Raw genomic sequence first — 115343 nt, 5'->3', positions numbered from 1 at the left:
CAGCAATAACCAGCGCAGCCCGCTGGCAAAACTGGCAAATACTCTGCTGGTGGCCGCCAAACCCGAAGGACCGCTGAACGCTGGCGCGCTGCCGGCCAAGGTCGGGGCGATGTTGCTGGTAGAATTAATGGCGACCGAACTGGCGCAACGTGATGCCGCCTATCTGCAGTCGGTACAAACCACCGCCAGCGCCACGCTGCCGCTATTGCTGTAGTCAGCGATGCGGGTGGCTACAGGAAACGACCATAAACCGCGTACCCTAGGGCCGCTATCGCGGCCACGTTCAGTACCACGCTGAATATAAACCAGGTTTTGAACGGCTGTTTGCTGGTTTTATGCCGGAACAGCTGCTGGCCGCATAACGCGCCAGGCCAACCGCCGACGACACCATACAGCAACAGCGTCAACTCCGGCACCCGTCGCCAGGCGTTGATCGCCGCCAGCTTGTCCACGCCGTAGATCACCAGCGTCAGCAGGTTCACCAGCAGCAACCACATCCACAGCGGATGCAGGAAAAACCAACTGGCTACAAACGCCAGCGCCAACAACAGATAACACACCAGGTTCAATCGCATAGCAAAGCCCGCATAAAGTGACGGCGCGTAGTGTGACGCCGTGCGGCAATCGTTGCAACCACCCATTATCCTTACAAAAAGTGCATTTATACCGCAAAGTTGGCATGCTAGGTTAGGCTGTATTTACCGTTATCTGTTGCATAAGGTCGTGCTGATGATCCCCCAACGCATCCTGGTACTTGGCGCCAGTGGTTATATCGGGCAAAACTTGATCCCCCATCTGGCGGCACAGGGGCATGCCATCACCGCCGCTGCCCGCCGCCTCGAATGGTTGCAGCAGCAACGCTGGACGCAGGTCGATTGCCGTTATGTCGATGTGTACCAAGTGGAAACGCTGGCGGCCGCGCTATTGGACACCGACGTGGTGTATTACCTGATCCATGGCATGGGTGATGGCGACGACTTTATCGAAAAAGAGCGTCAGGCCGCCGAAAACGTGCGTGATGCCCTGCGCTGTTCCAACGTCAAGCAGGTGATTTTTCTCGGTGCGTTACAGCCGGCAGGGCAAAGTTCGCCGCATTTGCTGGCGCGCAAGTTGACCGGCGAGATCCTGCGTCAGAGCGGTATTCCGGTCACCGAGCTGCGCGCCAGTATCATCGTCGGGCCGGGCTCGGCGGCGTTCGAAATCATGCGCGACATGGTTTACAACCTGCCGATCCTCACGCCGCCACGCTGGGTGCGTTCCAAATCGTCGCCGGTCGCCCTGGAAAACCTGCTGGTCTATCTGGCCGAACTGTTGCACCACCCGGCTGACGAAAGCCGTATTTTTGACGTTGCCGGGCCGGAATATATCAGCTATCAAACCCTGTTCGAGCGTTTCATCGCCATCAGCGGAAAAAAGCGCTGGCTGATCCCCATCCCGCTGCCAACGCGTTTTATTTCGGTGTGGTTTATCAGCATGGTCACCTCGGTGCCGACCTCGATTGCCCGCGCGCTGATCCAGGGGTTGAATCACGATCTGCCCGCCAACGGCACGCCGCTGCAAGCGTTGATTCCACAGCATTTAACCACCTTTGACGACGCAGTCAGAGAAACGCTGCGTCGTGAAGATGAAGTGGTCGACTCCGCCGACTGGGGCTACGACGCGCAGGCTCGTGCCCGCTGGCGCCCCGGTTACGGCTTTTATCCCAAACAGGCCGGTTACGCGCTGGACACGCAGGCTTCCGCCGCGGCACTGTGGCACGTGGTTCAGCAGTTGGGCGGCAAAGAGGGCTATTTTTACGCCAATATCCTGTGGCAGATCCGCGCTCGGATGGACGACATGATCGGTAACGGCGTGGTGTACGGCCGACCGCCACGGGAAACGCTGGCGGTGGGTGACGTGGTTGACGGCTGGAAAGTGATCACCATCAAACCGGAGCGCCAGATGGCGCTGCTGTTTGGCATGAAGGCGCCGGGGTTGGGCCGTCTGGTGTTCAGCATCAGGGATCATGGCAACCGGCGTACGCTGGACGTGCGTGCCTGGTGGCACCCGGCCGGTTTCAGCGGTCTGCTGTACTGGTTCGCCATGATGCCGGCGCATCTGTTTATTTTCCGCGGCATGGCGAAACGCATTGCGCAGCTTGCGGAGCAATACGACCACCGTTTGCCGTAGGCAATGCTCAATTGTCGATCAACCGCACAGTTTGCCGCTGTGGATAGGCCCTTTCCGATTGCATAGCGCACGAAATCACGAAAGAATGGCACCTTATTTGCTGGGACGCGAAAACTGCGCCCAGCCCTCTGATTTTTGGTGAGAATAGAGTTCGTTATGAAGGTATTGGTCACCGGCGCAACCAGTGGGTTAGGCCGAAACGCCGTTGAATATCTCCGCCGTCAGGGCATTAAAGTGCGCGCTACCGGTCGTAATCAGGCCATGGGCAGCCTGCTGGAGAAAATGGGCGCCGAATTCATTCAAGCCGATCTCACCAATCTGGTGTCTTCACAGGCCAAAGCGATGCTGGCCGAAGTGGACGTGCTGTGGCACTGTTCCAGTTTTACCTCGCCATGGGGTACCGAAGAAGCCTTCGAACTGGCCAACGTGCGCGCTACCCGCCGCCTGGGAGAATGGGCGGCAGCGTATGGCGTCGCCCAGTTTATCCATATATCTTCGCCGGCGATCTACTTTGATTATCATCACCATCGCAATGTCACCGAAGAGTTCCGCCCGGTGCGCTACGCCAATGAATTTGCCCGTAGCAAAGCCGCCGGCGAGCAGGTGATTGAGCAACTGGCGATGTCCAATCCGCAGACCCACTTCACCATTCTGCGCCCGCAGGGGCTGTTCGGCCCGCACGATAAGGTGATGCTGCCGCGCCTGCTGCATATGATCAAACACTACGGCAACCTGCTGCTGCCACGCGGCGGCGCGGCACTGGTGGATATGACCTATCTGGAAAATGCGGTGCATGCCATGTGGCTGGCGACACAAAAAGAGAACACGCCGTCCGGCCGCGCCTACAACATTACCAATCAGCAGGCGCGTCCGTTACGAACGGTCGTGCAGCAGCTGATTGATGAGTTGGGCATGAAGTGTCGCATTCGCTCGGTGCCCTACCCGATGCTCGACATGATGGCTCGTGGTATGGAAAAACTGGGCAGCAAAAGCGAAAAAGAACCGGTGCTGACCCACTACGGCGTGGCAAAGCTCAATTTCGACCTGACGCTGGACACCACGCGCGCCCAGCAGGAACTTGACTACCGACCGATCGTATCGCTGGACGAAGGGATAGCCCGCACCGCCCGCTGGTTAAAAAATCACGGCAAGCTGCACGGTCTGTGATCAGCGCGCTGGCGGGTACTTCTGCAATAAGGCATCGATAATCGCCTCACTTTCCGCATCCGGCTCACCGCGATAATCGCTGGGCCGGAAATGCATCTGAAATGCCGCCAACAGGTTGTGCTGCTGCCGCGCGTCCCATTTGGCATCAACCGTATAACCGTAGCGCGCCAGCTTCGCCAGCAGCGGCAGCATCGGCACCGGCGCCTGCGGCTTGCGCCCCGCCAGATAATGCTGCACCACGCCCGGATCCGGCCAGGCCCCCACCCCAGCCTGCGCCAGTTGCCGCCAGGGAAAGAGCGGCCCCGGATCCTGTTTGCGCTGCGGCGCGATATCGCTGTGCCCCACCACATCCACGGGTTGTATGCCGTAGCGGGCAATAATGTCGCGGGCGAGTTCGGTCAACAGTGCAATTTGTTGCGGCGTGTAAGGCTGCCAGGATTGTGACAGCAACCGACGCTGATAACCGCGGTTGACAATTTCGATGCCGATTGAGGTGTCATTCAGGCCGCTACGACCGCGCCATTGGCTGGCACCGGCATGCCAGGCACGCATCTGTTCGGGCACCAGTTGATACGCCAACGGCTTGCCGTTCTGCACCGGTGGCCGCGCCGGCAACAGATAATGGGCGCTGACGTGTTCGTCAGTCAGGGTCTTGAGCGAGGAATGAAAATCTTCGGCGGTGTAATGCATCACCAGAAAACGAATACGTTGATCGGCGCCCTGCGCCTGATGAAGGGTTTCCAGCCGATAACCGCCATGGTCGACGACGGTATTCTGCGGTTGGCCCTGGCAGCCCGCCAGCACCCCGATAGCGGCAATCCATAACCACTTGCTCACGCGCCCTCCTGGTTTGTCATGCGGCCCGGCGTAATGCCGGGCCTCGCGGGATTAACGCGCGACCTTTACCGCCGTGCCGCTGACCGTCACCATCAGCATACTGCTGTCTTTGCCGACGGTTTCATAATCAATATCAATCCCTACCACCGCATTGGCGCCCAGTTCCTTCGCCTGTTCCTGCAGTTCCTGGAATGCCAGTTGACGCGCCTTGCGCAGCTCTTTTTCATAGGCGCCGGAACGGCCGCCGACGATGTCACGTACGCCGGCAAAAAAATCACGGAAGATGTTGGCGCCGAGGATCGCTTCGCCGGTGACAACGCCGCAATATTCGCTAATGGTGAATCCTTCCAGAGTTGGGGTGGTGGAAAGCTGCATGGTGATCTCCTTGATATATGCCTTAATCGCTTTACTCTGACCACCAGTTTAGCATTATGTTCTGCCGCAGGTCACCGGAAGTGCCGCGCCACGGTTGGCTGACGTTAACGGTACAGCGGCAGATTGCCGGTCAGCGCGTTGATTTTCTTTTTCGGCCCGATCAGGCCGAGCGCCACCAGCTCGATTTGCTCGCTGGCTACCGCCGCAATCCGTGCACGGTAGTCGTCATAGGTTTTGCATGATTGCGCCAACGCGCTGAACGGCATGCAATAAATCTCGTCATCGTGCTCGGTACGGGCCAGCAACGCCAGCAGCGCGGCTCCCGATGCACGCAAGATCGGCAACGGTACCGAAATTACCCCGGGGTAATTGACCCCGTCCTGACTGGCAACATCCGACCCCACCAGGTTTTCCAGCGTTTTGCCAAAGCCAATGCCGATCACGCTCACCGCATTCATTGACAGCCCCACACCCAGATCCCGATCGACAATAATGGCGCACTTGTGCACCGCAGCATCAAACTTCATTTTTATTCCTTAAAGAAATTAATCAAATTGCATAGCTATTCGCTTCGACAACCTGGAAACGACCGAGGATTATTATGCCAGTCACCTTGAGGTAAAAGTGACCTATATGGCTTGAAACACCCGCCAAATTGGGTAGGATTAACCAATTTACAGCCGCATAGAGAAATAAAATGAATAAAAGCAGCTTGGAACCGGCAGAGATAAAAATTCTTGACGCTCTGCAACAGGATGCGCGCGTCACTAACCAGACATTAGCCGATCAAATCGGTATGTCGGCCTCCCCGTGCTGGCGCAAAGTGCGCAAACTGGAAGATGACGCGGTGATCCAGGGGTATCGCGCGGTGCTCGACCGCCGCAAGATTGGGCTAGGCGTGATGGTATTCATACGCGTCAGCATCGACAGTCACAGCGCAGCCGAAGCGCTGAAGTTTGAACAGCAAGTCAGCGATTTGGACGACGTGGTAGCCTGCTACAGCATCGGCGGCGATGCAGACTTTCTGTTGCAGGTGGTGGCAAGGGATCTGGACACCTACGCCGAGTTCGCCATGTCGGTGATCCGCCGCCTGCCCGGCATCAAGGAAATGCAAAGCATGTTCGTGCTAAAGGAAATCAAACCGTTCGTGGCATTCCCGATCAAGAAGCCGGCGCAGCGATAAGGCAAAAAGTGCAGCATCTGATAAAACCTGTCGGGTATTTTGGTGGTAAAGTTTTCTGCGTATAAACTGTAAGTTGTCGATCTTCAAGAAACATCACATAAGGTAATGAGATGAAAACAAAAACGATTGCGGCGGTTTTACCTTTAGCCCTGGCGTTAAGTGCGTGTACCACCGTCGAGCCGGCCTATAAGGATATTGGCACCCGCACCGGCGCGTGCATCGAAGGCGGCCCAAGCCAGGTGGCACAGAGGTTCTACGATCTGCGCATCGAACAGGGTAGCCTCACTTTGCCGGACGCCAATCGTCTGGCCCAGTTCCAGCCGTACCTGAGCAAAGTGCTGTATCAGGATCTGCTCAGTGCCAACCAGAACGCAGGGCGCCAACCGGCGGCAGGCGATTTGCTGACCGGTAATGCCGAAGGCGCCACCAGCGCCAAGGTGGCCAGTTCCTCCACCATTCCCAATACCGACGCCAAGAATATTCCGCTACGCGTGCAACTGAGCTATCAAAAAGACGGCGGCAGTGCCAAAAGCTGGCAAAACGAAGTGCTGATGGTACGTGAAGGCAGCTGCTGGGTGGTTGATGACGTTCGTTATATGAACGTTCCCGCGCATGCCGCCAGCGGCACCCTGCGCCAGATTCTGGAAAATCGTTAATTTTACCGCCGCGGCTGCCGATCCCCCCGTTCGGCAGCCCGTTCACCACATTGATTCCGCTGTTTTTTTAATCGAACAAACAAATTTCGCTAGCCATCTCACACCGTGCGCGACAAAACCAGCCATCTGGCGTGCAGTACGATATGTTGTGCTATTCTTTTATTATCCCGCTGCGCAGTAATAAATTTTAACTCACAAAGATTGCATAAGTATTCTGTGGAAGTTAACATTCGCGGCATCAATGTCTATTCAATTCCGGCGCATGAGCATTCAACTAAAAGAGATAAACTGCTTTTACGGCGCGCATCAGGCGCTGTTTAACATCACGCTGGATTGTCCAGCAGGAGAAACGCTGGTGCTGCTTGGTCCAAGCGGCGCCGGCAAAAGTTCATTGCTGCGGGTGCTTAACCTGCTGGAAATGCCGCGTTCCGGCCATTTGCAGATTGCCGGCAACCAGTTCGACTTCAAGCAGGCTCCGGGCGAAAAAGCCATTCGCGAACTGCGGCAGAACGTCGGCATGGTGTTTCAGCAGTACAACCTGTGGCCGCATCTCACCGTGGTACAAAACCTGATCGAAGCGCCCTGCCGCGTGCTGGGTCTGAGCAAGGCGCAGGCGATGGCGCGTGCCGACAAGTTGCTGACGCGTCTGCGCCTCACCGATTTTGCCGATCGCTTCCCGCTGCATCTGTCCGGTGGCCAGCAACAGCGCGTGGCGATCGCACGGGCGCTGATGATGGAACCGCAGGTGCTGCTGTTCGACGAGCCCACCGCCGCGCTGGATCCCGAAATTACCGCCCAGATCGTCAGCATCATTCGCGAACTGGCCGGCACCGGCATTACCCAGGTGATCGTAACTCACGAAGTGGAAGTGGCGCGCAAGACCGCCAGCCGCGTGGTGTACATGGAAAACGGCCGGGTGGTAGAACAGGGCGACGCCAGCCATTTTGCCCAGCCACAGACCACCGAGTTTGCCAACTATTTATCACACTAATTATTACACCAGCTGTTTTTAGGGGAGTTTGCGATGAAAAAACTAATAATTGCCGCCGTTTTAGCCGGCATCAGCGTTTCCGCTACCGCAGCCGAAACGATTCGTTTCGCTACCGAAGCCTCTTATCCGCCGTTTGAATTCGTTGGCGCCGACAACAAGATCCAGGGGTTTGACGTCGATCTGGCCAATGCGATGTGTAAAGAGATGCAGGCCACCTGTACCTTCACCAATCAGGCGTTTGACAGCCTGATCCCCAGCCTGAAGTTCAAGCGTTTCGACGCCGTGATGGCCGGCATGGACATCACCCCCGAGCGTGAAAAACAGGTGCTGTTCACCAAACCTTACTACGACAACTCCGCACTGTTCATCGCGCAGAAAGGCAAAGTGGCCGACGTCGCCAGCTTGAAGGGCAAAAAGGTCGGCGTGCAGAACGGCACCACGCACCAGAAATTCCTGACTGACAAGCACCCGGAAATCACTACCGTACCTTACGATAGCTACCAGAACGCGATCCTCGATCTGAAAAACGGTCGCGTCGATGCGGTCTTCGGCGATACCGCCGTGGTCAATGAATGGCTGAAACAGAATGACGCACTGACCGCCGTCGGCGACAAGGTAACCGATAAGGGCTACTTCGGTACCGGCCTTGGCATCGCCGTTCGCCAGAAAAACACCGATCTGCAGGGCAAGTTCAACGCTGCACTGGACAAGATCAAGCAGGATGGGACCTACGAAACCATCTATAAAAAATGGTTTCAGCAGTAATCAACCCCAATGAATGAATTTCAACCTTTAGCAAGCGCCGCCGGGATGACCGTCGGCCTTGCGGTGTGCGCGCTGGCGCTTGGCCTTATCCTGGCGATGCTGTTTGCCGTCTGGGAGTCTGCACGCTGGAATGTCGTCAGTTGGCTGGGCACCGCCTGGGTCACCCTGTTGCGCGGCCTGCCGGAAATTCTGGTGGTGCTGTTTATTTACTTCGGTTCGTCGCAACTGCTGCTGATCTTGTCCGACGGCTTTACGCTCAATCTGGGCCTGTTTGAGCTGCCGATCCAGATTGATATCGAAAACTTCGAAGTCAGCCCGTTTTTGTGTGGGGTGATCGCGCTGGCGCTGCTGTATTCGGCCTACGCGTCGCAAACGCTGCGCGGCGCGCTGAAAGCGGTGCCGCAGGGGCAATGGGAATCGGGCCAGGCGCTCGGGCTGAGCAAGGCGGCGATTTTCTTCCGTTTGATCATGCCGCAGATGTGGCGTCATGCGCTGCCGGGGCTGGGCAATCAGTGGCTGGTGCTGCTGAAGGACACCGCCCTGGTGTCGCTGATCAGCGTGAACGATTTGATGCTGCAAACCAAAAGCATTGCCACCCGCACCCAGGAACCCTTTACCTGGTATGTGATTGCCGCAGCGATTTACCTGCTGGTCACATTGTTGAGTCAATACGTAATCAAGCGCATCGAGCTGCGTACCACACGTTTTGAGCGAGGGCCGGTCTGATGCTGGAATATTTGCCGGAAATCGCCAAAGGGCTGCACACCAGCCTGACCCTGACGATGGCCGCACTGGTGGTCGCGCTGATCCTGTCGCTGCTGCTGACGGTGATCCTGACGCTGAAAATCCCGGTGCTGACGCCATTGGTGAAAATCTATATCACCCTGTTTACCGGTACGCCGCTATTGGTGCAGATTTTCCTGATTTACTACGGCCCCGGTCAGTTCCCGGCCATCCGCGATTACCCGTGGTTATGGAGCCTGCTGTCGCAACCGTGGCTGTGCGCCATGATTGCGCTGGCGCTCAACAGCGCGGCCTACACCACCCAGCTGTTCTACGGTGCGGTACGGGCGATCCCGGCCGGCCAATGGCAATCGTGCGAAGCACTCGGCATGTCACGCCGCCAGACTCTGCGCATCTTGCTGCCCTTTGCCTTTAAACGTGCCCTGTCCTCTTATTCCAACGAGGTGGTGCTGGTGTTTAAAAGTACCTCGCTGGCCTACACCATTACGCTGATGGAAGTGATGGGCTACAGCCAGTTGATGTACGGACGCACCTACGACGTGATGGTTTTCGCCGCCGCTGGTCTGGTCTACCTGATCGTCAATGGCCTGCTGACGCTGCTGATGCGTCTGGTGGAACGCCGCGCGCTGGCGTTTGAACGCCGAAACTGATCCCGTCGTGTTCTGGCCCTGTGTCCCGCAGGGCCGCCCTCCAACACGTTAATTTTTTAATCATTTTTATTGCATATTAATTCACTCAATGGCATGGTTATCTACGGCACCATCAGCGGCACCCCGTCGCATTTCGTCAGAAAAATCAAACGATGGCCGCATAATGACAATCAAATTTGCAGACAGGAGTTTTCGCATGAAAAAATTATTAGTCGCGGCGGCGGTGCTGGCCGCAATGAGCTTCAGCGTGCAGGCTGCCGAGACGCTTCGCTTCGCCTCCTCGGCAACTTATCCACCGTTTGAATCATTGGATGCCAATAATCAAATCGTCGGTTTTGATATCGATCTGGCCAAGGCGTTGTGCAAACAGATGCAGACCGAATGCACCTTTACCAACCAGGCGTTCGACAGCCTGATTGCGGCGCTGAAGTTCAAAAAATACGATGCGGTCATTTCCGGCATGGACATCACGCCAGAGCGCAGCAAGCAGGTCAGCTTTACCCAGCCGTACTATGCCAACTCGGCGATTGTCATCGCGCAAAAGGGCAAATACGCCACTCTGGCTGATTTGAAAGGCAAAAAAGTGGGGATGGAAAACGGCACCACCCATCAGAAATACATGCAGGACAAACATCCCGAAATTAATACCGTCGCCTACGACAGCTATCAGAATGCCATTCTGGAGCTGAAGAACGGCCGGGTTGATGGCGTGTTCGGCGACACCGCGGTGGTCAATGAATGGTTGAAGAGCAACCCGAACCTGGCGCCGGTCGGCGAGCACATTACCGACGCGCAATATTTCGGCACCGGGCTGGGCATAGCGGTTCGCCCGGACAATCAGGCATTGCTGGCCAAACTGAACGCCGCGCTGGCCGCCATCAAGGCTGACGGCACCTATAAGGCCATCAACGATAAGTGGTTCCCACAGTAATCCGCTCCGGGGCGCAGCGCATTGTTGCGCCCCGCCTGCCTGGCACCGGCTTAACCGCGCACCAGCAGGGTCAACACTTCATAATGCGCGGTATGCGGGAACATGTCGAACAGCTGCACGCGTTCGATCCGGTAGTCCGGCAGCATCGCCAGATCTTTTGCCATACTCTGCGCGTTACAGCTTGAATACAGAATATAGTCCGGTGCCATACGGTGCAGATAGTCGCACAGCGCCTGGCCGATACCGCGTCTGGGCGGGTTCACCAGTACCAGCTGCGGTACCTCGCCTTCGGCGGTGGCAAAATGGGTGGAATCCAATGCCTGGAAATTAACCTGACGTAAGCCCAGCGCCGCCGCCGATTGCCGCGCGCAGGCAATGGCTTCGGCATTGATTTCAATACCGGTAAGACGCGTTTGCGCGCGGGCGCAGTGCAGTCCAAAGCCGCCGACGCCGCAGAACAGATCCCACATGCTGTCAATAGCCAGCGCCTGCACCCAGTCACGCGCGGTAGCATACAGATCGGCCGCTACCTGCGGATTGGTTTGGAAGAAACTTTGCGGGCGAATATACAGCGGCACCTGGTTAAACCGCTCTTTCAGCGCCTGTCGCTCGGTCAGCGGGATTTCCCGCTCGCCTTCCAGGATCGCCATATGCACCGGCTGAATATTGGCGGAAATCACCGTCGCCTGTGGCAAACGTTGCTGCAACCATGGCAAAGCGGCACGCAGCTGCGTCAATTTGCTTTCCGAGCGCAAGACAAATCGCAGCATCACCTCGCCGTTCAGCGTGCTTTCGGTCAATAACAAATACTTTAGTTCGCCACGTTTACGAGCAACGTTGTACGGGGTCAAACCGGCGCGAGCGATAAACGTTTTCAGTAGCGTCAACATCGGCGCGAAGCTGGCGGGATACAGTGGGCAGGCGCATAAATCCACCGGCGTGCCGTCACGGTGCAGCATGCCTAACAGCGGGCGCTCTACGCTGCCGCTGACCACCATTTTGGCTTTATTACGAAAAGCGCCCTGTTGACCCGCGGCGGGCGCCAGCCATTGCGCCACCTGGCGCCCGGCCAGCAGCGTTTGCAGGTGATGCTGTTTGTCAGCCAGTTGCTGCGAATAAGGCTTTTCCAGCCACTGGCAGGAACGACAGCTGCCCGCCGTGTACAACGCGCAATGCATAAGATACCTTCATCTTTCTAACTACAGGCACAGATTGAGGGCGCAGAGTTTAGCACTCAGCGACGGGCGGCGAAATAGCGTCGGCTGGCGGCGGGCAGGAACAACAAAGCCAAAATCACCACGTCGGGGATTTTTTCGAGCATCAGGGTATGCAGGATTTGAGCGTTGGTTTCACCGTCAACGGTAAATACTTCCGGTAAAAAACTGCCGATGGTCGCCAACAGCAAATAACCGACCACCACCGCCTGGCACAGCACATAACCCCAACGGCCCCGGTTGCGGCCACGCATCACGGCAAAGCCACAATAGATTTGCAGGCATAGCATCAAAATCCCCGCCAAAAAGATCAGTGTGGAATCCCAGGCCTGTGCGCTGGTACTGACAAACTCCCGTGTGCCGGACACGCCAAGCTCTCCCAGCAGCAATAGCACGCTGACGCATTTAATCGCCACCATAGCGCTGCCGGCGACCATCACCGCCACCGGTGCATCAGATTGCGCTTTTATTGTTCCCTGCCTGCTTCTCAACATGTCTGACATATCCGCGTTCCGAAACGAAATGCCGCCAGGCGGCGGCGTATAAAGTCAGTGAATCATTTATTGTGAGAATATAATTGCAAAAAATAGCAGGTTTACAGGCAATCAGCTACGGGCGGCCTTTTGCAAATCGCGCGATCGCTGTTTTTCCGAGCGCGCCATCCACCACCAGGCGATCAGGCCAATCACGCCCACCACCAGCAGAATCAGACTCGCCAAGGCGTTGATTTCCGGGTTTACCCCCATGCGCACGCTAGAGAACACCAGCATCGGCAAGGTGGTCGAACCGGGGCCGGCGACGAAGCTGGCAATCACCAGATCGTCCAGCGACAGGGTAAACGCCAGCATCCAGCCAGAAATCAGCGCCGGTGCAATCATCGGCAAAGTGATCACAAAGAACACTTTCAACGGTGTGGCGCCAAGATCCATTGCCGCTTCTTCGATTGAACGATCCAGTTCGCGCAAACGGGAGCTAATCACCACCGAGACATAGGCGGTACAAAAGGTCACGTGCGCCAGCCAGATGGTGAACATGCCACGTTCCGACGGCCAGCCAAAGGCATGCCCCATCGCCACAAACAGCAATAGCAGTGACAACCCAGTGATCACATCGGGCATCACCAGCGGTGCGGTCAGCATAAAGGCGAAGCCGGTCGAACCGCGAAAACGGCCGAAACGCACCATCACCACGGCGGCTATAGTGCCAAGGATCACCGCCGCCGTTGCCGAGGCGGCGGCAATGGTCAGGCTCAGTCCCACCGCACCGATCATCGCCGAATCATGGAATAGCTCGCTATACCAGCGGGTGGACCAGCCGGCCCACACCGTTACCAGCTTCGAACTGTTGAACGAATAGATCACCAGCATCAGCATCGGCGCATACAGGAAGGTAAAGCCCAGCGCCAGAATTACCCGGCGCCATGGCGAACGCACTACCGGCAAGTTGTTCATCCCTGCCCTCCCATTTCTTTGTTCTGGTGTTTGTGGAACCAGAGTATTGGCAGGATCAGCAGCAACAGCATCACAATCGCTACCGCCGAGGCCACTGGCCAATCGCGGTTATTGAAGAACTCCTGCCACAGCACGCGACCGATCATGATGCTGTCCGGCCCGCCGAGCAATTCCGGGATAACGAACTCCCCCACCGCAGGAATAAACACCAGCATCGATCCGGCGATAATGCCGCCGCGCGTCAGCGGAACAATCACGCTGAAGAAGGTTTTCAGCGGCCGCGCGCCCAGATCCAGCGAAGCTTCGACCAGCGAGTAATCCAGCCGTATCAATGCGGTATAGATCGGCAACACCATAAATGGCAGGTAGGAATAGACGATGCCGATATACACCGCCAGATTGGTATGCAGAATCACCAACGGTTGATCGATAACCCCGAGCCACAGCAGGAAATTGTTCAAAATGCCGTTGTTCTTCAGGATCCCCATCCAGGCATACACCCGGATCAGAAACGAGGTCCATGAGGGCAGGATCACCAGCAGCAACAATATGTTGCGCGTGGACGGTTTGCTGTGCGCCACCGCCCAGGCCAGCGGATAACCGATCGCCAGACAGCATAGCGTGGAGACCGCGGCGATCTGCAAGGATTGCAGATAGGCCTCGATATACAGTGGATCGTCGGTAAGTTGCAGATAATTGGCGAAGTTCAGCGCAATCTGCAATTGCCCGTCCGCCCAGCTCACCAGATCGGTATAAGGTGGAATGGCGCGCGCCATTTCCGCCAGGCTGATTTTAAATACGATCAGGAACGGCAGTAAAAACAGCAATATCAGCCACAGGTAAGGCAGCGCGATCACCAATTTGCGGCCATGGGCCATGCGCAGGCGGCGGAACAACGCTTCCAGCGGCCCAGGCGAGCGGATCGCGGGCTGCGGCGGCGTACCTTCAGAAAACAGTGTCATAACGGAATCCTCACCGACGGCCTACACCGTCAACACGACGCAACTGTCAGTTTCCCAACACAGGCGCACTTCGTCGCCCCAGGTCGGCATCCCCTTGCGGAAACGGTGACCGTTCTGCAATTGAGCACTGATAATCTGACCGCTGAGCAGCTTTACATGGTAGATAGACAGATCGCCCAGATAGGCGATATGCACCACCTCTCCCAGCGCAAAGTTGCAGCCGTCTTGCGGCACTTCGTCGCATAACATGATTTTTTCCGGCCGCAGCGCCACCTGGATCGGTACGCCGTCCACCACCGAGGCGTCAGGATCGACCTTGATCGCATGACGCAACCCCGGACTTTGCAGGATCAGCGCTTCGTCCTGGCGTTCCTGTAATACGCAGTCAAACACGTTGACCGAACCGATGAATTCCGCACTGAAGCGGCTGTTCGGGTGTTCGTATATTTCTTCCGGTTCGCCGATCTGCACAAACTTGCCGCGGTTCATGATGGCGATACGTCCTGCCATGGTCATTGCTTCTTCCTGATCGTGGGTAACCATCACACAGGTAACGCCCACTCGCTCCAAAATATCCACCACTTCCAGCTGCATCCGATCGCGCAGCTTTTTATCCAGCGCGCCCATGGGTTCATCCAGCAGCAGCAGTTTCGGCCGCTTCGCCAGGCTACGCGCCAACGCCACACGCTGGCGCTGGCCGCCGGACAGCTGATGCGGCTTACGCTTGGCGTATTCCTGCATATGCACCAGCGACAGCATTTCCGCGACCCGTTCATTGATTGCGCCACGTGGCATTTTGTCCTGTTTCAGACCGAAGGCGATGTTTTGCTCCACCGTCATGTGCGGGAACAGCGCGTAAGACTGAAACATCATGTTGACCGGGCGTTGATAGGGCGGCACCAGCGCCAGATCCTGCCCATCCAGCATGATCTGCCCTCGGGTCGGCTGTTCAAAGCCGGCCAGCATGCGCAACAGCGTCGACTTGCCGCAGCCGGATGGGCCAAGCAGGGCAAAAATCTCGCCTTTGTAGATGGTCAGGCTGACGTCTTCCACGGCGTTTTGGCCATCGAAGGTTTTGGTCAGGTTGCGAATTTCCAGCAGAGGGGTAAACACCTTCTGCGTTTTGGCTTGAGGACGGGGGATCGCGTCGTTCAATCGGGGTGTTCTCCGGTGCTAAGGCAGCTCAAAAACCACGGCGATCGCCGTGGCACTAACAAGGGCAAGGCAGGCGGTCAATGCCGCCTGCCGATCGTCGAGGATTAACGATCCGGGGCCGCGATGATTACTTGCCGCTTTTAACTTTAGTCCAGGCACGGGTGATCACGCGATCAAGCTTCGGCTCCTGCACCTTCAGCGTGAACATTTTGGCGCGCACCTCTGCCGGCGGGTAAATGCCCGGGTTATCACGCACCTCGGCATTCACCAACGGCGTGGCGGCCGCGTTGCCGCTGGCGTAATAGACGTGGTTGCTGATATCGGCAATGATTTCCGGCTTCATCAGGAAGTTAAGGAACTGGTAGGCTTCATCCTTGTTTTTGGCGTCGGCCGGCATGGCGAAGACGTCAAAGAACGCCAGCGCGCCCTCCTTTGGAATGCTGTACGCCACGTTAACGCCGTTTTTGGCATCCTTGGCGCGGTTGGACGCCTGCATGACGTCACCCGCCCAGCCGATCGCCACGCAGATATCGCCGTTGGCCAGATCGTTTATATACTGAGAAGAATGGAAATAACGCACGCTCGGTCGCAGTTTCAGCAGCAGATCGGTGGCCGGGCCAGTGTAATCCTTGGCATCGCTGCTGTTGGGATCCTTGCCAAGATAGTTCAACACGGTGGCAAATATTTCACTGGGCGCATCAAGGAAGGAAACGCCGCAGCTTTTCAGCTTCTCGAGATTTTCCGGCTTCAGCACCAGATCCCAGCTGTCGACCGGCGCATCTTTACCCAGCGCGGCCTTGACCTTGTCGACGTTATAGCCGATGCCGGTGGTGGCCCACAGGTAAGGGATGGCATACTTGTTCTCTGGATCGTGCTTGGCCACCAGCTTTAGCAATTCAGGATCGAGATTTTTATAGTTGGGCAGTTTGCTTTTATCCAGCGGCTGGAACACACCGGCGGACAGTTGGCGCTCCAGGAAGCTGGCCGACGGTACCACCAGGTCAAAACCGGTGCTGCCCGCCATCAGTTTGCCTTCCAGCACTTCGTTGGAGTCAAAGACATCGTACACCACCTTGATGCCGGTTTCCTTGTGGAATTTCGCCAGGGTGTCCGGTGCTATATAGTCGGACCAGTTATAGACATGCAGGATTTTTTCTTCTGCCGACGCGGTCACGCTTGCCGCCATCAATAAACCGGCAACAACGCCCGACAACCACTTTTTACGTTGGGTGACCATCCGTAACTACCTCCAAAACAAAGGGTGAATTTGTATCCCAGAATGATACAAAACCTGTCTTGCCCGAGTGCAATCGTTGCAATGGAAAGTGCATGCCTATGCAATTGATTACCTAATGCTTTATTGCTTGACAGCCTGCATGGCCACCAGGTGATTTACCGACCTTTTGGCAGCATCAGCAGCATAACCGCTGCGCAGGCATCGCACCATACGCTAGGGTAAAAAACGCCTTTTATCGATTTTTTATGCATTTTTCTCTATGTTGATACGCCATTAACGGCATAAACGACGAGAAATATCTGGCAACAGTGGGTAAAACGCAGAATAAATTATGGCGGAAGGAACTACGGACGACATGCCGTTTGGGCAACGGCATGTCAGTATTCAGCGGGGATCAGTGCAGCATTGCCTGGCGGGCGGTGCCAGCGTTGTTGTCTTCTTCGTCGCCCATAAACAGCAGATCGTTCGCCCTGGCTTCCAGGATCACCATCGAGATCTGCTCTTCGCCCTGCTGCATAAAGTGGGCAAACTGTTCCAGCGTCACGCCGACCGCAATGCTCAGCGCCTGGCAGACGATCAGTTTCGGCAGGTTGTCATCCTGAACGTCGACAAAGGCCTTGATGGTCAGCGAACTGGCGTTGATTTGGCTGAGATCGGCCACCAACGGGATCAGCGCCGTCGGTTTGACCTCCGCCAGCGCGGAAAACAGGATAACGTCATCGACCAGGTCAACCTTGGCGTCGAACACGCCGTCGAAGTTTTGCATATGCGGCAGGTGCAGCGCCTGGCAGGAATCACATTCAAAAAATGAGATGCCCAGTTGATCCAGCCAACGTCGTAATAACGCCAAATCAGGGACGATGAGTGAATCCATACGGTACCAGCCTCACAAGGTTCATAAATACGAAAAGGCGCATAGCTTACGGAATATTCATCCGTGATGCCACGATCAATGCGGCTTAATTCGCTAATGCAATCATTATCGGCGAGAAATTGTTGCCGTACCGAGCGCTGAACGGCAAAAATGCTCGTCAGGTGGTGGACTACCCCCCCGATTTAAGCCGGAAGCCCGGACGTCCACGCCGCTCAATATAGTCGATCATCATACCGGCAATATCCAAACCGGTGGTGGTTTCCACCCCTTCCAGCCCCGGCGAGGCATTGACTTCCATCACCAACGGGCCGCGTTCGGCGCGCAGAATGTCCACCCCGGCAATATCCAGTCCCAGCGTTGCCGCCGCTTTCACCGCTACCGCCCGTTCCTTGGCGGTGATGGTCACCTTGCTCGCCGTGCCGCCGCGATGCAGATTGGAACGAAACTCCCCCGCCTTGGCCCGCCGTTCAATCGCCGCCACCACGCGCCCACCGATCACCAGGCAGCGAATATCCCGCCCCTGCGCTTCTTGAACGTACTCTTGCACCAGAATGTGCGCGTTCAGGCCGCGAAACGCATCAATCACGCTTTCCGCCGCCTGACGCGTTTCCGCCAGTACCACACCGATGCCCTGCGTGCCTTCCACCAGTTTGACCACCAGCGGAGCGCCGCCAACCAGTGCGATCAAATCGCCGGTATCGTCGGGGGAATGGGCAAAACCGGTGATCGGCAGATCGATACCCTGACGCGCCAGCAACTGTAGCGAACGCAGTTTGTCACGCGCGCGAGTGATGGCAACCGACTCGTTCAGCGGGTAGCTGCCGAGCAGCTCAAACTGACGCAGCACCGCGGTGCCATAGAAGGTGATCGCCGAGCCGATGCGTGGAATAACCGCGTCATAACGATCTAACTGGCGGCCACGATAGTGGATGGTCGGCGCCGCCGGATTGATATTCATATAGCAGGAGAGCGGATCGATCACCTCAATGGTATGCCCGCGCTGCTCCGCCGCTGTGCGCAGCCGTTTGCACGAATACAGCGATCCATCGCGCGAAAGAATGGCAATTTTCAACGTATTACCCCCAAACGGGCAACTCCCGACGGCACAACGCTCAGTCGTGCGGCGGGCGGTCTTTTTGATCTTCCGGCGATGCTTTGCGCCGATCGTTTTCTGGCGGTAAACCGCCGTGCATCAACGGGCCGAACCCCTGAACCACACGCCAGACCAAAAACGCGGCAGCCGGTATCATCAGCGCCACGCCAAGGAAAATCATGCCAACCGCGGCGGTTTGCGACCCCAGCCAGCCCGGCAACTGAACATAGTCATGAATGCTCAGATACGCCAGCACCAGCATCACCATACCCACGCCTTCCAACGCCAATACCGGGCGTGGTAAATCGCCGAATGAACGCATATTGCTCCCTCCTGTCATGCTGCGCACAGTGTAGTGAATTCCCGGCGCTGACAACAGCGCCAGATAACTAATAGGCGGCGTAAATCAGATTAACAGGTAAATCCTGCTTTTTTTTATCGGCCCCAACGGGCATAGTAAGCGCCATTGCACCTGAAGTGATGCGTTGGCTGAGGTCTTTTTTGACTGACGGGATGTCGTTACAACAGCGATAATAGATTGAATAAACGAGGAGTATTTCATGTTTGCAGTAATCTTCGGGCGTCCGGGCTGTCCATATTGTGTCCGTGCTAAAGAACTGGCAGAAAAACTGACTGAAGAGCGCGATGATTTCAACTTCCGTTATGTTGATATCCACGCTGAAGGCATCACCAAGGCCGATCTGGAAAAAACCGTCGGTAAACCGGTTGAAACGGTACCGCAGATTTTCCTTGATCAGCAACATATTGGCGGCTGCACCGACTTTGAAGCCTATGCCAAAGAAAACCTGAATCTGTTCCAATAAGTTGTTATGGAACAATAAAAAGGCGCCTGAGGCGCCTTTTTTAATGCCGTCGCGAAGGCAGGCATGGCGACAGTAGCTTGCGTACCATCAGCAACAGCATGGCGCCAAATGCGCACCAAAACACCGCGCTGATACCATAAGCCAGCTCTTGCCAGAACGAAGGCGGCGGCGCCAGCCAAAAATAGCGTAGCAACAGACACAACGGCAACGCATACAACGCACCGCGCAATGGCGCCAGCAGACGTTTGGAGCCGGACAGGTAACTGCCGATAACGCCGGGGATCAGAAACAATAACAAACCGGTCTTCCCCTGATGGTGATCGGCAATGCCGCTCTGCTGGCAAAAGAACATCACGCCAAACAATAAAAAACTGCCGATTACCCCAAGCCAATCGCGATAACCCGCCATAGGTTTACCTCCCTTTGCAAACAACCACTGCGGCCAGACCACAGAAATCGGAACCCACAGCCGCAAAAAACGGTGCGCAGCTGGACTTTTTCCTTGGCTAAAAGAGAGTTAAAGGTAGAAAGGCGTGCAGGATAGCTGCTTTATGCTGGCTGTCCTGCCTCAGAGCGTCTAGAATAAGCGCCGCCGATCGAGGGATCGCGTTATCTTCGCTGATTGGTTTTTTATCGTAATCTATCCCTATATCCCATGGCTGAATTTATCTTTTATAGTCAGCCATATCAAGCACTTACTGGTAAACAATAAGTTATCCTCCGTGAACATAAACGTCGCTAGTTTGTTAAACGGTAACTACATTCTGTTACTGTTCGTGGTACTCGCCCTGGGGCTCTGCCTCGGTAAACTTCGCTTGGGTTCCGTCCAACTCGGTAACTCCATTGGAGTTTTAGTGGTTTCGTTGTTGCTCGGCCAACAACATTTCGCGATTAACACTGAAGCGCTAAGCCTGGGCTTTATGCTGTTTATTTTCTGCGTCGGAGTAGAAGCCGGGCCCAACTTTTTCTCTATTTTCTTTCGCGACGGCAAAAACTATCTGATGTTGGCGCTGGTGATGGTCGGCACTGCCATGGTACTGGCGATCGGTCTCGGTAAGCTGTTCCATTGGGATATCGGCCTGACCGCCGGCATGCTCGCCGGGTCAATGACCTCAACGCCGGTTTTGGTCGGTGCCGGCGATACATTACGTAATACCATCACCAACGGCCCGGCGCTGCTTTCCGCGCAGGATCACCTCAGCCTGGGCTACGCCCTGACCTACCTGATCGGTCTGGTCAGCCTGATTTTTGGCGCGCGTTATCTGCCGAAGTTGCAACATCAGGACTTGCCGACCTCCGCACAGCAAATCGCCCGTGAACGCGGCCTGGATACCGACAGCCAGCGCAAGGTCTATCTGCCAGTGATCCGCGCCTACCGCGTCGGGCCGGAGTTGGTGGCCTGGGCTGACGGCAAGAATCTGCGTGAACTGGGCATCTATCGCCAGACCGGGTGTTATATCGAGCGCATTCGCCGCAACGGCATCCTGGCGAACCCTGATGGCGATGCGGTACTGCAAGTGGGCGATGAGATTTCACTGGTCGGCTATCCGGACGCCCATGCGCGGCTGGATCCCAGCTTCCGTAACGGCAAGGAGGTGTTCGACCGCGACCTGCTGGATATGCGCATCGTTACCGAAGAAATCGTGGTCAAAAACAGCAATGCGGTTGGCAAGCGCCTCAGCCAGTTGAAACTGACCGATCACGGCTGCTTCCTCAACCGCGTGATCCGCAGCCAGATTGAAATGCCGATTGACGACAGCATCGTGCTGAACAAGGGCGACGTACTGCAGGTGAGCGGCGATGCCCGCCGAGTGAAGAGCGTGGCAGAAAAAATCGGCTTTATTTCGATTCACAGCCAGGTCACCGATTTGCTGGCGTTCTGCGCCTTCTTCATTATCGGCCTGCTGATTGGTCAGATCACCATTCAGTTCAGCAATTTCTCGTTCGGCATCGGCAATGCCGCCGGGCTGCTGATGTCCGGCATCATGCTGGGATTTTTGCGTGCCAACCACCCTACCTTCGGCTATATCCCGCAGGGCGCGTTGAATATGGTCAAAGAGTTCGGGCTGATGGTGTTTATGGCCGGGGTTGGCCTAAGCGCCGGCGCCGGTATTGGCCACGGCCTGGGCGCCGTCGGTGGGCAGATGCTGATTTCCGGCCTGATTGTCAGCCTGGTGCCGGTGGTGATTTGTTTCCTGTTCGGTGCCTACGTGCTGCGTATGAACCGCGCGCTGCTGTTCGGTGCCATCATGGGCGCCCGCACCTGCGCGCCAGCAATGGAAATTATCAGCGACACCGCACGCAGTAACATTCCTGCGCTGGGCTATGCCGGTACCTACGCTATCGCTAACGTATTGTTAACCTTGGCGGGTTCATTGATCGTGGTGCTGTGGCCAGGAATTCTCGGCTGACAGTTAAGAAAAAGAAATGGGTTAGCGCAAAATATTTTTGAAATTTTTGTCATCAGGCAGAACTTTTTGCCTGGGGGGCAGTCTGAATTAGTGCCACTGCTTTTCTTTGATGTCCCCATTTTGTGGAGCCCGATAGTCCCGCCTTTTTAGGTTCAAGATTATCGGGTTTTTTGTTGCCTGAAAAAAATAACCTTATAGCACAGAGCTATAATATCCTCACAACCGCCCAATGGCGACAGCCATTAACGCCATGGTATGGCCGCTGGGGATAACGCCCCAACGGCTAGAGCAGCTTAAGAACGAATAAAGGCAAGCAGATCGGCGTTAATCACATCCGCGTGCGAAGTGTGCATACCATGAGGTAATCCCGGATAAATTTTCAGTTCGCTATTGGCCAACAACTTATCCTGCAAAATGGCGGCATTTTGGTAGGGAACAACCTGATCGTCATCGCCCTGCATCACCAGCACCGGTACGGTAATCGCTTTGAGATCTTCGGTCTGATCGGTTTCTGAAAACGCCTTGATCCCTTCATAGTGCGCTTTAGCGCTGCCGGTCATCCCCTGGCGCCACCAGTTTTGAATGGTTCCTTGGGAAACTTCAGCCCCCTGTCGGTTAAAGCCATAGAATGGACCACTGGCGACATCGAGATAGAATTGAGAGCGATTGGCGGCAAGTGCCTTGCGGAAGCCGTCAAACACCTCGATGGGCGTGCCACCAGGGTTATTCTCGGTTTTCACCATCAACGGCGGTACGGAGCTTATCAGCACCGCTTTGGCTACTCTGCCCTGCGGTTGACCATATTTAGCCACATAGCGAGCAACCTGACCGCCGCCGGTTGAATGGCCAACATGGATGGCGTTATGCAGATCAAGGCTTTCAACCACCGCGCAAGCATCAGCCGCGTAGTGATCCATATCGTGCCCTTCGCTAACCTGATCTGAACGGCCATGGCCACGGCGATCGATAGCAATTACGCGAAAACCCTCTGCCAGGAAAAACAGCATCTGATTATCCCAATCATCAGCGCTTAATGGCCAACCATGATGGAAAACAATAGGCTGCGCCTGTTTCGCCCCCCAGTCTTTAAAGTAAATATTAACGCCATCTTTAGTTTTTACGAATGACATATCACTCACTCCTTTGTAGAAATATGACAACTACTGATTAAAATTAAATGTATTACCTTTAGCGATGACATGAGATTATTGCGTATGAAGCCGAAAAAAACCCCATAGCATCAATGCCACAAACTGTATAAGATGATAAATAATTAAGTTCATCTCTTATCAATTTAATATCATCGCCTCCAATAAAATACATCATGTATTGTTAAGAGTTATCTCATATTTCCTATTGATGAAATACCCTTTCCCTATACATATAACTTTATGATAATTATCAAAAAGTTAGTGTAATCAAAATCATCAAGACATCGAATTCCCATCTTAACAAGGTCAGCCACGATCGTCCGTTGAGCAACCGGCGCGTGCCGCTCTAAATCATATGGAATATCGGCGGTTTCGGCGGCGTCAAACAAACCGCCCAGACGTTTTTTCGTAACGTGCGACTGGCAAGTAAGAAAGAGATTAGCCCGTGGTTCAGGGAAGCTGCGATCCGCTTCGCACTGTCTGAGCGGCCAAGCGAATAAGCAAAAATCAAAAAGCCGCCATTATTGGCGGCGTTATATTTCCTTTCGCCCCGAGTAGGACCACACAAGGCAATGCTAGCCTAAAACAATGATGCCCAGGCGTTCCATCAGTTGCGACGCCTGGTAGCTGTCCAGCTTAACGCCTTGTAGATCGATATTGCGTACGTCAAGCTCTCCTAACTCCGAATTGCTCAGGTCGCAATGGGTAAAATTGGCGGAACGCCAGTCAAATGAAGCAAATTCTCCGCCGGAGAGATCCGAACCACTGAAACTCGCCCCCTGAATTTGAGCGCCATTCCAGCGGTTTTCCCACAATTCGCACTTCTCTAGCACCACTTTCGAAAAGTTAGCATAGCTCAGATTGCTTTTTATGATGTAGGCGATGCAAAACCAGCTGCGCGAAGTGATCATGTTCATAAAACTGACGCCGCGAAAATCTGCGCCCTGTGCCCGGCATTCACGGATTTCGATGCCCAATGCGTTGGCGTTTCTGAAGTCTGCCATGGATAAATCGCAATGTTTAAAACTGGCATCCTTAAGCTGTGCCCGACTGAAACTACAGCCTTGTTGACTCTCGCGATCGTAAAACTGACAGCCGATAAACTCACTGCCAGTCAGATCAACGCCGGAAAAATTACAGTTGTGGAAAATGGCATGTTCAATTTTGGCGCCAGTAAATCGATCACGTTCAATCTTTTCACCCTTGAGGATCAACGTCATAGCAAGATACCTGTTTATTTATACATATGCCATGCCATTGTAGCCTTCCCTTGGCCTCAGAGTAAACCGTCATCAAGGATGGGCTGTATAAGTCACGGCTCGCTGATAACATTGCCGATCGGCGCCTACACCAATGGTGGCCAGAACACAAGAGGCCGCAGATTTGCGGGCTATTGCCAAGATAGTTATCTGGCCGTGTGTTGTGTTGGAAAACAATTAAACCTGACAGTCGACAACACCCGAGAGACGAACATGGTGTTGAGGTACTTAATTTAGCGCTGTTACTAAGCTGGTATTTTATTGAACTTACCTTAGCGAAATATCATTCAAAGAAAAATACAGGGGATTTTATCTAAAATCACCACTACATTATATCATTATATAAAAGCAGACGATAGGGTATATACCGCCAAAATAAATCACTCATTAAATATTATAACCCCAAAGGTAATCTCAATATAAGCACTGCCATAATAACCAATGAATTACTCACCTACTCCACGTCAACCGACGTTTCTTGCATAGCCATTAAGAGTGAAAACATACAAAACATAACTACTTCTAATTTATTGCATTTCATATTATTCCATAGTTTAAATAAAACGAAAATATGCCCCCTGTATATTACCAGATAGGCCAGCCAGGGAATTTGCAGCCCAAACTCCAGCAATTAAAAAAATTACCTACGCTTACATTAATAATTAATTCCATGTCTAAAACTTGCAAAATGTAAATGTTGTATTATATTTATTTTTACATCTCAATTATTTAGCATCACTGAACATACCGATGGGAAACTATTCTACGTTCCCAACACAGGGATATGTTCCCTACATCACTAAAAGGCCAACAGATGAGACTAAAACCAATCGTCAAAAGCCTCGCCTTAGCGGGATTACTCACTACCATAGCGATGCCTGGCTTGGCACAAGAAACAACAAAAGATGCGACAGCGGCGACAAAACAGGCAAATAATGCCCTGTATGAACAACTCCCCTTCTCCGATAACACCGACTTTACCAACGCCCACAAAGGTTTTATTGCCCCTCTACCGCAAGAGATAATTAAAGGCGAAAAGGGCAACGTTATCTGGAACCCGCAACAATACGCATTTATTAAAGAGGGGGAAAAAGCCCCCGATACGGTCAACCCCAGCCTGTGGCGGCAATCGCAACTCATCAATATTAGCGGCTTGTTTGAAGTCACCGATGGGGTGTATCAAATTCGTAACCTCGATCTTTCCAATATGACCATTATTGAAGGGAAAGAAGGCATCACGGTGGTCGATCCATTGGTATCAGCAGAAACCGCCAAGGTCGGTATGGAACTGTACTATAAGAATCGTGGCAAGAAACCGGTGGTTGCAGTGATCTACACCCACAGCCACGTTGACCACTACGGTGGCGTACGCGGCGTGGTAGACGAAGCAGATGTCAAAAACGGCAAAGTGAAAATTTATGCGCCTGACGGCTTTATGGATTCTGCGGTCGCCGAAAATATCATGGCGGGCAACGTGATGAGCCGCCGCGCCAGTTACATGTATGGCAACCTGCTCAAACCAGAGGCCAGAGGACAGGTCGGCGCCGGTCTGGGTACCACAACCTCCGCTGGAACCGTGACCCTGATCGCACCTACGAACTACATTACCAAAACCGGTCAGAAGGAAGTGATCGACGGATTGACCTATGACTTTATGCTGGCTCCAGGCTCTGAAGCGCCAGCTGAAATGCTGTGGTATATCGAAGAGAAAAAGCTGATTGAAGCAGCAGAAGACGTCACACATACGCTGCACAACACCTATTCTCTGCGCGGGGCAAAAATTCGTGAACCGCTGCCTTGGTCAAAATATATCAACGATGCATTGCAGTTATGGGGTGACAAAGCCGAAATTATCATGGCGCAACACCATTGGCCGACCTGGGGTAACGACAACGTTAAAAACCTGCTGAAAAGCCAGCGTGACCTGTATCGGTATATCAACGACCAAACGCTGCGTATGGCGAACCAAGGTCTAACGCGCGACGAAATCGCCGCCAACTTTACCCTGCCGCCCGCGCTCGCCACGGCCTGGGCTAACCGTGGCTATTACGGATCGGTAAGTCATGACGTCAAGGCCACCTATGTGCTTTATCTTGGCTGGTTTGATGGTAACCCGGCCACGCTGGATGAACTGCCGCCAGAAGAAGCGGCGAAGAAATTCGTTGAGTACATGGGCGGCGCGGACAATATTCTGCAGAAAGCCAAGGCTGACTATGATCGGGGCAACTATCGCTGGGTAGCACAGGTGGTCAGTAAAGTGGTCTTTGCCGATCCCAAGAACGAAGCGGCTCGCCACCTTGAGGCGGATGCGCTGGAACAGCTTGGCTACCAGGCAGAATCCGGCCCGTGGCGCAACTTCTACCTGACCGGGGCACAAGAGTTGCGCAACGGCGTCAAGCAATTACCAACGCCAAATACCGCCAGTCCGGACACGGTACGCGCCATGACGCCGGAGATGTTCTTTGACTATTTAGGCGTGCATATTAACGGTGAAAAAGCCGCCAAGGCGCATATCGTGCTGAACTTTGACTTCGGCGAGCAAGACGGTAAATACAAAATCGAATTGGAAAACGGCGTGCTCAACCACACCGCCAACGCCGAAGCCAAAGACGCCGATGCGACGATTACGCTTTCCCGTGACGCCTTGAACCGTATCGTTCTGAAAGAACAGACGCTGAAAGAAGAGCAAGACAAAGGGGATGTAAAAATCACCGGCGATAGCCAAAAGCTAAACGAACTGTTGGGCTATATGGATAAGTTCGACTTCTGGTTTAATATCGTCACGCCATAAACGCAATGCCCCGGTGAGGTCGCCGTCACCGGGGCATTGCATTGGCAGTTGAATGCCGCGAACATCAGTAAGCGGCTACAACGGCGGATAATTACTTCTTCACCGCGCTGTTAACGGTTTCAGCGGCTTGCCACACGCGGTATTTCACCTCCACGTCCTGCGGCACATAGACCACGATCGGCAGGCGGCTGTTATAGCGCTGCATTGCGGCATCCCCCAGATTTGCCGCCACAAACTGCCGGTGCTTGCTACCGTCTGGACAGGCCATCATGGTAGAGGCTGGCGCAGACAGTTTATCCAGCACCAGATAATCGTAACCCCAGCCGGACAGCGTCTTGCTTTCCAGTTTGCCGCCCATCATATGGCGGTTGCAGTCCACTTCCAGCGTCTTGCCAATCAGCAGTTCCACTTTAAAGTTTTCTTCATGGTCCTGCTTCGGCAGGTAAATGACCTGTCGCGTCATGCCCTTCTCTGCCTGCGGATAAGGCGCTACCTTTTCCAGCGGCTGTTGGCTGAGGGGGTCGTTGTCGGTCGCAGAGGTCGCCGCACCGGCGGTGGTTGCCATCAGCATGCCGGCAACCAGCAAAGAGATCTTTTTCATTAACTTTCCCTATGATTTTCCTAAAATCCGAGCATACGTTAATACACTCCCTTGCCACATGCCAACGGTTTAATCTTCTTTACATATAGATATCGATAAACTTAACAACCAACATGAAAATAAAATACAGCATAAAAAACGGATAAATAACGCAAAATTCCGTATTAAGGTTTTCTTAAGACAGAATTATTACAGTCGGCGTATCCCTGTTATCTCGCGAGCGCCCCTGTGAAGCGACAAAAACTGGCACAACCTTTGTTAAATCAAACCTCAACAACACCACATATTAAGACATCTGCCATTTACTCTTTGCCGACATCCTTTTACCGTTGGCAGGTTTTTGGTTTGTTGGTCAGTGGCTTGCTGTTGATGTGGCTTTCACGCAACGAGCAACTGGACTGGGCGATCAGCAATTACTGGTATGACGCTGCCAGCGGGCATTTTCCCTGGCAAAACAATTTTTGGCTCGATTTAATCAATCATCGACTGCTGAAAATAAGCGTGATCGGCGCGGCAGCGGCCAGCTTGCTGTGGGCGATCTACCAGCGGCATGCGCGTTTGGCGTTCTGCATGCTGCTGCTGGGTATCGGCCCCTTGGTGGTCGGCGTCCTGAAGGCCAGCAGCGCGCACTCCTGCCCATGGGACCTGCTGGAATACGGCGGTCAGGCGATGTCCTATCCCCTGCTGGGCGCGGTACCGCCCCACCCGGGGCCGGGACGCTGCTTCCCGGGTGGGCATGCCTCCAGCGGATTTGCGCTGATGGCGGTGTTTTTTCTGTTTTATCCGCTGCGGCCGCGCATCGCTTATACCTGGTGGTTTGGCGGCCTCACGCTCGGCATGCTGATGGGCTTTGGCCAGGTGATGCGCGGCGCACATTTCTTTTCCCATAACCTGTGGGCAGGTTGGTGGGTTTGGTTCAGCCAACTGGCTGTTTATTGGTGGGTTAGCGGCTACTTAAGCCGCAAGACGAGGTAACTATAATGGAGCAGTTGAATTATCTTCTTTTCGCCTGGATTAACGCGACCCCGGCCTCGCCAGAATGGACGATCGATCTCGCCACCTTCCTGGCACGCGATCTGATCGCCATCGTCCCGCTGCTGATTGTCGGACTGTGGTTATGGGGGCCAAAAAACGCGCTGGTTTCACAACGTGCGGTAGTGGCGAAGACGACAATTGCTCTCGGTTTTTCCCTGTTGGCCTCAGCCTCCATCGGCATGCTGCTACCGCACGAACGGCCATTCGTTGCCGGCATCGGTTATACCTTCCTGCAACATGCTCCTGACAGCTCCTTCCCCAGCGATCACGGCACTGCGATTTTCACCTTTGCCATTGCATTTTTGTGCTGGCACCGCATGTGGTCCGGCATCATGTTGATGGTTGTCGCGGCAGGCATTGCCTGGTCACGCGTCTATCTTGGCGTACACTGGCCGCTGGATATGGTGGGCGGGTTGTTGCTGGGCATGGTTGGCTGTCTGTTCGCGCAACTGGTATGGAATCTGTTTGGCGATCTGATTGCCGCCAAACTGGAACGGCTGTATCGCTTCCTGTTTGCCTTCCCGATCCGCAAAGGCTGGGTAAAAGAGTAATCACCTGCGGGGCGTTACCGCCCCGTTATTTAAACGACCCCGGTGGTCACACAAAACGCCCGGCTTTCGCCAGCGGCAAGCATCAGCAAGCTCCCGGCGCGTTCAGCCGCCAGATACCCCTCAGGCCGACAGGTTGCCGGTAAAACAAACGCGGCAACCTTCTGATCCGCATTATGCAAAATCCAGCGCGTGGCATAATTGAACTGCGCGGTGGAAAAGCGTGTCACGAACCGGTGCCCCTGCGGCGCGAGCATGAAGAACTCGGCCTGGTCGACATACTGCGACAGTCGATCGGCAAAAAAGACGATTTCCGGATCGTAATGCTGCGGCTCGCTCAATTCGCAGACCCCTTGACCACGCTCGGCCAGACGTTGAGTAAACGCCAACCATGACGGCGTCGGCTTAACGTGCGCCGGGATGCTTTCACGCAGTTGCAGCGCTGAACCGGGCAAATTCTGTCGAAACGTCGCGCCCGCCACATAGGCATAATTCATATGACACATATATTGTAGCGGCATTGGCACACCGGCCAGATTGGTGACCTGCATTTCAATATCGAACTGCGCGCTGCACGCCGTCAACCTCACCGCCGGCTGCGCTCGATAACGGTGGCCGAATCCTTTGACATATTCTACGCTGCCGCCTATCGCCAGCCGATCGCCCTCCACCTCCAGCCAGGCTGCGTCCATGGTCGCGCACGGCATTTCGCCATGCAGCGAATGACAGTCCTCCGGCGACGGGCAGCCGTTGCTCAACAGTCCCGAATGGAAGGCAAAGCAACCATAAGTATCTACAATGTTGTCGCCTGGCCGCGGCTGGCTAAACATATTCTCCATTTTTAAATCATGGCCGTCGAACTGCGCGTCCCAGATCATCTGCCCGTAGTACGGCAGCACCGTCAGATGGCCGCGGCTATTCGCCAACGTTAAACCGGCAATGCCGCTGGGATAGCGAAACGCCGTTACGCAGAATGATGCACAGCGGTATACCTCACGCGGTGCAGGACCGAACAACTCAGGAAATAAATGTATTTTCGCTTTCATCCGCATTCTCCTTATGATTGATCGGTAGCCATTCTGTGCGCAGTCTGACGTTTTTGATGGCGAAGCTCCGCCAAAAAATAGAACCCGACATAGGCAAAACACAGTAGCGAGACCACAAACGCCTGTTGCATCGAACCAAGACGGTCGGAAACATAACCCTGCAATGCCGGAACAAACGCCGCGCCGACAATCGACATGACGATGATCGCCCCGGCCACTTCGGTATATTTGTTTTCTACCGTTGCCAGGGTACCGGCATAAATGGTCGCCCAGCAGGGGCCGAACAGCACGCTAACAAACACCGCTGCGTAAACGGCGGTAAAGTTCGGCACCAGCGCTACATAGGCCAGCGTAACCAGCCCCAGCAGCGCATAGACAATCAGCACTTTTTCGGCTTTGAAGCGAGTCATCAGGAAGTTGGCAATAAACTTGCCGATAAAGAAGCAGATAAAGCTGTAAATCATAAAGTTGGACGCATCACGTTCGTTGGCCGCCCCGAGGTTCAACGCCAAACGGATGGTGAACGACCACACCGCCACCTGCATGCCGACATATAAAAACTGTGCGGCAATGCCTTTACGGAACCGCGCGTTGCCCGCCAGGTATTTCAGCGTTTCCCCCAATGCCGGCGCCGCGGCCTGCTCACCCTGCTCATCTTGCGGCTTGCAGCGTGGATAACGGGTCAGCAGGAACAGCAGCATCACCACCACCAGCACCATAATCAGGTATTTGTACGGTTCCAGCGTATGTTCCAGCATCGACAGGCGGAACTGATGAACCTGATCCGGCGACATGCCGGCCATCTGCGCTTCCAGGCTGTCCCCTTCCTGAAATACCAGATATTTTCCCAGCACGATGCCCATCAGCGCCCCCACCGGATAAAACGTCTGGCTGACGTTCAACCGCAGCGTTGCGTAATCGCGGTGACCAATCATCGAACTGTAGGTGTTGGCAGCGGTTTCCAAAAAGCTCAAGCCAATGGCAATGGCGAAAATCGCCGCCAGAAACATGGTATAGGTCGCCATATGCGAAGCGGGATAAAACAGCATGCAACCGACGATATACAGCGTCAGGCCGATCAGAATTGCCGCTTTGTAACTGCTGTTTTTAATCACCAGCGATGCCGGAATGGCAATCAGAAAATAACCACCATAGAACGCGCTCTGTACCAGCGCGCTGGCGAAATCGCTCAGCGCAAACACGCTCTTGAACTGGGTTATCAGAATGTCGTTCAGGCTGGCGGCACAGCCCCACAACGGGAACAGACAGGACAACAGGATAAATTGAAACAGCGGCGTCCTGTTCAGATAACCGTCTGCTTGCTGCTTGATGGTCTGGCGCATTTTATACTCCTTGTTGTCTGGTGGAGATAAAGTCATGGAACTGCGCAGCATCAGGATAAGAACGCTGCGTGCCCTTGCCGGTGACGCTATAGGCGGCATAGGCAACCGCCTGCTGCATGGCGCTCAGGACATCGTTTTGACGAATATAATGCTGCGCGAAGCAGCCGATAAATGCGTCGCCGGCGCCGCTGGTATCCAGCGCCCTCACTGGCAGCGACGCAACATGCTCACAGCTGTTGTCAGTCATCCACAGTGCGCCGCGTTGTCCAAGAGTAACAATCAGGTTGCGCAAGCCTTGAGCCAGCAGGCTCTGGCCGGCGCGGCGAATATTGTCATCGTTGTCGACCGGCATGCCGGTAAGAATTTCCAGCTCGGTTTCATTGGGGATAAAGAATTCGCATTGGCAGGCGTAGCGAATATCCAGCTCGCGCGCTGCGGGGGCTGGATTAAGGATCACCTTGATGTGATGTCGCCGTGCAAAATCAATCGCCGCATACACCGTCTCCAGTGGAATCTCGAGTTGCAAAATGATCAATCGACACTGTTGCAGGGCATCGGCGGCCTGGTCGATATCTGCCGGCAACAGGTGATTATTAGCCCCTTTGACGATCAAGATACGGTTTTGCGAGGTTGAACGATCGACAAATATCGGCGCAACGCCACTGCTGACGCCCGGCACTTTCTTCACAAAACGCGTATCAATACCGGCCCGTTGCAGGTTACGCAGCGTGTTATCGGCAAACAGATCGTCCCCTACCCGTGTCACCATCATCACATCGGCCCCCATCCTGGCGGCCGCTACCGCCTGGTTGGCCCCCTTACCACCGCAACCCAGCTCAAATTCCGCTGCCTCCAGCGTTTCTCCGGCCTTTGGCATCTGGTCGATATAGCTGATTAAATCCACCATGTTCGAACCGATTACTGCAATATCCATCGTTGTGTCCCCGTTGTTTTTTTAATCATATGATGTTAATTAAATAACATTATCAACGCGTGATTGTTATATGTGTGACATCGATCGCAACTATGAATCACCGGTTACACGCTAAAACAATCTATATTTGCACCGTAACAGATGTTATAATTCTCACATTACTCACGTTTATCTGGCTGACTCTGATTAAGGAATCGCAATGACTATTGAAAACATTGACTACGCTCGCTATATCGATCACACCCTGCTGGCGATGGACGCCAGTGAAGCGCAAATCGCCAAACTGTGCGAAGAAGCACAACAGCACAATTTTTATGCGGTCTGTGTTAACTCCGGCTACGTTCCGCTGGCGGCACACCTGCTGCAGGAAAGCGAGGTCAAAGTTTGTTCGGTGATTGGTTTCCCACTGGGTGCGGGTCTGACGGTGGCCAAGGCGTTCGAGGCCAAAGCGGCCATCGCTGCCGGGGCGCAGGAAATCGATATGGTGATCAACGTCGGTTGGCTGAAAAGCGGCCTCAACGATCGGGTAAAAGCCGACATCGCCGCAGTGCGCGAGGTTTGCGCCGCGATCCCGTTGAAGGTAATATTGGAAACCTGTCTGCTCAGCGACGCGCAAATCGTACAAGTGTGTGAAATGTGCCGCGAACTTGAGGTCGCCTTCGTGAAAACCTCCACCGGTTTCAGCACCGGCGGCGCACGCGAAGAGCACGTCAAGCTGATGCGTGAAACCGTCGGCAGTGAAATGGGCGTGAAGGCGTCTGGCGCGGTGCGCGACCGTGCCACCGCCGAGAAGATGATCGCCGCAGGCGCCACGCGTATTGGTACCAGCTCCGGCGTCGCAATCGTTTCCGGTGCCGAGGCCGCTGCCGGCAGTTACTGATTCTGACGGTTGACTGCGCCACCGTTAACCGGGCGAATAACATGCGGGGTAATGCGTTCTATACGCAGCCCCGCATTTTTGTGCTTATCACCTTTTCGGTGTAGCGGCCCGCGCAAGCTGCAACATGATTCTTTATTTCTAGACCTTTGGGAACACGACATGGAAACGCGGCGCGAAGAGCGTATCAACCGACTAATCCAGGCGCTAAAGCGTGCTGACAAGATTCATTTAAAAGAAGCCGCTGCACTACTGGGCGTCTCTGAAATGACCATCCGTCGCGATCTTAGCGCCGAGCCTGCCGCCGTGGTGCTGCTCGGCGGTTATGTGGTAGCCGATCCACGCAACAACGGCGTTACCCACTATTTTGTCTCCGACCAAAAAGCCAAACAGGTCAACGAAAAACGGCGTATCGGGTTGCTTGCCGCGCCGTTGGTCAACGAAAACGACACGGTATTTTTCGACTGCGGTACCACCACCCCGGCAATTATTGACGCTATCTCCGACGATCTGCCGTTTGTTGCCGTCTGCCACTCCTTAAATACTTTCCTGGCATTGCAGGACAAACCACAGTGCACGGTGATCCTGTGCGGTGGCGAATTCAAACCCAATAACTACATCTTCAGCGGCGTCGGCAAACACAACGAGATGGATCATATCTGCCCGAACCTGGCGTTTATCTCCGCCGCTGGCCTCAGCCTGCAACAGGGGGCAACCTGTTTCAACTTTGATGAACTGGAAATGAAACACCGCGCCATGGCGATGGCGCAGCAGTCCATCCTGGTGGCCGACCACAGTAAGTTCGGCAAGGTGAAACCGGCCTGTATCGCGCCACTGAGCCAATTTGACCGCATCATTACCGATCGGCAACCCGACCATGCATTCAGCGAGTTCTTTGACCAGCACGGTATCGCCCTTCGCTATTGATGATTTATTCACCGCCGGCGGACTGCCCGGCGGTTTCCCCTACCGAAAATACCGCGTAATACTGTGCAATTAATGCGCGATCGATCGACGCGTAGCGCGATTTTCCTGCGGCGCCAGGTTAATAAATTGCAACAAAGTGCGACGGCATTTTTTAGCGTATTGGTAATCCTGATGCATTAATCCGCGGACGCCGTAATAACGGCCGCTATTTATATGACAAAGAGCAAGAAGATTCTTATCTAAATATTCACATTGAATTAACCAAATTGCTGAAAAAACAATCTGGCACGGTTATTTATATGATGAATGATTGCGCAGATTTATACCGATGAGAGTCAATAAGGGCAACGACCAATACTGAGCAAAAAACAAAAATAAATGAATTAAATCAATATATTAACAAAAACCCCACTTAAACAACAAATGTGATCTACATCACTAAAAACGCTTATTGACAGTTTTTAACTAGATCACGCCATCCGCATAAAATATATTGCTCGACTTATTCCTAAAAGCAGCCTTTTATCTGGTCAAAGTTTCAACAAACCAGATAAACATAGAGGTTCTGCTGAGAGCGCTTTCAGCACAAAATATTACACAAATGCGCAACAGGTGCATTAAAAAAACACAAAAAAGCCTATACCTGCGCATATTGTGCATTTGAGAGCGTGATCACGGTTGTTTCTGCTGCAAATCGTTATCTTGCCGCCAACAAAATCGGCGGACAGGTATCCTCCGGCATAAAAGGCATTTATCTGCCTGCCTGCGGCAGAAAAATTTGCAACCAGTTAACCGGCAACGGTGCTTAGCACAATATATAACCAGGGGGACGTACTTATCCCCGACAGTCACATTTGATTTCACCGTCGGCGCCAATGTTCTATTACGTCGAGGGTTTTAAGCTTACGTTTTATTAATTTTAAATTAACGTGTTCACTTCGGAGATATTTATGGACACTACTCAGACCGGCACTATTGCCTCTGCGGCTTCGGGTTCCAGCAGTACCTGGCGCAAAACTGACACCATGTGGATGCTGGGCCTGTACGGCACGGCAATTGGCGCCGGTGTGCTATTCCTGCCGATCAACGCCGGCATCGGTGGTTTGATTCCACTGATCATCATGGCGATTATCGCCTTCCCAATGACTTTCTTCGCCCACCGTGGCCTGTGCCGCTTCGTACTGTCCGGCAAAAACCCCGGCGAAGACATCACCGAAGTGGTAGAAGAACACTTTGGCATCAGCGCCGGTAAGCTGATTACCCTGCTGTACTTCTTTGCCATCTATCCGATTCTGCTGGTTTACAGCGTCGCTATCACCAATACCGTCGACAGCTTCATTACCCACCAGTTGGGCATGACGTCGCCGCCGCGCGCCATTCTGTCGTTAATCCTGATCCTCGGGCTGATGACCATCGTGCGCTTTGGCGAACAGGCCATCGTTAAAACCATGAGCATTCTGGTATTCCCGTTTGTCGCGGTACTGATGCTGCTGGCGCTGTATCTGATCCCTAACTGGACCGGCGCCATCTTCGAAAACGTGTCACTGTCTGGCAGCGGTGCCGGTCTGGGTCACGGCCTGATCATGACGCTGTGGCTGGCGATTCCGGTGATGGTGTTCTCGTTCAACCACTCGCCAATCATCTCCGCCTTTGCTGTGGCAAAACGCGAAGAATACGGCGCGGACGCCGAGAAGAAATGTTCACGCATTTTGGCTTACGCACACATCATGATGGTACTGACCGTGATGTTCTTCGTGTTCAGCTGCGTGCTGAGCCTGTCACCGGCCAACCTGGCGGAAGCCAAGGCACAGAACATTTCGATTCTGTCTTACCTGGCAAACCACTTCCATAACCCGATGATTGAATACATCGCGCCGGTAATCGCCTTCGTTGCCATCACCAAATCGTTCCTGGGTCACTACCTTGGCGCCCGTGAAGGCTTTAACGGTATGGTGCATAAATCCCTGAAGAGCCGCGGCAAAACCATCAGCACCAACAAGCTGAACCGCATCACCGCCATCTTCATGCTGGTAACCACCTGGATCGTGGCAACGCTGAACCCAAGCATTCTGGGCATGATTGAAACCCTCGGCGGCCCAATTATCGCCATGCTGCTGTTCCTGATGCCGATGTATGCCATTCGCAAAGTGCCTGCCATGCGCAAGTACAGCGGGCATATCAGCAACGCCTTCGTGGTGCTGATGGGTCTGATCGCCATGTCGGCCATCCTGTACACCCTGTTCAGTTGATCCCGTACCGCCGGCGCTCCGTGCGCCGGCACTTCTGCACGACCCCATTCCCCTGTTTGATTGACGCCTTTATTCATTATAAGGAGGCGAGACCATGGTTAGCGTTTTCGATATTTTCAAAATTGGCATTGGTCCATCCAGTTCCCACACCGTCGGTCCGATGAAAGCCGGCAAACAGTTTGTCGACGATTTGATTGACGGCGGGCTACTCGAGCAAACCCGTCATATCGTGGTGGATGTCTATGGGTCGCTGTCGCTGACCGGTAAGGGCCACCATACCGACATTGCGATTATCATGGGGCTGGCAGGCAACCTGCCGCATGACGTGGACATTGACAGCATCCCCGGCTTTATCCGTGACGTAGAAGTCACCGCTCGTCTGCCGATTGCCGGTGGCCGCCATCAGGTGGATTTCCCCTTGGCCAGCAGCATGAATTTCCACCACGACAATCTGCCGCTGCATGAAAACGGCATGCGCATCCGTGCGTTCGCCGAGGAACAGTTGCTGCACAGCCAAACCTATTATTCGATCGGCGGTGGTTTTATCGTCGATGAAGCGCATTTTGGCCTGCCCGCCAGCGATGCACGGCCACTGCCGTACCCGTATCACAGCGCACGCGATCTGCAACAACACTGCAAGGACACCGGCCTGTCACTGTCCGGGCTGGTGATGCAGAACGAACTGGCGCTGCGCAGCAAAGACCAGATCGACGCCCATTTCGCCGCCGTATGGCAGGTAATGCGTGACGGTATCGAGCGCGGTATGAACACGGAAGGACTGCTGCCAGGGCCGATGAAGGTACAGCGCCGCGCCGCCGCGTTGCGCCGCATGCTGGTCACCGGCGACAAAAACAATATCGATCCGATGAACGTGGTGGATTGGATCAATATGTTCGCCTTCGCAGTGAACGAAGAAAATGCCGCCGGCGGACGGGTGGTTACCGCGCCGACCAACGGTGCCTGCGGGATCATTCCGGCGGTGCTGGCGTATTACGATCGGTTCATCCGACCGGTGAATACCAATTCCTACAGCCGCTTCTTCCTGACCGCGGGTGTGATAGGCGCACTGTATAAAATGAACGCCTCCATTTCTGGCGCCGAAGTCGGCTGTCAGGGCGAAGTTGGAGTAGCCTGTTCGATGGCGGCTGCCGGTCTGGCAGAATTGATGGGCGGTAGCCCGGCTCAGGTGTGCATTGCGGCAGAAATCGCCATGGAGCACCATCTGGGGTTGACCTGCGATCCGCTGGCCGGCCAGGTTCAGGTGCCCTGTATCGAACGTAACGCGATTTCCGCCGTGAAGGCGGTCAATGCCGCGCGCATGGCGCTACGCCGTACCAGCGAGCCGCGCGTGTGCCTGGATAAGGTGATCGAAACCATGTATGAAACCGGCAAGGACATGAACGCCAAATATCGCGAAACGTCGCAAGGCGGGCTGGCGATCAAAGTGGTGGCCTGCAACTGATTGGCTGATGCCGCACAACAGACGGGGCGCCGTTCAAGGCGCCCCGTCACAGGCTGCAACCGATCGCTAACCGGTTTAGCCGAAGATACTGCCGAACCACTGGGTCAGCGTCATCATCACCCGATCCCAGATCCGGCTGAAGAAGTTCCCCTCTTTGACTTCCTGCATCGCCACCAGCGGGCGCTGATCGATGACTTTGCCATCAAGCTGGAAGTCGATGGTGCCCACCACCTGATTCTTGGCCAACGGTGCCTTTAGGCTATCGCTGTTGAGCTTATAGCTGGCTTTGAGGTTTTTCATCTGCCCTTTCGGAATGGTGATCGATGCATCTTTCGCGACGCCCAACGGCACTTCACCGACGTCGCCAAACCACACCCGCTGGGTGATAAACGGCTTGTCTGCCTTGATCGGCGTGGTGGTTTCGTAGAAACGGAAGCCCCAGGTCAGCAGCTTTTCGCTCTCGCTAAAACGCACGCGATCGCTCGGCGCACCCAGCACCACCGAAATCAGCCGCATCGGGCCATCGGTGGCGGAGGCCACCAGATTGTGGCCAGCGCCGCTGGTATAGCCAGTTTTGATGCCGTCAACCGACAGATTGCTGCTCCATAGCAGCCGATTGCGGTTTACCTGGCGGATCTTGTTGAAGGTAAATTCCTTTTCCTTGTGCAGCGCGTATTCATCCGGCACGTCGCGAATCAGCGCCTGACTCAGCAGCGCCATGTCGCGCGCGGTGCTGAATTGTCCTTCGGCATCCAGACCATGTACCGTCAGGAAATGCGTATTCTGCAGGCCTAGGTGCTTGGCATAGCCGTTCATCAATGAAACAAAGGATTCCTGACTGCCGGCCACATAGTCCGCCAGCGCAATGCTGGCGTCGTTGCCTGACTGAATAACGATACCTTTGTTCAGCTCCATCACCGGCACCCGATCGCCCGGTTTGATAAACATCAGCGATGAACCGCGCAATACCGGATTGCCGGTAGCCCAGGCGTCTTTACCAACGGTAACCAGATCGGTCGGCTTGATCTTGCCGGCCTTGATTGCCTGACCGATCACATAGCTGGACATGATTTTCGTCAGACTGGCTGGATCGAGCCGGCTATCCGGGTTGCCTTCCGCCAGGATCTTGCCGCTGTTGTAGTCCATCAATACAAATGCCTTTGCATCGACCTGTGGCGGAGCCGGTGGCGCGGCAGCCTGAACCGCAGGCAAGGCAAGACAAAGAATACCGACGCTAAAGGTCAGTTTTTTAAGGGAAGAAGATAAATTTTTTTTCATCATATCGTCGCCAGAGTGTCCTTTCAAACCATTGAAATAGCGTTAACTTTCAAACCTGTTGCGTTTTCAGCCAACCAGCGAGAAGTGCCCGGTACATCATTCCAATCGCCAACTCCCGGCGATTGCGTATTAATTTAAGTTATGTACCGAAACGGCCCTTGCTGTGAGTTTATTAGATTTATCTTATTTTTGCAGGGTTTAGCGGTGATTTTCAGGACTTTTACATAACTGTACGCTTTAGGCCACAAATTGAGTAAAAACCGTGCCAAACAGCCATTTTTAGTACCACTGCCGATTGACCGGACAGCGCTGTGTTGCCGTTACAGCCTCTACTCGTGCCAACAGCCAGCCAAACGTTTTAACCGCCATACGGCTATACGCCTTGACGCCCAAATCAAGACTAATATATTCCAAAACCGCATATAACCAGGTTATTTGTTCTTTTCAATAGCCACAATTGCAGCGCTATCATCCAAACAACGGTTTTAAAACCGAATTATTCTGGAGAAAGCCATGGCAATCGCGACATCCGCACTCGACACCATCGGCAATACGCCGATGCTGGAACTGACACAGTTTGATACCGGCCCGTGCCGCCTGTTCGTGAAGCTGGAAAACCAAAACCCCGGCGGTTCGATCAAAGACCGCGTGGCGCTGTCGATGATCGAACAGGCGGAGCGCGACGGACAACTGTCCCCCGGCGGCACCATCATTGAGGCCACCGCCGGCAACACCGGGCTGGGGCTGGCACTGGTCGCGGCGATGAAAGGCTATCGGTTGCTGCTGGTGGTGCCGGACAAGATGAGCCGCGAGAAAATTTTCCACCTGCGCGCGCTGGGCGCAGAAGTGCTGCTGACCCGCTCCGACGTCGGCAAGGGTCACCCGGCGTATTATCAAGACTACGCCCAACGGCTGGCGGCAGAAACCCCCGGCGCGCTGTATATTGACCAGTTCAACAACCCGGCCAACCCGGCGGCGCATGCCAAGACCACCGCGCCGGAGCTGTGGCGCCAGATGGAACAGCAGATTGACGCTATCGTGGTCGGCGTTGGCTCCGGCGGCACGCTGGGCGGGCTGAGCCAATATTTTTCCACCGTCTCGCCGGACACCGAGCTGGTACTGGCGGATCCGGCCGGCTCGATTCTGGCGGATTATCTTGATAACGGCCAAATCGGCGACGCCGGCAGTTGGCTGGTCGAGGGCATCGGCGAAGACTTCGTGCCACCGCTCGGTGACTTCGAACGGCTGCGCAACGCCTATCGCATCAGCGATCGTGAAGCGTTCAGCACCGCCCGCGAGCTACTGCGCAAGGAAGGCATTCTGTCCGGATCGTCAACCGGTACGCTGCTGGCTGCCGCGCTACGCTACTGCCGTGCGCAGACCACGCCAAAACGCGTTGTCACCTTTGTCTGCGACAGCGGCAATAAATACCTGTCAAAAATGTATAACGATTACTGGCTGCGTGAGCAGGGACTGCTGCAGCGCCCGCCGCAGGGTGACCTGCGCGATCTGATTGCCTATCGCCATGATGAGGGTGCGACGGTTGCCGCCGCGCCGGACGACACGCTGGCAGTGGTACATGCACGCATGCGGCTGTATGACATTTCACAACTGCCGGTTCTGGACAACGACCGCGTGGTCGGGCTGATTGACGAATGGGATCTGCTCAATGCGCTGCAGGCCGACGCCAGTCACTTCAACCTGCCGGCCGAGCGTGCCATGACGCGCGCGGTGCAAACCCTGCAAAAAGACGCCGATCAACGACAGTTGATGGCGACGTTTTCTCACGGCCACGTCGCGGTAGTGCTCGACGGCGAGCGCTTCCTCGGTCTTATCACACGTACCGACGTACTGAACGCCTGGCGTCAGAAATTAGCCTAAAAGGAATCATCATGAGCACATTTGCCACTAAAAGCGTGCATGCAGGTTACACTCCGGACGCTACCGGCGCGGTAATGCCGGCAATTTACGCCACCTCGACCTATGCGCAACCAGCGCCCGGCGAACCTGCCGGTTATGAATATTCACGCAGTGGCAATCCGACGCGCAGCGCGCTGGAAAACGCCATTGCCGAACTGGAGGGCGGCAGTCGCGGTTATGCATTTGCCTCGGGACTGGCGGCCTGCGCAACGGTACTGGAACTGCTCGATCAAGGCAGCCATCTGGTGGCGGTAGACGATTTGTATGGCGGTACCTACCGCCTGTTAGAGAAGGTGCGCAGCCGTAGCGCCGGGCTACGGGTGACCTATGTCGCCCCGGGCGACAGCGCCGCGCTGGAACAGGCGATCGAGCCCGATACCAAAATGATCTGGGTGGAAACCCCGACCAATCCGCTGCTGAAGCTGGCGGATCTGGCAGCCATCGCCGCGATCGCCAAAAAGCATCGACTGATCGGCGTAGTGGATAATACCTTCGCCTCGCCGGCGCTTCAGCGCCCACTGGAGTATGGGTTCGACGTGGTGCTGCATTCCGCCACCAAATATCTGAACGGTCATTCCGACGTGGTGGCCGGCGTCGCGGTGGTCGGCGACAACCCCGAATTGGCGCAACAGCTTGGCTTTTTGCACAATGCGGTGGGCGGTATCCTCGATCCGTTCAGCAGTTTCCTGACCCTGCGCGGTATCCGTACCCTGGCGCTGCGCATGGAACGCCACAGCCACAGTGCGCTGCGTATCGCCCAGTGGCTGGAGGGCCGACCACAGGTGGAAAACGTCTACTATCCCGGCCTGACCAGCCATCCGCAACACGCGCTGGCGGCGCGGCAAATGCAACAGTTTGGCGGTATGATCTCACTGCGCCTGAAGGGGGATGACGCCTATGCGCGTCGGGTGATTGGCCGCCTGTCGCTGTTCACGCTGGCCGAAAGCCTGGGCGGTGTGGAAAGCCTGATCGGCCAGCCGTTCAGCATGACCCACGCTTCAATCCCGCTGGAACAGCGGCTGAAATCCGGCATTGCGCCACAGTTGCTGCGCCTGTCGGTGGGCATCGAGGACGCCGACGATCTGATCGCCGATCTGCAGCAGGCGCTGGAAGAATAGCCTACGGTAGACAAACATTCATCCAACCGTCGCAAAAACGTCATCGGTGTTTCTTATGCTCAGCGCAATTTCGCCGCCGTGGCTGGCTGGCGATCCCCTTGTTCGCTATCCTTAAGCGCGAAATACCCCTGCCGGAGAAGCACCGATGGATTTAGCCCTGTTCGACCTGGATGAAACCCTGATTGACGACGACAGCGCCAGCTTATGGATCCGCTGGCTGGTATCTCAGGGGTTCGCGCCGGCGGAGCTGGCCACGCAAGAACAGCAGTTGATGCAGCATTACTATCAAGGCACCTTGTCGATGGAAGCCTACATGCGAGCGACGCTGGCACCGCTGGCCGGTTGCAGCGTGCCGACCGTTGCCGGCTGGGTGGAGCGCTACATCCGCCGCGATATTCTGCCGCGCGTCTACCCCGCCGCACGCGAGCGCCTGCAATGGCACCGTGAACGTGGCGATTGCATTCTGGTGGTTTCGGCCACCGGCGAGCATCTGGTGGCGCCGATTGCCGAGCGGCTGGGCGCCGACGGCGCGCTGGCCATCGGCGTCGAAATCGCCGCAGGCCGCTATACCGGCAATACCTATGGCACCATGACCTATCAGCAAGGCAAGGTGATCCGTCTGCAACAGTGGCTGGAACAGCAGACACAACGGCAATTCGCCTACATTCACGGTTACAGCGACTCGATCAACGATCGGCCGATGCTGGACTATGTCGACAGCGCAACGGTAATCAACCCGGATGCCGATTTACATGCGCTGGCGCTGCAGAACGGCTGGGAAGTGTGCCGCTGGGAACGCTGAAGAAAGGCAAAAAACGCATCCGACAGTGACAAATTACGGATTGTAGCGTAGGAATTAAGGCTAATCCGTCAATCAACCGAAGAGGCGTTTTATGCTGACCATCTGGGGCCGTGAAAATTCGAACAACGTCAGAAAAGTACTCTGGTGCGCCGCAGAACTGGAGTTGAGTTATCGCCATATCAATGCCGGCGGTGCCTATGGCAAGGTGGACGAGGCCGCCTATCGGGCGCTGAACCCAAACGGCCTGGTGCCGCTATTGCAGGACGATGACTTTGTACTGTGGGAATCCAACACCATCGTACGCTACCTGGCGGCCAAATACGGCCAGGCGCCGTTCTACCCGCAGGATCTGCAGCAGCGCGCCGCGGCCGAAAAATGGATGGATTGGGCGACCGCAACCATCGTCACCCCGTTTCGCCCGGTGTTCTGGGGCATGGTGCGCACCCCACCCGACCAGCGCGATATGCTGAAAATCGAAGCGGCCATCGCCGAGGTGGAAAAGTGCCTCGATATCGTTGAACACACCCTTTCCCAGCAGGCGTACCTGTCCGGCGACCAGCTCGGCATCGGCGACATTCCGCTCGGCAGCTTTATCTATGCCTGGTTTGAAATGCCGATCGCCCGCCGCCCACGTCCGCATATGGAACGCTGGTATCAGCAATTGTGCGCCCGACCGGCTTACCGCAGCGGCGTGATGTCCGCCATGACCTGATGTGCCCTGACGCCTCCCGGCGAGGCGTCAGGAGGCCCCCACCCGCAACAGCTTGCCGTCGCTGTCATCGGTCAGCAGATACAGATAACCGTCCGGCCCGGTACGAACCTCACGAATACGTTCGTTGCGATCGCTCAGCAGCCGCTCTTCCGCCACGATCTTGTCACCGACCAACGTCAGGCGAATCAAGGTTTTTTGCGCCAACGCGCCGATGAACAGCGAATGCTGCCAGGCAGGGAAGCGCGATGCATCATAAAACGCCATGCCGCTGATCCCCGGAGAGGTTTCCCAGTGGTGCAATGGCACTTCGGTGCCGTCGGCCTGCGCCCCCTTGGCTTCAGGGATCGGCGAACCGGAATAGTTAATACCATGGGTAGCAAGCGGCCAGCCATAATTTTTGCCGGCCTGCGGAATATTGACCTCGTCGCCGCCACGCGGGCCGTGTTCATGCTCCCAGACCACGCCGGTCCACGGGTTCAGCGCCAACCCCTGCGGGTTGCGGATACCGTATGACCAGATCTCTGCCCGCTTGCCCAACTGGCCGACAAACGGGTTGTCCGTTGGCACCTTGCCCTCGGCGGTCAGCCGCACGATCTTGCCTTGCAGCTTGTCCAGATCCTGCGCTGTCGGTCGTTGATTGTTTTCCCCCAGGGCAATAAACAGATGTCCCTGCCTGTCGAACACCATTTTGCCGCCAAAGTGGTTACCGACCGACAGCTTCGGCTGCTGACGGAAGATCACGCGGAAATCGTCCAGCCGGGCATTGTCGTTGCTCAAACGGCCATAACCCACCGCGGTGCCAGCCTTGCCATCGCTGCCACGCTCGGCAAAGCTGAGATAAACCCGCCGATTGCTGGCGAAGTCCGGTGACAACAACACCTCCAGCAGCCCGCCCTGTCCTCGCGCATACACCTGCGGCACGCCGGCGATCGGCGGCGACAGTCCCTTGTCCTGCTGCCACAAACGCAGGCGGCCAGGGCGTTCGGTAATCAGTATCCCCTGTTCGCCGGGTAAAAAGGCCAGCGACCAAGGGTGTTCAAGTTTGTCCTGTAATTGGGTTACCACCGGCGCGGCTTGCAACCAACCGCTAACCAATAACAAACCGGCCATCAATATCACTCGGGGCATGCATCCTCCTGGGTTAACAACGTGCTCATTCAGTGTAGCCCAGCTGAATGGCTTCGCCGTTTCGGTGTTTTATCAATCGGTTGCCTTTTGGCTACGCTATGCTTAAGTTAACGAGTAACCAAGGAGAACACATGGAAATCACCATTACCGCGGCGCTGGACGAGCAAACGCGTGAAGCCATTCGTCAGGGCCTGATGGCGCATAACCGCCCGTTTATCGATACCAGCCTGCGCACACCACTCAACGTTTTTGCCCAGGATGACGCCGGCCAGGTGATCGCCGGACTGACCGCCGTGACTTGGGGCAACTGGCTGAGCATCGATTGGCTATGGGTAGCCGATTCACAGCGCGGTAGCGGCATTGGCCGGCAGATAATGCACGCCGCCGAGCAGGCCGCCGTGGCTCGCGGCTGCCGCTATTGCCGCCTCGACACCTTCAGTTTTCAGGCGCGGCCGTTCTATGAAAAACTGGGCTATCAGCTACAAATGACGCTGCGGGATTATCCGGTGGAGCATGAATGCTATTTTCTCACCAAAACCATCGATAATTCACCGGCGGCATAATGAACAGTACCGACATGGTGGTAAACAGCGTGGCCTATAAGGCCGGAAAACGCTTGGGCGATGTGACCATCGACGATATCAGCGAAGTGGTGAAGCAAGCGGATGCCTTTGTCTGGCTCGGCCTGTGGCAGCCGGAAGACGCCTTCATGCGTAAAATCCAGGAAGAGTTCGGCCTGCACGATCTGGCGATCGAAGACGCGCTGTGCGCCCATCAGCGACCCAAAATCGAAACCTATGGCGACTCGTTATTTATCGTGGTGAAAACCGCGCATATCCAGGGCGAGGCCATTGAATACGGAGAAACTCACTTTTTCGTTGGTAAAAACTTCCTGATCACCGTCAGGCACGGCGCCTCCAGCAGCTATGCGCCGATCCGCGCCAAGGCCGAGGGCAATCCGAAACAGCTGTGCCGCGGGCCGGGCTTCGCACTGTATTCGATTATGGATTTTATCGTCGACAATTACCGGCAGATCGTCACGCACTTTGAGAGCGCGATTGAAACTATCGAAGCCAATATGTTCCAGTCCGACTTTGACCAGGCTGCGATCGCCCGCGTCCATAGCCTGCGGCGGCATCTGCTGGCGCTGCGCAACGCAGCGCTGCCGATGGACGAAATTTGCAGCCAGTTGATCCGCCTGCATGAAGAGGTGATCCCGAAGGATTTGCGCGCCTATGTGCGTGACGTGCAGGACCATGCGCGTCAGGTCGTGAACACCATTGACGACATGCGCGAAATGCTGACCAACGCCATGCATGTCAATCTGGCGCTGGTAACGGTCAAGCAGAACGAGGTGGTGAAACGGCTGGCCGGCTGGGGGGCGATTCTGGCTATTCCGACGGTGATTTTCAGCCTGTACGGCATGAACTTCGAAAATATGCCGGAACTGAAGCTGCCCTGGGCCTACCACGTCACGCTGGGCGTTACCGTGGTCGGCTGCGCCTTGCTGTACCGCAAACTGAAAGGCTCCGGCTGGCTGTAAACGCAGCACGTCGAGCGGAGAACTCGGCGCAAAACCACGCTTACGCTGCCCCCCTGAGGGGGATGGATGTAATCCGGCAACCCGACGGCGCTCTGCCGCCGAGGTCAAGCGACACCCGCCAGGCGCTCAGCTGACCGGCATGCGCGCCGGATCGGGATACTGGTATTCGAACCCCAGTTCTTTGCAAATGCGACTGCCGTCCACCAACCGCCCTTCCTGCGGCGCCTCGTCGGCAAACTGCGGGGGCGGCAACTGCAGCCGTTCGGCCAAGGCCGGATAAAACTCACGCTTGATGGGATGGCCTGGTGCGCACAAATTGTAAACGTGCCCGCCGCTCGGCAAATGCAACAGCAACTGAATGGCGGCGATGACGTCGTCCTGATGCACCAGATTGACTCCCAGCGATCCGCCCTTCACGTCCACCTTGCCGGCCAGGAAACGGCCTGGATGGCGTTCGGCACCGACCAGCCCGGCCAGACGCAAAATATCCACCGAGGTATTCGGCAGTTCATGCAGCCAGCGCTCCAGGTCGGCCAGCACTCGGCCAGACGCGCTGACCGGCGCTATCGGCGACGTTTCGCGCAGGGTGCCGGAATAGTCGCCGTAGACCGAGGTCGAGCTGGTAAAAATGATGCGCGCCACGTTGTACGCCATCGCGCTGTCCACCAGCATCCGCACCGCATTAAAGTAGTTTTCGCTGCCGTCGACGGTACGACGCGCCGGTAAGGTCACCACCAGCGCATCCACCTGTAACAGCGCATCCAGATCGTCTGGTTCGCAGATCAGCTCCGGCGTCAGTTCCAGTTGATAACATTCGATGCCGCTCAGGCGCGCGGCTTCGACACCGTCCGGGGTGGTTTTACTGCCAACCACTTCAAACCCGCGGCTCATCAGTGACAATGCCAACGGCATGCCCAGCCAACCCAGGCCAACAATGGCGACTTTTTTCATCTCTTCCTCTCCTGCACAGCGCAGCGATTGATTCGCTAAGGCTACGCCACTCGGTATTCGGTTACAATCAACGTACGCTACTCTGAGATAAAGCGGCGTATGGCTAATAACCAGACCCGTTTCAATGAATTAAATTTATGTCAGTAAAAAAGGGTTGCGCGATCTGCGCTCAATAGTTTAGGTTAATTAGCAATTGAGTCATTCCTGACATCATTATTACGAGATTACCATGACGCGCATTCAGTTCAGCCACCATCATCACCATCATCCTGACTAGTCTTTCAGGCGATGTGTGCTGGGAGACGGTTTTAGAATCTTCCAGTGGCGCGCAGATTGCAAGAGAGAGCCCTCGGAAGATTTCTTCCGAGGGTTTTTTTTTGGCTCCGGACAGACAGAACAAAAATTTCAATAACAAATTCATAAAATTACAGAGAGTAGAGGTTACCATGCTGGACAAAACACGTTTACGGATAGCAATGCAGAAATCAGGCCGCCTGAGCGAAGAGTCTCAGGAACTGCTGGCGCGTTGCGGTATCAAGATCAATCTGCAGCAACAGCGCCTGATCGCTTTCGCGGAAAACATGCCGATTGATATTCTGCGGGTGCGCGATGACGATATTCCGGGCCTGGTGATGGACGGCGTGGTCGATCTGGGCATCATCGGTGAAAACGTGCTGGAAGAAGAACTGCTCAACCGCCGTGCCCAAGGCGAAGACCCGCGTTACTTCACCCTGCGCCGCCTGGACTTTGGCGGTTGCCGTCTGTCACTGGCCACCGCACTCGACAGCGAGTATACCGGTCCGCAAAGCCTGCAAGATGCCCGTATCGCCACCTCTTATCCGCACATTCTCAAACAGTACCTCGACAAACAGGGCGTTCGTTTCAAATCCTGCCTGCTGAACGGTTCGGTCGAAGTTGCTCCCCGTGCCGGCCTGGCCGATGCCATCTGCGATCTGGTCTCTACCGGTGCAACGCTGGAAGCCAACGGCCTGCGTGAAGTGGAAGTGATCTACCGCTCGAAGGCCTGTCTGATTCAGCGCGACGGTGAAATGCCAGAAGCCAAACAGCAGTTGATCGATCGCCTGATGACGCGTATTCAGGGCGTGATCCAGGCGCGTGAATCCAAATACATCATGCTGCACGCGCCAAGCGAGCGGCTGGACGAAATCGTCGCGCTGCTGCCGGGTGCCGAACGCCCAACCATTCTGCCTTTGGCCGGTGCACAAAACCGCGTCGCGATGCACATGGTCAGCAGCGAAACCCTGTTCTGGGAAACCATGGAAAAACTGAAAGCGCTGGGCGCCAGTTCGATTCTGGTATTGCCGATTGAGAAGATGATGGAGTAAAGGCCATGTCGAACTTCAATACCCTGGTGAACTGGGCCGAATGCAGCGCGGAGCAGCGTAGCGAACTGTTGATGCGCCCGGCGATTTCCGCCTCGGACAGCATTACCCGCACGGTGCGCGAGATCCTCGATAACGTTAAAAGCAACGGCGACCGCGCATTGCGCGAATACAGCGCCAAATTTGACCGCACCGAGGTGAGCACGCTGCGCGTCAGCGCCGAGCAGATCGCCGCCGCCGCCGCACGTCTGGGCGACGATCTCAAACAGGCGATGGCGGTAGCGGTACGCAATGTGGACACTTTCCACAACGCGCAACGACTGCCAACGGTGGACATTGAAACCATGCCCGGCGTGCGTTGCCAGCAGGTCACCCGCCCGATTGACTCGGTCGGTCTGTATATTCCCGGCGGTTCTGCGCCGCTGTTTTCTACCGTGCTGATGCTGGCAACTCCGGCGCGTATCGCCGGTTGCCGCCGCGTAGTGCTGTGCTCGCCACCGCCGATTGCCGACGAAATCCTCTATGCCGCGCAGCTGTGTGGGGTACAGGAGGTATTCCAGGTCGGCGGCGCACAGGCTATCGCAGCGCTGGCATTCGGTACCGACTCGGTGCCACGGGTAGACAAGATCTTTGGCCCGGGCAACGCCTTTGTCACCGAAGCCAAACGTCAGGTTAGCCAACGTCTCGACGGTGCCGCCATTGATATGCCCGCCGGCCCGTCAGAAGTGCTGGTGATTGCCGATAGCGGCGCCACCCCGGCGTTCGTCGCCTCCGATCTGCTGTCGCAAGCCGAACACGGGCCGGATTCCCAGGTGATTTTATTAACGCCGGATGCCGCCATGGCACAGGCGGTGGCCGACGAGGTCGATCGGCAGTTGGCCGCATTGCCGCGTGCGGAAACCGCCCGTCAGGCGCTGGCCAGCAGCCGGTTGATCGTCGCACAGGATCTGGCGGAATGTCTGCGCATCAGCAACCAGTACGGCCCGGAGCACCTGATCATTCAGACCCGTAACGCCCGCGAACTGGTCGACGCCGTCACCAGCGCCGGTTCGGTGTTCCTCGGCGACTGGTCGCCAGAATCTGCCGGTGATTATGCTTCTGGCACCAATCACGTGCTGCCGACCTACGGTTACACCGCCACCTGCTCCAGCCTGGGGCTGGCGGATTTCCAAAAGCGCATGACGGTGCAGGAACTGACGCCGCAAGGCTTTATCAACCTGGCCGCCACCATTGAGCAGCTTGCCGCTGCCGAACAGCTGATCGCCCACAAGAATGCCGTCACTCTGCGCGTCGCCGCATTGAAGGAGCAAGCATGAGCATAGACAATCTGGCACGCCAGAACGTACGTGAGTTAACGCCTTACCAGTCGGCGCGCCGGCTCGGCGGCAAGGGCGACGTATGGCTGAACGCCAATGAATATCCATTGGCGCCGACCTTCGAACTGACCGCGCAGACCTTCAATCGCTATCCGGAATGCCAGCCGGCGTTGGTGATTGAACGCTATGCCGAATATGCCGGCGTGCAGAAACAGCAGGTGCTGGTCAGCCGTGGCGCGGACGAAGGCATCGAACTGCTGATCCGCGCATTCTGCGAGCCGGGTCAGGACGCCATTCTGTTTTGCCCGCCAACCTACGGCATGTACGCCGTCAGTGCCGAAACCTTCGGCGTCGAGCGCCGCACGGTAGCGGCGAAAGACGACTGGCAGCTCGATCTGCCGGCGATTGCCGACAGCCTGGATCACGTCAAGCTGGTGTATGTCTGCAGCCCAAACAACCCGACCGGCAACCTGATCGATCCGAACGACTTGCGCGCGCTGCTGGAGATGACCAAAGGCAAGGCGATTGTCGCGATTGACGAGGCCTACATCGAGTTTTGCCCGCAGGCCAGCGTGGTCGGCTGGCTGAACGACTATCCACACCTGGCTATCCTGCGCACCCTGTCGAAAGCGTTCGCGCTGGCGGGTCTGCGCTGCGGTTTTACCCTGGCCAATCCACCGTTGATCGCACTGTTGCTGAAGGTGATCGCCCCGTATCCGCTCTCCACTCCGGTGGCCGATATCGCCGCACAGGCGTTGAGCGTTGAAGGGCTGCGAGTGATGCGCCAACGGGTTGGCGAGATTGCCGCCAACCGCAGTTGGCTGCAGCAGGCATTGGCTGACTGCGCCTGTGTCGAACAGGTATTTGCCAGCGACAGCAATTATCTGCTGGTACGCTTTAGCGCCTCAAGTAATGTATTTAAAACCTTATGGGATCAGGGCATTATCTTGAGAGACCAAAATAAACAGCCTGGGCTGTCCGGTTGCCTGCGTATCACTATAGGCACCCGCGACGAATGTCAGCGCGTTATTGACGCACTCAAGACCCTGCCCGGAGCAACCGAGACTCGCCAGGAGCCAATGTGAGCCAGAAATTTCTCTTTATTGACCGTGACGGCACGCTGATTGCTGAACCCCCCGAAGATTTCCAGGTTGATCGCCTGGACAAGCTGGCGCTGGAGCCAGACGTTATCCCTTCCCTGCTGGCATTGCAGGCCGCAGGCTATAGCCTGGTGATGATCACCAATCAGGACGGGCTCGGCAGCGCCAGTTTCCCACAGGATACCTTCGATGCGCCGCACAATCTGATGATGCAGATCCTGTCGTCGCAAGGGATTCAGTTCGAGGATATCCTGATCTGCCCACACCTGCCGGCAGACAACTGCGACTGCCGCAAGCCAAAAACCGCGCTGGTAAAACATTATCTGGAACCGGGCGTGATCAACGTGGCCAACAGCTACGTGATCGGCGATCGCCAGACCGACGTGCAACTGGCGGCCAATATGGGCATTCAGGGCTTGCTGTATCAGCGTGAAACCCTCGGCTGGAAGGAGATCGCTCGTCAGTTGACCCAGCGCGATCGCCATGCCCACGTAAATCGCGTCACCAAGGAAACGCAGATTGACGTCAACGTCTGGCTGGATCGTGAAGGCGGCAGCAAGATAAAAACCGGCGTCGGCTTTTTTGATCACATGCTGGATCAGATCGCCACCCACGGCGGCTTCCGTATGGATATCCAGGTCAACGGCGATCTGTACATCGACGATCACCACACGGTGGAAGACACCGCGCTGGCGCTGGGTGAAGCGCTGAATAAAGCGCTGGGTGACAAACGCGGCATTGCGCGCTTCGGCTTCGTGTTACCGATGGATGAATGCCTGGCGCGCTGCGCGATGGACATTTCCGGCCGGCCGCACCTCGAATATAAAGCGGAATTCAACTATCAGCGCGTTGGCGATCTGAGCACCGAAATGGTTGAACATTTCTTCCGTTCACTGTCCTATACCATGGGCTGCACGCTGCACCTAAAGACCAAGGGCAAAAACGATCACCACCGGGTAGAAAGCCTGTTCAAGGTGTTCGGCCGCACGCTGCGCCAGGCGATTCGCGTTGAGGGTAATACCCTGCCGAGCTCGAAAGGAGTGCTGTGATGAACGTGGTGATTCTTGATACTGGCTGCGCCAATCTGTCATCGGTGACCTACGCGGTGCAACGCCTGGGTTACCAGCCGACGGTCAGCCGCGATCCCGAGATCGTGCTGCGCGCCGACAAACTGTTCCTGCCAGGTGTCGGCACCGCGCAGGCGGCGATGGAACAGCTGGAGCAGCGCGAACTTATCGAGCTGATCAAGGCCTGCACCCAGCCGGTGTTGGGCATTTGTCTCGGCATGCAGCTGTTGGCCAGCGGCAGCGATGAGAATGGCGGCATCAAAACGCTCGGCATCATCGACACGCCGGTACAACAGATGAGCGACGTTGGCCTGCCGTTGCCGCACATGGGCTGGAATCAGGTATCGGCCCAGGCAGGCAACCATCTGTTCCGCGGTATCGACGACGGTACCTACTTTTATTTTGTCCACGGTTATGCGATGCCAATATGCCCAAGCACCATCGCCCAGGCCAACTACGGCGAGCCGTTCACCGCCGCCGTGCAAAAAGACAATTTCTTCGGCGTGCAGTTTCATCCAGAACGTTCTGGTACGGCCGGCGCGCAACTGCTGAAAAACTTTCTGGAGATGTAGGCAGCATGATTATTCCCGCTTTGGATTTGATCGATGGCAACGTGGTGCGCCTGCATCAGGGTGATTACGGCCAACAACGCGACTACGGCAGCGATCCGCTGTTGCGGCTGCAGGATTATCAGCAGCAAGGCGCACAGGTGCTGCATCTGGTGGATCTGACCGGCGCCAAAGACCCGACGGCACGCCAGATCCCGCTATTGCGTAAACTGCTGGCCGGGGTGAACGTGCCGGTGCAGGTAGGCGGCGGTATTCGCAGCCAACAGGACGTTGAGGCGCTGTTAGAGGCCGGCGCCAGCCGGGTGGTGATTGGCTCTACCGCCGTCAAACAGCCGGCGCTGGTGCAGAGCTGGTTTGAGCGCTATGGCGCCGACGCGTTGGTACTGGCACTGGACGTACGCATCAATGCCGAAGGCAGCAAGCAGGTAGCCATCAGCGGCTGGCAGGAAAATTCCGACGCCCAGTTGGAACAGGTGGTTGAACAGTTTCTGCCCTATGGTCTGAAACACGTTCTTTGTACCGATATTTCACGCGACGGTACCCTGGCCGGTTCCAACGTGGCGCTATACCGGGAAATCTGCCAGCGTTATCCGCAGATCGCCTTTCAGGCGTCCGGTGGCATTGGCGGGCTGGATGATATTGCGGCGCTGCGCGGCAGCGGCGTAGAAGGCGTTATCGTGGGGCGCGCCCTGCTGGAAGGTAAATTTAGCGTTGAGGAGGCGATCGCATGCTGGCAAAACGGATAATACCCTGCCTGGACGTGAAGGACGGACAGGTGGTGAAAGGCGTGCAGTTTCGCAACCACGAAATCATTGGCGACATCGTGCCGCTGGCGCAGCGTTATGCGCAAGAAGGTGCCGACGAGCTGGTGTTTTATGATATCACCGCCTCAAGCGACGGCCGCGTGGTGGATAAAAGCTGGGTGTCACGCGTGGCGGAAGTGATCGATATTCCCTTCTGTGTCGCCGGCGGCATCAAAAGCGTCGATGACGCCAGCCAGATACTGTCTTTCGGCGCAGACAAGATTTCGATCAACTCACCGGCATTGGCGGATCCCAGCCTGATCGGTCGCCTGGCGGATCGTTTTGGCGTGCAGTGCATCGTGATCGGCATTGATACCTGGTATGACAGCGAAAGCGGCAAGTATCACGTCAATCAGTATACCGGCGACGAAAGCCGCACCCGCGTTACCCAATGGGAAACGCTGGACTGGGTGAAAGAAGTGCAAAAACGCGGTGCCGGCGAGATCGTGCTGAACATGATGAATCAGGACGGGGTGCGTAACGGCTACGATCTGCAACAGCTGCAGCGCGTGCGCGAGGTGTGCAACGTGCCGCTGATCGCTTCGGGCGGCGCCGGCACCATGGAACACTTCCTGCAGGCCTTCCGTGACGCCAACGTTGACGGCGCCCTGGCCGCATCGGTGTTCCATAAGCAAATTATCAATATCGGCGAACTGAAACGGTTCCTGGCCGATCAAGGCGTGGAGATTCGCGTGTGTTAACAGAACAACAAAAAAACCGGCTCGATTGGCAAAAAACCGGCCAGCTGATGCCGGCGATCGTCCAGCATGCCGTTTCCGGTGAAGTGCTGATGCTGGGTTATATGAACCAGGAGGCGCTGGCAGCGACCGAGCAAAGCGGCAAAGTGACCTTTTTCTCGCGCAGCAAACAGCGCCTGTGGACCAAGGGCGAAAGTTCCGGCAACGTCCTCAATGTGGTCAGCATCACGCCGGACTGCGATAACGATACGCTACTGATTCTGGCCAGGCCGATCGGCCCGACCTGTCACCTTGGCAACAGCAGTTGCTTCCACCCGGCGAACAGCGACTGGGGCTTCCTGTATCAGTTGGAGCAGTTGCTGGCAGAGCGCAAGCATGCCGATCCGAGCAGTTCCTACACCGCCAGCCTGTACGCCAGCGGCACCAAGCGCATCGCGCAAAAAGTCGGCGAAGAAGGCGTGGAAACCGCACTGGCCGCAACGGTCAACGATCGTGCCGAGCTGACCAACGAAGCGTCAGATCTGATTTACCATCTGCTGGTATTGCTGCAGGATCAGCAGCTGGATCTCAGTACGGTGATCGGCCGTCTGCGCGAGCGCCACGCCAAATAACCGAATTTTGGCCAAAAAAAACCCGGCAGCGCCGGGTTTTAATCAACATAATCCGATCGTTACGACGTTCTCTTCAGATCTTTCACCGCATTGCGCAAAATGACAATCGCCGAGCCGACGATCAGGCCGACAATCAGCGCCAGCAAAATGGTCAGCGCGCGTTTCGGACTGTCACGCAACTCGGGCAGATCGGGACGCTGGATATAGCGGTAGGCGCTCAACCCGTCCAGGTTTTCTTCATAATTGTTCAGTGCAATCAACGCACGCTGGGTTTCATAGTACTCACGATCCAGCGCCAGAGGACGCGTACTTTCGTTGGCCAGCAACGAATTCAGCGCCGGTGCGCCCAGCAGGAACAGGCTGTCATCGGACAGGTCTTCCGACATCTGGACCTTCGGCTCCTGGATCTTGGCCGCCGTCGCGACTTTCACGGCTTCGCGCAGCACTTTCAAGCGCTGATTCTTTTTCTCTTCGGCCACGCCCAACTGTGCGGCAAGCGTTTCGTTTAATTCCTTTTTCTTCACCACCAGCGTGCTTTTAATGTCATCTTTGGCACCGTTCACCACCACGCGGTTGACGTTATCAATGTAGACCTGCAGTTTTTTCTGCGCTTCGGCGGCGCTGGTAGCGGTAAAGGAGATCCGCAGAGGATCGTTGGAGCCGCTGACCAAAGGATTAACGTTCAGTTTCAATGGCGTTTTCATACGTTGTAACGACATCGACAAGGAAGTCATGGTTCCATTGAAGCGGTTGAACAGCAGTTCCTGCAACGCCGGAATAGAGGTTTTATCCTGTGGCGAAGAGGTGAAAATAATATTTTGCGCAGTATTGTAGTTGGCCAGCTGGCCGGCCGTCGGACGACTCACCACCGCTTCCGAGGTCCATTGCTGTTTGGCAACCGCCAAATAAATGCCACCCAGAATCAATGTCACTATGATCGAAATAATTATCGTCTTTTTACCCTGCCATAACTGGAGTACGACGCCAATCAGGGAAAAGTCATCGCCGCGTGAAGAGGCTAACGGTTTATTTTCAAAAGTCATATATTTCTCAGACAATTAACAGGCATGAAAATCAAAAAATTGCGCGTTGCCGTGTGACAAATGACGCGATGAGGGAGATGCTGGAGAAGATGCAAAAACGTTCTTCCAGGCGGAAGAACGTTTTGTTTTTAAACCTTATGACCGCTGGAAACTCAGCTCAGCCATTCGGTGTGGAACACGCCTTCTTTATCGGTGCGCTTGTAAGTGTGCGCACCGAAGTAGTCGCGCTGCGCCTGGATCAGGTTCGCCGGCAGCACCGCAGAACGGTAGCTGTCATAGTAGGCGATGGCAGCGGAGAAGGTTGGCGTCGGGATACCGTTTTGTACCGCATAGGAAACCACATCACGCAGCGCCTGCTGGTATTCGTCGGCGATTTGCTTGAAGTAAGGCGCCAGCAGCAGGTTGGCGATGTCGGCATTTTCTGCGTAGGCATCGGTGATCTTCTGCAGGAACTGCGCACGAATGATGCAGCCGGCGCGGAAGATCTTGGCGATCTCGCCGTAGTTCAGATCCCAGTTATTTTCTTTGGACGCCGCTTTCAGCTGTGAGAAGCCCTGCGCGTAAGAAACGATTTTGCCCAGGTACAGAGCGCGACGCACTTTTTCGACAAACTCGGCCTTGTCACCGGAGATGACCGCCGCCGTTGGGCCGCTCAGCACTTTGGACGCGGCAACGCGTTGCTCTTTCAGCGAGGACAGGTAGCGCGCAAACACCGACTCGGTGATCAGCGACAGTGGCTCACCCAGATCCAGCGAGCTCTGGCTGGTCCACTTGCCAGTGCCTTTGTTGGCGGCTTCGTCGAGGATCACATCAACCAGGTATTTACCTTCTTCATCCTTTTTGGTGAAGATGTCTTTGGTGATGTCGATCAGGTAGCTGTTCAGTTCGCCTTTGTTCCATTCGGCAAAGGTGGTGGCCAGGTCTTCGTTGCTCAGGTTCAGCGCCTGCTTCAGCAGCGAGTAGGCTTCGGCAATCAGCTGCATGTCGCCGTATTCGATGCCGTTGTGTACCATTTTCACGTAGTGACCGGCACCGTCGGCGCCAATGTAGGTCACGCAAGGTTCGCCTTCGGCAACCGCGGCGATTTTCTCCAGGATTGGCGCAACCAGTTCATAGGCTTCTTTCTGGCCGCCAGGCATGATGGAAGGACCTTTCAGCGCGCCCTCTTCACCGCCGGAAACGCCGGTGCCGATGAAGTTGAAACCCTGGTCAGACAGTTCGCGGTTACGGCGAATGGTGTCCTGATAGTAGGTGTTGCCACCGTCGATCAGGATGTCGCCTTTATCCAGATGCGGCGTCAAAGACGCGATAGTCTTATCGGTTGCTTCGCCTGCTTTGACCATCAGCAAAATGCGACGTGGTTTTTCCAGCGATTCAACGAATTCTTCGACGGTATAGTACGGCGCCAGGTTTTTACCCGGGTTCTCGGCGATAACTTCGTCAGTCTTGTCTCCAGAACGGTTGAAGATGGAAACGGTATAACCGCGACTTTCGATGTTGAGTGCCAGATTGCGGCCCATTACCGCCATGCCGACAACGCCGATTTGTTGTTTGGACATTACTAACTCCTGTCTGAAGTAGGACGTCTGAGGCTACAACTCGTGCCTCAGCTATGTATCAAGCATGTTAACTCAGGTACAAGGAAAGAGGATAGCAATTGATGTGATAGGCAATAAAAGTAAGAAAAACACGCAGTAACTCCGCGTAATTGCTCATTTTTATTCCACACATCTGCAAATGACATGAATTCTTAACGCGTCAGCACCGCGAGAATTTCTTCTGTTTTTTCTTTCATTAATTGCCCGTTAGCCGACAACTCGACCTTCGGCCGCAATGCGAGCGCATCTCCACTGGCAAGCTTGCCTCGCGCCTGCTCGGCGATAAACACCTCAACGTATTTTCGACACCGTTGCCTTAAATCCGCCCGTAGCGATCGTGCAAACGCTCGATGTCATCTTCACCCAGATAATGTCCGGACCTGACCTCAATCATTTCCAAATCGATTTTACCCGGGTTTTCAAGCGTATGAACGCTACCGGCGGCGATGAAGGTCGACTGGTTTTCCGCCAGATAAAACTCGTTACCATCAACGTTTACTTTTGCCATCCCGCTGACCACCACCCAGTGCTCGGCACGATGCAGGTGGCGCTGCACCGACAGGCCCTCCCCCGGACGAACGATGATTTTCTTCACTTCGAAGTGTTCGCCGCGGTCAATATCGCTGATTTTCCCCCACGGGCGGTAGGCCGATGAATGCTGGCGGAAGTGGTGGAGGTTGCGTTTTTTCAGTTCATCGACCACTTTTTTCACTTCCTGCACCCGGTCTTTTACCGAAATGAGCAATGCATCGTTGGTATTGATGACAACTATATTTTCTAGGCCAATAGTAGCGACCAAAGCGTTCTCTGAAGAAATATAGTTATTGCTCGAGTCGATGGAGATGATTTCGCCGTCCGTCACGTTACCCTGCGCATCTTTATCGGACACATCCCACAACGAAGACCAGGAACCCACGTCGCTCCAGCCGGCATCGATCGGGATCACCACCGCCGCCTGGGTTTTTTCCATCACCGCGTAGTCGATCGAGTCGCTTGGACAATGATTGAAAATCTGCTCATCGACGCGAATAAAGTTCATATCACGGTGGCTTTGCTGAATCGAGCGTTGCGTGATTTGATAAATTTCCGGGCTGAGGGTTTTCAATTCGGCCAGGAAGGTCTCCGCCTTGAACATAAACATGCCGCTGTTCCAGCTATATTCTCCGCTGGCCAAATATTCCCGCGCCTTTTCAAGGCAGGGTTTTTCCACGAAGGCATCAACCTCGAAGCACGCATCGCAGAACGCACTACCGCGTTTGATGTAACCGTAACCGGTTTCCGGATGTTCAGGGATGATGCCGAAGGTGACCAACTGCCGTTTGGCAGCGTATTCCATTGCCAGGTTAATTGCGCGGTGGAAAACATCCACGTTCTTGATCAAATGGTCAGCGGCCAGTACCAACAGCGTATCACCCGGGCTGCTTTCCGCTGCCAAATGCGCAGCCAGCGCCACTGCCGGCGCGGTGTTACGGCCACTTGGCTCCAAGATGATATTGCTACCCAGACGTTCGATTTCGCGCAGTTGCTCAGCAACCAGGAAGCGATGCTGTTCATTGCAAATCACCAACGGATCCGCAACCTCGATGCCTTGCAGACCGGTCAGGCGCTGCAGGGTTTGCTGCAATAAACTGAAGCCCGTATTATCAATCGATAAAAACTGCTTGGGAAAAGCTTCGCGCGACAGAGGCCACAGACGGCTGCCGGTACCACCTGCCATGATGACAGGAATTAACTTGGACATGAGTTAACCTTCGATTAATTTATCAATCTGCTCGACAAACGGTTGTAATTGCGTGGCCCAGCTTTGATTGCGTGCAATGAAGGCCTTGCCGTTTAGCGAAATGCGTTGATAGTAGTCTTGATTGCTGTTCAGTTTCAAAACTGCCTGTACGTAGTCGTCTACGCTTTCGGCAATGATCAGATCCCGATCCGGCTGCGCATGGATGCCTTCATAACCGATGGAAGAAACAATCGCCGGAATGCCATGCGCCATATATTCCAGCACTTTGTTTTGCACGCCGGCGCCAAGGCGCACGGAACAGATACCGGCCAGTGCCGGCACCGTATAATGACCGATGTCTTCGATCTCCCCCGTCACTTCAACGCCTGGGTACTGCAGCAGGCTCTTGATGCTGCTTTCTTGGATACGGCCAATCACCACGAAGGTATAATCGCCATGCTGGCGTAATACCGGCATCACTTTACTGGCAAACCACAGGGCGGCATCCATGTTCTGCACGGAATTCATATTGCCGATAAAGACCAAACGTTTTGAATCATTCTTTTCGCTGTTAGTGTAGGACGACATATCTACGCCGTTAGAACACACCAAAACTTTATTATCGTAGTTATTTTTATATAAATATTCTTTGTCTACTTTAGAAACAAATACTGCCAAATCAATTTTTTCGATTAATTGTCTTTCATAACAGTTCAAGCGATTTTGCTCGAGCGAGTAAATGAAGTTTTTTAACCCCGCCTTACCCGCGACCTGACGCACCCGTTCGTAATTCATCGAGATGGCGTCGGTCATCTCTACCACTTTAGGTTGGGGAAGATTAACGATGTATTCGCTGGTGCGCACCAGGTGCGCCAATAACAGCTGACACTCTCTGGCCTTGCTGTTGACCAGCTGTTGAAACTCGTCCGAACGGTAGTAGGCAATCTGCAATGGCGTACGTTTAAAAACGTTTACCATTGTCAGCAGTGTGTTCAGTCGGGATTTCCAGGTGGGCAACATGACGCGATGCACTTCTGAAAATACGCCGTCCTGCGGCACCGGATAGTTTAATTCGCTTGGCGTTTCACAGAGAGAGACCAGAATCAATTCATACTTTTTGGCGAGTTCTTTGCAAATATTAAATATTCTCAAACGGTCACCGCCAATTACCGGATATGGAAACCGCGGGGTGACTATCAAAATTTTATTCACCGTTCCCTCTCTTCAGTAGACGGTTTAATTCACTTTCTATTTGATGATGCTCTTGCGGCGCACGCGGCGAATAAAACGCGTCGCCAAACCCTTGCCCCAAGAAACGCTCCATGGCGGCCAGCCCTTGCTTGAAGTCATGGCCGTCGCGGTACAGCCAGACAAATTCGTCACGCTGCTCTTTGAAGGTAGCAATGTCGGACGCCAGGACCAGTTTACCGGCCAGTTTACCTTCGGCAATGGTACGCCCGTACCCTTCGTTAAGCGAATGCGCCCAGACAAACGAACAAGAGTGATACAGTGCGACAATGTCTTCATCGGCAATCTGCGGATAGATGGTCACGTGCTGCTGAATAGCCGCGAACTCGGGCCGTGCGAGCATCGAACGATCGCCGCTCATGCCAATCACCCGCAGCGGCAGCTGGCGGTATAACCCGCTTTGCAGGTAAAGCATCAGCGCGCCGTGGAAATCTTTGTTTTCGCCGCGTCCGGAACACAGCAGGATGAACTTTTCATCCGAAGGGCTGGTTTTGGCAATCAGGCTCTCGAAGCGATAAAAACCGTTGAGTAAAACGCGCTTTTCACACGCCGGGAAGCAGTTATAGATATTGGCCTGCCGCAAGATCGCCTGGGAAACAAAAAACACCTTGCGCTTCAAGGCGCAGGCAAACTGCTGACTGATACGAATATACAACGCCGCAAAGCTGGTTTTTTTATTCGGGATAAAGTCATGCACCACCATCACCGACTTTGGCGAGAGCGCCCCCAACAGGGCGATCGAATTATAAGGATAAATGGTGACTGTCGCCCGTGAAAACCAGGCGTAAAGCGGTACGTAGCATTGCTCGAACAGTACAAAGAGAATATTAATCAGCCCGCGTGGCAGCTTGTACCATAAACGAGGCATGCGCAGCTGGACACACTCATAGCCCAGTTTATTCAGGGCAAACGCAAGATTGTCACAGTATACCGGGATACCTCGATGGAGGTAGCCAGAGAAAAAATTGTTAATCAAGATTTTTTTCATCAGATTGCTGTGGCCTTACAAAAAAAAGATAGGAAATCAAAATAACGGGCAACGCTTTAAACAACGAGACGAAGGGTTGAACCATCTCCGCGCGGGTCGTATAGAACAGGAACGGCAGCATGGCGATACCGCACAGGTTCAGAATTGGATTGCGCGTTTGCAATAATTTATCAATCACCACGATAAACAGGATGCAATAGCCGAACAGCACCAGCGGGAACAGCACCGTGGAGACAATCATCGACTCAAGCAGAATCGACGATGACAGGGCAATCCCCTCGCTGGCACCGGAGAGCGCCACATGGGTATAGGCCTGTGCAACCGTTGCGTCACCGCTACCGATGCCAATCAGATCGAAGAACTGTCTGAACACCAGGGCCGGGTCGACGCCGGCCAATACCTCCGGCCCGCTCGACATTTGCAGTACGTCCTTGATGCCAAACACGGTCGAAGAAAGCGAATCCAGCACGATCAGCAGGTAGCTGGTGAAATCGATGGTAAAACCTTCACGCACGTATGACACCACGCTGAGCAACACAAACACCGCGATCACCGGTACCACCCCGGTCATACGCTTAAACAGCTGGTAACCCCGTTGTCTGTTTTGTATTGCCACCAAAATGAACAGCGCCATCAATGAGAAGAAAAACTTGTTCCTGACGCCGATCACCAGATCCGAGGCAATCATCAACAAGCCAATGAACTTCACCTTTTTAGAGCTGGGGAACAGGAACACCGCCAGACCGAGCACATTGGAGAACCCGCTGATCGAACGAATGATAAACGGCACCGAGGCGTGCAACTCATCGCCCTCGGTATAAATCGCCAAGTGACCCAGCCCGGAAGAAATCAGGAATGATGCGTAGACAAATATTTTATAAAACTGGCAAACCGCCACCAGCAGAAACACCAGATAGAAAATCTGGCTTAACTGATACTCGTTGCGCCAGGTCGTGGCCTTGACCTCAAACAGAGGACAGCAGGCAAACAGGAACAGGTTGACCCAGATAACCGACAGTAAAAAAAGCTGAAAATTGGCGTCCGTGGTCGTATAGATAAGATAGACCGCCGGTATGCCCAGTATCAGCGAAAACATAAAGCAGAACATCAGCGCCAGCGAGAAGTAACGTATCCGGTTAAAGTAGAAAAACGCCAACACGCTGAAGAAGAGGATACTGACGATGGCAAAGGTAATATTTCTGTTACTGTCGAGCAGGTTCAGCGCCGAGGTTATCGCCATGAAAACCGCAAACAGCGCGGCAAGAGAAAATGTCAAAACGACATTTTGCTTCCTCATGTCTATCTGCAGGGGGGAATAGGTTTGGCTCATAAAGTAGGCTTGTCTTTTTTCATATAGATAAACAGGAAGAGTAATAAGCAGACAAAACTGATCGACTCTACCAGCAGAATAGAGCCTGCGGTGCCAGTCACCCCCCAACGGGTGGTGGCATAGTACATCGCCGGCAATGCGACGATAAAGCACAGAATGGAGGTAAACAGACCGACCTTGAATAACCCTTGCGATTGCAGCATTGCCGTCAGCGCGCCGTTAACGCACTTGACCGCGGCAATCATTAAGAAGATCACGATCAGGCTTTGGGTATACGCATTATCCAGCAGGAAATACTTGCCAAACAGCAGTATCAACAGGTAATAAGCGAGCGTCGAAAATAGGGTGTAGCCAATAATCAAGCCGAAAAACTTGGTTAACAACGCCGAGCAATTACGATTGAAACCGAGCGGAATACCGCAGAACTTGGCATATGCCACCGTCGACAGCACCGATGACACCATCACCAGCGGATCGACCATGCGGAAAACCTGCCCATAGGCAGCCAGGTTTTCCGGCGAGAAATGCTTGATGTAGAAGTTATCCAGACGGCTGTAAAATATGACGATAACCGCAGTAAGCCCAATGCTGTAGGTATGTCGATAGAGCGGCGCAATCTCTTTTAACCGGCTGAGGCGCAATACCCGCAGCCAGGAAAAATCGGTGGCGAACATCAGTTTACTCACCACCAGCAACGAGAAGATCACCTCAACGCACAGATATACCCAGGGTGATAACGCCATGGCCGAAAAATAACTGATGGCAAAAAACACCCCCAGTAACAACGTGGCCAAAATAACCCGATCCAACAGCATGCGGTTATTGTTCTGCGACTGAAAATAACTGACTGCCAGATTAAATAATAACGAGAAAGGCAACACCAGCGCTAATGGCAGCAGGAAACCTGCCTCATAGCCTTGGAAAATCAACACGGAAAAAACCACCAGGCTGACGATCACACCAACGCTGATTTTTTGTAAACACACCAACTCAAGCAACCGCGTTCTTTCTTGCTGCTGTAATTCGGTATAACGACGGATAACAAATACATCGACACCGAAATCAACCACGATCCGCATGATTTCGATGATACCGACCAGCAGCACAAAGTCCCCGCCGTTTTCGATACCTAAAGAACGGGTAATAAGGATAATGGCCAGCGTTTTAAGACTGAAATAACATATTTTATTAATCAGCGAATAAAAACCATCTGATAATATTTCTTTAATCATTTTACTACTCAGCCATGCGCTTGTTTATTACTCAAACCTGTTTCAGAAGGCCACGGTTTGACGAAAATGGCATTATTTCTGGCTTAACTCGCCAGCAAACAATGAAGAAAATTTAACAGATAGCCGTACTGCGTAATGAAAACCGTTTACATTATACGCCGGCGACTTGTTTGGTTCGGAAATAACATCGGGGTTTAAACCTGCAGCACGCCTCGACAGCGCCGATTTTATGCACGCTACCGCCCTTGGCTTGCAGCTACCAATGCACTGGGGATTTCATAAACGGCGTTCATCGACCAAAAACGCCCGGCTTGACGTCCAGTTTCTGCCAGCGCGTGTCAATTAGATAACCGCTGTTAATACATTTACTAAACAAATTTGGCCAATATTACCATAGCGACTGAAACACCAACAGCGCCGCTGGCCAGCGATAGTAGGCCGTTTTCCCCTCGCCAGCAAATACAAATGATTTAAAAAAAACCGATTGCCTGATTTGCCTCCGCTAAGACATATCTTAGCGCTTGCCCTGCCCGACGCCAGAACCGCATATTTAATTTGCGCCTCAGTTGGCCGAGTCAAATAGCGATCTGATGCACCAGCAGATAATAACGCACGTTATTACCTTGCCGGCAAAGCTTATTCCGCAGCGGATCCGCTTGCCGGCAACGGGTTGATTTTACTTTTTATATCCCTGGGGATTGTTGCTCTGCCAGTTCCAGGTATCACGCATCATTTCATCAATGCCGCGTTTGACTTCCCAACCCAGCTCCCGCTTGGCCAACGCGGCATCGGCCCAGAACGCCGGCAGGTCGCCGTCTCGGCGTGGCAGAATTTGATAGGGGATCGTTACCCCAGCGGCTTTTTCAAAGGCATGAACCATCTCCAGCACCGAGTAACCGACCCCGGCGCCGAGATTGTAGGCTTTGCAGCCGCTGTTGCCGTTTAAATGATCCATCGCCATCAGATGCCCTTCGGCCAGATCCATAACGTGAATGTAATCACGCACCCCGGTGCCATCCTTGGTCGGATAGTCGCCGCCAAAGATACCGAGCTTCTCCAGTTTGCCGATGGCCACTTGCGCAATGTACGGCAACAGGTTGTTAGGAATACCGTTCGGATCTTCACCGATAAGCCCCGAAGGATGCGCTCCCACCGGGTTGAAGTAGCGCAGCGCGATAATGGAAAACGCCGGCTCGGCCTTGGCGAAATCCTGCAGAATCTGCTCGACCATCAGCTTTGAGGTGCCGTAAGGGCTGGTTGTGCCGCCGATCGGCGTGGTTTCTACGTACGGTACCGGCGCATTGGCGCCATAGACGGTGGCAGAAGAACTGAAGATAAACTGGTGTACGCCGGCCTCGCGCATCGCCTGCAGCAGAACCAGGGTGCCGGCAACGTTGTTCTGGTAATATTCTAACGGCTTGCGGGTAGACTCACCGACCGCCTTCAGACCGGCAAAATGAATCACCGAGGAGATGTCATGCGCGTCAAAAATGCGCTTTAGGCATACGCGATCCTGGATATCGCCCTGATAGAACACCGCGGCCTTGCCGGTTAATTGTTCGACCCGGTGCAGAGATACCTCGGATGCGTTCGACAAGTTATCCAGTACTACGACATTTTCACCACGCTCTAACAGCGCCAATACGGTATGTGACCCAATATAGCCGGCACCGCCGGTGACCAAAATCGCCATAACTTCTCCTCATTTGTGCCCGATGGCACGATATAGTTCGAACTCAGCTGCCTTATTCTACTCCTTAATTATCTTTCTGTGTGCTAACTGTCACCGTCATCAAAGTAGAAATGGACAAAAAAACCGCGGGTTGCTGCGGTCAACCTTCACGTCCGAGGTCATAAGGCTGGATGAGAGTAAAACGAGGCCGCGCCGAGATCTGTCAGAAAGAACTGAAAAGGCCCGACGGTAAGACACCGTCAGGCCGGGGAAATGCCTACTTCGCCCGCGCGAAATACTGCGCTACGCGTTTCACATCGTTCTCATCAAGGGTGCCGGAATCGCTCAGCAAGGTGATCCAGGATTTTATGTAGGTGTATTTGGCCGACGCCAGATCGCGTTGCGCGCTGTACAGTTGCTGCTCGGCGTTGAGCACGTCAACGTTGACACGCTGCCCGGCCAGCACGCTTTTACGCGTGGCCTCCACCTGGGTGGTGGCCGATTTGACCGCCAGCTCATAGGCCGCCAGCTTGGCGCGACTACTGATGCACAAATTAAACTGTTTACGCAAATCGTTGAGCGTGGTGCCTACCTGCGCATCCATCTCGTACATCGCCTGACCATAGCGTGCCGCCGCCTGGCGGGTCGAGGCGGCGACACCGCCGCCCGAATAGATCGGCATGCTGACCTGCACGCCAATGCTGTCGGTGCGGTATTTCTGGTTGACGGTGTTATCGCTGCTGGAGTCATTCTCGGAATGGCTGGCGTAAATCTGTACCTGCGGCATAAAGCCGGCACGACTGCGTTCCACATCGTACTTGGCTGCATCCACCCCATGACGCGAAGCCGCCAGTTCCGGGTTGTTCTGCATGGCAATTTTCTGCCACTCCTCAAACTTGGAGGGGATCAACGGCGCGATCTGGAATTTGCCCGGCCGCAATACCTGTAACTCGTCAAACTGGCTGAGCGGCATGCCGATGATCACTTCCAGTTCCCGCTGCGCCGCGTCCAGCGCGTCGCGCGCTTCGATCTCCTGCGCTTCGGCCAGGCTATAACGCGCCTGCGTTTCGGACAGGTCGGTGACCGTCCCCTCACCGGCAGTCAGCAAACGATCGTTGAGCGCCAGCTGTTCTTTATAGGCCGCCTTTTGCGCTTCTGCCAAGGCAATCTGATCTTTGGCATACGCGACTTCGACGTAAGCGCCAACCACGCGCACCGCCAGATCCATAAATTTGGCACGGTAACGCTCATCAGACATCAGCGTCTGTGCCACGCCGGCTTTATATCGCGCATAGGCCTCGTAATCGAACACCGGCTGGGTCAGCGTCACCGAGCCGGAATAACTGCGATATTGCTGACTGTTGGTGGTCTGGATCGTTTCGCCGGTAAATATATTGCTCTGCGGTTGTTTCACCGTTTGCCAGTTCTTGGGGGCGTTCTGGTAGTTGAATGCCACTTTTGGCAGCAAGCCGGCTCGACCGATATTTTTGTTTTCGTCCCCTGCCTGCTTCTCTTTTAATGCCGCCTGGAAGGTCGGATCCTTATCAAGTGCCAGCGAGTATGCGTCCAAAATCCCTATCGAATAAACCGGCGCAGACATCGCAAACATACAGGCGCTGGCCACCAGGCCAGTCGCCCGCCGTTTAAATCGATTCAAAATTATTCCTCAGTCAATGAAGTATGAGCGCGATCCAAAATAGGTTTAAACAGGTAACTGAGCAGCGAACGCGAACCGGTTTTAACAAACACCTCAACCGGCATACCCGGCTTGATTTCTTCCGCGTTGAGCTTTTTCATCCCTTCCGGCGTCACCGTTACCTGCATCTGGTAATAAGGTTCGCCGTTGGCCTTATCCACCAGTCTGTCGGCGGAAATCAGCGTCACCGAGCCTTCTATTTTCGGGGTTTTGTTCTGATTGAAGGCGGTAAACATCAGATCGACCGGCAAGCCATGATAGACCTTGTCGATCATGTCTACCTTCAAGCGCGCATCCACCACCAGATTGGCCTGGCTTGGCACCACATCCATCAGGTGATCTCCCGCTCCCACGACGCCCCCCTGAGTGAAAATAGTCAAACCGACCACCGTGCCGTCGACCGGTGAGGTGATTGCGGTATTGCCCAGATCGAAGTTCGCCATTTCCAGCTTGTTTCTAAATTCACTGGCGTCCATCTGCGTTTGCGCCAGCTGGGTTCGAACCTCCCGTTGATAATCGGCAAAACGTTGATCCACTTTCTGTTGCGACTCTTGCAGCTGTTTCTGCAGTTGACCAATGCGTCCCAAGGTCTCATCGATGCTGCCATTGACTTCGGCAAACTGGCGCTGCACTTCCAGATAGCGGTTGCGCGGCAGATAGCCGTCTGCCGCCAGCTGTTTCATGCTGTTCATCTGCTCGCGCAGGCTGGCAAGCTGGATGTTTTTATTGACCTTGGAATCCTGCAACCCTTTCAACTGGAAGCGCATGCCATCCATCGATTGTTTATAACCATCAATTTCGCTTTGCAGGCCGAGGCGACGTGAATGGAACAGCTGGTTTTGCAGCGCAATGATTTCCGCTACCCGCGGCTGCGTTTGCAACTGCAGCAGTACCGGTGAAAAGGTGACTTTATCCAGCCCATCGCGTTCGGCCAGCAGTCTGCCCTCCGTCGCCAGGGTGGTGTAATACTGATCGCGCAGTGAATCAACCTGCGCCTGCGCCTGTACCTGGCTCAGCTGTACCAATACTTCGCCGGCCTTGACCTTGTCGCCTTCTTTTACCGCGATGTTTTTGATGATACCGCTGGCCGGCGCCTGCACCGTTTTGCGGTTACCGGACACGATCACCGAGCCTGGTGACGCCACGCCTTTGTCCAACGGCGCGAAGGCCGCCCAGGCGAAGAAGCCAAACAGCCCCACGCCCACCACCAGCCACCCCATGCGGGTAAAACGACGTTCATCCTGCGGGATCTGCTGTGAATACGAGTCCTGCGGCTCGCCAATTTGCATAGACATACCAACTCCTTTGACTGCAGGCGGCCATGACAGCACCGCCAGGCAAGTTCACAACTAATTTGTTTGAGTTTTTGGGAAGTTGCCTTCATCCGTCGGTGTATTCACCGCGCGCACCGCCTGTTGGCTAGCCTGGGCTTTCTGCGCATTGGTCAACGCCTGCAATACCTGTTGCGTTGGACCAAACGCATTGACCACGCCATTGGTCAGCAGTAACAGTTTGCTGGTCATCGACAGTAAATTGGTGCGGTGCGTAATCAGGATCACGGTTTTATTGCGCTGTTTGAGGAACAGAATTGCCTGGTTCAAGGCTTTCTCGCCGGCGTCGTCCAGATTGGAGTTCGGCTCGTCGAGCACCACCAGCGACGGATCGCCATATAAGGCCCGCGCCAGCCCGATACGCTGTTTCTGGCCGCCGGACAGGCCGGCTCCGCCGTTACCGATAATCGAGTCATAGCCTTTCGGGAAGCGCAAAATGAGTTCATGCACGCCGGCCAGTTTGGCCGCCTCGATGACCTTTTCGGAGTCCACTTCGTTAAAGCGGGCGATGTTCTCGGCAATGGTGCCGGCGAACAGCTCGATATCCTGTGGCAGATAGCCGATGTACGGCCCCAGTTCGTCCTTGTTCCATTGATAAATGTCGGCATTGTCCAGGCGGACAATACCTTCGCTGACCGGCCAGATACCGACCAGCAAACGCGCCAGCGTCGACTTGCCCGATGCACTCGGGCCGATAATCCCCAACACGTCGCCGGGCTGCAGCGCAAAGCTCACGTTGTGCAACACCGCTTCGACCTTGGATCCCGGCGGAGCGGCGGTAACGCCCTCGACCGACAGTACCCCTTCCGGACGCGGCAGCGACATGCCGGTTCCGCGCTGCGGATGCTCATCCAGCAACTTGACCAGACGGCCATAGGACAGTTTGGCGGCGCTCCAGCTCTTCCAGACGTTAATCACCTGTTCAATCGGCGCCAGGGTTCGCCCCATCAGAATCGAACCGGCGATCATCATCCCCGGCGTGATGTGACCGTCGATCGCCAACCATCCCCCGAGCCCCAGCACCAGCGACTGCAACGAAAGACGGACGAATTTGGTTACCGAGGTCACTCTGGCAGCGCGTTCGCTGGCCACACGTTGACTATTGAGGAACCGCTGATGCAGACCAAACCAACGACGCTTTAAATTCGGCAACATGCCCAACGCTTCGATCACTTCCGCATTGCGCAAATTGGTGCTCGCCAGACTGCCGGACATGATGGACAGTTTGCTGGCCTCCCCCAACGGCTTTTTCGACACCATTTCGTTAATCACCGCCAGCGCGATCAACAGCAGCGATCCGACCAGGGCAAAAAGTCCCAACCACGGATTGAAGAGGAAAATCACCAGCAGGTAGATCGGAAACCAGGGCGCATCAAAAAACGCAAATAAGGCGCTACCGGTGAGAAATTGACGCAACGTAGTCAGATCGCCCAGCATTTGCCCGGCGTCGGACGAGCCGTTTTTAAGATTTGATTCGTATGCTGCGGTGTAGATACGCGTATTGAGGCGCATATCCAGTTGGCTGCCGATGCGGATCACCACCATGCTGCGCACGTATTCCAGCATGGCCATCATGCCGAACAACCCCAGCATGATCAGCGTTAACATCAGCAAAGTGATTTCATTACGCGAAGGAAGAACCCTGTCATATACCTGAAGCATGTAAACAGAAGGAACGAGCATTAATAAATTTATAAATGCAGTAAATATACCAACGGTCCAAAAAACTTTACTGCGTGTGCGTATAACATCCGCAATCTCATTGCGCGGTATGAATTGGTTCACTTTTTATCCTTACTTCACCTACGCTGCCAGTCAAATCCACAGTGATACGTACTAAGGAAAATCTTAATACGCTCATCATCCCAACCCTGCTCAAGACTACAGCGGCTTTTTCATTAACTATAGTTAGACAATCCGAGTTTCGGCAAGATAACAACGAAAAAAAAATCATCGCAGAGAGAATAAATAACAATATGAATCTTATAGGGTTTCTTAGATAAACAGACAGGCAAAAAGCATAACATCAGTTACTATAGGGTTAGTGCGGTGAAGAATCGTTCACTTTGCCTAATGTCACCAAATTGAATCATTAGAATACTAATAATAAACAATAATTTTTGGAAATATAACCCTATAATAACTCTGTTAAAAAGATTTTTGCCTTTCTCTGGTCAGCGCCATTTCCGCCGAATAAAAAAGCTTAGCTCTCCATCGAATAATTAAAAAAATAAAAATAATCCGACCATCTTGACAAAAATCGCTTTCACTCCTTTGCTTAAACGGTGAAAACAGAATTGCCATTAATGCGTCTTTTTTAACATTTGGCCGTTTTCGCGTGCATGCACATTTATTTGGATTGCGGGTCCTGTGATTTATTAAACAGGCCTGCTGCTTAATATGCTTAGGTTTTTCAGCTCTGGTTATATCTAAAGGGGTAACGTATGGCCACATTAGTCACACAGCAAACAACTGCTGCCTTTTTCCTGGCGATTTCCGGGAAGAATATTGATAAAGCAGGGTTAGACTATTTTTCGCAAAAGGTTGAAACCAATGCACTTTCTTTAGAGCAACTTGCTCAGAAATTCATTGCCGGTACGGCTGCCTATGCCGGGCGCAGCACCAGCGAGATTGTGACCTCCATTTACACCAACGTTCACGGCAGTGCACCAAGCGGCACCGTGCTGGCCGAACTGTTGGCTAACGGTGCAACATCCGCCTCTGCGGTAAGTTCCATCATCGGTGATTTAATTGGCTATCAGGGCTTTGACGCCACCACACTGGCTCAGCAAAGCGCCTTTGAAACCAAAGTTGAGCAGTCTCTGTTCCCGGTTGCCAGCGCAGCGGCTTCCGCTGGTGCCGCTGACGTTCAGGGGATCTTCCACGTTGTCGGTCTGACGCAAACCCAGGAAGGCGTCAACTACTGGGGTACCGTGCTGGCGAACGGCGCTAAAACGCTGGCTGACATCGCGCAAAGTTTCGTCAACAACAGTCCGCTGAATGGCGTGTCCGATAGCGCATTCATCACCGCGCTGTTCCAGAATGCCTATGAACGTGCCCCAACCAGCGCCGAGCTGGCCTCTTATCAAGAGACAATTAACGGTGGCGCTAGCCGCGGTGACGTGGTGGCGCAGGTAATCGGTGCACTGAAAGATACCGTAGCCGCCGGTGATACCGTAGCTCAGCAACACTTCCAGGCGGCGACGCACGTATGGCAGCCGGGTGAATTGCCAGCGTTGAACTTCCAGGAGCAGGTCGCAGCCGCGTTCCTGAGTATTCCTGGCCGCGGCGTTGACGCTGCAGGTCTGGATACCTGGAGTAAAACGCTGTACAGCGGCGATACGTTTGCACAAATGATCACTACGCTGCTCAATTCTGCCGAATCGCAGAAGAAAGGCGCACAGCTGACCGGGGATGATTTTGTCCAGCACGTTTACACGCTGGTGCATGGTACTGCGGCCAATGCTACCCAGTTGGCACAATACAGTGGTCTGGGCGATAAAACCGCGATCACTCAGGCCATCATCAACGATCTGCGTACCTCGACCGCCACCGATGCCACCACCGTGACCCAGCAGCATGCGTTTGAAGCGGATATCGGTGCCAGCCTGCTGTACAAAACTGCGGCAGCGCTGTCGGCAACCACTGCCGGCGGCAACGCGACCGGCACGGTAAATACCGGTGCCAGCCATGTGCTGAGCAACGCTGAAACTGCCGTTTTGACTGACGTAGTGTTAAACGCCAACGCCGCCAGCGCGGTTAACCTGAAGTTCGCCGATAATCTGGCTAACCTGACCATCAACGGCAGCAGCGCCGCCACCGTCAGCCTGTCCGATAATGGCGTAAGCGCAGGGGTCGCCGTCACCGTGAATAACGGCAACGTAATCCTTAACGGTAGCTCTGGCGAGGATCATGTGCTGCTCACCAGCGAAGCCAACGTGGCTAGCGGCACCGGTGACTTTAACCTTGGCGCAGGCAACGAATCGTTGAAATGGGCAGGCAACGCCGCCACCGGTGCAGCCAACACCGTCGGTAGCGGCATTAGCGCTAACGGTGGTGACGGTATCGACACCATTTCTGCCAACTTTATCACCAAGAACGTCGCCATCACCGGCACCCTACTGCGCACCGCAACCATTACGTCCAACTCTTCGCAGTTCAGCAACTTTGAAAAAGTGGATCTGGCCGGTTATATCGGCAAGGCAACGGTTACCGGCGGCACTTCTACCGCGGCAAACCATACCTTCGACTTCGGCGTACTGACCGGTAATGCCACTACCGAGTCCAGCACCTCTGTTTCGACCACCAACCAGGCGGCGACCTCAACCGTCGGTTCACAGGGCTTCGTGCTCTCCGGTCTGGCCGATCAGGTCAAGGTGATCAACGCCGCTGGCGGTAACTCCGCGCAGTTGGAAGTCACCGGTAACGCTACCTCTGCCAGCGATGTGGCGATCGCCTTCCGCCAGAACGCTACCGATCACTTTAACGTCAACTTCACCGCTGAAAGCAATACCGACATCAATGCCGGTTCGCTGAGCCTGAGCAGCAGCAGTTCCCTGCTGGCTGGTACCGCCCTGCGTACGGTGAATATTTCTTCCGGCGGGACCGGTGATTTTGACAACGTTCTGGCACTGACGGGCACCAACGATCAGGTACAAACCATCAACGTGTCTGGCGATCATACGCTTGATTTGAACCTGGGCAGTGGCTTTACCGACGTACGTACCATCAACGCTTCTACCAACACCGGCGGGCTGAACCTTGATTCGGCACACGGCGGTACCGGTGACGGCCTGATCGTGCAGCTGTTGAACGCCCTGCCATTGAGCGCGGTCACCACCACATTGTTGGCGCCAGTACTGACAGCGCTGGGCTTGAACGGTTATCAGTTGAACGTAACGGGTACCGGGACTGCAGACAGCTTCGACATTGCTGCCAACACCAGCGTTACCGGTGGTGCCGGCGCCAACACCTATGAACTGAAATCCAGTACTTCAGCCGCAGGTGTGACCATCAATGACTTCAGCAGTGCGAAGGACAACATCGTTGACGGGCTGTCCGGCCTGAAAATCTCCAATGATGAGTCTGGCACCGCAATTGCGGACTACGGCACACGTTCGTCCGACGTGCTGGATGGTATTCTGGGGACATTGCTGGGTGGGGTGGTGGGTTCTGCGGCCGGCCTGCTGGGCGGCATCCTCGGGCTGGGCAACAGCAACTCGTTGACCGCGAAAGTGGGTGTGGCGTCGGTGGTATTTGATGGCTTGAATACCGATTCCTATCTGATCGTCGACAACAACGATAACGGTACGCTGGATAATGCTGACTCGGTAATCTACCTGACCGACCAGAATCACCAGAACCTGCTGGATACGCTGCACTACGCACCACAGGTTGCACTGAACGGCATCGCCGATGCCGGTGCCAGTGCTGACCTGGTAGCCGCGTAATCTGCTATCGACAATCAAGACGCCAATCAGCCGATTGACGTCAATAAAAAAGCCCGGGCAATGATTGTCCGGGCTTTTTCTTAGGTCATGCAATTTAACTAGGTTACCGTTACCAAGGTGAGGCGATTGGGGAATCTGAACGCACCATGACCGGCACATCTCCCTCCGGTGTCGCCTTATTGCCCCGTACTTCTTTGAGCGGCGTTACCGGCGCCTGCTGCGACTGGTCACTGCTGACGAGGCTGCGCAACGTCGAGGCAATGCCCTCATCAGGCTGCTTTACCGGTTTCTCTTGCCAAAACAGCATTGCATGTTGCTGATTGTTTTTGAGCTGGATGGTGATTTTTCCGTCCTGCGAAACCTGGTATTTATCAACCGAATATGAACGCACAACGTCCGAGACACGCTTAAACGCCAACATCGACGGTTTCGGCTGGCCATTGCGCGTTAACAAGCCAAAACGATGTTCGTTAATCTTGGGATTATCGCCATCGTCCAGCAGATCGTACCACCAGACACCTTTGATATACGGGCGCGACTTGGCCAGGAAGGTGTACTTGACTATGTATTGCGCAGCAGCATCTTTCGATATCCCGCCCTTCCCTGAATAGGTCGGCACGCCAATTTCGGTAATGTAGATCGGCACCGGACGTCCGGCCGCTTTTGCCAGTACCGCCTGGAACTTGTCCACGACGCCAAGGTTCCCCTCGGGGGTGCGCCAGGCGTAATTGTCGTTACCGTATGAATAAGGGTGAATGGAGACGCCATCAACGTATTTTAATACGTCAAGCTTGAGGATCTTGTTGAACCAGGCCGGATCGCGCGTCCCGGTTGGATTCGCCGAACCGGTCATGATGATGGCGTCCGGGTCGGCTTTGCGAATTGCCGCCGCCGTTTTTTTCACCAGCGCCACAAATACTTCCGGCGCTGGCGGATTACGCGGCTTCGGTTTTATCGCCGTCGCATTGGTCCATTCGTTCCATATTTCGTAATATTTGATCTTCCCTTTATATTTACTCGCCGTCCAATAGGCGTAGTTGGCGAAAGCGTCCATCGCCTCAGGCGTGGTCGGATAACCTGACGGATCGTACAGCTTGTTGCCGTAAGCCAATACCAGCAATCCATTCAGACCATATTTTGCATGGCCGTCATTAAAAGCCTTATCAGACTTTTGCATATTCCCTGTCACCACGTACTGACCTTTCTTTTGCTCTAAACCGCTCCAGGGAAAATCAGCACGATAGGAAGTAAAGCCATAACGCTTTACCAGTTCCAGATAATTGTCCGGATCCTTCGGATACCAGCGAAAATGTGTATGGACTCCGACTTCAAAAGCAGCCGCGCTGCTGCTGTAAAAAAGTGACAAGAGCGTAAAACCGACAACGGATAGCGCTCTCTTACCATGATTGGTTTTTAGCTTACGGCTTGCAATCGTCAGCATCTGACCTCCAGCTGTAGATAAAGAGTTAACTGCCTGAGAACCCAAAAGACAGGAGTTTATTTCGCCGTATGTAAAAATAGAGCCAATATGATCAATACGCTGATTTATTAATAAAGCCTTTGAATATCGTCAAAAACACGATTTTGATATCCAGCCAGACGCTCCAGTTACGGATATAGTCCAGATCGAACTCAACGCGCTTTTGCATTTTTTCCAGGGTGTCGGTTTCACCGCGCCAGCCGTTGATTTGCGCCCAGCCGGTAATCCCCGGTTTCATTTTATGTCGCAGCATGTAACCCTTGATCAATTTACGATACTGCTCATTATGTGCAACGGCGTGCGGGCGTGGCCCAACGATCGACATGTCACCCTTCAGCACGTTAACGAACTGCGGTAACTCGTCGAGGGAAGTACGACGTAAAAATGCCCCTACCGGCGTCAAGCGTGAATCGCCCTTGGTTGCCTGCACCACCTTGTCGCCGTCTTCCATTACCGTCATCGAGCGGAACTTCCACACTTCAATCGCTTTGCCGTCCATACCGTAACGACGCTGTTTAAAGATAATCGGCCCGGCAGAGGTGAATTTGACCATCGCCGCCAACAGCAGCAACACCGGAGAAATAAACAGCAGGATAAACACCGAAAGCAAAATATCCTCAACGCGTTTAATTAACTGGTTAATCCCACTCATTGGCGTATCAAACAGCGACACCACCGGCACGCCATTAATTTCTTCAGAGCGTGATTGCAGAATATTAAAGGTGAAGATATCGGGGATCAGCATGACGGAACAGGTGGTATCCGACAGTTCAGCCACGGTATCTTTGATCAGCTTTTCCTGCTCCATGGACATGGCGATATAAATACGGTCAATACGCCCACACTTGGCGTCTTCCACCAGTTGATTCAGATCGCCCCGTTTTTCTACCGATGTCTCGATTGGCGCACTGCTATTGTCGTAGATGCCAAGGACTTTGAATCCCATCCAGTGGGCATCGCGCAACGTTTCAGCCAGGCGAATACCGACCGGCATCGAGCCCATGATGGCAACGTTACGGGTATTGAAGCCGATATTGCGCATATAGCTCAAGCCAAGGCGAATAATGCTTCGAGTAATTACCAGACCGCAGCTAACGATTAAATACCACTGGATATAAACAATATACTCATTGTGGAACGGACTCAGCAGCGCCACCACCCCGGAGGTCAATAACAGACTCAGGGTCCAGTTTTGCAAAATAAGCTGCACTTCCAGACCCGCGCGAACGCCACGCCAGGAACGATAGAAATCCGTTATTCCACCGATCATCTGGAAAATAACGATCGAAATCAGCACCATGACCCAGTGCTGCATAATAAAATCTGCGCCAGAGAGCAAACAGGATAAATAGAGGCCTGCAAAGATGATGAAAATATCTGAAAAGCGCTGAATCATTGAGGTCAATGAAGCATTGGTATGCAATGCGCCTCGACGGAAGCCGTTCATAGATAACTGCCTATTCACTATCATAGTATAGATGCCTTTTGTTAGTTTCCTTTGGTACCTATATCACTTCATTTTGCTGGGCCGGCATCTACCGGACCCAGCTAAAGAATATAGCGGAAACGCAGAGATTAACTGCGCAGCAAGGCGAGTATTTCTTCTGTTTTTTCTTGCATCAACGCAGGGTTAGCTCTTGATTCTACATTCAAACGCACCACCGGTTCCGTGTTGGAACTACGCAGATTGAAACGCCAGTCGGCAAATTCCAGACTGATGCCATCGGTCGTATCGTAAACCAGCGCTTCTGGCTGATAACGCTTCAACACGCGATCAATGGCCTTCGCCGGGTCAGCCAATTTACTGTTGATTTCGCCCGACGCCGGATAGGCTGCCATGCGGTCTTTCACCAGCTGACCGAGCGACTGTTTTTTGGTGCACAACAGTTCGGCAATCAACAGCCATGGAATCATGCCGCTGTCGCAATAGGAGAATTCACGGAAGTAATGGTGAGCGCTCATTTCCCCGCCATACACCGCATCCTCTTTGCGCATGCGTTCTTTAATGAACGCATGACCGGTTTTGGACATCACCGGGACGCCGCCAGCCTGAGTGACTACATCAATGGTATTCCAGCTCAAGCGCGGATCATGGATAATCTTGGCGCCAGCCTCTTTCTCGAGGAAGGCTTCGGCCAACAGGCCAACGATATAGTAGCCTTCGATAAACCCACCCTGCTCATCAAACAGGAAGCAGCGGTCAAAGTCACCGTCGAACGCGATGCCCATATCGGCCTGGTGCTCACGCACCGCCTGCGCGGTATCTTCCCGGCATTCAGGCAGCAGCGGGTTGGGAATACCGTTCGGGAAATTGCCGTCCGGCTGATGGTGCACCTTGATAAACTCGATCGGCACGCCTTTTTGCTGCAATTTGCGCTCGATGGCGTCGATCACATGGCCGGCCGCGCCGTTACCCGAGTTCACCACCAGTTTCAACGGGGAAAAGTTCGCGGTGTCAACATAGCCCAACAGGTGATCGATATAGTCTTGCTCGATGGAGATCTGCTTGTATTCGCCGCGTTTTGACGGATCTACCGGGGCGAAATTGTTTTGTTCCGCCAGATGCTGGATATCACGCAGCCCGGTATCACCGCTAATAGGCTGCGCTTTGCTGCGAACCAGCTTCATGCCGTTATAATCCATCGGGTTGTGGCTGGCGGTAACTTCAACGCCGCCGTCAACCCCCAGGTGGAAGGTGGCAAAATAGACTTCTTCCGTGCCGCTGACGCCGATATCGAGAATATCCACGCCGGAATCACGCAGGCCATCCGCCAGAGCCAGCTTCAACTCTTCGCTGGTCAGGCGAACGTCCCCACCGACCACCACGGTTTTCGGCTTGAGGAATTCCCCATATGCTCGCCCGATGCGATAGGCAATATCGCTATTCAGTTCTTCGCCCAATTTCCCACGAATATCGTAAGCTTTAAAACAGTTCAATGATTGTGACATGTTGACGTCCTTACCAATAAATATTGCAGCGTTGCGCAAATGTCGCGCCGCTAAATTCACTTGTGCTGATCTACGCTCTCAACACGAATAATATCGTCTTCGCCCAGATAGGTACCTGACTGTATCTCAATCAGATCCAGATTTATTTTACCTGGATTTTCAAGAGCATGTACAACCCCTAACGGAATATAAATCGATTCGTTTTCACTGATTAACTGCGTTTTGCCGTCGGTATGCACTTTTGCCGTGCCTGACACCACAACCCAGTGCTCTGAACGATGATGGTGCATCTGCAAGGATAACTTTTCGCCTGGTTTGACGGTAATGCGCCGAACCTGAAAACGCTCGCCCTGGGCAATGGCGTCATGCTTGCCCCATGGGCGGTAAACTTCCCGATGCTGCTTGCTTTCCGGGCGTTTCTGGCGTTTCAGCTGATTAACGATCTCTTTAACGTCTTGCACGCAATCCTTATTGGCGATCAGCACCGCATCTTTGGTCTCAACCACCACCAGATTATCAACGCCGACGGTGGCAACCAGTTTATGATCTGCACGAATATAGTTGTTCGAGCAATTGTGCTCCAATACGTCGCCAAAGGTAGAATTGCCTTTGACGTCTTTTTCACTGATTTCCCACAGCGCAGACCACGAACCAACATCGTTCCAGCCGGCGTCGAGTGGCACCACCACCGCATCGGCGGTTTTTTCCATCACCGCATAATCGACGGATTCATCCGGGCAAGCGATAAAGGCTTCGCGATCGACGCGAACAAAATCCATGTCCGGCGTCAGGTGCGCCAGGGATTTTTGACATGCCTCAAGAATGTCGGGGCGGAAGCGCTCCAGTTCCTCAAGATAACGGCTGGCCTTGAACAGGAACATGCCGCTGTTCCACAGATATTCGCCGCTGTCGAGGTATTGCTGAGCCGTTTCCAGATCGGGTTTTTCAACGAAACGCGCAACGCCGGAAATGGCAGACTCGTCGATGCGTGCGCCCTGCTGGATATAGCCGTAGCCAGTTTCCGGCCCGGTTGGCACAATGCCAAATGTCGCCAGTTTGCCAGCCTCGGCATAAGGAATGGCTTGATTGACGGCATCTCGGAAAATGGCTTCATCCTGAATGACGTGATCGGCGGCCAATACCAGCAGGATCGGATCGTCGCCATTTGACACCGCCTGCAATGCTGCAAGCGCGATTGCCGGCGCCGTATTGCGCCCTACGGGCTCAAGAATGATATTGTGCGACAACTGTGTGATCTGACGCAGTTGCTCAGCAACGATAAAACGGTGCTCTTCATTACAGATCACCAAAGGGCTCATAATTTCCAGACCCTGAAGGCGCATAACGGTCGATTGCAACATCGAAAATTCATTGCATAACGCTAAAAACTGCTTCGGAAACAGCTCGCGAGAAAGTGGCCATAGTCGGCTGCCTGTTCCGCCAGCCATAATAACAGGATAAAGGTTACTCATTTTCACTCTCACCGATCAAATATATAAATAAAAGCTCGAACAATTACGGAGCATGATACGCAGTTAGGCTATAGGGATACACACCACTGGATTAGCGATAAAGACTATAAGTGTTATGTATCATTTTTTCGGATGTAAAATTAGCAGAATAAAAATCAATACAGGCCTGATGCATCGTAGCCCAATGTTCTTTGTTATAGGAATTCAAAATATTCACCGCCTCATCAGACTGGTTGGTGGTGAACAAATATCCGGTCTTGCCCTCGTCAACCACCTCGGGTAGTGAACTGCAGCGGCTGGCCACCACCGGTAAACCATAGCTTTCGGCTTCTACCGCAACCAGCCCGAAGGATTCCCAACGGCTCGGCATGAGCAGTACATCAGCATGGGAAAAATAAGGCGCAATTTCCGTTGACGACAGCCAGCCTTTATAGTCGATGCGCGGATGTTGCTGTGGCGCCTCGGTAGCATGCACGTTGCCACCCACCACGGTAATACGGAAGTTATCATTTAACCTATCGGCAATCTTCAATACCAGGTCAAAACCTTTTTGGTAGTCGAAGCGGCCAACAAACAGGATATTGGTTTTGTCCTGCGGGTAGGGATCGCCTGAATCCGCTCCCGTGGTCGGCGCTTCCACACCGTTATAGACCACCACCATGTTGTGTGCCTTGACGCCGACATTCAACGCCGCTGCCTTCTCATATTCGCTGGTGCAGACAATGACATCGGTTTGTTTTTGCAACAGCCGTTCGATGGCGGTATAAACACGCTTCTTCATCGTTGATGTATCCATCAAAAATGAAAAAGCATGCGGACAATAAATAATCTTTGGCTTATAACTCAACCGCACAACAGGCGTCAGTACGCGACAAATAACACCGGCGAAGGTACTGTGGATATGAATAACGTCAGGTTTCTCACGTTTCACCAGCGCTATATATTGCCTTGCCAAAGAAATAAATGACTTGATATTTCTTCCACTGCGGGAAAACAGCGTCAGCTTCTCCGTCGGGAAAGCGCCGATTTCTTTATATTGGCTATCAGGGAGTAAACAGTAAAAATCAAAATCATCATTGGGTTTGACCAATTGCCGAATCACCGTCGCTACCCCACCTTTAACGGTTTCAGCTACATGTAATACCTTTTTTTTCATCGGTTGACACTCATTATGATTCTGTTTAATTCTTGTGCGGATTTTGCCCAGTCAAAACGCTTAACATTCTCATAGCCTGCCTCGACCAGTTCTTGACGCAGGTTTTCATCTGTCACAATTCGCTCCAGCGTTTGTGTCATTTCCTCGGTATTTTCCGGATCAAAATAGATCACGCTCTGAGCCAACACTTCTGGCAACGATGCTCGGTTGGATGAAATAACGGCGCAGCCACAAGCCTGCGCTTCTAGCGGTGGAATGCCAAAACCTTCATACAGGGAGGGGAAAACAAACGCCTTGGCGTTTGAATATAACGCAATCAATTCCTGGTCAGACACCCGGCCGACAAACTGTATGCGTTCCGCATTGGCACTACCTTGAGAAAAATCAACGCCCGAGAAGTTTTTATTCGCCGAACCAATGATTTTAAGCACAATGTTATCAGCGCCTTTCATCCTGGAGAAAGCGGCTATCAAACCATGAAAATTCTTGTGGTAGTTTGGCGATGACACCGCCAACAAGTATGGCTTGGCCTGCGTGTGCCGATCGCCGCTCGGCTGGAACTGCGATGCAACAGCGTTATAAATCACATGTATATTTTCCAACGGATAGTCAAATACGGCATGCAGCTCTTTTTTTGAGAACTCACTGACCGTCAGCAAACCCCGACTTGATTTCAACATCAGCGGCACCAGAGCGTTATAAACCAACCGGAACTTCGCCGAGAAACTCTGCGGATAACGTTTATAAATGACGTCGTGATGGGTGACCAGCTTATTTTTATATGACACCGGCGCCGTATTGCACAAGTTGATCAGCAAAGGATTCCCTTGCTGGCGCAAGTAGTTTGGCAGATCCCATTGTTCCCAAAGGTGCCCCTGACGTGTGCCTACAATCTGAACGTTAAGCCTGGCGGCAATATCCTGATGCAGGATATTGGCTGGAGAAACAAACACCACATCATCTCTCAATTGAGCAATCGCCAAACTGATCTCTTGAGCAAAGCGCTGAACCCCGGTCAATTCTTGTGTCAAAAAGCGCGCATTGACATAAATCATTCGCTTACTCCATTCCATTTAAATAATTTTACTGTCAATGTGTCGTGGATGTTCTTGCCAGTTTAGCGCTGGTTTGCGCCCTTTCCCGCTGTGGGGATTTTCTAATCGACATCAGCAATATGGATACGATGATGGCAAAAATATACCCAGGGTAATTACTGATCGGGTTGTTATAAACAAAGTTCATTGATAACGAGATCATCCAGTAAAGGTATACGCTGGCGGTGAGCCCATTCAATGTCCGCGAATAGAGCATGCTCAATATCACCACCGACACCAGCACCAGAAGAATAATCCCGACATTGCCGTAACTGGAAAGCATGTAAATATAAAGGCTGTCTAATGGAACGGTATTGGAGTTATCGTCCCCAACCACGGCGTTACCATTCACAGCGTAACCCGCGCCGATAAACGGTGAGTATTCGCTGTCGTTTTTTACCGCCTCAATATTTACGGTTCTCAGCAATATGCTGTTTTCAGCGTAGGTATTTTCCTCCGGGAAGATCATCTCGTAAATGCTGTAGTTAGTGGTGGTCACATAGAAGAACAGCGACAGAACCAACGTAACCATCGTGACGATATTCAGGCTGGAGCGTAGAGACAGCACCCGTCGCATCATCAGATACATGATATACAGCAACGCCATGATGATCGCCGTCTTGGAGGTTGAAAACACAATCGCGACAAGAATCAGGATGATATATTTTTTGCGATTTTTGTCGCTGACAAAAGGAGATAATACCAGGGCAAAGAATAGATATTCACTGAGGCTAAATGGTCCGGTCAGCAAACCAAAGGCGCGTAGCTGCCCCTGAACCGTACGCAGCAGCAGACCGTATTGTTTGCCGAACTCGGTCAACTGAGGACCCGGGTCAAAACCGACAACCGCATACAGCGCCCCGGCCAGCGTGGATTCCGCAATGGCAAATAGCGCATTGATCACAGCACAAACAATATAGAACTTGATGATTTTGTTGAGGATCTCAACCCGCTCTTCATATTCGAACAGCATCAAGACGGCGGCAAAGAAGAATGAGCCAAACGTCAGCAATTCCAGACGGAATTGCACGATGGAACGAAAGAAGTCAAACTGACCAGTCATCATGCTTAACAGCATAAAAATCAACGAACACAACACCATCGAAATAAAGAAAACCAGCACGCTACGGCATTGTGGTGTGACTCTGGGATTGCGCGCATACAACAGTATCAGCACGAAAACCGGAACAACAAGAGCAAAAAAATCCTTATAAAGCAGAATATTGCGTGTTGTCATATAGGCTGCGACGGTAACGACACCATTAATCGACAGCAGAGCTATATATGCCAACAAAATGAAAACGACCAGCGATTTTGTAGAAACTCTCATTATTATCCTCTGTACAAACCTTCGTAACTGCTGGCAATTTTTTCTTTTTCAAAACAAGAGGTTCGCAGCCTGTTTTGGTTGGCTTTCACGGCGTCAATCGCACCTTCGATAGTGAAGTTTTTGATTTCAAATATATTATCGTAGAAATTGGCAATTTCGGTTACGCCGCCGCTGAAGGTAGTATAAACAACCTTACCAGAGATGGCGGATTCCGCAACCGCACGGCCAAAGGGCTCATTCCAGCGGGTTGGCAGCACCACGGCGTCCACCTGCGCCATGAACGCATCCACTTTGATAAAGCCGAGCAGGATCACACCGGCATCCCGTGCCATCGCAGCCATTTCCTCGCCGGAGACGCCATTGTTAAAGCGCCCCGCTGCATAGAACTCGGCGCGCGGATCCTGTTTTGCCGCTTTTGCCAACGCGCAAAACTCATCAAAGCCCTTGTCTTCCGTCAACCGGCCGACAAAGCCGATGCGGATGTTATCACTCGTAGTCGGCGTATAATCAATCGGCTCAACGGAGTTGTAAACATAGGCATGTTGCGCCTGGCTGGCGAAGCCATTATCTTTATGCAAATTGGAAATGTACTGGCTGATACCGACAAACGCATCGACTTTCTGGCTAGCCGCTTTTTTCAGCCAAGAGGTGACGCGTACCGACCTGCCGTTGACGTCCATATTCTGTCCGTTTTTAAACAGCGTGCCGTTCGGATGAAACAGATAATAGTCACGTGTCGTATGCACCACCCGCGCACCCAGTTTTTTGGCGCTTTGCCAGACCGCCACCGAAAATCCGCTCAGGTTATTGGTATGAACCACGTCCGGGCGGATTTCCGCCAAAGCCTGACTCACGCGCTTGGCCATGAAGGGATTGTGTATATCAAGAAGATGCCAGAGTGCTTTCTTATATTTTGACGGCGACTCACTCTTGAATGGCCAATATAGGTTCAATAATGGGAAGTAGCTTACCTGCACCCCATTAATGGTGTCTTTCTTGATTTCATCACCTTCATGAAGACAAAATACACAAACTTGATGCCCTAATTTTACCAGACTTTCCGCAAGCATTTGCACAGAAACTTCAGCGCCACCTATCTTGTAAGGAGCATACAGTGTATTTATTATAACAATCTTCATTTACAGGCCACCAAAAGTGTTTAAAATTAAAACTTATCTCTAAGCAAAGTTATATTAGCCTCGCCATAACCCTCATAGTTCTTATAAATAGAGTTGACAAACCCTAGCCAATCCGGCGCCAGACTTTTTTCGTCAAGAACATATGCGGTAATTTTAATTTTATCATCATAAATCTTTATCAGGTTGTCATATAAAGAAGAATAGAAACCCGCAATTGAAACCACATTCTCACCCGCCACGATAGGGTAGACTTCGAAAGGAAAATCCAGGCGCTGTACGGTGACGACATTTTTAATCGCGGTGATTTTTTCGTCACGTTCCCGACGGTGTGGGATGTAAATAAGCTCAATATCGCTATTGTTTAGCTTAAGATCCTCAATCATCTTCAAGGTCAGTTCGATGTCATCAACCTTGGTCACCCCCGCCTCGTACAGCGGCGTCCCAATAATAAAGGTTTTATTATTACTTTGTGGCAGGGTTTCCAGCTTGGTTTTATAGTTCTGATAATTATGCCGTATAACCTCATCGCGCCCGGATACGTTGTCTTCGATATTATAAACGGTGAAAAAAGTTATTTTTTCAAATTCGTTGTTGGTCATACCCAACGACTTGAGGAACAGGCTCTTGGCCACGCCGCGCGGCGTCAGTTTGCCATGGCGCTTGATGCGCAGCGTTGCGGTGCCGTCGTCCAGCAAAACGATATTGCGCTTGGGATACTTATTGGCCAACATCCAAAACACCCGGGCGCGATATTCACCCGCAATCAGGGTTACCGACTGATTGCGTGCCACGCTGTCCGTGATGCCGCTAAGTTGTTTGCGGATCTCCATCACCTTGCCCAGCGTTCCTTCAACGTCAATCGTCATCAGGGAACGGTGCTGTATCATATTGAGCAAATAACTGATCTGTCCATGATTCAACGGCGAATTGGCGGTACGCTTGTTGACAATCAGCAGATCAAGAACAATCTCTTTTGCATCAAGGTATTCGATCAGATTAAACGCTTGCAGCGGTGACTCTATATACGCGATGTACTTACTCATTTCTTATTACCCTATAACCACTCAACGTTTCCGTGTCAATTAATGGAACTTGCCTTCAGCCTTTAGCCGCAGATAATGCTCCACATCGCGCTGGGCGAACGCTTTTGCCGGATGGCCTCCGGCAATGGCATACGGCTCAATGTCCTTCACCACCACGCTGCCCGCCTGGATAATGGCGCCTTCACCGAGGGTCACACCGGGTAAAATGATGACGTTGATTCCCAACCAGACGTTGTCGCCGATGGTGATGTCCTTGATAACGTAAGTATTGTCATAAGGAATGGCGTTACCGTTATGGTTATGATTTTCCGTGATCAGTACACAGCCAAAACCACAGTGAAAATTATCACCAACGGTTACCGCCCCTTTACCGACGATCGTCAGACCGTTAGAGTTGAAGTTGTCACCCAGGCGGGTTTTATTATTCACTAACGTCGGGAAGTTAATTTTGGGTTCACGACCACATTTGGCTGCCGTCTTGATGACCTTCGCGGTGTAACGCCCTTTACGACGGTTACGCAGCCAACGCTTCATGCTCGCTATCATCTTTTCCTCTCAATCCGAATCTGTCGTTTGCCATAGATAAATGTCACCACGCACGAGAACAAGCTTGAAATGGCATACACCAGGCAAAAATATTCCACCTTTATCGAGGTCATGGTAATAATCACAATACCCAGCAAATGCGTTAACATTGATCCCATGGTGATTATCGAGATCATTTTATTTTTACGATAGTAAAACAGCGAGTGGGTAAAAATATAATAGATCGACATAAAGGCAGTGCCCGGCAGCAAGATATTAAAATAATAAATTGCGCGGTTAAATTCGGGCTTGAATAGATATGGGAAAACAAATGGCATGATCAGGAAATAGATTAAACATGCTACTACCACCAGACCAGTATAACCATACTGTATGAGCTCTACGCCTTTAAAGTCTTTGTCCTTCAGCTTACGGTAGATAAACGGCTGGAACGCCTGGTTTATCACGCTAAAGAATAACATCACTATCGATGTCAACTGGAACGCCAGCCCATAGATACCCACCACGGCGGTACTCATATAGTGAGCAATAAAGAAGCGATCGATCGACGATTTAATCCAGTAACTGCCATGATGCGGCAACAGCGAAATACCGTAGCTGACAATCTCTTTGTATCGCTTGCCCAACGGCGCATCTGACTTGATATCTTTGCTGCGCTTGCGATAGATGATGAACTCGTACGCCAGTTGGATGCAGAAGAACGATGCGGCAATGGCTATCAGGCGCTGCCCTGGCGTTGCGGCGATCATTTCAAACAATGCAATGGTAAACAGGACGTTAAACGCCGACAGCAAAAACTGCCCAATCGCAGCAACCTTATATGTCTGACTGATACGCAGATGTGAAAGGTTGATGAAATTCAACGCTTGCGCCAAGGATGCCAAAATCACCAGGCTACCGTCAGTGAAGCTGACCGGTATGCTGGCCACACGCGTAGCGACAAAGTAAATCGCCACCAACAGCACGCTTGAAGCGACAGCCAGCGTGATGTTATCCCGACGGAACACCAGGGAACTCCCTTCCCCCTCTTGCATATATTTGACCGGCAACAAACCCTGACCACTGAATGAGATAAAGATGATCAGGATCTGAATGACGGAAAGATAAAGAGTTAGCGCGCCGTATCCCGACGCGCCAAGGTGTGCTGTTAAATAAGGCAGAATAATGAAGCCGATGACCTTGCCGAGAATATCCCCAATCGACAAGGCCGCAGCCCCAATAATGACTCTGCTCATTTACAGATACTTTTCCAGGAAGTTCAGGGCGTGCCAGAAACCTTCGCCCTGGTTCTTGTGGCCCTGCCACACTTCAGGAATAAACTGGGCGCCCGGCGCATAACGCAGCAGATCGTCCGCCAGTTCATCGAAGTTGACGTCGCCCTTGCCAATCTGCACGCCTTCGCCATCAACGCCCAACGCATCGACAATGTGCATGTGTGCGGTATAAGCGCCCACTTTCTGGGTAAACTCGTGCAGATCCCATTGATAGTAGTTACATGCCATCATCGAGTGCGAGGTGTCATAACAGATGCGGTAACCGTGCTGTTGGCAGAAGGACTGGATTTCATCTGGATCAACAAACAGGTTGTGGTAGCTCTGACCGCCAAAGTGCCATGGGAACGGAGGCATGGTCTGGATAATGATTTCCACACCATCCTGATTTACCTCTTTCAGCGATTCGGCAATACGATCGTACATCGCCTGACGCGCTTCCTTCGGCAGGAAACCGGTGGTGTTGAAACCGCCTGCGTTCACCACAATCACCGGACGTTCGGTTTTCGGGAAGTACTGCTTCAGCGCACGGGTAACGTCACACACGCGTTGCATCTGTTTGATCGAATGTGCACGGTAGGCGTCATCTTCGGTAGCCAAATCCAGAATATGGTCGTTGGCAAACAGTTCCGGGCTGTGTACCGCAAAACCGATATCTTCAGGACCGGAGAAGAATTCCGTCAGATCCAGTTCCATATCCTGATAGCTCAGGTGGAACTCAACAAAGTCCAGATTGGATTTGTGCTTCAGTTTGCTGTAATCGTGGTAACGAACCGGAATGCCAAACGGACGATCAAAATCGTAGTCCTTGGCTTCGATAGCGATTTCGTTCAGATCGGACTCGTAGAAATAGCCGCCTTTTTCGTGATCGCGATTGGCTTTTTTACCCACCAGCTGCTCAAGATAGAGCGGCTGTAGGCCTTGGCCCGGGCTTTTCACTTCTACCATTTCGCGGGTGATGATTTCGCCTTTTTTCAGATCGCGGTTGATGATCAGGCTTTTCGCCAGGGTTTCACGGTTGATCATCTCGCCCTGAGTAATCGCACGCTCACCGCCCTGACCCATTGATTCTTCAACTTCACGAATGCGGATCACCATTTCCTTGAATTCTGGCGGCAGCAAGGAAACCTTGTGGTCATTACCTTCCATGCTTTTATCGATGGTGAAGTGCTTCTCGATAACGCGCGCGCCCAATGCGGTTACGGCGATCGGCACCGAGATACCGCGCTCATGGCCGGAATAGCCGACCAGGCAGCCGGTCACCTGCTGCAATCGCTTGATATAAGCCAGATTTACGTCTTTAAACGGCGTTGGGTAGGTGGAGTTGCAGTGTAAGATGACAAACTCGGCGCCCTTCGACTTGAGGAAATCAACCGAACTTTTAATTTCCGCTTCGCTGCACATGCCAGTTGAACAGATCAGTGGCTTACCGGTTGCCGCCAAAGCCCCCAGCATTTCATGGTTGGTAAAGTCGGCAGAAGCCACTTTGTAGGCTTCCATACCGTAATCTTCAAGCACTTCAAGGCTCTTCAGATCCCAAGGGGTACACATCGGCGTCAGCCCCTTGTCTTTGCAATAGTCGAACACTTCCAACAGTTGCTCGTTCGACAGCTGGAACTTACGCAGCAGGTCGATGGTGTATTGCGCACCCAGGTCGGCTGATTTGTCTTTATCATTACCGCCCTTGTACAACGAGCTCAAATCACGCATCTGGAATTTGACGCAGTCGGCACCGGCGTCAACGGCCAGATCAACCAGTTGCTTGGCCAGATTGATATCACCGTTATGGTTGTTGCCAATCTCGGCGATGATGTAGGTCGGTGAGGTTTCGGTAATGGTATGTTTACCGATGGTCAGTCCTTTTTCGCTTTCAAGCGCAACGGCAACCAGGCGGCGATAATCGTCAACCAAAGGAATAACGTCAACGCCGTTGGTAAACAGGGTGTCGATTTCAGCACGTGGCGCATCCACTTTTTTGTAGCGCACGTTCTGGTTCATCACTTCCGACATTTCACGGTTCAGGTCGAAGTCACCTTGGGTGATCCAGCGACGGAAATCGCCGTCAGAAAATGAACCACACAGTTTACCATCTTCGGTAACGATAAAAATAATGCGTTTTTTGTTCGAGTTGATTTTTTCCAGTGCTTTAATAATTGTCTCTGTTTCAAACACTAAAAAATCAGAAATCTTTTTCTGAATTAACATATATTATCTCCCATTCCAATTCTTCAAAATAACTTCTACCACTGCCCAATCGAGCATGGTGTCAATTTCAAAACTTTCTTCTTCAGACATTTTGTGTGCAACGACCTTACCGCCTAACCGGTTGCCGCTGGACAGCAAAATATCGCTTTTGGTAACGTAAATTGAGCCGTTCTCTTTCAATTTAATATTTTCAGGCTTGATATCCTGACGGCGAGGACGATTCAGATAATCATAATGTGCTTTGGGATTATCTTCGTTTTCCCATAAGAAATGCCAAAACTCGCACACGCTCAACAGTGAATCTGCCTGCTTGTCGATAATCTTGCGCACGGCCAGATCGATGGCATCGTCTTTACGTACAGGCGACGTCGCCTGTAGCAGGACGGTATATTCTGGGTGATAACCTTCATGCTCGGCCAGCCACTCCAGAGTATGCAACAAGGCAGGCTCAGTTGCCGCAGTATCAACCGCCAGATGTGCCGGTCGCATAAAAGGAACTTCAGCGCCATGTTCTCTGGCGACGGCGGCAATGTCTTCACAATCAGTGGTAACAATAACGCGATCGATTTCCTTGGAGTTCAATGCTTGCTCGATACTCCATGCAATTAAAGGCTTCCCTGCAATATCTTTGATATTTTTTTTAGGTATACCCTTTGACCCACCCCTTGCCGGAATAATTGCAAGATTACTCATATAATATCTCCGCGAATGGAAATTCTGAAATTTGCCAGAAGATAGCTCCCCCGAACGGAGGAGCCATTGTAACTGATTGATTATTTATATTCGTAAGCGTAATAGCCGTATGCGCTGCCGGATTTATTCTCGACGGCGTTGAGGATAATACCTTTGATTTCCATGCCATTCTGTTCAAAGCGACGAATACTGACTTCGATCTCTTTCAACGAGTTCACGCCGTAACGGGCTACCAGCAGTGTGGTGCCCACATTACGCGCCACAATCGCCGCGTCGGTTACCGCAAGAATTGGCGGTGTATCCACCAGAACGATATCGTACTCTTTGCCTGCCCACTCCAGGAACTCCGTCAAACGGTTATGCATCAGCAGTTCGGAAGGGTTCGGCGGGATTTTCCCGCGCGACAGGAAGCTCAGATTCTCAATCGCCGTTTTCTTGATGGCCTGCTGCGCAGAAGCCTGACCAGAAAGTACATCAGACAGACCGGTACCCAGTTCACAGTTCAGCAATGAATGGGCATAACCTTTACGCATATCCGCATCGACCACCAGGATCCGCTGACCCGCCTGGGCAATCACCGCCGCCAGGTTGATACTGACGAAGGTTTTACCAATGCTTGGACTGGCGCCTGAAATCATCAGCACATTGTTCTTGGCTTCAAGCGAGGCGAAATGCAGGCTGGTACGCAGACTGCGAACCGCTTCGATCGCCAGATCGGCAGGGTTGCCCACCGCCAATAACGTATAGTTTCGTTGGCTGCTTCTACGCCCGGACAGCATGGTTTCACGGTCGCTTTTCTGTTGCCATTCCGACAGCGGAATGCTGGCGTATACGTTGATGCCTTGCTGTTCCAGCTGTTCCGGGCTTTCAATACCACGGTGCAACATGGTTTTCAGCAACACAAAACCGGTAGAGAACAGGCCACCCAACAGGGTAACGATCAGCACGATCAGGGTTTTTTGCGGTTTGACCGGCCGTGGTTGCGTTACCGCAGGGTCAACGATACGTACGTTACCGACGGTACTGGCTTTGGTGATGCCCAGCTCTTGCTGTTTGTTCAACAGCTGCATGTAGATTTCCTGGCCGGCCTGTACGTCGCGCGTCAGACGCAGGATTTCTTGCTGAGTTTTAGGCATGCCGCTGACGCGTTTGTTGAGCTTGTTCTTTTCCTGCTCCAACGTAGCGCGTTTTTCCATCAAGGCACGGTAAGCCGGGTGTTCTTTGGTGTACAGCTTGGAAATTTCCGCTTCCTTGAAGGTCAACTCGTTGAGTTGAGCTTCAACGCCAACGATGGTATCCAGCACCGATTTGGCTTCCAGCGATAAATCAACAGAATCGTTTTCCTGACGGAAACGATTGAGTTTGTCCTCTGCCAGATCCAGAGAATTGCGTACTTCCGGCAATTGCTCTTTCAGGAAATCCAGGCTTTTGGCGGCCTCTTCGGATTTACGCTCGACGTTTTGCAACAGATAGTTTTTGCTGATGCTGTCCAGGATCTTGCGCACCAGCAGCGGGTCATCGCCCACCAGGCTCAGCGCCAGCACGCCGGTATCTTTGCCCTTATCTTCGACGGTTAACGCATCAAGCAGGTTATTGGTAGCCACCAGACGCGGTAATTTGGCAACGTCGAATACCGTATCAGGCTCCGCGATAATTTCGCTGACCAACAGTGATATACCGCCGCCGCTTTCCATTTTGCCGACCTGGCCTTTAATCACTTCCGTCCCGTTCTTGCTCAGAACATAGTGACTTTTATCTACTACCGTCAGTTCCAGTTCAAGATCGGCATCGGTTTCAGGCACCGTCAGGCGAGATAACGCGATACGACCTGGCTCTTGCCCGGTCAATCGTGCCCAGCCACGGCCAAATACAGGGAAATATTGCTGCTGTGCAACGGTATCCAAATGCAAATCGTCAACGGTTTTGCCTGTAACCATCCGCGACTTGATCAGCTCGATTTCGGTAGAGGAACCTGGCTGACTGTTCGGCAACATTTGCGACAGATCGTTGACAAGAGAATTACCCACGTTTTGCTCGACCTGCACCATGGCATCAGCCTGATAAATCGGCGTGGCAAACAGTGAATAAATGATACCGCTAACGGTAAACAGCGTGGTGATACCGATAATCAACCATCTATGGTCAAGTAAAGTACCCAGCAAACGACTCAGGTCGATCTCGTCGTGATTATTGGCCGTCGATAAGCCTGGTTTTGTATTATCAGTCATTGTCATCTCTGGTTAACGATTTAGTGCCTGCGCCCATTTTTGAGCGGCTTCATCAAGAAGGCGGTAAACGAATTCAAACGCTTCAGCGCTTTTTCTGTAGGGATCGGGGACTTCCTTCTGCCCTAACCAGTGGGCAAAAAGCATCGTTTTACCTCTGACCTCCGGCGCCAGCCGGCAGACGGCATCAACGTGCCCCTTTTCCATCACCAGAATCAGCGAATACTCACGGCACATTTCTTTTGTTAACTGCCGAGCGACATGATCGTCCAGCGACAGATTATGTTGCTGTGCAACGGCCGTAGCACTTTTATCTGCAGGTTTACCCACCAGCGCGCTAATTCCCGCGGACGCAATGTCCTTCTGTGGCAAATGCTGCCTTAGCAACCGCTCACCCGTTGGTGAGCGGCAAATATTGCCGACGCAGACAACCAAAATAGAATCAAACATTACAGCGTCCTCTACGGCCAGTTACGAATACGCAAAGTACCTTCCGTCAGGTTGTTGAAACCATCGATTGTCGGCACCAACTGCGTGATCAAACGGTTCCAGCGGGCCACAGGCGCGGCGGTCACATAAACGATATCGTAAGGTTTAAGGTGGAATTCAGCCCCCATCACCAGCGCTGTCGCATCCGCCATATTCAGCTGATAGATATTCGCCAGTTTGTTCCCTTCGGTACCGTGCAGCGGACGGATAACAAATATCCCGGTCGCGTCGGCACTGGCCTGGGAAATGCCTTGCGAGGAGCCCAGGGCTTCGGTCAAGGTCATACCGCTGCGATCCATTTTCAGCGTTGCCGGGGTTTTCACTTCCCCCATCACGAACACTTTCAGATCGTCGTTGCGCGGGATATACAGGATGTCGCCAGGATAGAGCAGACGGTTTTGCGTCAGATCGCCATTTTGCATCAGCCGCTGTAAAGACAGGGTCTGTTCTTTACCGTTATGGGTCAGCACGATATTGCGCCAATCGGCATTTTCCGTCAGGCCGCCGGCGGCGTTGATGGCATCCATCACCGTCAGCGGGACGTTGGTGATCGGTTGTTGGCCGGATTTGGCGACCTCGCCGGTAACATAGGCTTTTTGCGAACGGAATGCGGCAATATTGACGTCAACCTGAGGGCTTTCGATAAACTGGGCCAGACGGTTGGCAATTTGATCGCGGATCTGCGAAACCGTTTTACCGACCACGTTCACCTTGCCGATATACGGATAGAAGATGCTGCCATCGGAATGTACCCAGTTACCGGTATCGCTGGCGCTACGGTACTGCCCCGCCGGGGTGGTCAGTTCCGGGTGATCCCAGACGGTAACGTTCAACACGTCGCCAACGCCGATACGGTATTCATAATTACGCAGCGATGCGTCTAACTCGTTGTTGGGCTGGGCAACCACTTTGTCAGGGCGCATGCGGTCAAGCAGTTTCGGCGTCATCGGGTATACATTGACCAGCTTGTCAATATCGAAGTCCGCATCTTCCTGTTTGACAACATCCTTGCCTGATGTAGAGAGGTGGGTCCCCGGGAATATGGTGCAACCACTGAGTATGCTGAGTGATACCAGTAGCGATATCATTTTCAATTGTCGTTTTGCCATCAAATTTTCATCACTTCAAAGTAAATGTATCTGCAAAGCTACAATACTAGCCAGCCTTGGCCTCGTCGCTGTAGCTTTACCAATATGCCTCGGTATATTTCCCCAGCGCGTATGAGGAAAACCTGCAATAAAACTTACAGCGTTTATCTGTTATTGAATTAGATAACGGTATTGTTATTAACAAGCGCAACGTACAAAAAAACACCAGCAGCACGCCACCTTCGCTGTTGAGCACATTATCTGTTGCCTTATTTGTAACCGACCACCGCGTATTGGCGCTGGCACAACGCCCAGGCCAGATACCCCTTACGGCTTACGGTCCAATACTCAGTAACAGAATGTATACCATTATACAAAATGAAACAGTGACTTTTCCTAAAAATTAACTGGCGCGGCAGGATCCTCGTCAATAAATACTGATTAAACGCGGATCGCAGGTCAAATTACAGCGTCAGTTGATTGGCCCATGCCTGGAATGCCTTACCCTGAGTCGGGTGGCGCAGGCCATAGGTGACAAACGCTTTCAGGTAGCCGAGCTTCTCGCCACAGTTAAACGATTCCCCCACCAGCTCCATCGCCTCGACCGGCTTGTTTTTCAACAATGACGCGATGGCATCAGTCAGTTGAATACGGCCCCAGGCACCGGGTTCGGTCTGCTCGAGTATCGGCCAGATATCGGCTGACAGCACGTAACGGCCGACGGCAGAATAGTTTGAACGCAGTTGGATCTCACGCCCCGGCTTTTCGATAATCGAGGTCATACGGGCGCTTTCACCCGGTTGCAGCGAATTGGTCTCGCACTCGACGACCGAATAGTCATGCAACACGTTTTCGTCCGCTGCCTGCACCAAAACCTGGCTGAGACCGGTCTGTTCAAAGCGCGCAATCATGTGCGGCAGATTGTCTTTGCTCAAGTCGGCCTTGGCATCGTCCAGCAAAATATCCGGCAGCAACACCACGAACGGTGAATCACCTACCAGCGGTTTGGCACAGAGAACCGCGTGTCCCAGCCCTTTCGGCTGCCCCTGGCGAATATGCATCAGGGTCACGCCTTTCGGGCAGATGGATTGCACCTCGTCCAGAAGTTGACGCTTCACCCGCGCCTCAAGCATCGCTTCCAGTTCAAAAGAAGTATCGAAGTGATTTTCGATGGCATTTTTAGACGAATGCGTAACCAGAATGATCTCTTTGATGCCGGCGGCCACGCATTCATTCACGATATATTGAATTAATGGTTTATCAACGATCGGCAACATTTCCTTCGGAATCGCCTTGGTAGCCGGCAGCATGCGCATACCCAGACCAGCAACAGGAATAACGGCTTTCAACTTGGTCATGGTAATCCTCTTCAAATATTGTGATCGTAAAAGCGTCACTCAGGGTTGCTTCAACGCCTGTTTTAGCCACTGGCTAAAACCTTCGCCTTCGGTTTTATGACGCAAACCATATTGTACAAATGCTTTCATATATCCCAGTTTATCGCCACAGTCATGTGATTTACCGCTCATATGAAAAGCTTCAACGGTTTCCTGCCCCATCAGCATGGCGATGGAATCGGTCAACTGAATTTCGTTACCCGCACCCGGTGGTGTTTTCTCCAGCAGCGGCCAGATATCCGCCGACAGCACATAACGGCCAACCACTGCCAGGTTAGACGGCGCCTCGTCACGCGCCGGTTTTTCAACCACTGCGGTCATCGGGGTACTTTCCCCCGCCGCAAGCGCCACACCGCCACAGTCAACCACGCCGTATTTCGACACGTCTTCTTCTGGCACCGGCTCTACCATAATCTGGCTATAACCGGTTTCGGTAAAGCGCTCGATCATCTTGGCCAGGTTTTCCTTATGCAAATCGGCGGTGGCGTCATCAAGCAATACGTCCGGCAACAACACCACAAACGGCTCATCACCCACCATCGGCTTGGCACACAGTACCGCATGCCCCAGTCCCTTCGCCTGCCCCTGGCGTACCTGCATGACGGTCACGTCCGGCGGGCAAATGCTTTGTACTTCTTCCAGCAGTTGGCGCTTAACGCGTGATTCCAGTACGGCTTCCAGCTCAAAAGAGGTGTCGAAGTGGTTTTCGATGGCATTTTTGGACGAATGGGTCACCAGCACGATGTCTTTAATGCCTGCGGCCACACATTCATTAACAATGTACTGAATCAATGGCTTATCGACCACCGGCAACATTTCTTTAGGAATGGCTTTTGTTGCAGGCAGCATTCGGGTTCCCAAACCCGCCACGGGGATTACAGCTTTCAGTCTCTTTTGCATCTTATTTACCTACAATCAAATAACTTATAAATGTAGCTCAATCACACCACTCTGGTTTGATTTGCCCGCATATCAGCAGCGTTCAGACACGCTACCGCCCTTGGCTTTCAGCTACCAATGCACTGTCATCGATGTCCTGCGGCCGGCTTTGTTGTTCCCGGACTCGCCTGGTATTCCGTCACTGTGTGCTGTAAGTGGTATGCAGCTCACAGAAAACTAAAAAAGAAGTATGTCCTTATAAGTAAACGATGATACTTGTTAACGTTTATGTGGCTAAGATTCTTATACTATTGCGGTATCGATACAAGCCAAACATGGCCTATGGATAGCCTTTTCAGAATAAGACTACCAAAACAGAAATATTCAACGGTTTTTCGTCACAGAATAACAACATAACCAATTGATTTTATGATTTTTTTACGGCGACTATTTTAAATGAATTGTCAAAATCACTGTGGAAAAAAGTCCAATTCTGCGCACTGAAACGTCTTTTTTTTCGTAAAATTCAGACTATGCCTCACTTTTGCGGGCGGTTTTATACGCAAGTAAAACGCATAAAAAACCACCAATCGATAATCACCCCATCAGATCTTGATTTGAATTTTCTCATCACAGCACCCATCATTGTTTTTACGGCATAAGCCGTTGAACAAATAAGGTGCAAACGGACGTATGGAATGGATCGCTGATCCAACAATCTGGGCGGGTTTGGCCACGCTGGTGGTGCTGGAAATCGTCCTGGGAATCGACAATCTCATTTTCATTGCCATCCTGGCAGAAAAGCTGCCCCGGCAGCAGCGAGACAAGGCGCGTGTCGTCGGCCTACTGTTGGCGCTGCTGATGCGCCTGGTGTTGCTGGCCTCCATATCCTGGCTGTCAACGCTGACCAAACCTCTGTTTAGCCTGCTGGATCAACCGTTTAGCGGTCGCGATCTGATCATGCTTACCGGCGGGGTATTTCTGCTGTTCAAAGCGACGATGGAGCTGAACGAACGGCTGGAAGGTAAAGACGAAGAACAGCAGGGGCAGCGTAAAGGCGCGCGGTTCTGGCCCGTGGTGGCGCAGATCGTGGTGCTCGATGCCGTGTTCTCGCTGGATTCGGTCATTACCGCGGTGGGGATGGTCGATCATCTGGCGGTTATGATGCTGGCAGTCTGTATCGCCATCGGCTTGATGTTGTTGGCCAGCAAGCCGCTTACGCGCTTTGTCAACGCCCACCCGACCATCGTTATCCTGTGCCTGAGTTTCCTGCTGATGATCGGCTTCAGCCTGGTGGCCGAAGGGTTTGGCTACCATATTCCCAAAGGATACCTGTATGCGGCGATTGGCTTCTCGGTAATGATTGAGGCGCTCAACCAGCTAGCGCAGTTTAATCGTCGGCGTTTCTTGTCCAAGGTTCGACCGCTACGTGAACGTACCGCCGAGGCGGTGCTGCGGATGCTGAGCGGCAGGCACGAAGACGCCGAAGTCGACCGGGAGTCGGCCGACCTGCTGGCCGACAGCGAAGGCGAAGAGATCTTTAATCAGCAGGAACGGCATATGATCGAACGGGTGCTCGGCATGGCACAACGTACGGTCAGCAGCATCATGACATCACGCCATGACGTTGAATACCTTGAGCTTAACGATCCGCAACAGAAACTCAGACAGCTGCTGGAAAAAAACCAGCATACGCGCATCGTGGTAACCGAAGACAGCGCCAGCGACGAACCGCTCGGCGTGATACACACCATCGACGTGCTGAAACAGCAGTTGACGCAGCAGACGCTGGATCTGCGCAGCCTAATCCGCCAACCGCTGATTTTCCCCGAGCAACTGACGCTGCTTGGCGCGCTGGAACAATTTCGGCTGGCGCAGACCCACTTTGCCTTTGTGGTCGACGAATTTGGTTCGCTGGAAGGTATCGTTACTTTGACTGACGTGATGGAAACCATCGCTGGCAACCTGCCGGAAGCCGACGGCGAGCTGGATCCGCGCCATGACATTCAGCAAACTGATGACGGCGGCTGGATTGCTAACGGTTTTATGCCGCTGGAAGATTTGGTGATTTATCTGCCGCTGCCGCTGGAGGAAAAACGCGAATACCACACCTTGGCAGGGTTACTGATGGAGCATTGTCAGCGCATTCCACAGGAGGGCGAACGCTTGACGATCGGCGACTATCTGTTTGTACCATTGGAAATCAACAGTCATCGCATCATGCGGGTGAAAATCACGCCGCTGAATCCTCCCGACCCGGATTATGAGGTCTGAACCTTGCCGGGCGCGCATCCTCCCGCGCCCGGGCTCTGACGGTTAAAGATGCACCGGCACCAACAGCTCGGTGGCCACCACCACCACGATCAGTCCGACAATCACCGGCACCGAGGTGCGTTTAACCACTTCAAACGGCGAAATTTTGGCCATGCCGGCAACCGCGACTACCACCCCTGAAACCGGTGACAGCGTACGCCCCAGGTTGGAGGCCTGTAACATCGGAATCACCAGATACGCCGGGTTGACGCCCATCTGCGCTGCCAGTTTCGGGATCAGTTCAACAAAGGCATAAAACGGCGCATTGCCGGAGCCGGTGGTCATCGCCGCCAGCATGGTGATCACCACCAATACCAGCATCATGATGATGCCTCCGGTACCGAACGACTGCGCCATGCCTATCAGGCCGCTGATAAAGCCAATGGTGCTCAGCCCCTGGGCAAACACCCCGGCAGCCACCAACAGCATCACCACGCTGGCAAAGGCATCCGCCATGCCGCGGTAGGCCACCTCCAAACCGCTGAACACCGTTTTGGCATCAAAGCTGCGTACAAACTCGATCACCGCCGCCAGCAACATGCACAGCACCAATACGGTAATAATGTGCAGTTCCGGCCCCCACTTGCCGTCAAATACCAGCACGCCGAGGATCGGCGTAAACGGCAGTACGGCGTAAAAGCCCGGCGCGTGGGTGGTAATTTCGCTGACGTCCATGATGTGATGCTGCTCATTGCTTTTGTTGTCGAGATAGCGTTGCCAAAAGTAATGTGCCACCGCCATACAGGCAATGGCGGCAATCGAAATCGGCAGCGTGGTTTTGAAAGCAAAGTCCACCAGCGGCATTTCAGCCGCTTTGGCCGCCAATACCACGTCACCGGAGGTCGGCGCCAGAATGATCGCCGCCGGTGAGGCGCAAATGGCCGCGGCCGCGCCGCGACTGATACCGACGTTAACCATCAGTGGGAACAGCGTCGCCATCAGCAACACCCCCAGGCCGGTGGCAGAAGACACCGCCAGCGACATCAGACAGGCGACAATATAGGCGGCAACCATCAGCAAATACGGCGAGTTGATCATTTGCAATGGACGTGACGCCAGCTTGACCACCATATCGTTAGCGCCGATGTGGGTCATGTAGGCGGCAAAGCCACACAGCATCATGATCATCATGCCAAGGTCGCCACCGCGGCTCATCAACAGGATTTTGACGTATTCGAGAATATCAGTCGCGCCCCAGCCGGTCGCGGTGGCGCTGGCCGGCAACACGTTTTTCCCCATCGCCACGCTGATCGCCAACAACAGCAAGCCGCCGACCATCAACACACCGGTGGCAGAATAGCCCTTGATGATGTAACGCCCCACCCCCACCGCCACGATCACCCCAATCAGAAGCTCTATCATATTTCCCCTATCTCTTTTTATGCGAATTGTCCGTCAGAGCCGACAGAATCGAGCCTCACTGTGCCCAAATTCAGTATAAGGGAACATGACCTTTGTCAAAGGGGAAAAAGGAAAACAGTGGGAGAGTGCGATTTACCATCAGAAAAGCGGCGCGGGTAGCAGACCCCGCGCCGAACAGACTTACAGCTTATCGAGCAATTTCTTCAGATCCTGCCCTTCACGCGACTCTTTGTTTTTATCGGCCCATTTATTGAGTGCATCCTTGGCCCGGTTTTGCAGCGTTTTGCGCAACACCTGGTCGACCTGCAACTGATAGTTCAGCTGCTGCCATGGACCATAAACGCGCAGTGGAATCGGCGTTTTTTGCAGTTGTTCAATCAGTTCGCTGCGCCCTTGCCAGCCGCCGGTGACGCGTACATTCAGCCGCATGTCGCACTGCTTGCCCGGCATATCCAGCTTGCCGCCGCCGGTAATGTTCAGCATCGTCGAATCGGCATTCAGATCGCTAATGGTAATATCGCCATTATCCAGCTTGGCATTGGCACCGAGTTGACGCACTTCGGTATTACGCTGGTACTGATCCAGACCGCGCACGCTGCTGTCGTTGCGTGCCACCGCCTGTTGGATCAACTGCTGAATATTCAGGCCGTGCAGTTGAGCATTACTCATTGCCAACTGGGCGCTGCCCTGCCAGTGATGCTCGAACGACTGTGCGGTCAACCGGTCGCCAGTGAGCTCGCCGCGCATGGTCAATTGCCCGGTCATCACCTGCGGCAATGCGAAAGCCTTCAATACCGTTCCCAGCTCAACCGACGTCAGCTGTGGCTGAACGCCGATAATCGGCTTTTGTCCACGGGCGTCCAGTGAGCCAGGCAGGGAAAAATCACCGCCGGCCACGTGACCAGACAGGGTTTTCACCGCCAGCAGGCCACGCTGGTTTTCCGCCTGGAGATCAAGCCGGGTGATATCCATCCCGCGGTAGGTCAGTTGGTCAGCGCTGAGATGGAAGCGCGCGTCGAAATCACGCAGCGCCTGCATGTTTTTTTGCTGCTCTTCACCGGCGCTGGCAATCACCGGCGCACCGGCCATCGCCTGCATTGGCTGCTCACCCTGGCCGGCATTACTACGCCAACCGGAAAGTGCATCCATATCCAGGTGCGGCGACGAGAGTTCAACCACGTAGTTTGGCACATCGCCAAGGCTGATATCGGCTCGGCCCTTCAGTTGGCTGTCATTGACGCCAAGCATCAGGTCATTGAGCGTCAACTGCCGTGGATCCTGCTGGTACACCGCCCGTACCGAGCCCTGCCCCTTGATGCCGCCGGTCGGGATATCAACCCCTTCGAGCTGATAGTTGAACTGATTTACCGTGGTGCTGAACTGACGCGGGAATTGCTGCAAGTCCAGGTCCGCCGACAGATTGAAGGTCAAATCGCGCTGATCGCGGTTAACCCGACTGGACAGTTCCATTTCCGCCTGTCGGTCACCGCTGCGCTGCATCGTCAGATTAAGATCGCGTACGTTGATCTGTTCATTGTTGGCACGTTGCCAGATCAACAGACTGTCGGCGACGCGCAGGTTATCAATATCGAATTTCCACGGCGTATCTACCGATTCGACGCTACTGCCACCGGGCGCGATCGGCGCATCCGTTCGGCTTTGTTGTTCACTGTCCGGCGTGAGACGAATCACCGCGTTTTTCAGCATCACCTGTTTGACGAACAGCTGATGCGACAGCAGCGGCAACAGCTTGACGTCAAGACGCATATTTTCCGCGCTGACCACTGGCGCCTTGGCTCCCGGGGCGGTCAGGGTCATGCGGCCGGCCAGAATGCTCAGCTGCGGCCAGACGTGCCAGCGCAGATCGCCCTCCAGCGTCAGCTGGTAGCCACTGCGCTGTTCGACCTTTTTGACCATGTAACTACGGAAATCATTTGGATTGACCAACAGCACCAAGGCGGACATTCCTGCCACCAGCACCACCAGTAAAATCACCAACGTCGTCAATAATCGTCTCATGCTTTCCTCTTGTCAGCGCGCGTCCGCGCGGCACCCGCCGCGGTTAGTCCTTGTCTATACGGCTGGCCACAGCGCCTTGCTGGTCCTTGTACTTCGCATCTTGACGGCTGTTGTACGGCCGAGCAGCCGGGCCGGACAAGGGTTCAAAGCTCAATGCGCCGATCAGCATACCGGGGCGCAGAGCCAACGGCAGCTTACCTGAATTATAGAACTCCAGAACGATTCGCCCCTGCCAGCCGGGGTCGATACGGTGCGCAGTGACGTGTACCATCAGGCCAAGTCGCGCCAGTGAGGAACGCCCGTCCAGCCAGCCGACCAAATCATTGGGCAACGTCACAGATTCCAGCGTTACCGCCAGCGCCAGTTCGCCGGGGTGCAGAAAGAAGGCCTCGCCTTCCGGCAACACGATTTCGTCGCTCATCACGCGATCCAGCGCGGCGCTGACTTCATCCTTCGGCCCGCTGAGATCGATAAATGCCGCGGTATGTCCACGAAATACGCGGAACTGATTGCCCAAACGGACATCCACTGTGGCCCCGTTAATCCGCTCTACCGGCGGGCGCGGCGAAATAACCAGTTTTTCGCTATCCAGCCAGGCTTCAATATCACGGTCGCACAGTCTCATCTTTGTTTCTCCATCAGGGCGCATTAACTACCACAAAAATTGCCATACAACGGGCAAAAGGTCTACGTCAGGACGTAAATAGTTGACTACAGGCCGGAATTGGCACTCCCGGCCCGGGGCTGCATCATTCAAAGAACTGGCTGATTTTGGCTTTCAGAATGTCAATCGCGATGCGGTTCTTGCCGCCGCGCGGCACAATGATGTCAGCGTATTGCTTGGAAGGTTCAATAAACTGCAAGAACATCGGGCGGACGGTTTTCTGGTATTGCGCCATCACCGAGTCCATCGAGCGCCCACGTTCGTTCACGTCACGCTTCATGCGACGCATCAGGCAAATATCCAGCGGCGTATCAACGAAGATCGAGAAGTTCATTTCCTGGCGCAGGCGAATATCGGTCAACAAGAGTATCCCTTCCAGAATAATGACCTTTTTCGGCTCCAGGTGCACCGTTTCGGTTTTGCGCGTGTGCTCGGTGTAACTGTACAACGGCAGCTCAATGGCCTTGCCGGCCTTCAGCGCCTGCAGGTGCTGAATCAGCAGGCTGTGATCCATGGCGCTAGGATGATCGTAGTTGGTCTTGACCCGTTCTTCCATGGTCAGGTGAGTCTGGTCTTTGTAATAACTGTCTTCAGGGATCACGCCAATGTGTTCATCGCCAACCTGATCGCGCAGTTCGCGATACAAGGTGCTGGCAATAAGGCTTTTCCCAGAGGCAGATGCGCCAGCTATACCAATAATGACGCACTGATGCGGCTTGTCAGTCATAAAATTAAAGACCTGAATTCGTAATGTGAGGAGGGGGATATAAAACGCGACAATTATAGGGAGTTACCGGGCTTTGCGCCAGCACTTAGCGGACACGGCGGCAAACCAGGCCAATATTGTCAGATGATCAAAGGCCAAATGCCGTTTTCAGAACATTTACGCTAGGGCATTACCCCAAGCTAAAGTAGAATTGTTGAACATTTTCACAGATTTTTATTCAGGCTGGTTATGCGTCTCAACCATCGCCTGCTTTATTGACGGATTCCGAAGCAACCTTGATGAACTGGCATTTTCTTACCTTCTTTGGTGATAGCACCTTGCTACTGCCAAGCGCAGCGATCGTGTTTATTCTGCTGCTACTGTCACCCGCCAGCAGCAAACGCACCTGGCAATGGGTAATGCTGTTTGGCGCCGTCGGTGGCGTGGTGTGCATTTCAAAACTGGCATTTATGGGCTGGGGCATCGGCAGCCGCGAATTTGACTTCACCGGCTTCAGCGGCCACTCCGCGCTATCGGCCAGTATCTGGCCGGTGATGCTGTGGCTGTTGACCGGGCGCTTCCCGACAACGGTGCGCCGATTAGCCATTATCGTCGGTTACCTGCTGGCATTCGCCGTTGGCTATTCCCGCTTGATGATCCATGTACACTCCACTTCGGAAGTGGTGACCGGTCTGGCGTTAGGTGTGATAGTCAGCGCTACCTTCCTGTTCTTGCAGCGCGGCGTCGAACCTCCGCGGCTGTCGCTGCGCAGAAGCGTGGCGGCATTGGCTTTGCCACTGTTGTTGGTCAATAGCGGCAAAGCCGCGCCGACCCAGGGGCTGCTTGAACAGATAGCGGTGACCATTTCCCCTGCCAGCAAGCCGTTTACCCGTGCCGATTTGCACCGCAAGCCGGTATCGCCGGCGTCGGTGTCACCTGATGCCCGCTAACCATGCCACGGCGGCCAGCGGCCGTTTCTGCCCGCGAGGCGAGCGGCAATGGTCAGCGCAGCCCAAGTAAAAAACCCCGGACACTGTCCGGGGTTTTGCTTTTCATGCCTGGGCATTGCCGACCATTACAGCGCTCTGAAGGCGATTTCCGTCGGGATCGCTTCGCCCTGCCAGTACATCTGCGCGGCCACGCGCCCGGCCAGTTGGCGGTACATCTCGGCGAACTCACTGTCCGGCCGGCTAATTACCGTCGGTTGGCCACGGTCCAGATCTTCACGCAGCGATATGTGCAACGGCATCTGCCCCAGCAGGCGGCTGTGGTATTTCTGTACCAGTTTCTCGGCGCCACCGGTGCCGAAGATCGGCTCATGGTGACCGCAATTGCTGCAAATATGCACGCTCATGTTCTCGACGATGCCCAACACCGGCACATGCACCTTTTCAAACATCACGATGCCTTTTGCCGCGTCCAGCAGAGCGATGTCCTGCGGCGTAGTCACCACCAGCGCGCCGGTCACCGGAATGTTCTGCGACAGCGTCAGCTGAATGTCGCCGGTGCCCGGCGGCATGTCCAACACCAGATAATCCAGATCCGGCCACAGCGTATCCTGCAACAGTTGCATCAGCGCCTTGCTGGCCATCGGGCCACGCCACACCATGGCATTGTCGTCGGTCACCAGATAGCCGATTGAATTGGTCGCCAAACCGTGCGCCATGATCGGTGCCATATGCTGGCCGTCCGGCGAGGTTGGCCGCTGGTTTTCGGTACCCAGCATGTTGGGGATCGACGGCCCGTAAATATCGGCGTCAAGAATGCCGACCTTTGCACCTTCCGCCACCAGCGCCAGCGCCAGATTGACTGCCGTGCTGGATTTTCCCACCCCGCCCTTGCCGGAACTGACGGCAATAATATTGCGTACGCCCTTGACGCCCGCCTGATCGTTGGCGCGTTTCAAGGTGCTGATATCGTGCTTCAGCTTCCAGTCGATGGCACGGGCGCCGGTGACGCGCAGCAGTTCGTCGCTCACACCGCTCTTCAGCGCTTCAAAACCGCTGTACCAGGCAAAAGGCATGGTCAGTTCGATATGCAGTACATCATCCAGCAACGCACAGTGATGAATCGCTTTCAGCGCCGTCAGGTTGTTTTTTAGCGTCGGGTGTTCAAAGGCGGCCAGTACACCGGTCACCAGGGCACGCAGAACTTCGGGATTGCTCTGCTCGGGGGATTTTGCGTTCATCCCGGCTCCTTGATTTTAATAGATAGCGAATAAATGGCGTTATGCTCAAGCATATCAGAACTGCACCACGGCTGGCGCGTACAAGACAAAAGAAACCGCCCTAGCCGCGACGCGTGCGATCGGTTAACATCAAAGCCCCTTTTATACATAACAGAAAGCAAGTTCTCACTATGGCTCAAGTCGCGAAAAAATTATTGGTGACGTGCGCGCTACCGTACGCAAATGGTTCCATCCATCTCGGCCACATGCTCGAGCATATCCAGGCAGATATCTGGGTTCGTTACCAACGAATGCGCGGCAACGAAGTTCATTTCATTTGTGCAGACGACGCGCACGGTACCCCTATCATGCTGAAAGCACAGCAAATGGGTATCAAGCCGGAAGAAATGATTGCCGAAATGAGCCAGGAGCACCAACAGGATTTCGCCGGTTTTGGCATCAGCTATGACAACTATCATTCAACCCATAGCGATGAAAACCGTGAGCTGTCGAGCCTGATTTATGGCCGCCTGAAGGAAAACGGTTTTATCAAGAACCGCACCATTTCTCAGCTGTACGATCCGGAAAAAGGCATGTTCCTGCCGGATCGCTTCGTGAAAGGTACCTGCCCGAAATGCAAATCACCGGATCAGTACGGCGACAACTGCGAAGTGTGCGGCGCTACCTACAGCCCGACCGAGCTTATCGATCCTAAATCGGCGGTATCCGGCGCCACGCCGGTGATGCGCGATTCCGAACACTTCTTCTTTGATCTGCCGTCCTTTAGCGAAATGCTGCAGGCCTGGACACGCTCCGGCGCATTGCAGGAGCAGGTGGCCAACAAGATGCAGGAATGGTTCGAGTCGGGGCTGCAGCAGTGGGACATCTCGCGTGACGCACCGTACTTCGGCTTTGAAATCCCGGATGCGCCAGGCAAATATTTCTACGTCTGGCTGGATGCGCCAATCGGCTATATGGGTTCGTTCAAGAACCTGTGCGACAAGCGCGGCGATCTGGACTTCGATGAGTTCTGGCGCAAGGACTCCACCACCGAGCTGTATCACTTTATCGGCAAGGACATCGTCTATTTCCACAGCCTGTTCTGGCCGGCAATGCTGGAGGGCAGCAACTTCCGTAAACCGACCAATCTGTTCGTACACGGCTACGTCACGGTCAACGGCGCCAAAATGTCCAAGTCACGCGGCACCTTTATCAAGGCCGGCACCTACCTGCAGCACCTGGACGCCGACTGCCTGCGCTATTATTACGCGGCCAAGCTGTCCTCGCGCATCGATGACATCGACCTGAATCTGGAAGACTTCGTGCAGCGCGTCAATGCCGATATCGTCAACAAAGTGGTGAACCTGGCCTCGCGCAACGCCGGCTTTATCAACAAGCGCTTTGGCGGCAAGCTGGCAGCCAGCCTGGCCGATCCGGCGCTGTACCAAACCTTCACCGATGCCGCAGACAGCATTGCCGAGGCTTACGCCAGCCGTGAATCCGGCCGCGCCATCCGTGAAATCATGGCGCTGGCGGATCTGGCCAACCGTTATGTGGACGAGCAGGCACCGTGGGTGGTGGCCAAGCAGGAAGGCCGCGACGCCGATCTGCAAGCCATCTGCTCGATGGGCATCAACCTGTTCCGCGTACTGATGACCTACCTGAAGCCGGTGCTGCCGTCACTGACCGAGCGCGCCGAAGCGTTCCTCAACGGTGAACTGAGCTGGGAAGGCATCCAACAACCGCTGCTGGATCACACGGTCAACCCGTTCAAGGCGCTGTTCAATCGTATCGATCTCGACAAGGTAAATGACATGGTCAACGCATCCAAGGAAGACATGGCTGCCAGCCAGGCCCCGGTTAGCGGCCCGCTGGCGGACGATCCGATTCAGGAAACCATTACCTTTGATGATTTTGCCAAAGTGGACATGCGTATCGCGCTGATCAAAAGCGCCGATTTGGTCGACGGTTCCGACAAGTTGCTGAAGCTGCAGCTGGATCTGGGCGGTGAGAGCCGGCAGATTTTCTCCGGCATCCGTTCCGCCTATCCGGATCCCAAGTTGCTCGAAGGCCGGCTGACCATCATGGTGGCTAACCTGGCACCACGTAAGATGCGCTTTGGTATTTCCGAGGGCATGGTGATGGCCGCCGGTCCTGGCGGAAAGGAAATCTTCCTGCTGAGCCCTGACAGCGGCGCCCAGCCGGGTATGCAAGTAAAATAATCATCAACGTCTAGTGAGAGCCGGGCTTGCCCGGCTTTTTTATGCCCGTCGCCTGCCAGTCAAACATTTCGCTATAACGCCAGCCAAAAAGTCATAACGAAGACAATTCCCTATCAAAACCCTTCTGGTTATGATGCTAGCCAGACAAAATAGACGTCTGGATAGCAAGACTGCTATTTACCTTTTAATCGGCCAGACTTACCTGCTTCGGAGTTGATAATGAAAACGATAAAAATCTCTTTGCTTGCGCTGGGCCTGTTTAGCGCGCTGCCGTTATACGCCGCGCCAGACGCAACGCTGGCAGCGGTACCGGCCGCCATCGCCAATCATCAGGGGCCAATCCGCGTGGCGGTGATCCGCAATCTGGGGTCCGATGACAACACCACTCAGTTCCTGGCCGGCGCCATTCAGGAAGGCCGCAAACTGGGGTTCAAGGTGGATACGTTCCTCAGCAATGGCGACGATGCCCGCTTCCAGGATTTCGTCAATCAGGCCATCAGCCAGAAATACGATGGCATTATTCTTTCGCAGGGGCGTGCCCCCTACTCCACCGATCTGGTGAAGCGTATTGCCGCCGCGGGTATTGCCGTGTCCGCCTTTGATACCGACGTCAGCGGCATTATTCCCGGCGTGACCGTTTCCCAGCAGGATGACGCCTCGCTGGCCAATGAATCCTTCGGCCAGTTGGTGAAAGACTTCAACGGACGTGCCAACATCATCAAACTGTGGGTGGCCGGTTTTCCGCCGATGGAACGGCGTCAGGCCGCCTATCAACAATTGCTCAAGCAACACCCCGGCATCCATGAGCTGGAATCGATCGGCGCGGTGTCTTCCGACGTGCAGGGCGATACCGCCAACAAAGTCGGCGCGGTACTGGCCAAATACCCGAAAGGCAAGATTGACGCCATTTGGGGAACCTGGGATGCCTTTACGCAAGGTGCCTATAAGGCATTGCAGGAAAATGGTCGCAGCGAAATCAAGCTGTACAGCATTGATATCTCCAATCAGGACCTGCAGCTGATGCGTGAAGCCGGCAGCCCATGGAAAGTCAGCGTCGCGGTAGACACCAAACTGATCGGCGCGGTAAACCTGCGGCTTATCGCCAACAAAATTGCCGGTGAAACTACGCCGGCAAGCTACCAATTCAAGGCCGCCGCCATTCCGCAGGCGCTACTGGTCAGCCAACCGGGGCCGGTAAACGTGGCCAGCCTGGGCAAAATCATTCCCGGCTGGGGCAGCAGTGACGATTTCGTCCAGCCATGGTTTGCCACGCTACAGTCACAGGCAGGCAAATAAGCTGTTTTAAGCGGGGGCGACAGCGGTTGCCCCTTTTTTGTGCTTATTTTCCATCAGCCCCTTTCCTGTTTGCCAAAATGCGCTATGTTATCAACACTGTGTTAATAACTGTATGCATAGACAGGCATTGTCATGAAGGGATTCCCGGCGCAAATCAATACCTTGTTGGCCAGTTCGTTACTGCTGACCATTGGCCGCGGCGTTACGCTGCCATTCATTACCATTTATCTCACCGAACATTTCCATCTGTTGCCTAAAAGCGTCGGCATCATCCTTGGTCTCAGCCTGACGATCGGCATTCTCAGCAGCCTGTATGGCGGCTATCTGGTGGACAAGTTCAACAAAACCACCCTGATTGCGCTTTCCATGCTGTTGTTCGCGCTGAGCTTTTTCATTATTCCCTGGATTGCGCAACCGGGCAGCATAGTCATCGTGCTGGCGGTGCTGCATACCGCATATGCCGTGCTTGGCATTACCATTAAAGCCTGTTTCGCCGAATGGCTGCCGGTAGCGCAGCGCATCAAGGCGTTTTCGATCAATTACACCCTGGTGAACGTCGGCTGGGCGATCGGCTCATCGCTCGGCGTACTGGTGGCCGGCTTTAGCCCCTTGCTGCCGTTCTACCTTTCCGGCGGCCTGGCACTGCTGACGGTAGTGATGGTGAACCTGAGACTGCGCCAGCAACAGGCGCAGCCGCAGGTTACCCGCCAATCGGACGCGCCCACGGTGATGCCCAGCTTCCGCCAGACGGCAAAAATCCTGCGTCAGGATCGCCGGCTGATCTACTTTACCCTGGGCAGCACGCTGGGCGCGGTAGTGTTCGGCCAGTTCACCGGTTATCTGTCGCAGTACCTGATCACCGTCTCCAGTGCCGACTTCGCCTACCGGGTGATTGGGCTGGTGATGATCGTCAACGCCTGTATCGTGATTGCGTTACAGTACCTGCTGAGCCGCGGCATGCGGCAGGACAACATTCTGCGCTGGCTGACGCTGGGCACGCTGTTTTTCATTATCGGCCTGCTGGGCTTTCTGTTTGCCGGCCAGTCGCTGTGGCTGTGGGCGACGGCCATGGCGGTTTTCACCCTCGGCGAAATCATTGTCATCCCGGTGGAATACATGTTCATCGATTTCATTGCTCCCGGGCATTTAAAAGGCAGTTACTATGGCGTGCAAAACCTCAGCAATCTGGGAGGGGCCATCAATCCGGTACTGTGCGGCCTGTTGCTGAGCTATGCCGCACCGGCGCTGATGTTCGTCATGCTGATTGCTGCCGCACTGTTCAGCCTGCTGTTTTTCTTTCTCGGACATCGGCTGGCGCAACGACAGCGGCTGGCACAGGAGGCGTAACCTACACTTGTTCCATGCCGTCAATAGCGCCTAATGGCATCGTATGCATAGACAGGATTCATGGCGTGTTTTGTGGCCAAGCTCACAGTTTAATTGTATGATGAATACATCAGTTAAACAGGAAAGAATCATGACCAACCTATTCGCACTGTGTTGGAAATACCTGCGGGCCTTCGCTTTAATTTATCTCTGCCTGTTTGCCGGCAATGCGATTTCCGCCCTTTTACCCATCACCATCCCCGGCAGCATCATCGGCATGTTGCTGCTGTTTGCGCTGCTGTCATCGCAACTGCTGCCAGCCAAATGGGTGCGTCCGGGCTGCAACGTCTTCATCCGTTACATGGTATTGCTGTTTGTGCCGATTGGCGTCGGTGTCATGCAATATTATCGGCAGATTGTCGATCATCTGGCGCCGCTGCTGGTGTCCTGCCTGGTCAGTACCGTGCTGGTACTGGTGGTGGTGGGTTATTCCTCCCACTATTTTCACCGCGACCGTAGCCTGGCCGCTGGCAAGCGCGATGCCAAGGAGGACAAATGATGGATAACATCTGGTGGTCGTTACCGTTAACGCTGGTGGTGTTTTACGCGGCACGGGCGTTGTCGCAGCGACTGAAAATGCCACTGCTCAACCCGCTGCTGGTGTCGATGGCCATCATCATTCCTTTTCTGCTGTTCACCGGTATTCCTTACCAACGCTACTTCCAGGGCAGCAAGATACTGAACGACTTTTTACAACCTGCGGTGGTGGCGCTGGCCTTTCCGCTGTATGAACAGATACACCAGATCCGCGCACGCTGGAAGTCGATCATTACCGTGTGCTTTATTGGCAGTCTGACCGCGATGATCAGCGGCGGCGCCATCGCGCTGTGGATGGGCGCTACGCCAGAAATCGTCGCGTCAATCCTGCCAAAATCGGTCACCACGCCGATCGCCATGGCAACGGCGGAATCGATCGGCGGCATTCCGGCCATCAGCGCCGTCTGCGTGATTTTTGTCGGGATTTTCGGCGCTATTTTCGCCCACCCCCTCTTCAACCTGATGAGGATAAACACCAAATCTGCACGTGGTCTGGCGATGGGCAGCGCATCACACGCCCTGGGGACCGCGCGTAGCGTAGAACTGGACTATCAGGAGGGCGCATTCAGCTCACTGGCTCTGGTTGTCTGCGGGATTATTACCTCGTTATTGGCGCCGTTATTGTTCCCGCTGCTGTTGCATCTGTTTGCCTAAGGCCAAAACTTGCGATACATCTCGCAATAATGATTTCTATTACATGAATTTCACCAATAAGGAGATCTTAATCACACTTTATTGATGGCGGGCTGCCTAGAATGCCCTATCCAATTAATTCGAGATTGCATTGCGGCGGCTGCCTGCAAAAGCCTGATACGTCAGGCGTGGCGCAAACCGCCAACGATGTGAATCGGTAACAGCGGCCTCCCCGTTAATCAATAGAGAGACCTACCATGCATACGCGTTTTCACACCGCTTTCAGCCAATTGCCCGCTTCCTTGCAAAGCGCCCTGCAGCCTTATATGGACACACCTGATTTCCCGGCGATGTTCGACCTCAGCCAGGTTGAGGCAATCAAGCAGCGCTGCGGGCTGGATGATGATGCCCTGGCATTTGCCCTGCTGCCGCTGGCGGCAACCTGTTCCTTAACCCCGATCTCACATTTCAACGTCGGTGCCATCGCCCGCGGCGTCAGCGGCAATCTGTATTTTGGCGCCAATATGGAATTTCACGGCGCGCCGATGCAACAAACCATCCATGCCGAACAATGTGCAGTGACCCACGCCTGGCTGCGTGGCGAACGCTCACTGGCCTCCATCACCGTCAACTACACACCGTGCGGCCACTGCCGCCAGTTTATGAACGAGTTGAACAGCGGCGGTGAACTGCAAATTCGCCTGCCGGGGCGCGACGCGGCCACGCTGGCAGATTATCTGCCGGATGCATTTGGCCCGCGCGATCTGGCTATCAGCACCCTGTTGATGGACCCGGTGGATCATGGTTTCCAACTGTCGCTGAACGACCCACTGGACCAGGCGGCGCTGAACGCCGCCAACCGTAGCCATGCGCCCTACAGCAACGCCCACAGCGGCGTAGCGCTGGAAACCGCCGAGGGTAAAATCCATGCGGGTCGCTATGCCGAAAACGCCGCCTTCAACCCAAGCCTGCCGCCGTTACAAGCGGCACTGGTACTGTTAAACCTCTCCGGCGGCGATTGCCGGCAAATCCGCCGCGCGGTGCTGGCGGAGCCGCAGAGCGCCATACTCAGCCAATGGGATGCCACCCGCGCCACGCTGGCGGCGTTGGGTTGCGACGCGGTCAGCCGTATCACCTTCTGACGCCTTGGACGCGGGGCCGTTCGGCTCCGCAGCTACCAGTCCCGCCGGCCAAATACAATGCCATTCATCTTCTAAAACACTTTTTTTAGTTAAAAAATGATTTGAACGTCGATAATTTCATCAATTTGCCTCATGATCCGATAACAATTGCTGTACATATTTTCCTTATCTTTTAGGATCACCAGTTATAAAAATTATCTGATACGTTAAGAGTAAACTGATGGAACTTGAATACGAAAGCAAACGCCCGCTGTATATCCCCTATGCCGGTCCAATTCTGTTGGAATTCCCGCTGCTCAACAAAGGCAGTGCATTTACAGAAGACGAGCGTAGCCATTTCAATCTGCACGGCCTGCTGCCGGAGGCGGTAGAAACCATTGAAGAACAGGTTGAACGTGCCTATCGTCAATACCAGGACTTCAAAAACGACAACGACAAGCATATTTATCTGCGCAACATTCAGGACACCAACGAAACGCTGTTCTACCGCCTGCTCGATGCCCACCTGAGCGAAATGATGCCGATCATCTACACGCCGACGGTCGGTGAAGCCTGCGAGCACTTCTCGGACATTTATCGCCGGGCACGCGGTCTGTTCATTTCCTATCCGAATCGCGACCGCATCGACGATATGCTGCAAAACGCCACCAAGCAGAACGTTAAGGTGATTGTGGTTACCGACGGCGAGCGCATTCTCGGCCTGGGCGATCAGGGCATTGGCGGCATGGGGATCCCTATCGGCAAGCTGTCGCTGTACACCGCCTGCGGCGGTATCAGCCCGGCCTATACGCTGCCGGTAGTGCTGGACGTCGGCACCAACAACCCGCAACGCCTGAACGATCCGCTGTACATGGGCTGGCGTCATCCGCGTATCTCCGGTGACGAATATCACGCGTTTGTCGAAGAATTCATTCAGGCGGTCAAGCGTCGCTGGCCAAACGTACTGTTGCAGTTCGAAGACTTTGCGCAAAACAACGCTACGCCGCTGTTAAACCGCTACCGTGACGAAATCTGCTGCTTTAACGACGACATCCAGGGCACCGCTGCAGTCACGCTCGGCAGCCTGATCGCCGCCAGCCGCGCCGCCGGTAGTCAATTGCGCGACCAGACCGTCACCTTCCTCGGCGCCGGCTCCGCCGGTTGCGGTATCGCAGAGCAGATCATCGCGCAAATGAAGTCGGAAGGCCTGAGCGAAGACGAAGCCCGCGCCCGCGTCTTTATGGTTGACCGTTTCGGTCTGCTGACCGACAAGCTGCCGAACCTGCTCGATTTCCAGAGCAAGCTGGTGCAAAAAAGCGAAAACCTGACCGCGTGGGACGTCTCCAACGATGCGATTTCGCTGCTGGACGTGGTACGCAACGCCAAGCCAAGCATTCTGATCGGCGTTTCCGGCCAGCCAGGCCTGTTCACCGAAGAGTTGATCCGCGAAATGCATCGGCATTGCCCACGGCCGATAGTGATGCCGCTGTCCAACCCGACGTCGCGCGTGGAAGCTCGTCCGGAAGACATTATCCACTGGACCGACGGCGCCGCACTGGTGGCTACCGGCAGCCCGTTCGCCCCGGTGAATTACAAGGAACGGCAGTTCCCGATTGCCCAGTGCAACAACTCCTATATCTTCCCTGGCATTGGCCTGGGCGTGCTGGCATCCGGCGCGGCGCGCGTCACCGACGCCATGCTGATGGCCGCCAGCCGGGCATTGGCTGATTGTTCACCGCTGGCCACCGATGGCCATGGCGCATTGCTGCCGGATATCGATGATATTCAAGGCGTCTCCAAGTGCATCGCCATGGAAGTGGGCAAGGCGGCACAATTGCAGGGCGTGGCGGTAGTCACCTCCGAAGAGGCGCTGTCCAAAGCCATCGAACACAACTTCTGGCGCCCGCAGTACCGCAGTTACAAACGCACCTCGTTTTAATCTGTCGATAAAAGCAACAGACCCGGCATGCCGGGTCTTTTTTTATGGTAAAAAGCGCTGAAAAATGCGGCGCCCCCGCGCTAGGCACGGTGGACAGCTTGCGTCCGCCAGTCAGGTACAGTAGCCTTGATCCACCCTTTTTCAGATTTGTGCGCGTAAGGCCTCAACATGTGGAAACGCCTGATTATCAGCCTTTTCGTCATCACCGCGGTGTTGATGCTATCGGCTATCGCGCTCGATCGCTGGATCAGTTGGAAAACCGCGCCCTATATTTATGACGAGCTGCAACAGTTGCCAAACCGTCAGGTTGGCGTGGTACTCGGCACCGCCAAATATTACCGCA

At 53.9% G+C, this 115343-nt stretch carries 103 protein-coding genes and 1 other annotated feature (2 of these 104 running past the window's edge); of the genes, 45 read left to right on the top strand and 58 right to left on the bottom strand.

Annotated elements, in window-relative coordinates; all coding sequences use genetic code 11:
* On the top strand, positions 1-214 hold the 3' end of the coding sequence (locus tag ACCC84_RS01630) for a MurR/RpiR family transcriptional regulator (RefSeq protein WP_198772761.1). 614 nt of this gene lie to the left of the window's left edge; the window shows 214 of its 828 coding nt (coding positions 615-828); the start codon falls outside the window, past its left edge; the stop codon is at positions 212-214.
* Between the two features lie 16 nt (positions 215-230).
* Here ACCC84_RS01630 and ACCC84_RS01625 read toward each other — a convergent pair whose 3' ends face one another.
* A complete protein-coding gene (locus ACCC84_RS01625; RefSeq protein WP_004965029.1) occupies positions 231-575 on the bottom strand; it encodes a DUF1294 domain-containing protein in 345 nt (114 codons plus the stop codon).
* A 154-nt stretch (positions 576-729) separates the two neighbouring features.
* Between ACCC84_RS01625 and ACCC84_RS01620 the strand changes: the two genes are divergently transcribed.
* Complete coding sequence (locus ACCC84_RS01620; protein ID WP_371901479.1) at positions 730-2169, top strand: DUF2867 domain-containing protein; 1440 nt, start codon at positions 730-732, stop codon at positions 2167-2169.
* A 156-nt stretch (positions 2170-2325) separates the two neighbouring features.
* Positions 2326-3336 (top strand): 3-beta-hydroxysteroid dehydrogenase, encoded by a 1011-nt coding sequence (locus tag ACCC84_RS01615; protein WP_004965035.1) that lies wholly within the window; start codon positions 2326-2328, stop codon positions 3334-3336.
* Here ACCC84_RS01615 and ACCC84_RS01610 read toward each other — a convergent pair whose 3' ends face one another.
* The 3 genes from ACCC84_RS01610 to ACCC84_RS01600 all read right to left on the bottom strand — a co-directional run bounded on the left by ACCC84_RS01610 (position 3337) and on the right by ACCC84_RS01600 (position 5075).
* Positions 3337-4173 (bottom strand): N-acetylmuramoyl-L-alanine amidase, encoded by an 837-nt coding sequence (locus tag ACCC84_RS01610; RefSeq protein WP_371901478.1) that lies wholly within the window; start codon positions 4171-4173, stop codon positions 3337-3339.
* 51 nt (positions 4174-4224) lie between these two features.
* Positions 4225-4548 carry a heavy metal-binding domain-containing protein gene (locus ACCC84_RS01605; protein WP_088499643.1) on the bottom strand — a complete coding sequence of 108 codons (324 nt, stop codon included), beginning with the start codon at positions 4546-4548 and terminating at the stop codon, positions 4225-4227.
* A gap of 104 nt (positions 4549-4652) precedes the next feature.
* Positions 4653-5075, bottom strand: a complete 423-nt coding sequence (locus ACCC84_RS01600) for a DUF2000 domain-containing protein (protein ID WP_004965040.1) — start codon at positions 5073-5075, stop codon at positions 4653-4655.
* Between the two features lie 170 nt (positions 5076-5245).
* Between ACCC84_RS01600 and ACCC84_RS01595 the strand changes: the two genes are divergently transcribed.
* The 7 genes from ACCC84_RS01595 (at position 5246) to ACCC84_RS01565 (ending at position 10468) form a co-directional block, all read left to right on the top strand.
* Positions 5246-5731 (top strand): Lrp/AsnC family transcriptional regulator, encoded by a 486-nt coding sequence (locus ACCC84_RS01595; RefSeq protein ID WP_004965043.1) that lies wholly within the window; start codon positions 5246-5248, stop codon positions 5729-5731.
* A gap of 110 nt (positions 5732-5841) precedes the next feature.
* Positions 5842-6387: a lipoprotein gene (locus ACCC84_RS01590; protein WP_004965044.1), complete on the top strand. Its 546-nt coding sequence runs from the start codon at positions 5842-5844 to the stop codon at positions 6385-6387.
* A gap of 262 nt (positions 6388-6649) precedes the next feature.
* Positions 6650-7378, top strand: a complete 729-nt coding sequence (gene artP / locus ACCC84_RS01585) for an arginine ABC transporter ATP-binding protein ArtP (protein ID WP_198772764.1) — start codon at positions 6650-6652, stop codon at positions 7376-7378.
* A 33-nt stretch (positions 7379-7411) separates the two neighbouring features.
* Positions 7412-8143 carry an arginine ABC transporter substrate-binding protein gene (gene artJ, locus ACCC84_RS01580; protein WP_198772765.1) on the top strand — a complete coding sequence of 244 codons (732 nt, stop codon included), beginning with the start codon at positions 7412-7414 and terminating at the stop codon, positions 8141-8143.
* 9 nt (positions 8144-8152) lie between these two features.
* Positions 8153-8869 (top strand): arginine ABC transporter permease ArtQ, encoded by a 717-nt coding sequence (artQ, locus tag ACCC84_RS01575; RefSeq protein WP_004965053.1) that lies wholly within the window; start codon positions 8153-8155, stop codon positions 8867-8869.
* Positions 8869-9537 carry an arginine ABC transporter permease ArtM gene (artM, locus tag ACCC84_RS01570; RefSeq protein ID WP_004965055.1) on the top strand — a complete coding sequence of 223 codons (669 nt, stop codon included), beginning with the start codon at positions 8869-8871 and terminating at the stop codon, positions 9535-9537. The genes artQ and artM overlap by 1 nt, the downstream gene beginning before the upstream one ends.
* 196 nt (positions 9538-9733) lie before the next feature.
* Entirely contained in the window at positions 9734-10468 is a 735-nt protein-coding gene (locus ACCC84_RS01565; protein ID WP_039992279.1) for an arginine ABC transporter substrate-binding protein, read from the top strand.
* 50 nt (positions 10469-10518) lie between these two features.
* Here the strand turns inward: ACCC84_RS01565 and rlmC are convergent, their stop codons facing one another.
* The 9 genes from rlmC to ACCC84_RS01520 all read right to left on the bottom strand — a co-directional run bounded on the left by rlmC (position 10519) and on the right by ACCC84_RS01520 (position 18776).
* The gene (rlmC, locus tag ACCC84_RS01560; protein ID WP_371901477.1) at positions 10519-11646 is read right to left on the bottom strand and encodes a 23S rRNA (uracil(747)-C(5))-methyltransferase RlmC; all 1128 of its coding nucleotides are present in this window, start codon (positions 11644-11646) and stop codon (positions 10519-10521) included.
* 56 nt (positions 11647-11702) lie between these two features.
* The gene (locus ACCC84_RS01555) at positions 11703-12185 is read right to left on the bottom strand and encodes a YbjO family protein (RefSeq protein WP_198772766.1); all 483 of its coding nucleotides are present in this window, start codon (positions 12183-12185) and stop codon (positions 11703-11705) included.
* Between the two features lie 102 nt (positions 12186-12287).
* Positions 12288-13133, bottom strand: a complete 846-nt coding sequence (potI, locus tag ACCC84_RS01550) for a putrescine ABC transporter permease PotI (RefSeq protein WP_198772767.1) — start codon at positions 13131-13133, stop codon at positions 12288-12290.
* Positions 13130-14095: a putrescine ABC transporter permease PotH gene (gene potH / locus ACCC84_RS01545; RefSeq protein ID WP_004965063.1), complete on the bottom strand. Its 966-nt coding sequence runs from the start codon at positions 14093-14095 to the stop codon at positions 13130-13132. The genes potI and potH overlap by 4 nt, the downstream gene beginning before the upstream one ends.
* 21 nt (positions 14096-14116) lie before the next feature.
* Entirely contained in the window at positions 14117-15250 is a 1134-nt protein-coding gene (potG, locus tag ACCC84_RS01540; protein WP_004965065.1) for a putrescine ABC transporter ATP-binding subunit PotG, read from the bottom strand.
* Positions 15251-15377: 127 nt separating this feature from the next.
* Positions 15378-16487, bottom strand: coding sequence for a spermidine/putrescine ABC transporter substrate-binding protein PotF (gene potF / locus ACCC84_RS01535; protein WP_004965067.1), 1110 nt, complete (start codon positions 16485-16487; stop codon positions 15378-15380).
* A gap of 394 nt (positions 16488-16881) precedes the next feature.
* Positions 16882-17361: a type III secretion system chaperone family protein gene (locus tag ACCC84_RS01530; protein ID WP_004965072.1), complete on the bottom strand. Its 480-nt coding sequence runs from the start codon at positions 17359-17361 to the stop codon at positions 16882-16884.
* Between the two features lie 169 nt (positions 17362-17530).
* Positions 17531-18433, bottom strand: coding sequence for a 30S ribosomal protein S6--L-glutamate ligase (rimK, locus tag ACCC84_RS01525; protein WP_039992280.1), 903 nt, complete (start codon positions 18431-18433; stop codon positions 17531-17533).
* 40 nt (positions 18434-18473) lie between these two features.
* A complete protein-coding gene (locus tag ACCC84_RS01520; RefSeq protein WP_198772768.1) occupies positions 18474-18776 on the bottom strand; it encodes a YbjC family protein in 303 nt (100 codons plus the stop codon).
* A 238-nt stretch (positions 18777-19014) separates the two neighbouring features.
* Between ACCC84_RS01520 and ACCC84_RS01515 the strand changes: the two genes are divergently transcribed.
* Positions 19015-19278: a GrxA family glutaredoxin gene (locus ACCC84_RS01515; protein WP_004965081.1), complete on the top strand. Its 264-nt coding sequence runs from the start codon at positions 19015-19017 to the stop codon at positions 19276-19278.
* Positions 19279-19318: 40 nt separating this feature from the next.
* Here ACCC84_RS01515 and ybjM read toward each other — a convergent pair whose 3' ends face one another.
* Positions 19319-19687, bottom strand: a complete 369-nt coding sequence (gene ybjM, locus ACCC84_RS01510; RefSeq protein ID WP_371901476.1) for an inner membrane protein YbjM — start codon at positions 19685-19687, stop codon at positions 19319-19321.
* 313 nt (positions 19688-20000) lie between these two features.
* Between ybjM and ACCC84_RS01505 the strand changes: the two genes are divergently transcribed.
* Complete coding sequence (locus tag ACCC84_RS01505; RefSeq protein WP_004965085.1) at positions 20001-21689, top strand: aspartate:alanine antiporter; 1689 nt, start codon at positions 20001-20003, stop codon at positions 21687-21689.
* Between the two features lie 293 nt (positions 21690-21982).
* Here ACCC84_RS01505 and ACCC84_RS01500 read toward each other — a convergent pair whose 3' ends face one another.
* Together ACCC84_RS01500 and ACCC84_RS01495 are read right to left on the bottom strand one after the other, a co-directional pair.
* Positions 21983-22819 (bottom strand): alpha/beta fold hydrolase, encoded by an 837-nt coding sequence (locus ACCC84_RS01500; RefSeq protein WP_004965120.1) that lies wholly within the window; start codon positions 22817-22819, stop codon positions 21983-21985.
* Between the two features lie 596 nt (positions 22820-23415).
* Positions 23416-24060 (bottom strand): Qnr family pentapeptide repeat protein, encoded by a 645-nt coding sequence (locus ACCC84_RS01495; protein WP_039992288.1) that lies wholly within the window; start codon positions 24058-24060, stop codon positions 23416-23418.
* A gap of 853 nt (positions 24061-24913) precedes the next feature.
* Here ACCC84_RS01495 and ACCC84_RS01490 point away from each other — a divergent pair.
* Positions 24914-26890 (top strand): alkyl/aryl-sulfatase, encoded by a 1977-nt coding sequence (locus tag ACCC84_RS01490; RefSeq protein ID WP_371901475.1) that lies wholly within the window; start codon positions 24914-24916, stop codon positions 26888-26890.
* A gap of 91 nt (positions 26891-26981) precedes the next feature.
* Here ACCC84_RS01490 and eco read toward each other — a convergent pair whose 3' ends face one another.
* A complete protein-coding gene (eco, locus tag ACCC84_RS01485; protein WP_004965129.1) occupies positions 26982-27491 on the bottom strand; it encodes a serine protease inhibitor ecotin in 510 nt (169 codons plus the stop codon).
* A 228-nt stretch (positions 27492-27719) separates the two neighbouring features.
* Here eco and ACCC84_RS01480 point away from each other — a divergent pair, with 228 nt between their 5' ends.
* Entirely contained in the window at positions 27720-28466 is a 747-nt protein-coding gene (locus ACCC84_RS01480) for a phosphatase PAP2 family protein (protein WP_088499639.1), read from the top strand.
* 5 nt (positions 28467-28471) lie between these two features.
* Positions 28472-29077 (top strand): undecaprenyl-diphosphate phosphatase, encoded by a 606-nt coding sequence (gene ybjG, locus ACCC84_RS01475; protein WP_004965137.1) that lies wholly within the window; start codon positions 28472-28474, stop codon positions 29075-29077.
* Positions 29078-29106: 29 nt separating this feature from the next.
* Here the strand turns inward: ybjG and ACCC84_RS01470 are convergent, their stop codons facing one another.
* From ACCC84_RS01470 to rbsK, 3 genes are read right to left on the bottom strand one after another with little or no spacing between them, the layout of a single operon-like run.
* Entirely contained in the window at positions 29107-30120 is a 1014-nt protein-coding gene (locus ACCC84_RS01470) for an aldose 1-epimerase family protein (protein ID WP_371901474.1), read from the bottom strand.
* An 11-nt stretch (positions 30121-30131) separates the two neighbouring features.
* Entirely contained in the window at positions 30132-31463 is a 1332-nt protein-coding gene (fucP, locus tag ACCC84_RS01465) for an L-fucose:H+ symporter permease (RefSeq protein ID WP_273867280.1), read from the bottom strand.
* 1 nt (position 31464) lies between these two features.
* Positions 31465-32397, bottom strand: coding sequence for a ribokinase (gene rbsK, locus ACCC84_RS01460; RefSeq protein ID WP_371901473.1), 933 nt, complete (start codon positions 32395-32397; stop codon positions 31465-31467).
* A gap of 199 nt (positions 32398-32596) precedes the next feature.
* Here rbsK and deoC point away from each other — a divergent pair, with 199 nt between their 5' ends.
* The 4 genes from deoC (at position 32597) to ACCC84_RS01440 (ending at position 37912) form a co-directional block, all read left to right on the top strand.
* A complete protein-coding gene (deoC, locus tag ACCC84_RS01455) occupies positions 32597-33277 on the top strand; it encodes a deoxyribose-phosphate aldolase (protein WP_004965147.1) in 681 nt (226 codons plus the stop codon).
* 159 nt (positions 33278-33436) lie between these two features.
* Positions 33437-34201: a DNA-binding transcriptional repressor DeoR gene (gene deoR, locus ACCC84_RS01450; RefSeq protein WP_004965150.1), complete on the top strand. Its 765-nt coding sequence runs from the start codon at positions 33437-33439 to the stop codon at positions 34199-34201.
* A gap of 950 nt (positions 34202-35151) precedes the next feature.
* On the top strand, positions 35152-36450 hold the full coding sequence (locus tag ACCC84_RS01445; RefSeq protein WP_004965152.1) for an HAAAP family serine/threonine permease: 1299 nt from the start codon (positions 35152-35154) through the stop codon (positions 36448-36450).
* 94 nt (positions 36451-36544) lie between these two features.
* A complete protein-coding gene (locus tag ACCC84_RS01440) occupies positions 36545-37912 on the top strand; it encodes an L-serine ammonia-lyase (protein ID WP_004965156.1) in 1368 nt (455 codons plus the stop codon).
* Positions 37913-37987: 75 nt separating this feature from the next.
* Here the strand turns inward: ACCC84_RS01440 and ACCC84_RS01435 are convergent, their stop codons facing one another.
* Positions 37988-39193, bottom strand: coding sequence for a serine hydrolase (locus ACCC84_RS01435; protein WP_164844322.1), 1206 nt, complete (start codon positions 39191-39193; stop codon positions 37988-37990).
* A gap of 510 nt (positions 39194-39703) precedes the next feature.
* Between ACCC84_RS01435 and ACCC84_RS01430 the strand changes: the two genes are divergently transcribed.
* The 4 genes from ACCC84_RS01430 to ACCC84_RS01415 all read left to right on the top strand — a co-directional run bounded on the left by ACCC84_RS01430 (position 39704) and on the right by ACCC84_RS01415 (position 43742).
* Positions 39704-41071: a pyridoxal-phosphate dependent enzyme gene (locus ACCC84_RS01430; RefSeq protein WP_198772776.1), complete on the top strand. Its 1368-nt coding sequence runs from the start codon at positions 39704-39706 to the stop codon at positions 41069-41071.
* Between the two features lie 11 nt (positions 41072-41082).
* Entirely contained in the window at positions 41083-42228 is a 1146-nt protein-coding gene (locus ACCC84_RS01425) for a trans-sulfuration enzyme family protein (RefSeq protein ID WP_371901472.1), read from the top strand.
* A gap of 145 nt (positions 42229-42373) precedes the next feature.
* Positions 42374-43030, top strand: coding sequence for an HAD family hydrolase (locus ACCC84_RS01420; protein WP_004965169.1), 657 nt, complete (start codon positions 42374-42376; stop codon positions 43028-43030).
* A 91-nt stretch (positions 43031-43121) separates the two neighbouring features.
* Positions 43122-43742, top strand: a complete 621-nt coding sequence (locus ACCC84_RS01415) for a glutathione S-transferase family protein (protein ID WP_004965171.1) — start codon at positions 43122-43124, stop codon at positions 43740-43742.
* A 27-nt stretch (positions 43743-43769) separates the two neighbouring features.
* Here ACCC84_RS01415 and ACCC84_RS01410 read toward each other — a convergent pair whose 3' ends face one another.
* On the bottom strand, positions 43770-44870 hold the full coding sequence (locus ACCC84_RS01410; protein WP_371901471.1) for a PQQ-dependent sugar dehydrogenase: 1101 nt from the start codon (positions 44868-44870) through the stop codon (positions 43770-43772).
* A 131-nt stretch (positions 44871-45001) separates the two neighbouring features.
* On the opposite strand from ACCC84_RS01410, the gene ACCC84_RS01405 reads away from it, so the two are divergent.
* Together ACCC84_RS01405 and ACCC84_RS01400 are read left to right on the top strand one after the other, a co-directional pair.
* Positions 45002-45433: a GNAT family N-acetyltransferase gene (locus ACCC84_RS01405; RefSeq protein WP_039992291.1), complete on the top strand. Its 432-nt coding sequence runs from the start codon at positions 45002-45004 to the stop codon at positions 45431-45433.
* Positions 45433-46413: a magnesium and cobalt transport protein CorA gene (locus tag ACCC84_RS01400; RefSeq protein ID WP_004965178.1), complete on the top strand. Its 981-nt coding sequence runs from the start codon at positions 45433-45435 to the stop codon at positions 46411-46413. Before ACCC84_RS01405 ends, ACCC84_RS01400 begins: the two co-directional genes overlap by 1 nt.
* A gap of 126 nt (positions 46414-46539) precedes the next feature.
* Here the strand turns inward: ACCC84_RS01400 and ACCC84_RS01395 are convergent, their stop codons facing one another.
* The gene (locus ACCC84_RS01395; RefSeq protein ID WP_273867259.1) at positions 46540-47364 is read right to left on the bottom strand and encodes an SDR family oxidoreductase; all 825 of its coding nucleotides are present in this window, start codon (positions 47362-47364) and stop codon (positions 46540-46542) included.
* Positions 47365-47593: 229 nt separating this feature from the next.
* Here ACCC84_RS01395 and hisL point away from each other — a divergent pair, with 229 nt between their 5' ends.
* The 9 genes from hisL (at position 47594) to hisIE (ending at position 54871) form a co-directional block, all read left to right on the top strand.
* Positions 47594-47641, top strand: a complete 48-nt coding sequence (hisL, locus tag ACCC84_RS01390) for a his operon leader peptide (RefSeq protein ID WP_101495319.1) — start codon at positions 47594-47596, stop codon at positions 47639-47641.
* Positions 47617-47743, top strand: a sequence feature (His leader region). Its footprint overlaps the gene before it by 25 nt.
* 67 nt (positions 47744-47810) lie before the next feature.
* Entirely contained in the window at positions 47811-48710 is a 900-nt protein-coding gene (gene hisG / locus ACCC84_RS01385; RefSeq protein WP_039992292.1) for an ATP phosphoribosyltransferase, read from the top strand.
* Positions 48711-48715: 5 nt separating this feature from the next.
* Complete coding sequence (gene hisD / locus ACCC84_RS01380) at positions 48716-50023, top strand: histidinol dehydrogenase (RefSeq protein WP_273867256.1); 1308 nt, start codon at positions 48716-48718, stop codon at positions 50021-50023.
* Positions 50020-51108, top strand: coding sequence for a histidinol-phosphate transaminase (gene hisC / locus ACCC84_RS01375; RefSeq protein ID WP_004965186.1), 1089 nt, complete (start codon positions 50020-50022; stop codon positions 51106-51108). Before hisD ends, hisC begins: the two co-directional genes overlap by 4 nt.
* Positions 51105-52172 carry a bifunctional histidinol-phosphatase/imidazoleglycerol-phosphate dehydratase HisB gene (gene hisB, locus ACCC84_RS01370; RefSeq protein ID WP_004965189.1) on the top strand — a complete coding sequence of 356 codons (1068 nt, stop codon included), beginning with the start codon at positions 51105-51107 and terminating at the stop codon, positions 52170-52172. Before hisC ends, hisB begins: the two co-directional genes overlap by 4 nt.
* Entirely contained in the window at positions 52172-52762 is a 591-nt protein-coding gene (hisH, locus tag ACCC84_RS01365; protein WP_004965191.1) for an imidazole glycerol phosphate synthase subunit HisH, read from the top strand. Before hisB ends, hisH begins: the two co-directional genes overlap by 1 nt.
* Positions 52763-52767: 5 nt before the next feature.
* Positions 52768-53505, top strand: a complete 738-nt coding sequence (hisA, locus tag ACCC84_RS01360) for a 1-(5-phosphoribosyl)-5-[(5-phosphoribosylamino)methylideneamino]imidazole-4-carboxamide isomerase (RefSeq protein ID WP_004965194.1) — start codon at positions 52768-52770, stop codon at positions 53503-53505.
* Positions 53487-54263: an imidazole glycerol phosphate synthase subunit HisF gene (gene hisF / locus ACCC84_RS01355; RefSeq protein WP_004965196.1), complete on the top strand. Its 777-nt coding sequence runs from the start codon at positions 53487-53489 to the stop codon at positions 54261-54263. Before hisA ends, hisF begins: the two co-directional genes overlap by 19 nt.
* Positions 54257-54871 (top strand): bifunctional phosphoribosyl-AMP cyclohydrolase/phosphoribosyl-ATP diphosphatase HisIE, encoded by a 615-nt coding sequence (hisIE, locus tag ACCC84_RS01350; protein WP_004965200.1) that lies wholly within the window; start codon positions 54257-54259, stop codon positions 54869-54871. The genes hisF and hisIE overlap by 7 nt, the downstream gene beginning before the upstream one ends.
* Positions 54872-54930: 59 nt before the next feature.
* Here the strand turns inward: hisIE and wzzB are convergent, their stop codons facing one another.
* The 12 genes from wzzB to ACCC84_RS01290 all read right to left on the bottom strand — a co-directional run bounded on the left by wzzB (position 54931) and on the right by ACCC84_RS01290 (position 70514).
* Positions 54931-55914, bottom strand: coding sequence for an LPS O-antigen chain length determinant protein WzzB (gene wzzB / locus ACCC84_RS01345; protein WP_004965203.1), 984 nt, complete (start codon positions 55912-55914; stop codon positions 54931-54933).
* A 152-nt stretch (positions 55915-56066) separates the two neighbouring features.
* Positions 56067-57473: an NADP-dependent phosphogluconate dehydrogenase gene (gene gnd, locus ACCC84_RS01340; protein ID WP_198772782.1), complete on the bottom strand. Its 1407-nt coding sequence runs from the start codon at positions 57471-57473 to the stop codon at positions 56067-56069.
* Positions 57474-57664: 191 nt separating this feature from the next.
* A complete protein-coding gene (locus ACCC84_RS01335) occupies positions 57665-57802 on the bottom strand; it encodes a hypothetical protein (RefSeq protein WP_164844323.1) in 138 nt (45 codons plus the stop codon).
* A 26-nt stretch (positions 57803-57828) separates the two neighbouring features.
* Positions 57829-59253 carry a mannose-1-phosphate guanylyltransferase/mannose-6-phosphate isomerase gene (locus ACCC84_RS01330; protein WP_273867248.1) on the bottom strand — a complete coding sequence of 475 codons (1425 nt, stop codon included), beginning with the start codon at positions 59251-59253 and terminating at the stop codon, positions 57829-57831.
* A gap of 3 nt (positions 59254-59256) precedes the next feature.
* Positions 59257-60444: a glycosyltransferase family 4 protein gene (locus ACCC84_RS01325; RefSeq protein ID WP_371901470.1), complete on the bottom strand. Its 1188-nt coding sequence runs from the start codon at positions 60442-60444 to the stop codon at positions 59257-59259.
* Positions 60437-61348: a glycosyltransferase gene (locus ACCC84_RS01320; RefSeq protein WP_167535638.1), complete on the bottom strand. Its 912-nt coding sequence runs from the start codon at positions 61346-61348 to the stop codon at positions 60437-60439. Before ACCC84_RS01320 ends, ACCC84_RS01325 begins: the two co-directional genes overlap by 8 nt.
* 100 nt (positions 61349-61448) lie before the next feature.
* Positions 61449-62744, bottom strand: coding sequence for an O-antigen polysaccharide polymerase Wzy (wzy, locus tag ACCC84_RS01315; RefSeq protein WP_088499636.1), 1296 nt, complete (start codon positions 62742-62744; stop codon positions 61449-61451).
* 50 nt (positions 62745-62794) lie between these two features.
* On the bottom strand, positions 62795-64030 hold the full coding sequence (locus ACCC84_RS01310) for a lipopolysaccharide biosynthesis protein (protein WP_004965226.1): 1236 nt from the start codon (positions 64028-64030) through the stop codon (positions 62795-62797).
* A gap of 676 nt (positions 64031-64706) precedes the next feature.
* The gene (gene galE / locus ACCC84_RS01305; protein ID WP_004965229.1) at positions 64707-65723 is read right to left on the bottom strand and encodes a UDP-glucose 4-epimerase GalE; all 1017 of its coding nucleotides are present in this window, start codon (positions 65721-65723) and stop codon (positions 64707-64709) included.
* A 256-nt stretch (positions 65724-65979) separates the two neighbouring features.
* Positions 65980-67311 carry a TolC family outer membrane protein gene (locus ACCC84_RS01300; RefSeq protein ID WP_198772852.1) on the bottom strand — a complete coding sequence of 444 codons (1332 nt, stop codon included), beginning with the start codon at positions 67309-67311 and terminating at the stop codon, positions 65980-65982.
* A gap of 50 nt (positions 67312-67361) precedes the next feature.
* Positions 67362-68693 carry an HlyD family type I secretion periplasmic adaptor subunit gene (locus ACCC84_RS01295; RefSeq protein WP_004965232.1) on the bottom strand — a complete coding sequence of 444 codons (1332 nt, stop codon included), beginning with the start codon at positions 68691-68693 and terminating at the stop codon, positions 67362-67364.
* Between the two features lie 54 nt (positions 68694-68747).
* Complete coding sequence (locus ACCC84_RS01290; protein ID WP_039992294.1) at positions 68748-70514, bottom strand: type I secretion system permease/ATPase; 1767 nt, start codon at positions 70512-70514, stop codon at positions 68748-68750.
* Between the two features lie 659 nt (positions 70515-71173).
* On the opposite strand from ACCC84_RS01290, the gene ACCC84_RS01285 reads away from it, so the two are divergent.
* Entirely contained in the window at positions 71174-74179 is a 3006-nt protein-coding gene (locus ACCC84_RS01285) for a DUF4214 domain-containing protein (protein WP_004965237.1), read from the top strand.
* Positions 74180-74288: 109 nt separating this feature from the next.
* Here the strand turns inward: ACCC84_RS01285 and ACCC84_RS01280 are convergent, their stop codons facing one another.
* The 18 genes from ACCC84_RS01280 to galU all read right to left on the bottom strand — a co-directional run bounded on the left by ACCC84_RS01280 (position 74289) and on the right by galU (position 96656).
* A complete protein-coding gene (locus ACCC84_RS01280; RefSeq protein ID WP_004965239.1) occupies positions 74289-75620 on the bottom strand; it encodes a cellulase family glycosylhydrolase in 1332 nt (443 codons plus the stop codon).
* A 91-nt stretch (positions 75621-75711) separates the two neighbouring features.
* Positions 75712-77106 (bottom strand): undecaprenyl-phosphate glucose phosphotransferase, encoded by a 1395-nt coding sequence (gene wcaJ / locus ACCC84_RS01275; RefSeq protein ID WP_039992295.1) that lies wholly within the window; start codon positions 77104-77106, stop codon positions 75712-75714.
* A gap of 128 nt (positions 77107-77234) precedes the next feature.
* Entirely contained in the window at positions 77235-78608 is a 1374-nt protein-coding gene (gene cpsG, locus ACCC84_RS01270; protein WP_039992296.1) for a phosphomannomutase CpsG, read from the bottom strand.
* A 56-nt stretch (positions 78609-78664) separates the two neighbouring features.
* On the bottom strand, positions 78665-80086 hold the full coding sequence (locus tag ACCC84_RS01265) for a mannose-1-phosphate guanylyltransferase/mannose-6-phosphate isomerase (RefSeq protein WP_088499635.1): 1422 nt from the start codon (positions 80084-80086) through the stop codon (positions 78665-78667).
* Between the two features lie 85 nt (positions 80087-80171).
* The gene (locus tag ACCC84_RS01260; RefSeq protein ID WP_088499634.1) at positions 80172-81236 is read right to left on the bottom strand and encodes a glycosyltransferase family 4 protein; all 1065 of its coding nucleotides are present in this window, start codon (positions 81234-81236) and stop codon (positions 80172-80174) included.
* Positions 81233-82291 carry a glycosyltransferase family 4 protein gene (locus ACCC84_RS01255; RefSeq protein WP_039992298.1) on the bottom strand — a complete coding sequence of 353 codons (1059 nt, stop codon included), beginning with the start codon at positions 82289-82291 and terminating at the stop codon, positions 81233-81235. Before ACCC84_RS01255 ends, ACCC84_RS01260 begins: the two co-directional genes overlap by 4 nt.
* Positions 82292-82325: 34 nt before the next feature.
* Entirely contained in the window at positions 82326-83660 is a 1335-nt protein-coding gene (locus tag ACCC84_RS01250; protein ID WP_050763134.1) for an O-antigen ligase family protein, read from the bottom strand.
* Between the two features lie 2 nt (positions 83661-83662).
* Positions 83663-84799: a glycosyltransferase family 4 protein gene (locus ACCC84_RS01245; protein WP_088499633.1), complete on the bottom strand. Its 1137-nt coding sequence runs from the start codon at positions 84797-84799 to the stop codon at positions 83663-83665.
* Between the two features lie 26 nt (positions 84800-84825).
* The gene (locus tag ACCC84_RS01240; RefSeq protein ID WP_273867217.1) at positions 84826-85842 is read right to left on the bottom strand and encodes a polysialyltransferase family glycosyltransferase; all 1017 of its coding nucleotides are present in this window, start codon (positions 85840-85842) and stop codon (positions 84826-84828) included.
* A gap of 39 nt (positions 85843-85881) precedes the next feature.
* Positions 85882-86376 (bottom strand): acyltransferase, encoded by a 495-nt coding sequence (locus tag ACCC84_RS01235; protein WP_227745684.1) that lies wholly within the window; start codon positions 86374-86376, stop codon positions 85882-85884.
* 8 nt (positions 86377-86384) lie between these two features.
* Entirely contained in the window at positions 86385-87623 is a 1239-nt protein-coding gene (locus ACCC84_RS01230) for a lipopolysaccharide biosynthesis protein (protein ID WP_004965270.1), read from the bottom strand.
* Positions 87624-89864, bottom strand: a complete 2241-nt coding sequence (locus tag ACCC84_RS01225) for an N-acetylneuraminate synthase family protein (protein WP_004965274.1) — start codon at positions 89862-89864, stop codon at positions 87624-87626.
* Positions 89865-89867: 3 nt separating this feature from the next.
* Complete coding sequence (locus ACCC84_RS01220) at positions 89868-90557, bottom strand: acylneuraminate cytidylyltransferase family protein (RefSeq protein ID WP_004965276.1); 690 nt, start codon at positions 90555-90557, stop codon at positions 89868-89870.
* Between the two features lie 80 nt (positions 90558-90637).
* Positions 90638-92785 (bottom strand): tyrosine-protein kinase Wzc, encoded by a 2148-nt coding sequence (wzc, locus tag ACCC84_RS01215; protein WP_039992299.1) that lies wholly within the window; start codon positions 92783-92785, stop codon positions 90638-90640.
* Between the two features lie 12 nt (positions 92786-92797).
* The gene (locus ACCC84_RS01210) at positions 92798-93232 is read right to left on the bottom strand and encodes an arsenate reductase/protein-tyrosine-phosphatase family protein (RefSeq protein WP_004965283.1); all 435 of its coding nucleotides are present in this window, start codon (positions 93230-93232) and stop codon (positions 92798-92800) included.
* An 11-nt stretch (positions 93233-93243) separates the two neighbouring features.
* A complete protein-coding gene (locus tag ACCC84_RS01205) occupies positions 93244-94380 on the bottom strand; it encodes a polysaccharide export protein (RefSeq protein ID WP_004965286.1) in 1137 nt (378 codons plus the stop codon).
* A 443-nt stretch (positions 94381-94823) separates the two neighbouring features.
* Complete coding sequence (locus ACCC84_RS01200) at positions 94824-95717, bottom strand: sugar phosphate nucleotidyltransferase (RefSeq protein WP_004965288.1); 894 nt, start codon at positions 95715-95717, stop codon at positions 94824-94826.
* Between the two features lie 39 nt (positions 95718-95756).
* Entirely contained in the window at positions 95757-96656 is a 900-nt protein-coding gene (gene galU, locus ACCC84_RS01195; RefSeq protein ID WP_004965290.1) for a UTP--glucose-1-phosphate uridylyltransferase GalU, read from the bottom strand.
* Between the two features lie 672 nt (positions 96657-97328).
* On the opposite strand from galU, the gene ACCC84_RS01190 reads away from it, so the two are divergent.
* Positions 97329-98909, top strand: coding sequence for a TerC family protein (locus tag ACCC84_RS01190; protein WP_004965291.1), 1581 nt, complete (start codon positions 97329-97331; stop codon positions 98907-98909).
* 42 nt (positions 98910-98951) lie between these two features.
* Here ACCC84_RS01190 and dcuC read toward each other — a convergent pair whose 3' ends face one another.
* From dcuC to udk, 4 genes are all read right to left on the bottom strand, one after another.
* Positions 98952-100310 carry an anaerobic C4-dicarboxylate transporter DcuC gene (dcuC, locus tag ACCC84_RS01185; RefSeq protein WP_004965293.1) on the bottom strand — a complete coding sequence of 453 codons (1359 nt, stop codon included), beginning with the start codon at positions 100308-100310 and terminating at the stop codon, positions 98952-98954.
* A gap of 180 nt (positions 100311-100490) precedes the next feature.
* The gene (gene asmA / locus ACCC84_RS01180; protein WP_004965295.1) at positions 100491-102329 is read right to left on the bottom strand and encodes an outer membrane assembly protein AsmA; all 1839 of its coding nucleotides are present in this window, start codon (positions 102327-102329) and stop codon (positions 100491-100493) included.
* Between the two features lie 43 nt (positions 102330-102372).
* Positions 102373-102954, bottom strand: coding sequence for a dCTP deaminase (gene dcd, locus ACCC84_RS01175; RefSeq protein WP_039992300.1), 582 nt, complete (start codon positions 102952-102954; stop codon positions 102373-102375).
* Positions 102955-103078: 124 nt separating this feature from the next.
* Complete coding sequence (gene udk, locus ACCC84_RS01170; RefSeq protein WP_004965297.1) at positions 103079-103720, bottom strand: uridine kinase; 642 nt, start codon at positions 103718-103720, stop codon at positions 103079-103081.
* A gap of 278 nt (positions 103721-103998) precedes the next feature.
* Between udk and ACCC84_RS01165 the strand changes: the two genes are divergently transcribed.
* Complete coding sequence (locus ACCC84_RS01165) at positions 103999-104649, top strand: phosphatase PAP2 family protein (RefSeq protein WP_443096490.1); 651 nt, start codon at positions 103999-104001, stop codon at positions 104647-104649.
* A gap of 125 nt (positions 104650-104774) precedes the next feature.
* Here ACCC84_RS01165 and apbC read toward each other — a convergent pair whose 3' ends face one another.
* Positions 104775-105887, bottom strand: a complete 1113-nt coding sequence (apbC, locus tag ACCC84_RS01160) for an iron-sulfur cluster carrier protein ApbC (protein ID WP_004965299.1) — start codon at positions 105885-105887, stop codon at positions 104775-104777.
* A 170-nt stretch (positions 105888-106057) separates the two neighbouring features.
* On the opposite strand from apbC, the gene metG reads away from it, so the two are divergent.
* From metG to sanA, 8 genes are all read left to right on the top strand, one after another.
* The gene (metG, locus tag ACCC84_RS01155; RefSeq protein WP_004965300.1) at positions 106058-108088 is read left to right on the top strand and encodes a methionine--tRNA ligase; all 2031 of its coding nucleotides are present in this window, start codon (positions 106058-106060) and stop codon (positions 108086-108088) included.
* A gap of 219 nt (positions 108089-108307) precedes the next feature.
* A complete protein-coding gene (locus tag ACCC84_RS01150; protein ID WP_004965301.1) occupies positions 108308-109384 on the top strand; it encodes a sugar ABC transporter substrate-binding protein in 1077 nt (358 codons plus the stop codon).
* Between the two features lie 132 nt (positions 109385-109516).
* A complete protein-coding gene (locus ACCC84_RS01145) occupies positions 109517-110731 on the top strand; it encodes an MFS transporter (protein ID WP_371901469.1) in 1215 nt (404 codons plus the stop codon).
* A 130-nt stretch (positions 110732-110861) separates the two neighbouring features.
* Positions 110862-111269, top strand: coding sequence for a CidA/LrgA family protein (locus tag ACCC84_RS01140; protein WP_273867191.1), 408 nt, complete (start codon positions 110862-110864; stop codon positions 111267-111269).
* The gene (locus ACCC84_RS01135; protein ID WP_088499631.1) at positions 111266-111961 is read left to right on the top strand and encodes a CidB/LrgB family autolysis modulator; all 696 of its coding nucleotides are present in this window, start codon (positions 111266-111268) and stop codon (positions 111959-111961) included. The genes ACCC84_RS01140 and ACCC84_RS01135 overlap by 4 nt, the downstream gene beginning before the upstream one ends.
* Positions 111962-112197: 236 nt before the next feature.
* The gene (cdd, locus tag ACCC84_RS01130) at positions 112198-113082 is read left to right on the top strand and encodes a cytidine deaminase (protein ID WP_004965309.1); all 885 of its coding nucleotides are present in this window, start codon (positions 112198-112200) and stop codon (positions 113080-113082) included.
* Positions 113083-113302: 220 nt separating this feature from the next.
* Positions 113303-115000: an NAD-dependent malic enzyme gene (locus ACCC84_RS01125; protein ID WP_004965310.1), complete on the top strand. Its 1698-nt coding sequence runs from the start codon at positions 113303-113305 to the stop codon at positions 114998-115000.
* A gap of 168 nt (positions 115001-115168) precedes the next feature.
* Positions 115169-115343, top strand: partial view of an outer membrane permeability protein SanA gene (gene sanA, locus ACCC84_RS01120; protein WP_004965313.1) — the beginning only. It continues 572 nt past the right edge of the window; the window shows 175 of its 747 coding nt (coding positions 1-175); the start codon lies at positions 115169-115171; the stop codon falls past the right edge of the window.

The sequence above is a fragment of the Serratia odorifera genome (assembly GCF_041448735.1).
Taxonomy (GTDB): domain Bacteria; phylum Pseudomonadota; class Gammaproteobacteria; order Enterobacterales; family Enterobacteriaceae; genus Serratia_F; species Serratia_F odorifera.
The sequence above is the reverse complement of the archived record's forward strand: the minus strand, read 5'-3'. Positions and strand labels throughout refer to the sequence as shown.

Excerpts from the sequence above, each read along its gene's own strand:
- hisC (WP_004965186.1), top strand. The coding sequence starts at position 50,020 with ATGAGCATAGACAATCTGGCACGCCAGAACGTACGTGAGTTAACGCCT.
- ACCC84_RS01615 (WP_004965035.1), top strand. The coding sequence starts at position 2,326 with ATGAAGGTATTGGTCACCGGCGCAACCAGTGGGTTAGGCCGAAACGCC.
- ACCC84_RS01430 (WP_198772776.1), top strand. The coding sequence starts at position 39,704 with ATGGCAATCGCGACATCCGCACTCGACACCATCGGCAATACGCCGATG.
- wzzB (WP_004965203.1), bottom strand. The coding sequence starts at position 55,914 with ATGACTTTTGAAAATAAACCGTTAGCCTCTTCACGCGGCGATGACTTT.
- ACCC84_RS01210 (WP_004965283.1), bottom strand. The coding sequence starts at position 93,232 with ATGTTTGATTCTATTTTGGTTGTCTGCGTCGGCAATATTTGCCGCTCA.
- ACCC84_RS01190 (WP_004965291.1), top strand. The coding sequence starts at position 97,329 with ATGGAATGGATCGCTGATCCAACAATCTGGGCGGGTTTGGCCACGCTG.
- eco (WP_004965129.1), bottom strand. The coding sequence starts at position 27,491 with ATGAAAAAGATCTCTTTGCTGGTTGCCGGCATGCTGATGGCAACCACC.
- udk (WP_004965297.1), bottom strand. The coding sequence starts at position 103,720 with ATGACTGACAAGCCGCATCAGTGCGTCATTATTGGTATAGCTGGCGCA.
- ACCC84_RS01595 (WP_004965043.1), top strand. The coding sequence starts at position 5,246 with ATGAATAAAAGCAGCTTGGAACCGGCAGAGATAAAAATTCTTGACGCT.
- galU (WP_004965290.1), bottom strand. The coding sequence starts at position 96,656 with ATGCAAAAGAGACTGAAAGCTGTAATCCCCGTGGCGGGTTTGGGAACC.
- ACCC84_RS01250 (WP_050763134.1), bottom strand. The coding sequence starts at position 83,660 with ATGAGAGTTTCTACAAAATCGCTGGTCGTTTTCATTTTGTTGGCATAT.
- deoR (WP_004965150.1), top strand. The coding sequence starts at position 33,437 with ATGGAAACGCGGCGCGAAGAGCGTATCAACCGACTAATCCAGGCGCTA.
- ACCC84_RS01295 (WP_004965232.1), bottom strand. The coding sequence starts at position 68,693 with ATGTCTATGCAAATTGGCGAGCCGCAGGACTCGTATTCACAGCAGATC.
- hisG (WP_039992292.1), top strand. The coding sequence starts at position 47,811 with ATGCTGGACAAAACACGTTTACGGATAGCAATGCAGAAATCAGGCCGC.
- ACCC84_RS01135 (WP_088499631.1), top strand. The coding sequence starts at position 111,266 with ATGATGGATAACATCTGGTGGTCGTTACCGTTAACGCTGGTGGTGTTT.
- ACCC84_RS01410 (WP_371901471.1), bottom strand. The coding sequence starts at position 44,870 with ATGCCCCGAGTGATATTGATGGCCGGTTTGTTATTGGTTAGCGGTTGG.
- hisD (WP_273867256.1), top strand. The coding sequence starts at position 48,716 with ATGTCGAACTTCAATACCCTGGTGAACTGGGCCGAATGCAGCGCGGAG.
- ACCC84_RS01625 (WP_004965029.1), bottom strand. The coding sequence starts at position 575 with ATGCGATTGAACCTGGTGTGTTATCTGTTGTTGGCGCTGGCGTTTGTA.
- dcd (WP_039992300.1), bottom strand. The coding sequence starts at position 102,954 with ATGAGACTGTGCGACCGTGATATTGAAGCCTGGCTGGATAGCGAAAAA.
- rlmC (WP_371901477.1), bottom strand. The coding sequence starts at position 11,646 with ATGCATTGCGCGTTGTACACGGCGGGCAGCTGTCGTTCCTGCCAGTGG.
- ACCC84_RS01490 (WP_371901475.1), top strand. The coding sequence starts at position 24,914 with ATGAGACTAAAACCAATCGTCAAAAGCCTCGCCTTAGCGGGATTACTC.
- cdd (WP_004965309.1), top strand. The coding sequence starts at position 112,198 with ATGCATACGCGTTTTCACACCGCTTTCAGCCAATTGCCCGCTTCCTTG.
- ACCC84_RS01515 (WP_004965081.1), top strand. The coding sequence starts at position 19,015 with ATGTTTGCAGTAATCTTCGGGCGTCCGGGCTGTCCATATTGTGTCCGT.
- ACCC84_RS01200 (WP_004965288.1), bottom strand. The coding sequence starts at position 95,717 with ATGACCAAGTTGAAAGCCGTTATTCCTGTTGCTGGTCTGGGTATGCGC.
- ACCC84_RS01235 (WP_227745684.1), bottom strand. The coding sequence starts at position 86,376 with ATGAAGCGTTGGCTGCGTAACCGTCGTAAAGGGCGTTACACCGCGAAG.
- ACCC84_RS01145 (WP_371901469.1), top strand. The coding sequence starts at position 109,517 with ATGAAGGGATTCCCGGCGCAAATCAATACCTTGTTGGCCAGTTCGTTA.
- fucP (WP_273867280.1), bottom strand. The coding sequence starts at position 31,463 with ATGCGCCAGACCATCAAGCAGCAAGCAGACGGTTATCTGAACAGGACG.
- ACCC84_RS01395 (WP_273867259.1), bottom strand. The coding sequence starts at position 47,364 with ATGAAAAAAGTCGCCATTGTTGGCCTGGGTTGGCTGGGCATGCCGTTG.
- ACCC84_RS01565 (WP_039992279.1), top strand. The coding sequence starts at position 9,734 with ATGAAAAAATTATTAGTCGCGGCGGCGGTGCTGGCCGCAATGAGCTTC.
- ACCC84_RS01590 (WP_004965044.1), top strand. The coding sequence starts at position 5,842 with ATGAAAACAAAAACGATTGCGGCGGTTTTACCTTTAGCCCTGGCGTTA.
- artP (WP_198772764.1), top strand. The coding sequence starts at position 6,650 with ATGAGCATTCAACTAAAAGAGATAAACTGCTTTTACGGCGCGCATCAG.
- ACCC84_RS01420 (WP_004965169.1), top strand. The coding sequence starts at position 42,374 with ATGGATTTAGCCCTGTTCGACCTGGATGAAACCCTGATTGACGACGAC.
- ACCC84_RS01405 (WP_039992291.1), top strand. The coding sequence starts at position 45,002 with ATGGAAATCACCATTACCGCGGCGCTGGACGAGCAAACGCGTGAAGCC.
- ACCC84_RS01240 (WP_273867217.1), bottom strand. The coding sequence starts at position 85,842 with ATGAGTAAGTACATCGCGTATATAGAGTCACCGCTGCAAGCGTTTAAT.
- ACCC84_RS01320 (WP_167535638.1), bottom strand. The coding sequence starts at position 61,348 with ATGCCTCGTTTATGGTACAAGCTGCCACGCGGGCTGATTAATATTCTC.
- ACCC84_RS01435 (WP_164844322.1), bottom strand. The coding sequence starts at position 39,193 with ATGATGAAAAAAAATTTATCTTCTTCCCTTAAAAAACTGACCTTTAGC.
- ACCC84_RS01125 (WP_004965310.1), top strand. The coding sequence starts at position 113,303 with ATGGAACTTGAATACGAAAGCAAACGCCCGCTGTATATCCCCTATGCC.
- ACCC84_RS01205 (WP_004965286.1), bottom strand. The coding sequence starts at position 94,380 with ATGGCAAAACGACAATTGAAAATGATATCGCTACTGGTATCACTCAGC.
- ACCC84_RS01555 (WP_198772766.1), bottom strand. The coding sequence starts at position 12,185 with ATGTCAGACATGTTGAGAAGCAGGCAGGGAACAATAAAAGCGCAATCT.
- ACCC84_RS01300 (WP_198772852.1), bottom strand. The coding sequence starts at position 67,311 with ATGTTTGCGATGTCTGCGCCGGTTTATTCGATAGGGATTTTGGACGCA.
- ACCC84_RS01285 (WP_004965237.1), top strand. The coding sequence starts at position 71,174 with ATGGCCACATTAGTCACACAGCAAACAACTGCTGCCTTTTTCCTGGCG.
- apbC (WP_004965299.1), bottom strand. The coding sequence starts at position 105,887 with ATGAACGCAAAATCCCCCGAGCAGAGCAATCCCGAAGTTCTGCGTGCC.
- ACCC84_RS01500 (WP_004965120.1), bottom strand. The coding sequence starts at position 22,819 with ATGTCATTCGTAAAAACTAAAGATGGCGTTAATATTTACTTTAAAGAC.
- rbsK (WP_371901473.1), bottom strand. The coding sequence starts at position 32,397 with ATGGATATTGCAGTAATCGGTTCGAACATGGTGGATTTAATCAGCTAT.
- ACCC84_RS01530 (WP_004965072.1), bottom strand. The coding sequence starts at position 17,361 with ATGGATTCACTCATCGTCCCTGATTTGGCGTTATTACGACGTTGGCTG.
- ybjG (WP_004965137.1), top strand. The coding sequence starts at position 28,472 with ATGGAGCAGTTGAATTATCTTCTTTTCGCCTGGATTAACGCGACCCCG.
- ACCC84_RS01230 (WP_004965270.1), bottom strand. The coding sequence starts at position 87,623 with ATGAGCAGAGTCATTATTGGGGCTGCGGCCTTGTCGATTGGGGATATT.
- potI (WP_198772767.1), bottom strand. The coding sequence starts at position 13,133 with ATGAACAACTTGCCGGTAGTGCGTTCGCCATGGCGCCGGGTAATTCTG.
- ACCC84_RS01225 (WP_004965274.1), bottom strand. The coding sequence starts at position 89,864 with ATGTTAATTCAGAAAAAGATTTCTGATTTTTTAGTGTTTGAAACAGAG.
- artJ (WP_198772765.1), top strand. The coding sequence starts at position 7,412 with ATGAAAAAACTAATAATTGCCGCCGTTTTAGCCGGCATCAGCGTTTCC.
- ACCC84_RS01220 (WP_004965276.1), bottom strand. The coding sequence starts at position 90,557 with ATGAGTAATCTTGCAATTATTCCGGCAAGGGGTGGGTCAAAGGGTATA.
- ACCC84_RS01165 (WP_443096490.1), top strand. The coding sequence starts at position 103,999 with ATGAACTGGCATTTTCTTACCTTCTTTGGTGATAGCACCTTGCTACTG.
- ACCC84_RS01600 (WP_004965040.1), bottom strand. The coding sequence starts at position 5,075 with ATGAAGTTTGATGCTGCGGTGCACAAGTGCGCCATTATTGTCGATCGG.
- ACCC84_RS01280 (WP_004965239.1), bottom strand. The coding sequence starts at position 75,620 with ATGCTGACGATTGCAAGCCGTAAGCTAAAAACCAATCATGGTAAGAGA.
- ACCC84_RS01520 (WP_198772768.1), bottom strand. The coding sequence starts at position 18,776 with ATGCGTTCATTCGGCGATTTACCACGCCCGGTATTGGCGTTGGAAGGC.
- wcaJ (WP_039992295.1), bottom strand. The coding sequence starts at position 77,106 with ATGAACGGCTTCCGTCGAGGCGCATTGCATACCAATGCTTCATTGACC.
- artQ (WP_004965053.1), top strand. The coding sequence starts at position 8,153 with ATGAATGAATTTCAACCTTTAGCAAGCGCCGCCGGGATGACCGTCGGC.
- dcuC (WP_004965293.1), bottom strand. The coding sequence starts at position 100,310 with ATGATAGAGCTTCTGATTGGGGTGATCGTGGCGGTGGGGGTGGGGCGT.
- hisF (WP_004965196.1), top strand. The coding sequence starts at position 53,487 with ATGCTGGCAAAACGGATAATACCCTGCCTGGACGTGAAGGACGGACAG.
- ACCC84_RS01310 (WP_004965226.1), bottom strand. The coding sequence starts at position 64,030 with ATGATTAAAGAAATATTATCAGATGGTTTTTATTCGCTGATTAATAAA.
- ACCC84_RS01245 (WP_088499633.1), bottom strand. The coding sequence starts at position 84,799 with ATGAAGATTGTTATAATAAATACACTGTATGCTCCTTACAAGATAGGT.
- asmA (WP_004965295.1), bottom strand. The coding sequence starts at position 102,329 with ATGAGACGATTATTGACGACGTTGGTGATTTTACTGGTGGTGCTGGTG.
- cpsG (WP_039992296.1), bottom strand. The coding sequence starts at position 78,608 with ATGTCACAATCATTGAACTGTTTTAAAGCTTACGATATTCGTGGGAAA.
- potH (WP_004965063.1), bottom strand. The coding sequence starts at position 14,095 with ATGACACTGTTTTCTGAAGGTACGCCGCCGCAGCCCGCGATCCGCTCG.
- hisH (WP_004965191.1), top strand. The coding sequence starts at position 52,172 with ATGAACGTGGTGATTCTTGATACTGGCTGCGCCAATCTGTCATCGGTG.
- wzc (WP_039992299.1), bottom strand. The coding sequence starts at position 92,785 with ATGACTGATAATACAAAACCAGGCTTATCGACGGCCAATAATCACGAC.
- ACCC84_RS01415 (WP_004965171.1), top strand. The coding sequence starts at position 43,122 with ATGCTGACCATCTGGGGCCGTGAAAATTCGAACAACGTCAGAAAAGTA.
- ACCC84_RS01255 (WP_039992298.1), bottom strand. The coding sequence starts at position 82,291 with ATGATTTATGTCAATGCGCGCTTTTTGACACAAGAATTGACCGGGGTT.
- potF (WP_004965067.1), bottom strand. The coding sequence starts at position 16,487 with ATGGTCACCCAACGTAAAAAGTGGTTGTCGGGCGTTGTTGCCGGTTTA.
- deoC (WP_004965147.1), top strand. The coding sequence starts at position 32,597 with ATGACTATTGAAAACATTGACTACGCTCGCTATATCGATCACACCCTG.
- gnd (WP_198772782.1), bottom strand. The coding sequence starts at position 57,473 with ATGTCCAAACAACAAATCGGCGTTGTCGGCATGGCGGTAATGGGCCGC.
- ACCC84_RS01400 (WP_004965178.1), top strand. The coding sequence starts at position 45,433 with ATGAACAGTACCGACATGGTGGTAAACAGCGTGGCCTATAAGGCCGGA.
- ACCC84_RS01470 (WP_371901474.1), bottom strand. The coding sequence starts at position 30,120 with ATGAAAGCGAAAATACATTTATTTCCTGAGTTGTTCGGTCCTGCACCG.
- artM (WP_004965055.1), top strand. The coding sequence starts at position 8,869 with ATGCTGGAATATTTGCCGGAAATCGCCAAAGGGCTGCACACCAGCCTG.
- galE (WP_004965229.1), bottom strand. The coding sequence starts at position 65,723 with ATGGCGATTTTGGTCACCGGCGGTGCCGGCTATATTGGGTCACATACC.
- ACCC84_RS01440 (WP_004965156.1), top strand. The coding sequence starts at position 36,545 with ATGGTTAGCGTTTTCGATATTTTCAAAATTGGCATTGGTCCATCCAGT.
- ACCC84_RS01445 (WP_004965152.1), top strand. The coding sequence starts at position 35,152 with ATGGACACTACTCAGACCGGCACTATTGCCTCTGCGGCTTCGGGTTCC.
- hisA (WP_004965194.1), top strand. The coding sequence starts at position 52,768 with ATGATTATTCCCGCTTTGGATTTGATCGATGGCAACGTGGTGCGCCTG.
- ybjM (WP_371901476.1), bottom strand. The coding sequence starts at position 19,687 with ATGGCGGGTTATCGCGATTGGCTTGGGGTAATCGGCAGTTTTTTATTG.
- ACCC84_RS01620 (WP_371901479.1), top strand. The coding sequence starts at position 730 with ATGATCCCCCAACGCATCCTGGTACTTGGCGCCAGTGGTTATATCGGG.
- ACCC84_RS01330 (WP_273867248.1), bottom strand. The coding sequence starts at position 59,253 with ATGTCCAAGTTAATTCCTGTCATCATGGCAGGTGGTACCGGCAGCCGT.
- ACCC84_RS01140 (WP_273867191.1), top strand. The coding sequence starts at position 110,862 with ATGACCAACCTATTCGCACTGTGTTGGAAATACCTGCGGGCCTTCGCT.
- ACCC84_RS01495 (WP_039992288.1), bottom strand. The coding sequence starts at position 24,060 with ATGACGTTGATCCTCAAGGGTGAAAAGATTGAACGTGATCGATTTACT.
- ACCC84_RS01260 (WP_088499634.1), bottom strand. The coding sequence starts at position 81,236 with ATGAAAAAAAAGGTATTACATGTAGCTGAAACCGTTAAAGGTGGGGTA.
- ACCC84_RS01425 (WP_371901472.1), top strand. The coding sequence starts at position 41,083 with ATGAGCACATTTGCCACTAAAAGCGTGCATGCAGGTTACACTCCGGAC.
- ACCC84_RS01605 (WP_088499643.1), bottom strand. The coding sequence starts at position 4,548 with ATGCAGCTTTCCACCACCCCAACTCTGGAAGGATTCACCATTAGCGAA.
- ACCC84_RS01150 (WP_004965301.1), top strand. The coding sequence starts at position 108,308 with ATGAAAACGATAAAAATCTCTTTGCTTGCGCTGGGCCTGTTTAGCGCG.
- metG (WP_004965300.1), top strand. The coding sequence starts at position 106,058 with ATGGCTCAAGTCGCGAAAAAATTATTGGTGACGTGCGCGCTACCGTAC.